Origin of the sequence: Nostoc sp. PCC 7524 (genome assembly GCF_000316645.1) — a bacterium.
Taxonomy (GTDB): domain Bacteria; phylum Cyanobacteriota; class Cyanobacteriia; order Cyanobacteriales; family Nostocaceae; genus Trichormus.
In genome coordinates, this window is sequence record NC_019684.1 from 2,018,500 (window position 1) to 2,132,500 (window position 114,001).

79 protein-coding genes (2 of these 79 running past the window's edge) are annotated in these 114,001 nt (G+C 43.0%); 43 read left to right on the forward strand and 36 right to left on the reverse strand.

Annotation, left to right across the window (positions count from 1 at the left end):
• Window positions 1–166, forward strand: the end of a protein-coding gene (locus NOS7524_RS08045; RefSeq protein WP_015137991.1) for a PAS domain S-box protein. Its footprint begins 182 nt before the window's first position; 166 of the gene's 348 nt are visible here — the last part of the coding sequence; its start codon lies off the left edge, out of view; the stop codon is at window positions 164–166.
• 34 nt (window positions 167–200) lie between these two features.
• Window positions 201–2,048, forward strand: a complete 1,848-nt coding sequence (locus tag NOS7524_RS08050) for an ATP-binding protein (RefSeq protein WP_015137992.1) — start codon at window positions 201–203, stop codon at window positions 2,046–2,048.
• A 320-nt stretch (window positions 2,049–2,368) separates the two neighbouring features.
• Here the strand turns inward: NOS7524_RS08050 and NOS7524_RS08055 are convergent, their stop codons facing one another.
• Complete coding sequence (locus NOS7524_RS08055; RefSeq protein WP_015137993.1) at window positions 2,369–3,745, reverse strand: calcium-binding protein; 1,377 nt, start codon at window positions 3,743–3,745, stop codon at window positions 2,369–2,371.
• 309 nt (window positions 3,746–4,054) lie between these two features.
• Here NOS7524_RS08055 and NOS7524_RS08060 point away from each other — a divergent pair, with 309 nt between their 5' ends.
• The 3 genes from NOS7524_RS08060 to NOS7524_RS08070 are packed head-to-tail and all read left to right on the forward strand — an operon-like array spanning window position 4,055 to window position 8,949.
• A complete protein-coding gene (locus NOS7524_RS08060) occupies window positions 4,055–5,215 on the forward strand; it encodes a sigma-70 family RNA polymerase sigma factor (RefSeq protein WP_015137994.1) in 1,161 nt (386 codons plus the stop codon).
• Window positions 5,216–5,219: 4 nt separating this feature from the next.
• Complete coding sequence (locus NOS7524_RS08065) at window positions 5,220–6,377, forward strand: DUF1822 family protein (RefSeq protein ID WP_015137995.1); 1,158 nt, start codon at window positions 5,220–5,222, stop codon at window positions 6,375–6,377.
• Entirely contained in the window at window positions 6,352–8,949 is a 2,598-nt protein-coding gene (locus NOS7524_RS08070; protein ID WP_051039185.1) for a CHAT domain-containing protein, read from the forward strand. Before NOS7524_RS08065 ends, NOS7524_RS08070 begins: the two co-directional genes overlap by 26 nt.
• A 154-nt stretch (window positions 8,950–9,103) precedes the next feature.
• Here the strand turns inward: NOS7524_RS08070 and NOS7524_RS08075 are convergent, their stop codons facing one another.
• The 8 genes from NOS7524_RS08075 to NOS7524_RS08110 form a co-directional block, all read right to left on the reverse strand.
• Window positions 9,104–9,334, reverse strand: coding sequence for a hypothetical protein (locus NOS7524_RS08075; RefSeq protein ID WP_015137997.1), 231 nt, complete (start codon window positions 9,332–9,334; stop codon window positions 9,104–9,106).
• 584 nt (window positions 9,335–9,918) lie between these two features.
• Complete coding sequence (locus NOS7524_RS08080; protein ID WP_015137998.1) at window positions 9,919–12,129, reverse strand: family 1 glycosylhydrolase; 2,211 nt, start codon at window positions 12,127–12,129, stop codon at window positions 9,919–9,921.
• Between the two features lie 41 nt (window positions 12,130–12,170).
• On the reverse strand, window positions 12,171–13,001 hold the full coding sequence (locus NOS7524_RS08085; protein WP_015137999.1) for an N-acyl homoserine lactonase family protein: 831 nt from the start codon (window positions 12,999–13,001) through the stop codon (window positions 12,171–12,173).
• 10 nt (window positions 13,002–13,011) lie between these two features.
• Window positions 13,012–13,935, reverse strand: a complete 924-nt coding sequence (locus tag NOS7524_RS08090) for an alpha/beta hydrolase (RefSeq protein ID WP_015138000.1) — start codon at window positions 13,933–13,935, stop codon at window positions 13,012–13,014.
• 14 nt (window positions 13,936–13,949) lie between these two features.
• Window positions 13,950–15,395 (reverse strand): cytochrome P450, encoded by a 1,446-nt coding sequence (locus NOS7524_RS08095; protein WP_015138001.1) that lies wholly within the window; start codon window positions 15,393–15,395, stop codon window positions 13,950–13,952.
• Between the two features lie 127 nt (window positions 15,396–15,522).
• Window positions 15,523–17,106 (reverse strand): c-type cytochrome, encoded by a 1,584-nt coding sequence (locus NOS7524_RS08100; protein WP_015138002.1) that lies wholly within the window; start codon window positions 17,104–17,106, stop codon window positions 15,523–15,525.
• Window positions 17,107–17,274: 168 nt separating this feature from the next.
• Window positions 17,275–18,720: a hypothetical protein gene (locus tag NOS7524_RS08105; protein WP_015138003.1), complete on the reverse strand. Its 1,446-nt coding sequence runs from the start codon at window positions 18,718–18,720 to the stop codon at window positions 17,275–17,277.
• A 75-nt stretch (window positions 18,721–18,795) separates the two neighbouring features.
• Window positions 18,796–20,490, reverse strand: coding sequence for an alpha/beta fold hydrolase (locus NOS7524_RS08110; RefSeq protein ID WP_015138004.1), 1,695 nt, complete (start codon window positions 20,488–20,490; stop codon window positions 18,796–18,798).
• Between NOS7524_RS08110 and NOS7524_RS29895 the strand changes: the two genes are divergently transcribed.
• Window positions 20,483–20,647: a hypothetical protein gene (locus NOS7524_RS29895; RefSeq protein ID WP_171815358.1), complete on the forward strand. Its 165-nt coding sequence runs from the start codon at window positions 20,483–20,485 to the stop codon at window positions 20,645–20,647. The two genes, NOS7524_RS08110 and NOS7524_RS29895, sit on opposite strands and share 8 nt — an antisense overlap.
• Here NOS7524_RS29895 and NOS7524_RS08115 read toward each other — a convergent pair whose 3' ends face one another.
• The 3 genes from NOS7524_RS08115 to NOS7524_RS08125 form a co-directional block, all read right to left on the reverse strand.
• Window positions 20,648–21,712: a DUF6765 family protein gene (locus NOS7524_RS08115; protein ID WP_015138005.1), complete on the reverse strand. Its 1,065-nt coding sequence runs from the start codon at window positions 21,710–21,712 to the stop codon at window positions 20,648–20,650.
• Window positions 21,713–21,724: 12 nt separating this feature from the next.
• Window positions 21,725–24,049 (reverse strand): GMC family oxidoreductase N-terminal domain-containing protein, encoded by a 2,325-nt coding sequence (locus NOS7524_RS08120; RefSeq protein WP_015138006.1) that lies wholly within the window; start codon window positions 24,047–24,049, stop codon window positions 21,725–21,727.
• A 413-nt stretch (window positions 24,050–24,462) separates the two neighbouring features.
• A complete protein-coding gene (locus NOS7524_RS08125; protein WP_015138007.1) occupies window positions 24,463–25,266 on the reverse strand; it encodes an SDR family NAD(P)-dependent oxidoreductase in 804 nt (267 codons plus the stop codon).
• A gap of 340 nt (window positions 25,267–25,606) precedes the next feature.
• Between NOS7524_RS08125 and NOS7524_RS08135 the strand changes: the two genes are divergently transcribed.
• Complete coding sequence (locus tag NOS7524_RS08135; protein ID WP_015138008.1) at window positions 25,607–26,563, forward strand: XdhC family protein; 957 nt, start codon at window positions 25,607–25,609, stop codon at window positions 26,561–26,563.
• A 427-nt stretch (window positions 26,564–26,990) separates the two neighbouring features.
• Window positions 26,991–40,340: a putative Ig domain-containing protein gene (locus tag NOS7524_RS08140; RefSeq protein ID WP_015138009.1), complete on the forward strand. Its 13,350-nt coding sequence runs from the start codon at window positions 26,991–26,993 to the stop codon at window positions 40,338–40,340.
• A gap of 147 nt (window positions 40,341–40,487) precedes the next feature.
• Here the strand turns inward: NOS7524_RS08140 and NOS7524_RS30920 are convergent, their stop codons facing one another.
• From NOS7524_RS30920 to NOS7524_RS08150, 3 genes are all read right to left on the reverse strand, one after another.
• Window positions 40,488–40,616, reverse strand: coding sequence for a hypothetical protein (locus tag NOS7524_RS30920; protein ID WP_268741988.1), 129 nt, complete (start codon window positions 40,614–40,616; stop codon window positions 40,488–40,490).
• 91 nt (window positions 40,617–40,707) lie between these two features.
• Window positions 40,708–40,938 (reverse strand): type II toxin-antitoxin system HicA family toxin, encoded by a 231-nt coding sequence (locus NOS7524_RS08145; protein WP_015138010.1) that lies wholly within the window; start codon window positions 40,936–40,938, stop codon window positions 40,708–40,710.
• On the reverse strand, window positions 40,935–41,174 hold the full coding sequence (locus NOS7524_RS08150) for a type II toxin-antitoxin system HicB family antitoxin (RefSeq protein WP_015138011.1): 240 nt from the start codon (window positions 41,172–41,174) through the stop codon (window positions 40,935–40,937). Before NOS7524_RS08150 ends, NOS7524_RS08145 begins: the two co-directional genes overlap by 4 nt.
• Window positions 41,175–41,578: 404 nt before the next feature.
• On the opposite strand from NOS7524_RS08150, the gene NOS7524_RS08155 reads away from it, so the two are divergent.
• Complete coding sequence (locus tag NOS7524_RS08155) at window positions 41,579–42,157, forward strand: nucleotidyltransferase family protein (RefSeq protein WP_235622409.1); 579 nt, start codon at window positions 41,579–41,581, stop codon at window positions 42,155–42,157.
• A gap of 123 nt (window positions 42,158–42,280) precedes the next feature.
• Here NOS7524_RS08155 and NOS7524_RS08160 read toward each other — a convergent pair whose 3' ends face one another.
• Together NOS7524_RS08160 and NOS7524_RS08165 are read right to left on the reverse strand one after the other, a co-directional pair.
• A complete protein-coding gene (locus NOS7524_RS08160; RefSeq protein WP_015138013.1) occupies window positions 42,281–42,775 on the reverse strand; it encodes an ureidoglycolate lyase in 495 nt (164 codons plus the stop codon).
• A gap of 42 nt (window positions 42,776–42,817) precedes the next feature.
• Complete coding sequence (locus NOS7524_RS08165) at window positions 42,818–43,276, reverse strand: DoxX family protein (RefSeq protein ID WP_015138014.1); 459 nt, start codon at window positions 43,274–43,276, stop codon at window positions 42,818–42,820.
• Window positions 43,277–43,442: 166 nt separating this feature from the next.
• Here NOS7524_RS08165 and NOS7524_RS08170 point away from each other — a divergent pair, with 166 nt between their 5' ends.
• The 6 genes from NOS7524_RS08170 (at window position 43,443) to NOS7524_RS08195 (ending at window position 50,744) form a co-directional block, all read left to right on the forward strand.
• Entirely contained in the window at window positions 43,443–44,498 is a 1,056-nt protein-coding gene (locus NOS7524_RS08170) for a BMP family protein (protein ID WP_015138015.1), read from the forward strand.
• Window positions 44,499–45,968 carry an ABC transporter ATP-binding protein gene (locus NOS7524_RS08175; protein WP_015138016.1) on the forward strand — a complete coding sequence of 490 codons (1,470 nt, stop codon included), beginning with the start codon at window positions 44,499–44,501 and terminating at the stop codon, window positions 45,966–45,968.
• Window positions 45,969–46,034: 66 nt separating this feature from the next.
• Complete coding sequence (locus NOS7524_RS08180; RefSeq protein WP_015138017.1) at window positions 46,035–47,084, forward strand: ABC transporter permease; 1,050 nt, start codon at window positions 46,035–46,037, stop codon at window positions 47,082–47,084.
• A 34-nt stretch (window positions 47,085–47,118) separates the two neighbouring features.
• The gene (locus NOS7524_RS08185; RefSeq protein WP_015138018.1) at window positions 47,119–48,042 is read left to right on the forward strand and encodes an ABC transporter permease; all 924 of its coding nucleotides are present in this window, start codon (window positions 47,119–47,121) and stop codon (window positions 48,040–48,042) included.
• Between the two features lie 137 nt (window positions 48,043–48,179).
• The gene (locus NOS7524_RS08190) at window positions 48,180–49,643 is read left to right on the forward strand and encodes a serine/threonine-protein kinase (protein ID WP_015138019.1); all 1,464 of its coding nucleotides are present in this window, start codon (window positions 48,180–48,182) and stop codon (window positions 49,641–49,643) included.
• A 252-nt stretch (window positions 49,644–49,895) separates the two neighbouring features.
• Complete coding sequence (locus NOS7524_RS08195; protein WP_015138020.1) at window positions 49,896–50,744, forward strand: lysophospholipid acyltransferase family protein; 849 nt, start codon at window positions 49,896–49,898, stop codon at window positions 50,742–50,744.
• 129 nt (window positions 50,745–50,873) lie between these two features.
• On the opposite strand, the gene NOS7524_RS08200 is transcribed toward NOS7524_RS08195, so the two are convergent.
• Window positions 50,874–51,113, reverse strand: coding sequence for a hypothetical protein (locus tag NOS7524_RS08200; RefSeq protein WP_015138021.1), 240 nt, complete (start codon window positions 51,111–51,113; stop codon window positions 50,874–50,876).
• A gap of 329 nt (window positions 51,114–51,442) precedes the next feature.
• On the opposite strand from NOS7524_RS08200, the gene NOS7524_RS08205 reads away from it, so the two are divergent.
• The 7 genes from NOS7524_RS08205 (at window position 51,443) to NOS7524_RS08235 (ending at window position 60,932) form a co-directional block, all read left to right on the forward strand.
• On the forward strand, window positions 51,443–54,163 hold the full coding sequence (locus tag NOS7524_RS08205; RefSeq protein WP_015138022.1) for a cation-translocating P-type ATPase: 2,721 nt from the start codon (window positions 51,443–51,445) through the stop codon (window positions 54,161–54,163).
• A 251-nt stretch (window positions 54,164–54,414) separates the two neighbouring features.
• Window positions 54,415–55,629 carry a type II secretory pathway, ATPase PulE/Tfp pilus assembly pathway, ATPase PilB gene (locus tag NOS7524_RS08210; RefSeq protein ID WP_015138023.1) on the forward strand — a complete coding sequence of 405 codons (1,215 nt, stop codon included), beginning with the start codon at window positions 54,415–54,417 and terminating at the stop codon, window positions 55,627–55,629.
• A gap of 202 nt (window positions 55,630–55,831) precedes the next feature.
• Window positions 55,832–56,515, forward strand: a complete 684-nt coding sequence (locus tag NOS7524_RS08215; protein WP_015138024.1) for a Crp/Fnr family transcriptional regulator — start codon at window positions 55,832–55,834, stop codon at window positions 56,513–56,515.
• Window positions 56,516–56,862: 347 nt separating this feature from the next.
• Entirely contained in the window at window positions 56,863–58,647 is a 1,785-nt protein-coding gene (locus NOS7524_RS08220) for a M61 family metallopeptidase (protein WP_015138025.1), read from the forward strand.
• Between the two features lie 147 nt (window positions 58,648–58,794).
• The gene (locus NOS7524_RS08225; RefSeq protein ID WP_015138026.1) at window positions 58,795–59,463 is read left to right on the forward strand and encodes an AIM24 family protein; all 669 of its coding nucleotides are present in this window, start codon (window positions 58,795–58,797) and stop codon (window positions 59,461–59,463) included.
• Window positions 59,464–59,569: 106 nt separating this feature from the next.
• Window positions 59,570–60,535, forward strand: coding sequence for an acetamidase/formamidase family protein (locus NOS7524_RS08230; protein ID WP_015138027.1), 966 nt, complete (start codon window positions 59,570–59,572; stop codon window positions 60,533–60,535).
• Between the two features lie 25 nt (window positions 60,536–60,560).
• A complete protein-coding gene (locus tag NOS7524_RS08235; protein WP_015138028.1) occupies window positions 60,561–60,932 on the forward strand; it encodes a sulfite exporter TauE/SafE family protein in 372 nt (123 codons plus the stop codon).
• A 109-nt stretch (window positions 60,933–61,041) separates the two neighbouring features.
• On the opposite strand, the gene NOS7524_RS08240 is transcribed toward NOS7524_RS08235, so the two are convergent.
• Window positions 61,042–62,289 (reverse strand): HhoA/HhoB/HtrA family serine endopeptidase, encoded by a 1,248-nt coding sequence (locus tag NOS7524_RS08240; RefSeq protein WP_015138029.1) that lies wholly within the window; start codon window positions 62,287–62,289, stop codon window positions 61,042–61,044.
• 280 nt (window positions 62,290–62,569) lie between these two features.
• Here NOS7524_RS08240 and NOS7524_RS08245 point away from each other — a divergent pair, with 280 nt between their 5' ends.
• From NOS7524_RS08245 to NOS7524_RS08260, 4 genes are all read left to right on the forward strand, one after another.
• On the forward strand, window positions 62,570–63,715 hold the full coding sequence (locus NOS7524_RS08245) for a sulfate ABC transporter substrate-binding protein (protein ID WP_015138031.1): 1,146 nt from the start codon (window positions 62,570–62,572) through the stop codon (window positions 63,713–63,715).
• Between the two features lie 179 nt (window positions 63,716–63,894).
• Window positions 63,895–64,764: a sulfate ABC transporter permease subunit CysT gene (gene cysT / locus NOS7524_RS08250; RefSeq protein WP_015138032.1), complete on the forward strand. Its 870-nt coding sequence runs from the start codon at window positions 63,895–63,897 to the stop codon at window positions 64,762–64,764.
• A complete protein-coding gene (gene cysW / locus NOS7524_RS08255; protein WP_015138033.1) occupies window positions 64,751–65,608 on the forward strand; it encodes a sulfate ABC transporter permease subunit CysW in 858 nt (285 codons plus the stop codon). Before cysT ends, cysW begins: the two co-directional genes overlap by 14 nt.
• Window positions 65,609–65,852: 244 nt before the next feature.
• Window positions 65,853–66,842 carry a phosphatase PAP2 family protein gene (locus NOS7524_RS08260; protein WP_015138034.1) on the forward strand — a complete coding sequence of 330 codons (990 nt, stop codon included), beginning with the start codon at window positions 65,853–65,855 and terminating at the stop codon, window positions 66,840–66,842.
• Between the two features lie 157 nt (window positions 66,843–66,999).
• Here the strand turns inward: NOS7524_RS08260 and NOS7524_RS08265 are convergent, their stop codons facing one another.
• The gene (locus NOS7524_RS08265; protein ID WP_041555235.1) at window positions 67,000–68,127 is read right to left on the reverse strand and encodes an ATP-binding protein; all 1,128 of its coding nucleotides are present in this window, start codon (window positions 68,125–68,127) and stop codon (window positions 67,000–67,002) included.
• A 129-nt stretch (window positions 68,128–68,256) separates the two neighbouring features.
• Here NOS7524_RS08265 and NOS7524_RS08270 point away from each other — a divergent pair, with 129 nt between their 5' ends.
• On the forward strand, window positions 68,257–71,007 hold the full coding sequence (locus tag NOS7524_RS08270) for a cation-translocating P-type ATPase (RefSeq protein WP_015138036.1): 2,751 nt from the start codon (window positions 68,257–68,259) through the stop codon (window positions 71,005–71,007).
• Between the two features lie 311 nt (window positions 71,008–71,318).
• On the opposite strand, the gene NOS7524_RS08275 is transcribed toward NOS7524_RS08270, so the two are convergent.
• Window positions 71,319–71,825 (reverse strand): universal stress protein, encoded by a 507-nt coding sequence (locus NOS7524_RS08275; RefSeq protein ID WP_015138037.1) that lies wholly within the window; start codon window positions 71,823–71,825, stop codon window positions 71,319–71,321.
• 691 nt (window positions 71,826–72,516) lie between these two features.
• Between NOS7524_RS08275 and NOS7524_RS08280 the strand changes: the two genes are divergently transcribed.
• Window positions 72,517–73,236 carry a dienelactone hydrolase family protein gene (locus NOS7524_RS08280; protein WP_015138039.1) on the forward strand — a complete coding sequence of 240 codons (720 nt, stop codon included), beginning with the start codon at window positions 72,517–72,519 and terminating at the stop codon, window positions 73,234–73,236.
• 113 nt (window positions 73,237–73,349) lie between these two features.
• Window positions 73,350–75,257, forward strand: coding sequence for an ATP-dependent zinc metalloprotease FtsH (ftsH, locus tag NOS7524_RS08285; protein WP_015138040.1), 1,908 nt, complete (start codon window positions 73,350–73,352; stop codon window positions 75,255–75,257).
• A 57-nt stretch (window positions 75,258–75,314) separates the two neighbouring features.
• Here ftsH and NOS7524_RS08290 read toward each other — a convergent pair whose 3' ends face one another.
• From NOS7524_RS08290 to NOS7524_RS08305, 3 genes are all read right to left on the reverse strand, one after another.
• A complete protein-coding gene (locus NOS7524_RS08290; RefSeq protein ID WP_015138041.1) occupies window positions 75,315–78,872 on the reverse strand; it encodes an AAA-like domain-containing protein in 3,558 nt (1,185 codons plus the stop codon).
• Window positions 78,873–79,068: 196 nt separating this feature from the next.
• On the reverse strand, window positions 79,069–79,254 hold the full coding sequence (locus NOS7524_RS08300; protein WP_015138042.1) for a DUF4278 domain-containing protein: 186 nt from the start codon (window positions 79,252–79,254) through the stop codon (window positions 79,069–79,071).
• Between the two features lie 246 nt (window positions 79,255–79,500).
• Window positions 79,501–83,067, reverse strand: a complete 3,567-nt coding sequence (locus NOS7524_RS08305) for an NB-ARC domain-containing protein (RefSeq protein WP_015138043.1) — start codon at window positions 83,065–83,067, stop codon at window positions 79,501–79,503.
• Window positions 83,068–83,287: 220 nt separating this feature from the next.
• Between NOS7524_RS08305 and NOS7524_RS08310 the strand changes: the two genes are divergently transcribed.
• Together NOS7524_RS08310 and NOS7524_RS08315 are read left to right on the forward strand one after the other, a co-directional pair.
• Complete coding sequence (locus NOS7524_RS08310) at window positions 83,288–84,100, forward strand: MinD/ParA family ATP-binding protein (RefSeq protein WP_015138044.1); 813 nt, start codon at window positions 83,288–83,290, stop codon at window positions 84,098–84,100.
• A gap of 83 nt (window positions 84,101–84,183) precedes the next feature.
• Window positions 84,184–85,566, forward strand: coding sequence for an AAA-like domain-containing protein (locus tag NOS7524_RS08315; protein ID WP_015138045.1), 1,383 nt, complete (start codon window positions 84,184–84,186; stop codon window positions 85,564–85,566).
• Here the strand turns inward: NOS7524_RS08315 and NOS7524_RS08320 are convergent.
• The 3 genes from NOS7524_RS08320 to NOS7524_RS28370 are packed head-to-tail and all read right to left on the reverse strand — an operon-like array spanning window position 85,556 to window position 91,553.
• The gene (locus tag NOS7524_RS08320; RefSeq protein ID WP_015138046.1) at window positions 85,556–85,828 is read right to left on the reverse strand and encodes a DUF5132 domain-containing protein; all 273 of its coding nucleotides are present in this window, start codon (window positions 85,826–85,828) and stop codon (window positions 85,556–85,558) included. The genes NOS7524_RS08315 and NOS7524_RS08320 overlap by 11 nt on opposite strands.
• A gap of 45 nt (window positions 85,829–85,873) precedes the next feature.
• Window positions 85,874–86,260, reverse strand: coding sequence for a response regulator (locus NOS7524_RS08325; protein WP_015138047.1), 387 nt, complete (start codon window positions 86,258–86,260; stop codon window positions 85,874–85,876).
• A complete protein-coding gene (locus tag NOS7524_RS28370; RefSeq protein ID WP_015138048.1) occupies window positions 86,232–91,553 on the reverse strand; it encodes a response regulator in 5,322 nt (1,773 codons plus the stop codon). Before NOS7524_RS28370 ends, NOS7524_RS08325 begins: the two co-directional genes overlap by 29 nt.
• 217 nt (window positions 91,554–91,770) lie before the next feature.
• Here NOS7524_RS28370 and NOS7524_RS29900 point away from each other — a divergent pair, with 217 nt between their 5' ends.
• The 7 genes from NOS7524_RS29900 (at window position 91,771) to NOS7524_RS08360 (ending at window position 97,212) form a co-directional block, all read left to right on the forward strand.
• Entirely contained in the window at window positions 91,771–91,917 is a 147-nt protein-coding gene (locus tag NOS7524_RS29900; protein WP_171815359.1) for a hypothetical protein, read from the forward strand.
• Between the two features lie 193 nt (window positions 91,918–92,110).
• Window positions 92,111–92,641, forward strand: coding sequence for a universal stress protein (locus tag NOS7524_RS08335; RefSeq protein WP_015138049.1), 531 nt, complete (start codon window positions 92,111–92,113; stop codon window positions 92,639–92,641).
• A gap of 206 nt (window positions 92,642–92,847) precedes the next feature.
• Window positions 92,848–93,360 carry a bidirectional hydrogenase complex protein HoxE gene (gene hoxE / locus NOS7524_RS08340; RefSeq protein ID WP_015138050.1) on the forward strand — a complete coding sequence of 171 codons (513 nt, stop codon included), beginning with the start codon at window positions 92,848–92,850 and terminating at the stop codon, window positions 93,358–93,360.
• The gene (locus tag NOS7524_RS08345; RefSeq protein ID WP_015138051.1) at window positions 93,347–94,948 is read left to right on the forward strand and encodes a NuoF family protein; all 1,602 of its coding nucleotides are present in this window, start codon (window positions 93,347–93,349) and stop codon (window positions 94,946–94,948) included. Before hoxE ends, NOS7524_RS08345 begins: the two co-directional genes overlap by 14 nt.
• Window positions 94,949–95,087: 139 nt before the next feature.
• Window positions 95,088–95,804, forward strand: coding sequence for a bidirectional hydrogenase complex protein HoxU (hoxU, locus tag NOS7524_RS08350; protein WP_015138052.1), 717 nt, complete (start codon window positions 95,088–95,090; stop codon window positions 95,802–95,804).
• Window positions 95,805–95,927: 123 nt separating this feature from the next.
• Entirely contained in the window at window positions 95,928–96,521 is a 594-nt protein-coding gene (locus NOS7524_RS08355; RefSeq protein ID WP_015138053.1) for a DUF3122 domain-containing protein, read from the forward strand.
• A 145-nt stretch (window positions 96,522–96,666) separates the two neighbouring features.
• Complete coding sequence (locus NOS7524_RS08360; RefSeq protein ID WP_015138054.1) at window positions 96,667–97,212, forward strand: coenzyme F420-reducing hydrogenase subunit gamma; 546 nt, start codon at window positions 96,667–96,669, stop codon at window positions 97,210–97,212.
• Here the strand turns inward: NOS7524_RS08360 and NOS7524_RS29905 are convergent.
• Window positions 97,199–97,597, reverse strand: coding sequence for a hypothetical protein (locus NOS7524_RS29905; protein ID WP_171815360.1), 399 nt, complete (start codon window positions 97,595–97,597; stop codon window positions 97,199–97,201). The genes NOS7524_RS08360 and NOS7524_RS29905 overlap by 14 nt on opposite strands.
• Before the next feature lie 108 nt (window positions 97,598–97,705).
• On the opposite strand from NOS7524_RS29905, the gene NOS7524_RS08370 reads away from it, so the two are divergent.
• Both NOS7524_RS08370 and NOS7524_RS08375 read left to right on the forward strand, forming a co-directional pair.
• Window positions 97,706–98,320, forward strand: coding sequence for a CP12 domain-containing protein (locus tag NOS7524_RS08370; protein ID WP_015138056.1), 615 nt, complete (start codon window positions 97,706–97,708; stop codon window positions 98,318–98,320).
• Between the two features lie 96 nt (window positions 98,321–98,416).
• Window positions 98,417–99,868, forward strand: a complete 1,452-nt coding sequence (locus NOS7524_RS08375) for a Ni/Fe hydrogenase subunit alpha (RefSeq protein WP_015138057.1) — start codon at window positions 98,417–98,419, stop codon at window positions 99,866–99,868.
• A 1-nt stretch (window position 99,869) separates the two neighbouring features.
• On the opposite strand, the gene NOS7524_RS08380 is transcribed toward NOS7524_RS08375, so the two are convergent.
• The 7 genes from NOS7524_RS08380 to NOS7524_RS08410 form a co-directional block, all read right to left on the reverse strand.
• On the reverse strand, window positions 99,870–100,844 hold the full coding sequence (locus NOS7524_RS08380; protein ID WP_015138058.1) for an NACHT domain-containing protein: 975 nt from the start codon (window positions 100,842–100,844) through the stop codon (window positions 99,870–99,872).
• Window positions 100,845–101,237: 393 nt separating this feature from the next.
• The gene (locus tag NOS7524_RS08385) at window positions 101,238–102,872 is read right to left on the reverse strand and encodes a CocE/NonD family hydrolase (protein ID WP_015138059.1); all 1,635 of its coding nucleotides are present in this window, start codon (window positions 102,870–102,872) and stop codon (window positions 101,238–101,240) included.
• A gap of 30 nt (window positions 102,873–102,902) precedes the next feature.
• Complete coding sequence (locus NOS7524_RS08390; protein WP_015138060.1) at window positions 102,903–103,892, reverse strand: phosphotransferase family protein; 990 nt, start codon at window positions 103,890–103,892, stop codon at window positions 102,903–102,905.
• Between the two features lie 22 nt (window positions 103,893–103,914).
• On the reverse strand, window positions 103,915–105,756 hold the full coding sequence (locus NOS7524_RS08395) for an ABC transporter ATP-binding protein (protein WP_015138061.1): 1,842 nt from the start codon (window positions 105,754–105,756) through the stop codon (window positions 103,915–103,917).
• Entirely contained in the window at window positions 105,757–106,914 is a 1,158-nt protein-coding gene (locus NOS7524_RS08400; protein WP_015138062.1) for a glycosyltransferase family 4 protein, read from the reverse strand.
• A gap of 3 nt (window positions 106,915–106,917) precedes the next feature.
• The gene (locus tag NOS7524_RS08405) at window positions 106,918–108,204 is read right to left on the reverse strand and encodes a glycosyltransferase family 4 protein (RefSeq protein WP_015138063.1); all 1,287 of its coding nucleotides are present in this window, start codon (window positions 108,202–108,204) and stop codon (window positions 106,918–106,920) included.
• 32 nt (window positions 108,205–108,236) lie between these two features.
• Window positions 108,237–109,523 (reverse strand): glycosyltransferase family protein, encoded by a 1,287-nt coding sequence (locus NOS7524_RS08410; protein ID WP_015138064.1) that lies wholly within the window; start codon window positions 109,521–109,523, stop codon window positions 108,237–108,239.
• Between the two features lie 388 nt (window positions 109,524–109,911).
• Here NOS7524_RS08410 and NOS7524_RS08415 point away from each other — a divergent pair, with 388 nt between their 5' ends.
• The 3 genes from NOS7524_RS08415 to NOS7524_RS08425 all read left to right on the forward strand — a co-directional run bounded on the left by NOS7524_RS08415 (window position 109,912) and on the right by NOS7524_RS08425 (window position 113,384).
• A complete protein-coding gene (locus NOS7524_RS08415; protein WP_015138065.1) occupies window positions 109,912–111,513 on the forward strand; it encodes a sensor histidine kinase in 1,602 nt (533 codons plus the stop codon).
• Window positions 111,491–112,159 (forward strand): response regulator transcription factor, encoded by a 669-nt coding sequence (locus NOS7524_RS08420; RefSeq protein WP_015138066.1) that lies wholly within the window; start codon window positions 111,491–111,493, stop codon window positions 112,157–112,159. Before NOS7524_RS08415 ends, NOS7524_RS08420 begins: the two co-directional genes overlap by 23 nt.
• Window positions 112,160–112,244: 85 nt before the next feature.
• Window positions 112,245–113,384, forward strand: coding sequence for a HAMP domain-containing protein (locus NOS7524_RS08425; RefSeq protein ID WP_015138067.1), 1,140 nt, complete (start codon window positions 112,245–112,247; stop codon window positions 113,382–113,384).
• A gap of 15 nt (window positions 113,385–113,399) precedes the next feature.
• Here NOS7524_RS08425 and coaBC read toward each other — a convergent pair whose 3' ends face one another.
• A protein-coding gene (coaBC, locus tag NOS7524_RS08430; protein WP_015138068.1) for a bifunctional phosphopantothenoylcysteine decarboxylase/phosphopantothenate--cysteine ligase CoaBC crosses the window boundary here: on the reverse strand, window positions 113,400–114,001 show its final stretch. The gene runs 622 nt beyond the window's last position; only the last 602 of its 1,224 coding nucleotides appear in the window; its start codon lies beyond the right edge, outside the window — the gene reads right to left on this strand; it ends in the stop codon at window positions 113,400–113,402.

The window sequence follows — 114,001 nt, forward strand, 5'->3', positions numbered from 1 at the left end:
GAGTTTTTCCCGGTTTGTGATGACTGAAAAAGCAAAAGTTCTCAATCATCCTCTTTTATTAAAAACTGTAACAAAGGCTGGGATAGAAGTAGAAAGCGAACATTTCATTACAGCAGAAAAACAGGGAGAAACTTGGTTTTTTGCAGCGACAATTTCTCCTCTATAAAAAATAATATTATTTTCAATCAGGTTATATTTTTATGGATAGAGATCCTGCCCTTCAGTTAAACCTGCTGCGTTCAACTTTAGGTAAAATGGAAGTAGCATTAGGGGCTATTGATGATGCAATTGTTTGGACTGGTGAAGACACCAAGGTGCAATGGTGCAATACAGCATTTGATCGCTTAGTTGGTAGACCTCATATTAGAATTTTGGGTAGCCCACTAATTCAACTACTACCACTAATACAACAGGGTCAAATAATTGCCAATGAAGAACATCCGGTGCTAATAGCACTGCAAGAACACTTGCAAGCTACTGAATATGAGTTTAAACAATCTCAAAAAACACTAATTTTGGAAATTTCAGGAAGCTCTATCGAATTTGTTAACGGAGAGAAATGTGCTGTTTTAGCAATTCGTGATATTACGGCTCGTAAACAAACAGAAGCAGCACTTCAGCAAGCTAAAGAAGCAGCAGATGTAGCCAATATTGCTAAAAGTCAGTTTTTAGCAAACATGAGCCATGAACTACGAACTCCCTTGAATATTATTTTGGGTTTTACCCAATTACTAACTAGATATGGTTCTCTTGATACCCATCAACAAGAGTATTTAGATACTATTTCCCGCAGTGGTGAACATCTGTTAAAATTAATTGATGATGTTCTAGAAATGTCCAAAATAGAAGCTGGTAAAACCACATTGAATCCAACTGGGTTTGATTTAAAACATCTTTTGGAAACACTGTACCAGATGTTAAGTTTAAAATCCCAATCGAAAGGATTACAATTAATATTTAAACTTGCCCCAGACTTACCCCAATATATCTGCGCTGATGAAAGTAAACTGCGCCAAGTTTTAATTAATTTATTAGGCAATGCCATCAAATTTACCCAAATCGGTAGTGTGACTCTGCGCGTCTGGCAAGACACAGAAGCGATAGACACAGGGATACGGCTATTATTTGAAGTTGAAGATACTGGATCTGGTATTGAATTAATGGACATGGAAAGGTTATTTGAACCTTTTGTGCAAACTCAAACAGGCGAAAATTCTCAAGAAGGAACTGGATTAGGTTTACCCATTAGTCAAAAATTCGTCCGACTCATGGGGGGAGAGATGACTGCGAACAGTCAGGTAGGGGTGGGAACAATTTTTAGGTTCGATATCCACACCCAACAAATTCGATCTGATCAAGTAGAGACGGCAAAATCTAGCCAGCAAGTGATTGCTTTGGCAGTCGGACAGCCAAAATATCGGATTCTGGTAGCAGAAGATAAACCAGAGATTCGCCAAATCATGATTAAGTTGCTGCAACCAGTTGGCTTTGACGTACGGGAAGTTAATAATGGAGAAGAAGCGATCGCCTTATGTAAAAGTTGGTGTCCTGACTTAGTGTGGATGGATATGCGAATGCCAGTGATGGATGGCTATGAGGCAACTAAACGCATTAAGACAGCAATTGATTCACCGCCAGTCGTCATTGCTTTAACTGGTAGTGCATTTGAAGAAGACCGGATTGTAGCTTTATCTACAGGTTGTGATGACTTTGTACGTAAGCCATTTCGAGTGGAAGTGATTTTTGACAAGATGGCAGAATACTTGGGTGTGAAATATATATATGCAACTGAACAAATTAAACTGCCAACACAGCCACAATCGGCAGATATTCCCGTAAATGAATTAAGTAATGCAATGCTCCAAATGCCTCCGGAATGGGTGGAACAATTGCATCAAGCAGCGAGGCGAGTTAATTCTAAGCATATTCTCCAACTGATTGAGGAAATTCCATCATCCCAGGCTGGTTTAGCTAAAACGCTAACAAATCTCGTCAATGATTTTTGTTTTGAAGAGATTATTAATTTAACTGATACCAATTCTCTATGAAGTTGCATCAAATAAATGATGTAGAGACGTTGCATGCAACGTCTCTACATTCATTTTCGGAGAGGTCTAGTACAGAATAAAGTGCATCTTGATCAAGAAACGGTATGAGAGGCTGCCGTAAACAACTTGATGTTGTTAGTTGCAATCTACTGCTTGACGTAAAAACTTAAGCATCTGATAATTTGCTGTTGAACTGACACAGGTAGTTTTGTGCATTAGGAAAATCTTGTGGTGCAGACAAGATGCCCCACCACAAGAAATATTGAATTATATTTTATGTTTGCCCTATTTTAGTCCGGTCACGCTACTACAACTATTGTTTAGCCAACAGCTAACGAGACAAACGTAAAGTCTTGTTGTAAGCTGACCGTGGTTGTGTCTCGCACAACACCAATCAAATCTCCGTTGTAGAAGATTCCGGTGTCTAGCGCACTGCTACCTCCCCAGTTGCCAGATCCGAGGCTGTATTGATTATTATCCGGCAAGTACAAAAGTTGGATTTTGTCACCTTCTGCTCTGCTAAAGTCGGTAATTGTAGCGTAGCCCAACCCAGTATACTGAACACCATTGCCAGAACCCACTGCAAATGTGTCCGCTCCTAAACCACCAGTGAGGAGATCATATTCTTGACCGGAACCGAAACCGTTCAGATAATCGTTGCCACCACCACCGATGAGGGTGTCGTTGCCACCGTTACCGTAGAGGTAGTTGTTGGAACTGTTACCAGAGATGACGTTATTGAGGCTGTTGCCATATCCTCTTTCGGCACTACCAGTCAGCGTTAGGTTTTCAACGTTAGAGCCGAGGGTATAGGAAAAGATGGAAGAATATACTCTATCAGTACCTTGGGAAGCATACTCAATAACTACATCTCCAGCATTATCAACGTAATAGTTGTCGTTGCCAGTACCGCCATACATTGTGTCTGCGCCAGTACCACCACTGAGGGTATCATTGCCATCGTTACCGTAAAGGGTGTCGTTGCCAGAATTACCGAAGAGGTAGTTGTTAGAACTGTTGCCGGAGATAACGTTGTTGAGGCTGTTGCCGTATCCACCGTAGGCAGTACCAGTCAGCGTTAGGTTTTCAACGTTAGAGCCGAGGGTATAGGAGATGGAAGAATAAACTCTATCAGTACCTTGGGAAGCATACTCAATAACTACATCTCCAGCATTATCAACGTAATAGTTGTCGTTGCCAGTGCCGCCATACATTGTGTCTGCGCCAGTACCACCACTGAGGGTATCATTACCACCGTTACCGTAAAGGGTATCGTTGCCAGAACTACCAAAGAGGTAGTTGTTAGAATCGTTGCCAGAGATAACGTTATTGAGACTGTTGCCGTATCCACCGTAGGCAGTACCAATCAGCGTCAGGTTTTCAACGTTTGCACCAAGGGTATAGGAGATGGAAGAATATACTGTATCAGTACCTTGGAAAGCATACTCGGTAACTACATCCCCAAGATTATCAACGTAATAGTTGTCGTTGCCAGTGCCGCCATACATTGTGTCTGCACCAGTGCCACCATTGAGGGTGTCATTACCATCGTTGCCGTATAAGATGTCGTTACCAGCAAGCCCGGAAATGTAGTCATCTAGTGCAGTGCCTACTAGAGATGGCAGATACACAAGTACGCCATTAACGTATTGAAAAGAATTGTTATCGTTGTATTGAGTTCCTGTAATGTTAGCCACGTAATTTTTTCCTTAGAGAGTGTGATTTTCGTGTGTAAGCTAGATAAGTATTGAAGAAATTAGTTACTGTGAACCTCGTACATCACTAAGTTATGAAAAAGGGGTTAGAGGCTAGTAATTTTTCCTCAGCACTTAGCTTTTAGTGTTGTCTCAGTGAACTTTCCTTCTGAGCATTACTACGATGGTTTTGAGTTTTTATGCACCTAATAAAAAGATTTTTGGTAAAAATGTGGACAATACCTGGAATGCTGTGTATTACAATTAGGTAGAAACTCGTAAGCTCTTAATTTTCTATACTCACAAAATTTTATGCAACCCCGACAGGGTATTCTTGAAACCTTCTCTACCTTTGTGCAGTTTGATGCAGATAGGTTCAGTGTTTGGGTGACAGATAGCAAACTAAACCGAAGTATCAAAAAATGCGTAGAACAATACCCGCAACAAATATCTGATCATTTCTGGGTGCTTTACTGGTACAAAATTTGGCAAATAGAATCCAGCCCTTTAGCAGTAGGACATATTTCCGCTTATTTGCAAGAGGTATGCTACTGGGTTGCGAGAAAAATAGCTGTAAATTTTACGAGTCAATTTTCTGTTGCAGATTGCTTTCAGATTGCTATTTCCTGCATTTATAAAATTCTTAAAAACTTTAATCCTGAATACAGCACAAATTTAAAAAGCTATGCTGAATACGCTTTTGAGCGTTTCCTCAAAGACTCATTACGTTTGGGAAAGGAAGCAGATATCTGCACTGACTGGGCTTTACTGCATAAAATTAGTCGCAAGCGGTTGGTAAATGCTTTAGAAAACGCTGGTTGTAATAGTCAAATTATCAATAATTATGTCTTAGCTTGGGAATGTTTTAAGGAACTCTACACCAGTGATAGTAAAACTGTTCGTCAATTGGTAAAACCGGATATTGCCACATGGCAAGCAATTACTCAGCTTTATAATAGACAAAGCTTGAGTCAACTGACTCCAGACATTTTAGAAAAATGGCTGAGTACCTCCGCTAAAGCTGTACGAGATTTTCTTTACCCCAAATTTGTGTCTGTAGATGCTCCTATTCTTGGGCAAGAATCAGGTAATCTATTAGATACATTACCCGCAGATTTACCTGCATCATTACTGACAGAAATTATTGCCCAAGAGGAAGCTACAGCTAGACAAACACAACAAGCACAATTAAACCAAGTGTTGACGGATGCTTTAGCGGCGTTGGATACGCAGTCGCAGAAATTACTCCAAGCTTATTATCAGCAACAGCTGACTCAACAACAAATCGCCCAACAGTTAGAAATTAAGCAATATACAGTTTCTCGCCGTTTGAGCAGCATTAAACGCTCATTACTCACTACCCTAACGCAGTGGAGCATTGATAGTTTGCATATCTCCCCTACGCCTGTCGTAGTGGATGCGGTAAGCAAAAGTCTAGAAGAATGGCTTAACAATTACTATAGAACTTCTTGAGATTATGTTTGATCATGCTGTGGGTTTCGCTGTTGATAATGACTTGGTTTTAGAATTGATTCCGACATCACCAAATCTAGAACGTAAATATTCTACGTCTGGTGGTTGTCAGCGTGCTTGGCTTAATCACATTTGTTTAACTACATTTTTAGATTGGTTACAAGGGGAAGTTACACCCAATGCTAGAGTGCATCCCAACACAGCTGCTCTGCCCAGTTTTTGGGAAGTAGTCAACGGTACAGCTATGAGTTGTGATAACTCCCGCTTGGTTCTGATTCCTACCTTAGCAATGGATGTAGATGAGTTACGTGTACCTCAAGAATGGGTGGATATTCCGGAATGGGTGGCTGATTATTACTTAGCGGTGCAGATAAATACAGATGAAGGCTGGATGCGAGTTTTTGGTTACACAACGCATCAACAACTGAAAACTTTAGGAGTTTATGATCCAGGCGATCGCACTTACAGTTTAGAATCTGATCAGCTCATCGCAGATTTGAATGTGCTATGGGTAACTCGTCAATTGTCTCCGGAAGAAATCACCCGTGCGTCGGTTGCTCCCATACCACCTTTACCCCAAACCCAAGCAGACAATTTACTGCAAAGATTAAGTAACGCAGATATCAAATTTCCCCGCTTAGAAGTTCCCTTTCCTCTTTGGGGAGCGTTAATCGCACATGGTGGTTGGCGACAACGTTTGTATGAATTGCGCCAAGGAATTGTGCAACCAGTATCAATTGGGCAATGGCTTCAAGAAGGGGTATCGAATTTTGCTCAACAACTAGGCTGGGAACGGCGACAGTTTTTTGCTGTCTCTTCAGGGATGAGGAGTTTAGAAAGCCAAACTCCTATTGTCGGCTTATCTCGACAAATTTTGGTATCTGGTATTACTTATGAGTTACGATTTTTCCCTAAAGGCAATCCAGACGAAAAAATTTGGCGGTTTGAATTACTTAATTCCACTCCTGACAATCTAATTCCTACGGGGTTTCAACTCAGGCTGCTTACGGAAGATTTACAAGCATTTCCTAATAATGAAGATGCAGCCACAACGCCTGTAGAACAATTGTATGTAGAAGTGATGTTAGAACCCGGTGAAGGTTTAGTTTGGGAAGTCACACCTTTACCAGCAGAATATGAGCGCGAAATTTTACGTTTTTAGTTGCAGGGGGGATTGGGGAGTGGTGAAGAAGAAAATTATTAATTTTTGTTTGCTGGCTGTGCTAACTATATTTATATGTGTTTTAGTGACTCCAGCCTTCGCAAATATTTCTCAAAAGACAATTATTAATCAAGATTCACAATCTAAAATTGTCGAAAGCCAAACATTATATGAAAGTGGTAGATTTGCTGAAGCTGTGCAGATTTTACAGCAAGCAGTCCAAGAGTATCAACAACAGGGAGATACTTTAAAACAAGCTGTAGCCTTGGGTAATCTATCGCTGGCTTATCAACAAATTGGTAATTGGCAACAAGCTCAATTAGCTATTACCAATAGCTTAGATTTACAAGAATTTAATAATAAAAATTTAGCAATTTTAGCTCAAACTCTAGATATTCAAGGACGCTTACAACTTTTAACAGGTAAGCCAGAATTAGCTCTGACGACTTGGAAACAGACTGAAGATATTTACACCAAGATAGGAAACAAAAACAGTATTGCTTTGGCACTACTTTATCAAGCTCAAGCATTACGTAATCAAGGTTTTAATAAGCAAGCTATTGAGAAACTAGAACAGGTAAATCAAACTCTAAAATCTCAAGGTGATTCTTTGGCGAAGGCAGCAGTTTTACTATCCCTTGGAGATACATTAGAAAATGTAGGAGAATTAGAAAAATCTCGCTTAGCTTTAGAACAAAGTTTAGCAATTCATCAAAGGCTTAAATCTTCAGAAAATATTGCTTTAAGTCTGTTAAGTTTAGGTAATAATGCGCGGATTCAACAAAAAAATTCCCAGGCAGTTGCATTTTATCAACAAACATTTGACACCTCATCTTTACCCATCACAAAAGTTAAAGCACGACTCAATCATCTCAATTTATTAATTACAGAAAAAAAATTTGCAGCAGCACAAACCTTAATTCCAGAAATTCAATCTCTACTTATACAACTTCCACCCTCTCGCCCATCGATTTACGCCCACATTAACTTGGCTCACAGTTTGGGTGGTTTAAACACCCCCAAATCCCAAATTGCTCAACTACTGGCTACGGGTGTACAAGCAGCGCGGAGTTTAAACGATATCCGCGCCGAAGCCTATGCTTTGGGTAATCTGGGTAACTTGTATGAAAAAACACAACAATTTGCTGAAGCGATTAACCTGACACAACAGGCTTTAATATTGGCGCAAAGTAGCAACGCACCGGAAATTACTTATTTGTGGCAATGGCAGATGGGTAGATTATTCAAAGCCCAAGGTAATTTTACAGGAGCGATCGCAGCCTATGATGCAGCCGTAGAAACATTGGAGTCGCTGCGTACTGACTTAGTAGCAGTCAATCAGGATATCCAGTTTAATTTCCGCGACAATGTAGAACCAGTTTATCGTGAGTCAGTAGCTTTATTGCTGCAAAATTCTGGCAAAAAACCCGATATTCAAACCTTAGATAAAGCGAGAACACGCATAGAGGCACTACAGTTAGCAGAACTCGATAACTTTTTTAGAGAAGCTTGTTTACAAGGGCAGAGGGTACTTTTAGATCAAGTAGTAGACAAAGACAATCCCAACACTGCCATACTCTATCCCATTATTCTGCCAGAACAACTCCAAGTAATTGTTAAAATTCCTCAGCAACCACTGCGCCATTATACAGTTAACAAATCCCAGGTTGAAGTGGAACGCACCTTGGCAGAACTGCGGGAATACATTTTAGAACCGGATAGAACTGAGGAAGTACAAACCCTTTCCCAAGAAGTCTATAACTGGTTAATTAAACCTATGGCATCTGATTTAGCCACAAGTCAAGTTAATACCCTGGTATTCGTACTAGATGGGGCATTAAGAAATATACCCCTAGCTGCGCTTTACGACGGCGAGAAATATTTAGTAGAGAAATACGCCATTGCTTTGAGTTTAGGGCTTCAGCTATTAGCTCCCAAACCTCTGACTCAAAAACCTGTGAGTATACTAGCTGCGGGTTTAGTGCAACCACCGCCAGAGTTTCCCACATTCCCACCCTTACCAGGAATCAAGTTAGAATTTGACCTCATTGCTCAAACAGGAGCATCTACCAAAAAACTACTAGATCAAGACTTTACCAGTAGCACTCTAGGAAAAAACGTTAATACTCTTCCTTTTAATGTCTTACATTTGGCAACTCACGGACAATTTAGCTCTCGTTCGGAAGATACTTTCATTTTAGCCAATGATGGTTCTATCAATGTTTTAGAATTCGATAAATTACTCCGCTCTCAGAGTGAAACTAATACGCAAATCTTAGAATTATTAGTTTTGAGTGCTTGTCAAACTGCCACAGGTGACAACCGTGCAACATTAGGGTTGGCAGGCACAGCCATCAAAGCAGGCGCACGTAGCACAGTTGCCTCACTGTGGCACATCAACGATCAATCCACTGCCGTCTTGATTGGTGAATTTTACAATGAATTAGTCAATAGTAAAGTGACTAAAGCAGAAGCCTTACGTCGCGCTCAAGTCAAATTATTAACAAAGTATCCTAATTATAATCGCCCCGGTTACTGGGCTGCTTATGTATTAGTTGGTAATTGGTTTTAGAGATTAAGCAGCTGACAGAGAAATTGCCACTAAATCGGAAAAAGGAATAGATCCCACTCTCTACTCCTATATGGGCGGGTTGATTAAGAATTCCGTCTATCCACAAATTTACTGCTGAAACCCGCCCCTAGCTATTCCCTACTCCCCACTTTTTTTAAGGGGTAGTTGGAGTCTGTGGAGGTGTAGCTTCTGGCGTTGTGGCTGGTGGAACAGCTTCTGGGGTGGTAGGTGCTGGCGTTGTGGCTGGTGGAACCACTTCTGGGGTGATAGGCGCTGGCGTTGTGACTGGTGGTGCAGTTGTTGGGGTTTCAGTAGCAGGCGCACAGGCTCCTACAAGGATACTCAGTCCAAAAGCTGAAGCTAAAAAACAGACTTTTCTGCTCATAAATCCTCCTATGAGAATTAACCCTGAAAAGCTAGAGTGTTGATTCAATCAAAGCCTTAGCAATGAAAGCCCTTACTGACTGGCAGTGGGGCTAACGTATCCCAAAGTAAATTACCAAATCGAAAATTCTTACTCAAACGCCTGCAAAGGGTACATTTTAGGTATACACAAGATGTTACCTATTAGAGCATCGATTCAGTAATGGAAAACCTAACCCCCCAACCCCCTTCCCTACTAGGGAAGGGGGAGCAAAACTCCCCTCTCCTTGCAGGGGAGGGGCTGGGGGAGGGGTTCTTCTAGGAATACTGAATTGGTGTTCTAGAAAAATTGTTGCCAGGTTTGGCTTTATCCTGAGTGATTTAGTCAGCTTTTACATCCGTCGTTAGTTATAGGGGGATTGGGGATTGGGGACTGGGGACTGGGGATTGGGGATTGGGGACTGGGGATTGGGGATTGGGTAAAACTTCTACCTTGTCTCCTCTGCTCCCCTGCTCCCCTGCTTCCCCTGCTTCCCCTACTTCCCCTGCTTCCCCTGCTTCCCCTGCTCACCAAAGCGATTGGATATTTTTTTAGTTGGAAGTCCCTTACACCCCACCTCGTGTAATGATGTCGCGGTAAACTTCGGTGGCTATTGTTGGCTTGCGCTTTAATTCTGGGTCATGATCTAAGTCAATGTGATATACACCAAAATCGCTATCGGGGCCAAACTTCAAACCCCATTCGCGGTTCGAGGTGATACACCAACAAACATAACCCACCACATTCACACCATCCTGGCGCGCACGCTGTACTTCTCGGATATGGCGACGCAGGTAATCTTCTCGCTTGACACCTTGTGTGGCTTTATCTGCCATATCAACGCAGCCATTCTCAACAATCATAATTTCCTTACCTGGGAATAGTTGGGCGTGGAACTTGAGCATATCGTAAAGTACCTCAGACCACACTGGCGCATTACTAAAACGCCCAAAACCCGCTTCCATTAACTGTTGGACGCGGTTGATGCGTAAATTACTAATTCCCCAATAGTAATCAAATCCAACAAAATCCTGCTGATCTACGCACTCTTCTGGACAGAGGAATGTCGGTAACTTCCCAGCCATACCCAAATGCCACCAGTTACTTGTCAAAGAGGTAGAGAGGGCGCTATAAATCTTTAAAACTGGGTCAAAAATTTGTGTGAGCGATCGCAATATCGGCAATCGTTCTTGAGTCGAAACGGCTTGAAACTTAATTTTATCGGGATCTCCGAAAATTAGCTTGGCGATAAAACGGGCTAAATCGATTTCTAAGCCGCTAAATTCCCCAGTTTTCGGGTCACGGTAGCCAAATCCAGGTACATTGTCTTTAACTGCCACAATCAAATAACCCCTGTCTTGGATGCGGCGTAGTGGTGTCCCTGGTTGGGCTAAAGGTAACTCAAAACTAGCCGAGGAGCCTTTGGTGATGTCAGCCAAAGTTGAACGTCTGCCGATTTTGGGAGGTTCAGGAATGGGTTGATTGGGGAAGTGATGACTGTAGCTGGCTTGCCAAGCACCAGAATCTTTAAACTGTCGCACCGCTACATCTATAGCATTGAGTAAAGCGCGATCGCCTTTAACTACCGCCGCCCCATAATTTTCCTCTGTTAACCCTTCCCCATTTCTACCTACTAGCCGATACTGGTCTGGATGCTGCTTCATGATGCCCAACAGGATAGTATCATCCGCTAAGATGGCGTTCACCTGTTCGTAATCCAACATTTGCAAGGCATCATCATATTCTGCGACTACCTTCACCGCAGCTTTAGGTAGTTGACTAACTGTAGATTCCGCAGTAGAACTTTTAACTACAGCCACCTGCGCCACATCTTCGGGTTGTTGAATAGCACTTTTAGCTTTCACCAAGAGATATTGACCGGCCTGATAATAAGCTTCAGAAAAAGCTACTTCTTGGTGTCGCTCTTGGGTGACAGTTAAAGTAGCAATAACTACATCAACTTTGCCCTTTTCTAGTAAACCACGCTCGGTAAATCGTTGTCCTTGGGCAATCAAATCTTCGGGACGACGCAGATTAGTCACATTGCGGTCTACGATTTTTTGCAACCATAAAGGTAAACCTAATAACATCGGATTAGCACCCACCTGCGCCTCTGGATTCACCTCTTTAATAATATTTCTAGCTCTAGTGTGGGCGACAAATAAATTATTCATCAACTTAGCGATCGCACTCATCTGATCCGCCATGCTTGCGCCTCGTTCCAAACCGGGGGGCATAAAATAAGCTCTTTCCCACCAAGGTTTAACATAGCCGTAAATCAGTTGACTAGGTTCATTAAACGTAATCCAATAGCGGGACAAATCACCCAAACGTTTCGCTACTTCCGTCGCATACTTAGCAAACATCACTGGGAAGTCGGGAGCAATTAAACCGCCTCTAGCTTCCACATGGATGGGATGGGTGAAATGATGGAGAGTTACCATTGGTTCCATTCCATGCGATCGGATAGTTTCAATCACTTGGCGATAATGCTCAAAGGCTTCTTCACTAAACTGACCAGGTTGAGGTTCTACCCGCGACCAAGCAATAGAAAAGCGGAACATCTTACAACCGAGAGACTTAGCCAAAGCAATATCTTCAGGGTAGCGATGCCAAAAATCCGTAGCGCGATCGCGAACAGTTAGACCACGCCGGCGTTCCCACACATCCCGAATATCTTCATAACGCTCATCATAAGCTTCGCATTGGTGGTCAGCTGTCGCCACACCAAACATGAATGATTCTGGTAAAGGTGCTAGTTTGCTCAGTTTGGACATGAATATAACTCCTAAAGTAGTGATAGTAAAAGTGCCAATAACTACACAGAAACGATACTGCGTTCCGCTAACCGCAAAGCTGCGTCCGGGTCATGACTGGGAAGATAAACCGTAGGAAATTCTTGTACGTACTGCAAAATTAACTGTAGTGTTTGGCGAGATTTGGCTTCATCTTGAGCCACACCATCCACAATCTGATCTAACAAGAGTTGCTGTGTATAAGAAGCATCTCCAGCAAAAAATAAGGATAGTCCATCCAATTGCACCAGAACTGATAAATGCCCCCCAGTATGCCCTGCTGTGGGAATTAAGCAAACATCTCCAGCCTTTGTCAGCGTGAAACTTTCGGCAAAAGGCCCAATCGGTTTTGGCTCATACTCGATTAAGCAAGGGTCAAGCCAATCAGGCCAACGCTGAGTTAAATAGCCTCTTAGCTGTCCTCCCCAACCACCAGTCAACTCATACTCTCGGCGAGAAATGATAATTTCAGCATTAGGAAAATGGTGTAGACCGCCGATATGGTCTGTGTGCATATGGGTTAGAATCACCCACCTGACATCTTCTGGTGCAATCCCCACAGCACGCAACCGAGAATTCACCTCATCTTCTGGTTGCAAACATGGTTTAATGCTGAATTGAAAATAAGGATTCCACCAAGGAAAGTAACCCGGTTCTAAAGTGCGTGCTGTTTCACCTGTATCAATTAAGATAATTCCTTCTGGATGTTCAATTGCCCAGCTATAAATCGGTAAAGGTGCAGTCCAATTGCGGTCAAGGATGGTATTGACTAGACGCATGGCACCGTGACCTTTGCTGTAACATTGACAGGTTTTGATACTTACCAGTCCACTTTGAATGGCGTGAATCCGCATTTTCCCTCATTTAGAGATACTGCTTGAAAAAATTTAGTACCGTGTCTGGGTGATCTACTACGTATTGATAAGCACCAAAACGGTGGTCTGTTTCTGGATAAAGAGGTTCTACGGCATTGGGTGTAACTGCTACCATACTAGCTACATCGGCAACACTACCCCACTGATCACCAGTTCCTTGTACATAAAATACAGGAGTATTGCGGATAGCGGCAGCAGCATAAACAGGCTGGAGGTAGGCAGTTTTGGGAGCGCCTGCTAAACGATAGAGCATTTCCACGGGGATGTTAATTAATTTACCTAACATCCCAAATCGATCAGCGCGGTAGCGTTCCCCAAATACGGAGGAAGTGTTAGGCTGTACAGTCACCGCAGCTTTGATATCTGTGGTTTCGGGCAGGGTATAGATGACGGTGTTGCCTCCCATAGAAAAGCCAACGGTGACGATGCTCTTGGGGTCTACATCAGAGCGACTTTTAACGTAGCGGATGGCTCCCAACAAATCACGCTTTTCTAATACGCCATAGGTGACAGGAATTCTTGCTTCACTTTCACCAAAATTGCTGAGGTCAAACATCAGGACGTTATAGTTTTGGTCATGTAAGGCTTTAGTCAAAGGAAAAATATTAATGGCTTTACTGCCGGGTAAATCTCCGATGGGGTCGTTGGCTTGAGTGCCAATGCGGTTCCAAGGCCAACCATGTAAAATAATCGCAGTTGCCGTTGGGGTGTGAGTCGCAGGGATGAACCAACCTTTGAGACGGATACCATCTTGGGCAGGAAACTCCACATCTTCATAACCCAAACCTAATGCTTGCTTGGGGTTAGTCCAAAGTCGCTGCCGTTTGGGTGCAATCACTAACCGGGCCGAATTAGCGATCGCCAACACAGCCCCCAGTACAATCATCACAATCAGCCCAATTATTATGTTCACGGTGATCTTTTCCTCTAAACTGCCTGTTGATGAATCCCAAACTTGACCTTTAAGCCATCTTTTGGAGTGGGAAATAAATCTTGGTTAAATTCCAAATTCTGTGGTGGTAGTTCCCAGGTATATCGACGTAGCAAATATACCCCCATCACTTGTAACAGCACAGTCACTAAATCTTCACCAGCGCAACGATGACCATCTCGCGGGCCACCCCCTTGGGGAACGTAGCTATTTTCTGGTAAAGTCGCAAAATTTTCTGGGGCAAAGCGACAGGGTTTAAAAGTCTGTGGTTCAGCAAACACTTGGGGCATTTGCATAGTGGTATGAATTCCGGCAACAGCACCCCAACCTTTGGGAATACGGAAGTTATGAAACTCACAGTCTTGTTTTACCTGACCAAAAAAGGTTGCGGCGTTAATGGGGTAGAAGCGGCGGATTTCTTTGGTGATTTGTTCTAGATACACCAGCTTTTGCAACTTGGCCATATCCAGCGCCCCATCAGGCACATATTGATTCACCTCTTTTCTAGCGCGTGCGGTCATCTCTGGATATTTGGCTAGGGTGAGAGACAGCAGTGTCAGGGCTACGTAAAAACCGGAATAAGCCGCAAAAAATAGGTGCATCACCTCCCGGCGGAGTTGGTCATCTGTGAGGGTACTACCATCCTCACCGCGAGATGTTAATACCAAACCCAGCAAATCCTTACGGGGTTGCTGACGATGTTGCTCAATTGCTTGGTCAATATAATTAAGTAACCAATCCCGGTTTTTTAGTGCTTTGCCATAGGCATTAAAACCTAAGTTAATGGGTATGGCAGAGAAACCTTTGATAAAGGTGTCGGTGATTTCGCCTACAGCCTCACTGCTTGCCCCTGGCGCTGTGCCAATAAATAAGGCATTGGTTAAAGAGGCGCTGAATTTGCGGTATTCAGTTAACCAGACAAAACTACCTAACTTTTCCCAACGGGGGAGGTAGTAATTAGCTGTTTGTTCAATCAGGGGGATGTATTGATCAAAGGCTTGGGGTGTAAAAGCTTGGAGAATGATCCGTTTGCGTCGCCGGTGTTCATCACCATCTAATAAGGGTAAGGCATCCCAGGCTAATAGTTCTTGTATGGGTTTGGGGCTAGCATTGGCACGGGTGAAATATTCTTGGTTGAGAAAGAAGGTAAAAGCTTCTGGGCCGTTAAAGATGATGACGGGTTTACCGAAGAGGTGGGTTTTGAAGATGGGGCCATACTTCTGCACGCGTTCGCGGTAAAAGCTATGGATATCTAGGGCTAGGGGAATGGTTTCACCGATGAGGGGAAGACCATAGGAGCCTGGGGGTAGGTTTGGGTTGCTGCCTTTGGGGAAGTAGTGCGATCGCATGAGTAAGGCTACTATGGACAAAACAGCAACAAGACCTAAACTTTCAGCCAATTTATCTGGTTGTATTAAATTAATTTCTAAGAAAATGAACATAAGAGGAAAGTTCGCGCAAAGGCGCAAAGGAGCAAAGAATACCGCTAAAAAATTTTGCAATGATTGATATCTCTTGTAGAGACGCGATTAATCGCGTCTCCCAAGGTGTGTGTTGCTAGCAAAGATTTTAAAGAGTCTTGAGATACTCTAATAAATCTTCTAGTGCTGCTTTGTCCCAACCTGTTCCGTGATAAGGCCAGGGGTAGTCATGTCCTTGGTTGGAGTTGCCTTTAACGCTGGTGTCTAATTTAAAGTAGTGTTGGTCATCGGGTGCGTCTGGTGATGCCAAGCCCACGTTTACTGGGTCGTAAACATTGTCTCCGCGATAAACAATGTTGCGCCGGGGTTTGAGATTAATTAGTTCTGCTAAGGTCAAGACGCTGCCATTGTGCAAGTAGGGAGCGCGGGCAAATACTGATTCCAAGGGAGCATTAATATAACCTTTGGTATCTCCGGCTGGGCCTGGTCTGATGTTTTCCCGTTTGGGTCGGAAAGGATGACCTTCAGGAAAGTAATTCACTACTGCATCTGGGAGTTCATCGTAATAGCGATATTTCAAGCGTTCGGGGTCGGTTTTAATGGCGGCGATGGGTACAACCTGCCCTTGGAGTTCGCCAGGAATCCAACTGTTATCTTCTTGATTGCGATATCCATGACAAGTAGCGCAATTTTGTTGATAGACAGCACGACCACGTTCTACTTTCTGGGGGTCAATTTTTGCAGCCTGTTCGGGAAAGACTTCAGCATATTTCGGCCCTTGCAAGTCCAGGGTGTATTCAATGGCTTGGGTAACGTTATGGGAAATTTCCGGTACTAATAGGTTATCTGGGGTAGCTCCGGCTGCGACAGCTGCTAAAACGCTGCGGCTGAGGCGGTCTTTAATGCTACCGTCATATTGCGCCCACTCACGATTTTTCTGTTCGTACAATGATGGCAACTTGGAATAAGACTTATCAGAAGCACCAGGGCGATCCATCGTAAAGTGTACCAACTCTTTAAAAGGTTGGGTACGAGCCGGGCCAATGGGTTCTAACTCGGAGTTTCGTAAGTCTTTACCACTATAAGGAGCATCCCATTTAGGTAGTGTGGCTGTGACTTGACTTCGTGCAGTTGATAACCAAAAACTAATGACGGTTTTATCGATAATGCCTAGAGGTTTTTGGAACTTGGCTTCATAGGCTTGAGCGATGTTTTCTAGGGTAAGGCGTTTTTCATCCAAAATGGCGGTTTTAAATGCGTCTACCCAAGCAAACAAGTCTAATGTTGTACTCCCCATACCTGTGACAATTACGCCCTGGTCTTCAGGAGTTCTTCTAATTTTCGATGTATGACACAATGCACAGCTAAAACCAACAAATCTGACAGGGGAGGGCTTTCCCGATTGAGGTTGATAGTTGGAAATACTAAAACCTACGGGTAAGCCTTCGTTTTCTCCCGGCTTACTTTTGATAAATCCAAATTGCTGTGTCCAATCCCCAGCTGCTTCCCCTGCGGGCTGAAATTGGTCAGGGAATAAATCTGGCAACACTTGAAAAACTGGTAAAGGTGCTAACTCAGTACCGATAGTGCCGTGGATAAATGCGTCTTGGGGTGTCCGAAATACGGGTTTAGCCCAAGTTGATTCTAGGTATAAAAATCCGAGAAACCCCACTAGCAATATCGATACAAGGGAGATAGCAGCAATCTTAATTCCTTTAAACTCTTTAAACATTAGTGTTTAGACAAAATTAAATTTATTGGTGGGGATTGGGGATTGGGTATTGGGTATTGGGGATTGGTCATAGGGCATGGGATTTCTCTCCCCCTGCTTCCCCTGCTTCCCCTGCCTCCCCTGCCTCCCCTGCCCCTCTGCCCCTCTGCTCCTCTACTCCCCTGCTTCTTACTGCTTGCCCCAAAGCTCATCATGTTGAGCTTGGCGACTGAATAAAGCGGGATCGTAATATTTTTGGTAATATTCCAACTCTAGGTTGCTAAATTGCAGCCAGATGCCAGGAACAAAGAAGGCATCGATATGGGCAGGGAAGCGCCCGTAGGTTTCGTAGATATAGTTACAGATATCTTTGGTGTACTGAATTGTCTCTTTGGAGTGGGGTTCGGCTTTCCGGAGAAAGGCTTCGGCACTGGATTGGTTTTGATAGGAACGGGCGAATACTTCTTTGTCGCCGTAGGCTCCTTGGTTGCCGTATTTGGCCTCAAGCACGCGATCAACAGCTTCATCCATAGACTTAACGTAGGGGGGGCAAAGTCCCTCTAATACGCCATCAATACCAACGGGGTTGGGTTGAGTTGCAGGTGGTGGGGCCCAAATGTTATTTTTGGGGGTTGGTGGTTCCATACGGAATCCTAAGCCGTACCACTCTTTGGCGGGGTTACGTTCCAGAATATAGGGTTGGAAGACTGCGCCATGTACCCAACCGCCAAGACCCATAGCCTGACCGATGAGCATTAAGTTTTGTAACAGAAAGAAACACTCATGGTCAGTACGCATGACGTGGGCGAGTCCCAAGGGGACGGTGTTGTTGGGATTGACGAAGCCGCCTTGGGCGCGGTCAATTCCACCAATGGGTTGATAAGGAATTTTGGGACTGATACCTAAGTGCATTCCAATCCAAGCTTTCCAGTCTGCCCAAGTTCTGGGGCGGAATTTTTGCCAGTCATCGATAAATAAAGGTTTTTGTCCTTCTGGTTCGGAAAGGAGGATGAGTAGGACGTTGATATATTGCCATGTGCAGTCCACGACTGGGAAAAATAGGGTTGTACCAGGAAGGTTAGAAATTTGTTTGTTCCAGCCTAAGTAATAAGGATAGTCTCTAGGGAAATCGAGACGGCGATCGCTAATTCGATGTTTGACGGCCGCTGCCGCTTTCAGCCAGTGTTCTTCTGACCAATCCTGCCATCTGGGTGGTAAATCCCCCAGGGCGGCTAAGGCTTCCCGTCCTTTGAGTCGTCTGATTAGCCAAATCCCTTCATCGTTGATCATGAAAAAGGATGTGGCTTGGCAGTTATCGGCACTACTACCAGAACGGGCAATGATATTGAGAAAGGGTGTACCTAATTCTTTCCCGCCTTCTGGTTTATCCAAGGGGCCATCGTGGGTGGTGATGCCGGTCATCCCTGTGGATACGACTAAAATTGCTTCTTCTAGGGGGCTGAGAGGTTCTGGTTGATTGGGGCTGGTATAGCTGAGTTCTCCGGCTGAGATGGAAGCACCACGGGCTAATCGACGGGTGCGGCGTTCTGCGATCGCGCTCATCAATGGGTAGTTAAATAGTTCTTTTAAGCCGGGGTGTTGTTTGGTATCGGGTGTTAGAGGTTCAGCGACCATGTTGAGTTACCTTTTGGGGTTGGAGATGAGGGAATGGAGAAAAACGCAAAGGGGCGCGGAGAGTTGATTATGAGACTAATTAAACTTTTCTAATTCGGTTAGGATGGTGGGGAAGATGTCTTTGGCGGCGTTTTTGCCCATGAAGCAGTCCATGTGTGCGTAGCCGGGAATGACATGACGCACGTATAAGTCGCTACCGTTTTTCTCACACAAGACTTTGTAAGTGGTTTCTGAACCTTCAGGGAGGAAAAAGTTGTTATCTGCGCCGTGAATTAAGGCGATGGGAATGGCTAGACGTTCCAGGTGGGGCAGGTAAACATCTTTACCATCTTTGTTGACAATGTGACCCTCTCGGATGATTAAGGATATGTGTCTGAAGAAGGTTAAATTAGCAAGACCGAATATTTCATGGACTGCATCATGGGTGGCTTCATTGAGTTGGGCAATTTTGTAAACTTCGCCGTACATGAACAAAATCCGGCGGTCAACTGGGTTATTGTAGGGTTCTTTGGTGGGATATAGTCTTAAAGCCGCATCGTAAAGTTTATCTTGCCAATTGGCATTGGTATCGTAGTCTGGGTCAAGAGTGTCTACCCCTAACACTGTGAGAAAAGAAGCGAGGCGCAAACCTGCTCTGACTTCGTTGAGTGTTGCGGATTTGGGATGGGTGGTGAGTTGGGAACAGACGGCGGAACGCACGCCTTGCAGTCCGGCTAGCATGGCCATAAAAAAGGACATGGAACCCACGCAGTGACCTACTACCTGCACTGTTTCTGCTCCGGTAATGGTACGTACTTGCTCAACTGCTGCTGGCCAATCGTAAAGAGCGATTTCATCGGCGGAAAACTGAGTGCTGGCTGAGGGTAAATCGGCACTGGCTCGATAATCAAATAGCCAAACATCGTAGCCATGAGCGTAAAGGAACTCTGGTAGGTTGGTTTCTACGGTATCAATGGAAAATGCCAAGGTGGAAGTTCCAAAACCGGGTGCTAGCATCACAGGCCCTTTTGTCCCGCCTTGATAGCGAATCAGTCGCAGTTGCACTCCATCTGTAGTGTTGAAAAAATGCACTTGGGGCGCAGACATCCGCAAAGGACGTTTTTGGCGGGGTGGTGCATCGGGGTTAAATATTTTTGAGGGGGCAAATATACCACCATAAAGGTTAAACAGGACACCAGCAAAGAACTTACCAAAGCGTGCAGTTGCTTCTATTTTTTGTGTAATGCTGCTGGTGTTCGTAACTTCCAAGGTGGACATCTGGCGCAGAAAGTCTGCTGGTTGAATATGTAAAATGCCTTGTCCAAAAATGGGGCTGTTGAGGCTGTCACCGTCATATACAGTGATGTAAAGTGTGGTGGTGTCTGACCAGATGTCAAACCCAGGATCGTTGTGTATGACTTTGAAACCATTTAAGTAATAAACTTTACCATCTTGGGCAGTCATGGTCATGTTGTAGACCATGCGGCGTGTGTTGACGCTGTTGGGATCAACAATAAATAAGTTAAATTCGCCATCAGTAACTTTTAGGGGTGCAGATGCTAAAGCAGGCGCAGTGACGCTGCCAACCATTTTGGCTGAGTGTCCTTCTTCCTGAAGCATCTTGTCTAAATCATCGGAAGTGACTGTGAGGGTGAATTCAAAGGGGGAATTTTCTTGTTTTCCTTGCTGGGCTGCTTTTTGATAGTCGTCGTTTTTAACGGCAGTGGAAAAATAGCCACGCATGGTTTCGGTGAACTGAATTCCTACTTTTTTGGTGGTAGTTGTGACCATTAGATACCTCGCTGATGAAAAAGTTTTGGGGATTGGGGATTGGGGATTGGGGATTGGGGACTGGGGACTGGGGACTGGGGACTGGGGATTGGGGACTGGGGACTGGGGAGACAAGGAAGAATTTACTTCCTCTGCTCCCCTGCTCCCCTACAAATAATCAGGCAACGCAGATCCCATACTTGGGTAATAAATCGTGGACGATGTAGAAGTGATGGGCTTCTAATGCGTCGTGAAATAGTTTCCAATTACTGGTTAAAAAGCTGGGATGATAGAGAAATTTTTCGTCGCCTCTGTCTATGGCTTTTTCTGTGCCGAGAGACTGGAATTTCCATGAACCTTTGCCTTTAGGAATGTAGTTAATTTCGGCTTGGCCAAAGCTGAATTTACCGTCTGCGATCGCAGATTGCCATTTTTGATGCCGCACATGACCGTTATCGTCTGTGATGTTCTCTAGCAGCAGGGCAATGAGGGTTTTGTCTGGTTCTGGTAGTCCGGGAACTTGGGCTTCTGGATTGCCTGCTATGTACCGTTGCAAGGCTCTGCACATTTGGTTGGCAGCTTCTAAGAAGTCTTTGGGGTTATTTCTGGTGATTTGTTCGCCGCGGCCGTTGAAGTAACCCCAACGTAAAAAGGGTTTGTCAGGATGGCTGAGAACTGCACCATGTCCGAGGGGTAAGGCTTCATTCACGAAGTAGTTTTTGAGTCTATCCATGAGGCTGCGATCGGGTTTTCCATCTCCATCGATAAGGTTTCTGGCATCGTTGACGCGATGATTGACTCCCGCAAAACCTTGGTGCGCCCAAGTATCAACATATACGTGCATGGTTATGCCTAGGCGATGTAGTGCATAGGGAAGATGACGGCGGTCTATGGCCTCCTTGACCATTTCTTGTGCTACGTAGCTGTTGGGACGACAAATCAGCTTCTCGATAAAGTTTCCTGGTGGGTCTTGCCCTGCGGGTAATCCTCCATTTCCCGGTAAAAAATGAAACGGAATCCAAACGCGGTAATTGGCTAGTTGCTCAAAGTTCCGGTAGTCGAGCATTTTATGGGCGGAACTCATCCGGCTGAACATGGCTCCGTTATCAAACTGGATGAAGCCGTCGTTGGTGGCATCATCTACATATTGTGCGCTGTAAGCAATAATACTAGCAGCGTCATGTTCAAATCCAGCGAGTCGGGCGACAACGTAGGTAACACCGTGATGAAAGTCAATTTGCATATTAAATATTTGTTAGATATAAACTTCAGACAATACACCAGCAAAAAAGCGGCTGAATCGGTCTACGGCTTGCAGGCGTTCCCCGACACTAGAGGCGTTGGTAATTTTGAGGGTAGTTATTTGTTTAATGAAATCTAAAGGCTGAATTTTGAGAATGCCTTGACCTAAGACGGGATGATTGTCGCTGTCCCCATCATGAATTGTGATAAATAAGGTGGTGGTATCAGACCAAACATCAAATCCTGGGTCATCATGGATATGCTTAAAGCCTTTTAAATAATATGTTTGTCCTGTTTGGGAGGTCATATTTAACCGATATAGCATTTGTCGTGTTTTGTATTGGTTTTCATCCACAACAAACAGGTTGAATTCGCTGTTTTTGACTGTAAGCGGTTCTGCCGATAGCATGGGAGCTTTCACTGTACCGATGACTTTGGCAGGATGGTCGGGGTGATCGAGGAAATGATCCAAATCATCAGAGATGACTGTGATGGTAAAGTCTAGTGGTGAGTTTTCTTGTTTTCCTTGCTGTGCGCCCCGTTGGTAGTCGTTGTCTTGCACTGTGCGGGAAAAGTAGCCACGCATGGTTTCTGTGAATTGAATTCCCACTTTGGCTGGTGTTTTGGGGAGGCTCGGCACAGTAGACAAATCATAGTTAATTGTCCAGCCTCGGTCTTGGGCAATTAGGGCGCAACAACGTTCAGCTATGGCGGAGATGGTTAGTAGTGGATTTACTCCTAATGTCCGGGGAATTACTGAACCATCGGCAACATAGAGGTTTTCGTAGACGTTTGTGCCTTGATTGCTGGCAAATACTTGTCCTTTATGGTTGACTACACCTTGTTCGGCATCCTCGGCTAAGATGCAGCCGCCCAATGGATGGACTGTAACTAGGTCATGACCAAAGAAATCAGTCCAGATGGGGTTGGGAATTTGTGTACCGCCTAGGGGTTGGGTGGCTTCTGTGAGGCGATTATTGACTCGTTGAAAAATAGGTTGGCTGCCTACTCCCTGCCATTGAATGCGGAGACGGTCATTTTCTAGATACATCCGTCCGGCTGCATCATCGTGAGTCATGACTAGGTAGGTTTGGGTATTACGGACTGCACCGGTGTAAGCACCACGAGTTAAACTCTCGACTTCGCGCATTTTTTCTCCGATGCGATCGCCTAAACCTTGGTCAGTATCTTTACCTAGTAATCGGGCAGCAGCTGCAAAGGTTTGGGGTAATATCCGCGCTAGTCCACCGGGAATTGACCCTTCTTCAATCACTAGGCCGTTATCTAGTTGCGGTTGTTCGCGCATATCGATAATGCCTGTGATACAAGGCCCTACAGGTTCTCGTTGATCGGCTGGGCGATCGCCAAAACCAACGCCGTTAATTACTTGTTCGTTGTTATAAGCAAAGGCTAAGACATCGCCATTACCTGTGAAGTTATGCCCTAATTTGTCGGACAGGGCTAAACCTGCGGCTTGAGAACGAAGTAAAATTTCTGTGCTACCTAGTGTACCAGCCGCCAAAATCACCATATCGGCACTGACAAACATGGTGGGGGCGTTAAATTTTTCGTTGCCAGCATTGAGGATTTGGTAGTGAACTAGCCAGCGTTCACCTTGTCTTTCAATTTGCTTGACTGATACCTGGGTATAAATTTCAGCCCCGTGGTTTTTCGCATCCGGTAGATAATTCATCAACACGGTGTTTTTGGCTTTATGGTTGCAACCTGAAACGCAATCACCGCAGAGATTACATTGCTTTTGTTCTACACCGACATGATTCACTCCATCTTGGAATGTCACATTGATGGGGGGACGATAAAACTTTTCATTCAAGTATTCAGAAGACTTTTCTAAAGCTTCTAGTTTTGGTAAAGCCGGAAAATTGGAGGGATATGGGGTAGGTTTGAGCATTTCCTCTGCCCGATGATACCCTTGGGCTAATAAGGTATCGACATCATCACGCAATGCTTTCGGCCAGCGTTGATCTGCAAACACACGGGGTTCAGCTTGTAATGATACGTTGGCATTAACTAGGGATGTACCACCCAATCCACAACCCACGAAGACGTTAATATCTGGATTCACATGAAAGTCATATAACCCTGTACGCGAACCTAGGTGTTTATGGGGTAAATCTACTTGCATTTCTGCCAAGGCTTTGACTTCGTTACTGGGGTATTCTCCTGGTTGAAATTCTTTGCCCCGTTCTAAAATACATACTTGCTGCCCAGCCCGTGCAAGGCGCGAAGCCGCAATACTACCACCATAGCCAGAACCCACAATGACAACAGTATAGTGATTTTTTAAATTTTCAATTGGGCTTGATAAACGAGTCATTAGTATTAATCCTTGATAATTATGGACATAACAAAATAGGCTTCATCTGGATTCAAGACGAAGGCAAAAACTGATTTACTAGCCAGGATGTTGTCGCAATGCTAATGTTGCTCTTCAATCCCCATCAAGATGATTCCTGAAAATCAGCAAATCTAAGGAGGGGTTAGTAATAATAAATAGGGAAAAATCAACCTACAATTTGGGTTGTGTGGACTTGATCGATTTATCAGTGTTAATTAGGGTTTTATGCCAGTTCGTAAATAATTTTACGTTTTGTTACTTTATCTCAGGATTGAGTAAAGCCAATTCAGAAAGCTAATTACATAGGTGGTCAATGGAAAATTGATACCTTGGTAATTTTAGACAACAGATTAACACCATAAACACCTTTTTGGGTAGAAAAACGTTAATTTTTATGATTTACTATTTATACTTCTGGAAATTTTTACTACCAAGTTTCTGGGTGTAAATCTGACGGCTTCTGCAAGTAACTTATTTTTAATACCGGGAATAACTACCCTTTGGTTAGACATGAAGCCACGATAGCCAATCTTAGCTACAGTTTCAGCATCCATACTCTTTTGGCTAGTCACTAATTTAGATTCTTCCATTGCTGCTTTTTTCTGAAAACCAGAGACTGTAGGCCCAGGACAAAGTGCTGTGACGGTGACACCGGTACCTTCTAATTCATTGGCGATCGCTTCTGAAAATGATAATACATAAGCTTTGGTAGCAAAGTAAACCGCCATTAAAGGACCTGGTTGAAAGGCAGCACCAGAGGAAACATTTAAGATTTTGCCAGAGCCTTGTTGCACCATGTCTTGGAGAAATAGCTTTGTTAAATGGGTGAGTCCCACCACATTTACCTGTAGCATTTCTAGTTCGTTGGTGAGGTCAGTTTCATGAAAGAATCCGTAAGAGCCAAAACCAGCATTATTTACTAATACATCAACTTTGATCCCGGCTTGTTGTAGTTTTGTAAAAATCTCTGTGGGTGCTGTGGGTATTGCTAAATCCTTAACAATAATTTCAACTTTGATGCCAAATTTAGCTGTGAATTCTTCAGCAATTTGCAATAGCTTTTCAGCACTTCTGGCTACTAATATAAGATTGTAACCATCATGAGCAAATAATTTCGCTAATTCATATCCAATCCCTCCAGATGCACCCGTGATCAGAGCCGTCTTTCCCCTGCTTAAATGCTCTGTTTCGTTCATAAAACAGGAAACTCTTGGATTTAATGTATGGAATTTATCTATTTCTTATAGCGTATAAATACAATGATTTGGTAATTTGTAAAGTAAATATAACAACATCTAGGGTGGGGGAGATCATCTTGAGTTTTGTCAACAAGAAAGCAGGGGGAGCAGGAGAGTATGTCACGAGCATATTTTCTTCCTCCCCCCCTGCTCTCTTCAATGAGATTACTATTAATTGCACAGCCCCTAGCATAGCGAATGCGATGGGCTACGGCGGGGCGGAGCATCGTCGCTCATGCCACAGGTTGTAGACTCCGCCAATTACCCATGACACCTGAAAGAGTTTGGCAAGCAATTCATGCTTGATTTCTACCAACAACTAGCCGCAGCCTTAAAACAAGGTGCTGTAGTTTTAGCCACTGTCACCAGTACCACAGGTTCCGTACCCAGAGAAGTCGGCGCGAAAATGTTCATCAGTACCGATGGCAAAACTTACGGTACAGTTGGCGGCGGTGCAGGAGAAGGCAAAGTTTATCAAACAGCCTTGCAAGTATTAGCTACTGGTGCAAAACAATTGGTGGAAATTGATTTATCTGGCGCATCCCATCGCGAAATTCAAGGCGTTTGTGGTGGCACAATGTTGGTATGGTTGGAGTTATGGTCTGGTGATCACAGCTTAAACTTAGTTAACCAAATTATCGATAGTTTAACATCTGGGAAATCGGCGACAATTATTACGCCGTTAAATTTAGATGAACAACCCTATTTAGCAACAGATAATATTCCCGATTTACCCCAGTTAAACAATAATATTTTAATTGAACCATTACTACCACCACCAACATTATTAATTATTGGTGCTGGACATATAGCTGTTTTTCTAGCCAAGATTGCCAAAATAGCAGGTTTTCAAATCATTGTACAAGACGATCGCCCAGATTTCGCCACCCAAGAAAGATTCCCTGACGCTGCTTTGGTATTAGCAAAACCCATCCAGGAAATTCCGAAAATTATCCAACAAATTCCTAATTTATATATTGCCTTAGTCACTAGAGGTTACTTACAAGATTTAGAAGCATTACCTATACTCAGTCAAATTAATGCACAATACATTGGGATGGTTGGTAGCCAAAAACGAGTCCGTACAGTTTACAAAACTTTAGATAATCAGAGTGAATTCCACAAAATATATGCACCCATTGGTTTAGATATTGGTGCTTTAACGCCAGAAGAAATCGCAGTTAGTATCTGTGCGGAATTAATTAAAGTGCGTCGCGGTGGTACTGGTTTATCGTTATCTGAAAACATTAATTAGATCTTGTAGGGTGCGTCAGTGCAAGAAAACCTAGCTGTACCAAGAAATTATTTATACTGACGCACCCTACGAATGTGGTATTTGGTAAGTCCTGATATTTACCTACTCTTTACAAAAAATTAGCAAATACTTTGTGGCTAACACAGTATAATCTCTATTGTTTAGTGTAAATTCGCACTTATTTTTATTTGTACACATATAAATACGGAAAGCTGATTACTTCAATTTTTCGGATTTACATGGTTGTTTGTCATGTGGATTCAAACTCGAAGCTTTGTGAGGTAACACCTGGCAACGTCTCTGGTTCATCCACAAATTGACAAATAATCAGGATTGAAGGCATTTATAGCATCAATCAAACAGTACCTCAAAAAGTGCAGACGCTTTCTCATAGCGATGTAACCAGACACTAGGGTGGGAATCCCAAATGTATAACGAATTGAACGTTTTTGACCAAGGTAACTCCTCCCTTGCTCCTCAAAATTCACCTTTGGATCAATCTTTATTTCCGTCGCCTGAAAAACTGGGAGGACTGCTTTCTGAAAATATAGAGATTCCGGCACCTACGCCTACAACCCTAGTACCGAATTTCCCTATTCACACTAATCTTTCTGGGTTACATTCGCTAGTAGATCCTCTGGTGGAAACATCACCAGCAGTTAATTTGGTTAACGAAATTGTTGGGACAGGTGGACGTGATGTTTTAACAGGTACACCATTGAGCGATCGCATTATTGGCGGGTTTGGTGCAGACATCATCACAGGGGGATTGGGTAGTGATATCTTCGTTTATCAAAGCATCAGGGATGCAGGTGATACCATCACCGACTTTGAACTAAGAATAGATGCCTTTGATTTTAGTACAGTATTAAGCAGTGTAGGATATCAAGGTTTAAACCCCATAGCTGATGGTTACATCAAATTCAACACCTATGCAAATGGTACAGTCATCCTTTTAGATACCGATGGTCACGGTTCACTTTCTCCCAGACCATATATATATGTAGAAAACGTCACCCCAGAAGAACTTAGTAGCTATCCCAATCACTTTATTCCCAATCCTGGAGAACCACCACAAATCCAAGCCAGGTTAATCAATGATACCGGAATTAGTGAGAGCGATCGCCTCACCTTTGACCCCAGTATTAACGGGACAATCAACTTCACCAGTGATTTAGTTAGTTTTCAAGCCGGGTTAAACGCTCAACCAATCACAGCAGACATTCTCGACAGCTTACAATCAGATGGCACATTTGTCTTAACCGCAGCACAACTAGCACAAATTAATGGTGGGACACTCAACGATGGAGCTTACACCTTAAAACTTCAAGCCGCAGATAGCAAAGGCAATCTTTCTAGTGTTTATACTATAGAGTTTGTATTAGATACAACACCACCAATATTTAACCTACAACTCGATCCAGACTTTGATTCTCCACCAATAGGGGATTTGCAGACGACATTTCCCATAGTCAACTTAGTGGGAACAACAGAACCAAACATTACTGTCACCCTACAAACCACAGGATTAAGTACCACTGCTAATGAATTAGGACAGTTTACCTTTAGTGATGTTTCCCTAGAGTTAGGAAGTAATCTGTTTACTGTAGTAGCGACAGATTTAGCAGGAAATCAAGGAGAATTTAGTCAAACATTCCAGCTATTACCCCAGCAAGTTAACCAACCACCGACAGCGTTAAATCTGAGTAACAATATCATCGCTGAGAATGTACCAGATAATAATCTCATTGGCACATTTACCACAGATGACCGTGACACCGCCGATATTCATACTTACACCTTGGTAAATGGGGAAGGTGATACAGATAACACAGCATTTACCATCGTTGATAATGAACTAAGAATCATCGACTCGCCAGACTTTGAAACCCAGTCTGTATATAGCATCCGGGTGAAAACAACAGACGTGGGTGGATTGTTCTTTGAACAGATATTTACTATTAATATCGCTGATATCAATGAAGCGCCAACGGATATTCTACTGGATGGGGATAGTGTAGAGGAAAATGTAGTTGGTGCGGTAGTAGGGACAATTTCAGTCATTGACCCCGATACAATCCCTGCTTTTTTAAACAACACTGTCACTGTCAATGATAATCGCTTTGAAGTGGTCATCGACAACGGGACGCTTCTATTGAAACTCAAAGATGAGCGCAGCTTAGATCACGGAGTCGAAACTACAGTTAACCTAACCCTCACAGCTACAGATGCCAGTGATAGTTCCCTTACTTACAGCAAAAACTTTATTATCAATGTCAATGAAAATATTCCACCTCCAGATATTAATGCAACTCTTGCTAATGATACTGGAGTTAGTAACAGCGATCGCCTGACTTTTAACCCCACTGTCATTGGACAAACACAAGGTGCAACTGCTTTACTAGGGAATCTCAACGGCAATGGTTTTGTTGATATTAGCAATGCTTTAAATGAAGATGGTAGTTTTACCATCTTTTTAGCAGAGTACGAAATCTTAGGTAACGGTGCTTTACCAGATGGGGAATACAGCCTGGAATTAAAAGCTATAAATAGCACTGGTCAAGAATCTGACATAGCAATAGTAAACTTTATCCTTGACCTCACACCCCCTCCTGTAGATTTTGCTTTAGCTCCTGAAAGTGATACGGGAGTTTTAGGAGATGGTATTACCACGGAAAGATTTGTCACTCTGTTAGGACAAACTGAGCCAGAGTTAACCGTAGTATTGTTAGAAACCGAACAAATCACTACATCAGATAGTCAAGGCAACTTTAGCTTTAGTGATGTGACCATGCCAGTGGCAGGTCAAGCCCCATTTACAGTCATAGCAGTAGATTTAGCAGGAAATCAAGGGCGATCGCTGCAATTTTTCACCAGGGAAGGAATTAACGGCGCACCAGAGATTATCAGTACCCCTGAAACGATATTTGATACTGCAAACCAAACAACCTACACTTATGAAATCATCGCCATTGACCCCGATAATGATCCGCTTACCTATACCCTGCTGAATATCGTACAAGGGACGGAGATTGATGAAAATGGCATACTTCGTTTCACACCTTCAGGAATTTTGCAACCTTCCTATAACTTCAGTGTAGAAGTCAGTGATCGTCGTGGGCGGACAGATACTCAAACTTTTACTGTAGAAATTCCTAATTTTATTGAAAACCGTCCTCCTGAGTTCACTTCCTCACCGATTATTGAGGGCAAGATTGGCACAGAATATAGCTATCAACCCACAGCCATCGACCCTGACGGAGATTCATTAATTTTCTCCTTGATTGCAGCACCTGATGGTTTAACCATTGAAGTGGAAACAGGACTTCTGTTGTGGAATCCCATTAATGAACAGTTAGGAGATAACACAGTCATCATTCAAGTGAGTGATGCGGGAGGCTTAAAAGATACTCAATCTTTTACAATTACAGTTCAAGACAGACTCATAAATAACGCCCCGATTTTTGTTAGCGATCCCATCACTGATTTTGCCATAGCAGTTCCCAACACAGCTACAGGAAATGTCAACCCGGAACTGATTTCCTTGAGCCTTGCTAATGGAGAAACAACCACAATACCAATATCTTTAAGGCTACCAAGTGGGGGAATATCCACTGGCGGACAAGCAGACATTGTATTTGTAGTGGATGAATCTGGTTCAATGGCAGAGGAGCATGATTGGCTCACTGACATGGTGCTGGAATTGGATGCAGCACTGCAAACACGGGGGATTACAGATAATCGTTATAGTTTGATTGGTTATACTAACCAAACTCGAATTTTTAACCTAGCAGACCAAACCCAGGTTTCAGTATATGGACCTAGTAATCAGTTAGTTGCTTCTGGTAGCTTTGGAGCATTCATTAGTAACCCTCAACTAAAATTTAACTTGTCAGCCGATGGTACTTACACAGTTGTTATCAATCCGACAGGAACATCAGTGTTGCCGATTGAGTATAACTTGAATGCCGTTTTAACTGATCCTACAGAAATTGCCTTAACTAATTTCAATACTCCATTTTTTGGCACTGTTGCGCCTCAAGCTCAAGAAACCTTGACATTTGATGCACCTGCGGGGACTCAGATTTTCTTTGATGGTTTAAATTCTAGTGCTGTTAATGATATTCGCGCCCGTTTAGTAGGTCCCAATGGTAATAACATTTTTAATAATGTGCGTCTTAGCGACGACAACGGACCCCATTTATTGTCAACAGAGGGTACTTATTCACTGATTGTGACTGGGGGAAATGCTGGGGGAAATTTTGGATTCCAACTACTAGAGTTTAATTCGGCGGCTACAGAGATTGTTCTGAATACTGAGATAACTGGCACGATTTCCTCTGGACTTGTTACAGAAGTCTTTCAATTTAATGCCACAGCAGGACAACGACTTTATTTTGATTCAGCCGCTAATCAATCGATTACAGCAGCTATTTATTCCCCAGATAATCGCCTCCTAGGAAGCAATACTTCTTTACGAGACTTTACAGCGACTGTTCCCAGCACTGGAACCTATACCTTGATACTTCGTAGTACCAGCAACAACCCAGTTAACTACAACTTTAGGCTAGTAACTCCAGAAACGCAGCAAGCAACGTTAGCAATTGGAGATATTGTCACTGGAAACCTAGGAGAAGCCGGGGAGGAAGATATTTACTTCCTGGAAGGCACGGCTGGACAACGCATTTGGTTCGATGGTTTGAGTGCAGATTCAACCAGTATGGTGGCTCAATTAGTAAGTCCGACAGGGGTACAAATATTTGGTAATACTAGAAGCGATCGCAATTCCAACCAATTGATTTTACCAGAGTCAGGTATCTATTCTTTAGTCATCAGTGGTGCAGATCAAATCGGTAATTACAGCTTCCAAGTGCTGGATTTCATTACTAACGCCACCGATATCACCTCTGAAGTTGCTACATCAACAGAAATCAATGTCACATTTGATGTGGCTTTACAAACTCAGCTTTACACCTTTGCTGGAACAGCAGGGCAACAACTCGTTTTTGATTCTATCTCTGGCTCAGTCGCCGGCAATTGGCAATTACACGCACCAGATAATACAAGATTAGCGCAAGCATCCATCAGTAATAACTTAACTGTTGCTTTACCAACGGACGGAATTTATACCCTCTTATTAGAAAGGAATAGTAGTGGTTCCTTTACTTTTAAAGTATCTGAACAAATCATTGAAGAAACTACTATTACCCTTGGCAATACCATATCTGGAACTGTAGGAAGTACAGAAGAAAAAGATATTTATCGTTTTTCTGGGAATGCTGGACAGCGCATTCGATTTGATGGGTTGGCTTCAGACTCCTTTAATATAAGTGTCCGTTTGGCAAGTCCAACTGGTCAAACCCTGTTCAATTCAATCCGCGCTGATAGGGATTCAGGAATAGTCACACTCCCGGAAACTGGGACATACCACATTATTGTCAATGGTAATAACGTTAGTGGGAATTATAGCTTCCGGTTATTAGATATCGCTGATGCCAATTCTCTGACATTGGGAGTCGATGTCAACAGTACCATCACTCCAGGATTGGCAACAGAACTTTATACCTTTGAAGGCATGGCAGGTCAAAAACTGCTGTTTGACATGATTGCCGTGAGTAACTCCTTTGGTGGTAATTGGAGTCTTTATGGCCCCACTGCTAACGAATTTATAGCCAGAAATACCCGCTTAGATGATTTCACTGCCGTCTTACCCACTGATGGGACTTATACCTTATTAATTGAAGGCAGCAGTAACAATCCCATCAGTTACACCTTTAACGTTACAGATATCAGCACCCCCACCAGTATTATTACTCCCAGTGGCTTTGGTAGTATTCGTACAGGGACTTTAACTGCTTCAAATCAAGAAGATATCTTCACTTTTGATGCACCTGCTGGCACTCGTATTGTCTTTGATGGATTGACAGCATCTTCCAACAATCTACGCGCTCGATTAGTAGCCCCAGATGGCAGTCTACTTTTATCTAATCAGCAATTAACTAATGATTTTGCTCGGCTATTAATATTACCAGAATCGGGAACTTACTCTGTTGCCGTCACCACAATTGGGGCGTTAGGAGATTACAGTTTCCGTATTCTGAACATAGATGATGCAACACCATTGCCTTTAGATACTGTCTTTAATGGAAGCCTTAGTATCGGTCGGGGTAGAGATATCTATAAATTCACAGGGACAGCAGGGCAACAGCTATTTTTCGATGGCATTTCTGCAACGGGTGGTTCGGGTAGCTGGCGATTGTATAGTCCAGAGCATATCCAACTAGGTGAAAGTAGTATAACTAATAACTTCACCGCTACACTTCCCGCAGATGGCACTTATATTGTGATGTTTGATGGTACGAGTGCTAATGCTTTTAACTTTAGTGTGCAGGTAGTAAATGTAGAAATTCCAGAATCAACATTAACTATCGGGGAAACCATCTCTGGCTCATTAACCAAAGTCGGTCAACAAGACATTTATCGATTTAATGCTAATGCTGGGCAACGGATTCTATTTGATGGACTGGGTTCTACAACTTTAAATGCTAATGCCCGCTTGGTTAGTCCTACTGGTGTGCAAGTATTGGGTAATACCCGGAGCGATCGCAATTCCAATCCTCTAATTTTAACCGAATCCGGTGAATATTCTCTGATCATTACCGCAGGCGAGCGCACAGACAACTACAGTTTCCGACTGCTCGACCTGGACACAGCAACAACTACCATTGACTTAAATAATTTAGTTAACGGGACAATTTCTGGTTTAGCAACAGATGTTTATCAGTTCATCGGAAATGCCGGACAAGAACTGTTCTTTAATGCTTTAACAGGTACTAACTCTGTTTCATGGACACTTTTAGGATCTGGTAATGCCGACCTTGGTAATCGTTCCTTCCCGCAAGATTTCTCTGCGGTACTCCCTGGTGATGGCACTTATACACTGTTACTAAATAGTAATAGTGCTAATCCAGTTAACTTCAGCTTGGAAATTGTCACACACCAAAGGGCAACAGTGGCGATTAATTATGGCGAAGTAATTACAGGGGATTTAAGTCAACCAGGGGAGACGGACATTTACCAATTTACTGGGGTAGCCGGTCAACAAATTTGGTTTGATGGCTTAGAATCAACCGCATCAGCTATTGAAGTGGCACTGGTGAGTCCTTCAGGTACTCGCATCTTTGATCGTTTGAGGGTTGATAGGGATAATGCAACTCCCTTCACTCTCTTTGAATCAGGTACTTATTCCTTGGTGATTAACAGTGGAGTCAGAAATCCAGGAGACATAACTGGTGACTATAGCTTCCAAGTTTTAGAGATTATACCAAATCTGACTGTACCAAATGACTTGACTGGGAAAATTGTGCTTCCTAGTGAGTCACAAGTCTTTCAGTTTGCAGGGATGAGTGGACAAAAACTTATTATTAAACCTAATGAGGGAATTTTTGGCACTGCTGCTCAACTATCCAATGCCACAAATTCATTGAGTATCTCTCAAGGGGGAACAGAAGATGGTTATTTGGGAATTAATGCTGCTCTGCAATTACCTTTTCGTGAAGACGCAATTGCTAATATAATTTTGGTCACTGATGAAGACCGGGCTATTGTTAATAATAGTCTAAACTTGGAGAATATTTTAGCTCAACTAATTAACAAAGATATTCTTTTAGATGCAGTTGTCAATGCTATATTTATTGACGAATTAGGTAATAATCCTTTAGGGGTTGATGCTAATAGATTATCTTATATTCCTGATGGTTCAGGCGGTTTTATTACCACCAATGGAGGCAAATTTTCTTTTGCACCACCAGTATTTCTTGGTAGTAATTTCGATGTCAAAGAAGACTATATCGATTTAGTTTGGGCAAATGATGGTGTAGCATGGGATTTGAATCAGCTAAGAGAAGGTGGTGATAATGCTGTTTCCTTTACTCAAGCTTTTGTCAACAGAAAAGCACAAGATATTAATGAACAATTAGCAATTACTCTGTTAGTCACTGACCCTAATTTGAATGTCGAAAACCTAACTGGCCCCATTTTTGGAGTAAATCCTGGTAGTACAGTTAATTTTGACACTCAGATCACTGGAGATGGACTAGCTCGGAGTTTTGAAATTTTCTTTGTGCGACCGGAAACGGGGTTTGTTCTAGGTTCAATTCCTGTTTCAATTAATCAGAATTACTTTTACCTTGCTCAAGCCATCGACCCAGATGGAGACCCTATTACCTATAGTCTGGTGAATGCACCCACCGGAGCCACAATAAATGCTACAACAGGACGGATTGATTGGACACCTCCGACTACGGGTTTATACCAGTTTGAAGTTGCTGTGACAGACGATCGCAGAGCGCAAACAATTCAAAGCTATCAAGTTCAAGTCGTTGCAGCTGGCGGAGAGAATACAGCACCCATAATTACCTCAACTGCACCTGAAACCATCAGAATTGGGCAAAATCTCACTTACCAAGTCACCGCCACTGATGCAGAAAATGATCCGCTAACTTTCTTCTTAGCAGAAGCACCAGAAGGGGTAAGTGTTGCTCTCGACACAGGTTTACTTACCTGGAATCCTACCAAAGATCAAATCGGTGAGCAGACAATTACTGTCAAGGTGGTCGATAGTCGGGGTGGTTCAGATACTCAAAGCTTTGTAATTGCAGTTAACGAGAACCAAAAACCAATCTTTAGTTCTAATCCTGTTCGACTGGGGAATCCTAATCAACTCTATGAATATGATGTAAATGCCATTGATCCTGAAGGAACAACTATTACTTACAGTTTGCGTCCTGGTAGTCCTGATGGTATAACTATTGACCCAGAAACAGGATTAATTCAATGGCTACCAACAACAGAACAAGTGGGACAGTTCCCCATTACAGTATTTGCTACCGATGCAGAAGGTGAGCGATCGCAACAATCGTTCTTCTTAAATATAGGCACACCCGGTGCCATTGATGACGGCGGTACAGGTGACGGTGGTAATGGTAATGGTGGAACTGATACAGCACTCCCACAAGTCAATCTAGGATTTAACAGTAACGTTATTAACCTAGGAGATACTCTTAGCTTACAAATTCAGGGATTTGATAGTACGGGACTAGCAAACCTTGATTTATCAGTTAATGGCACTTCCTTAACTTTAAATTTAGAAAATATTCAACCAGGGGAAATCTACACCGCTTCCTTTACCCCAGATCGCGCCGGATTATTTGAAGTGATAGCAACTGCAACTGATGTAGTAGGAAATACCACCACCAAAACAAATATCATCAGGGTAGTCGATCCTAATGATCAAGAAGCCCCAACAGTGGAATTAGACCTGAGTGGATTTGACCCCCTTAACTCGGTCATCACCAACCTGACGAATATTGTGGGAACCATTAATGATCCCAACTTAGAATTTTATCGGGTTGAGCTTGCACCCATTAACTTGATCAATCTGCGTAATCTCGCCGCTAATGACCCAGATTACATCACTATTGCTCAGGGTAAGGGTGATATTAGTGATGGTGTATTGGCTCAAATTGACCCCAGTTTATACCGCAATGATACTTATTATTTGAGGGTCTATGCCCAAGACTATAGCGGTAATATTAACGTGCAAGGGGTAATATTAGGCATTAACACCCAGACAAAACCCGGTGAATTTAGCTTAGGCTTTACCGATTTATCTGTACCCCTGACCGGCATTCCCATTGAAATTACTCGCAACTATAGCAGTCTTGATACTGGTTTCCTCGGTGACTTTGGCTATGGGTGGAATTTAGGAATGCAAGATGCCCAAATTGTCGAAGCTTCCCCAGATGGACGGGATTTGACTTTAGATAATTTCTTTGGTGGTAACTCCTTTACAGTCGGGACTCGTGTTAGCTTAACTACCCCAGACGGGCGCAGAGTTGGCTTTACTTTTGAGCCTGTGGTAGATTTTGTCGGATTCTTCTTTGGCGCAAGATATGCACCTTATTTCCGACCAGATCCAGGAGTTTATGAAACCTTAGAAGTTCCAGATTTCCCCCTCAGTGTCAGAAGTGATGGTTCAGTCGGTCTCTACATATTTTCTGGCTTTACCTACAATCCTAGTGAATATATCCTCACTACCAAGGATGGGACAAAGTACACTTATGACCAATATCAGGGATTACAGACAATAAAAGACCGCAATGATAACACCCTCACTTACACTGATGCGGGAATCTTCAGTTCCACTGGGCAATCAATCACCTTTGAGCGAGATACCCAAGGACGGATTACGGAAATCATTGATCCTGATGGTAACTCCCTCATCTACACTTATGATGTCCAAGGCAATTTAACTGGATTTACTGACCGCACCAATAACGAAACTACCTTTAAATATGAAGGCGATCGCCCCCATTATTTAACTGAAATCATTGACCCGTTAAATAGAAATGCTGTCCGCACAGAATACGACAACAGGGGACAAATTAGCCGGATATTTGATGCTGATGGTAATGCCATTGATATTAACTATGATTCGGCTGCATCACGCCAAACCATTAAAGATCCCTTTGGTAATTCCACTACCTTTGTCTTTGATGCTCGTGGTAATGTCGTCAGCGAAATCGATGCCCTCAATGGAGTAACAACAAGAACTTACGACAACAATAATAACCTCCTAACTGTAACTGACCCTGAAGGCAATACCAATACTTATACTTACGACAGTCGCGGTAATATACTGACCGAAACTGATGGAGAAGGTAACACCAAACGCTATACCTACAATGCTCGTAATGACATCCTGACCGAAACTGACGCGCTAGGTAACATCACCACCTACACCTATGACGCTAATGGAAATCTCACCAGTCGTCGAGATGCGTTAAGCAATTTTACCACTTATAAATATGGTTTATACGGTTTGTTGACTGAGGTGGTTGACGCTAACAGTCAAACCAGTACCTTTGGCTACGATGTTTATGGTAATCTCACTGAATTAGTCGATCCCACCGGAGCAAAATTCCAATTTACTTATGATCGCAATGGAAGAGTAACCAGCGTTATTGACGCATTAGGGGCAATTACTAACTACATTTATGATGCTCAAGGACGCTTAATTGAACAAACAGACCCCGAAGGAAACGCTTGTGGTTGTGGAACTAGGGGTATTACTCGTACAGAATACAACGCCGCCGGTGAGAAAATCGCTGAAATTGATGCCTTGGGGCGACGAACAGAATACCGTTACAATGAGCGGGGATTATTAGTAGCAATCATCTATCCCGATGCAACGCCTGATGATTTGAGTGATAATCCGAAAATTCAAAATGAATACGATGCTTTAGACCGCTTAATTACCAGCGTTGATGAATTAGGACGTAAAACTCACTATATTTATGACGCATTAGGGCGACAAATTGAGATTATCTATCCTGATAGCACTCCAGAGGATTTAAGCGATAATCCCAGGATTAAGACGGAATACGACAAAGCAGGACGTATGATTGCCGAAATTGATGAATTAGGCAACCGCACTGAGTACAGATATGATCAAGCAGATCGTCTAATTAACTTAACTAATGCCCTGAATGAATTCACCACTTATGCTTATGATGCCAGTGGGCGAATGATTTCTATGACAGATGAGTTAGGAAGAAGGACGAATTATGCTTATGATGGCTTAGATCGACTGATTAGCACCACTTATGCCAATAGTGCGGTAATGACAATGACTTACGACTCATTAGGACGAGTCATTGCTCAAACTGATCTGGCAGGAAATACCACCAGTTACGAATATGATCCATTGGGACAGCTCACGGCGGTTGTAGATGCTTTAGATCAACGTACTGAGTATAAATATGATGCCGTAGGTAACTTAGTCGAACAGAAAGACGCTAACGGAAACATTACCCGGTTTGAATACGATAGTTTACGCCGTCGCACTGCCATGATTCTGCCTTTGGGTCAGCGCAGTGAAATGAACTACGATAAAGTCGGCAATCTAGTCATCATGACTGATTTTAACGGAGTGGATAGCACTTTCGGTTATGATGAGCGCGATCGCCTGATTACAAAATCCTTCTCTGATGGTACACCTACAGAAACCTTTACTTATACCCTCACAGGAGAGTTAGCCACTGTTAGCGATAATCGAGGGGTGACAAGTTTCGGGTATGATGAACGCGATCGCCTGTTATTCCGCACTGAACCAGATGGCCGCACAATTAGCTACACCTATGATTTAGCAGGTAATATTCTCACCCTCGCCGTACCTTCAGGGACAACCAGGTATACCTATGATCCACTAAATCGCATTAATACAGTTATTGATCCTGATAGTGGCATCACCCGTTACACTTACGATGCAGTAAGCAACTTAATTAAGACAGAATTCCCCAACAGAATTACAGAAAATCAACAATACGACCTTTTAAATCGCCCAACTTATGTAGAAAATCGTAATTCAACAGATATTCTTTCCAGTTATACCTACACTCTTGATGCAATGGGTAATCGTATCAAGGTTGAGGAACACAATGGGCGTATTGTTGAATACAATTATGATGACCTTTACCGTCTCACCCAAGAGAAAATTACAGATATTGTTGCTGGGAATAAAACGGTTGAATACAAATTCGACTCTGTTGGTAACCGTTTACAACGTATTGACTCAGTAGAAGGAACAACAACTTATACTTATGATGCCAATGACCGATTGCTAGAGGAAATTCTAGGCGGTAAAGTAACTCAATATCAATATGATGCTAGAGGTAATCTCACAGCTAAGGTAGAAAATGGGGAAACTTTAGCAGAATATGAATGGAATGCCAAGGGTGAATTAGTAGCTGTTGAAGTTACAGAAAATGGTGCCACAGGACGCACTGAATTTGAATACGATTATCAAGGTATTCGAGTAGCAATTAATATTGATGGCGAAGAAACGCGATTTTTAATTGATACAAATCAACAGCAATATGCCCAAGTAATTGAAGAATATCAAGCTAATGGTACGGTTAACACTTCTTATGTGCATGGATGGGATTTAATTTCTCAAGCAGATGCAGATGGAAGAATCTATTACCAAATGGATGGATTAGGTAGTACCCGCCTATTAACCGATAATGATGGAGCTATATTGGCTGAATATGATTATGATGCCTACGGTAATTTAACTCGTAAAGAAGGGGATGCTGATAATAATTATCTGTTTGCAGGGGAGCAGTTTGATGAGTCTGTAGATGGGTATTATTTACGAGCAAGGTATTATGATCCTGCAACGGGGCGATTTGTTTCGACTGATCCATTTCAGGGGTATTTAGATCAATCCGTGACATTGCATGATTATCTTTATACTGGTAATAACCCTGTTAATTTTGTAGATCCATCTGGATTCATTGCTGCTATAGAATATTCAGCTCTTAATAAAAGAGCGCCTTTACTTGCTTCAGCTATAAGATGTCTTGGTGGTCAAGTTCTGACAAATGTCGCAGAGACAGGTGTATACATCATTTTGACAGAGGTTCTTCCTTACGTTGGTCAGAGCAAAACTGTAAATAAGCGATCTCAACGAAGTGTCAATAGAATTGCCAAGAAGGCCGGAGAAGTTGTTGAACTAGTTAGAGTTGAGTTCCCCAAAGCCGTTAGCAAAAGAGATAGAGAGATAGTTGAACAAGCAATTATTCTTTTCTATCGTGGACTTGGGCAAGATACTCTCAATCAAGTTAATCCTGTAGGAGGAAGACCTGAAGACTTCAAAAAAGCTGTAAAGATGATCGATAATGTTTTTGATAAAATTCGTCGAGGAATTTGTTAGTATAATTACTTAGGCTTTTAAGTGCGATTGCTAACCTATTCTACACGCATTTAGAAAGAGCGTTAGTGTTAGCTTACCGTAGGCGATCGCCATGATCAGCTTGTGGAGAATGAGAGCGATCGCGGTTTGAGGGTGAATCAACTTGAATTACGATCGCTTTTTAGCTTCTGGGGAGAGTGCGATTTCTGTTTTTTTTCGGTGTAGCGATCGTGTTTTGGTTGCTGAAGATAGTGCGATCGCTACTTGAAATAGAGAAAATTTGAATTGTGATCGCAAAGTTCAATCTGAAAGCGATCGCCATTGTGTATTTATGAAAAATAGGAGCAATCTAGATGATGAGTTCTATACTTAAATTACCTGTTACATATTATTTTTGTAACAACTCGAAAAATGTTTCTTTATCAATACCAATGTCTTGAATCATTCCCATGAAAGTACCTTGTTTTAGGTCTTTTCCAGAATGAATAGGAACGACAACTCGATTCCCCTGGACATTCTTGTAAATGGCATGACTACCCTTTTGGCGATCAAGATAAAAACCTAATTCTTCAATTACTTTAATAAAATCTTTAGCTTTTATACTAGGAAAATTACTCATACTATAATGGTTAATGGCTTAACAATTAAATCTTCTTTAGGGATAGGTTGATGATCAGCCATTAAACTTTCAAGATATAATTCAATAGCTTCTGTAATATTCTCAACAGCTTCTTCAAAAGTATCGCCTTGAGAGTGACAGCCCTTGAGAACAGGACAAAAAGCGTGATAGCCACCATCTTGTTCTTTTTCCAGAAGAACCGTATAATTGTAAAGTTTCTTACTGCTGTTTTCCATATATCTTCACCTTTTTTGACAGCTACTAATTTTGAGGTTAAACCTTCTCTATTATCATATCTATCCTGGTGATTATAGCGATTATTATGGATGCAAAACACGAGTGCGTTAGCGGTAGCTTACCGTAAGTATCGCCTCTGTTCAAAAAACTATCACTGTAACGCACTTTGATATTGAATTTTATCTGTGGTTGGTGCGACGATGCTCCGCCCCGCCGTAGGCGATCGCTTGTAGGTTGCCTTAATTAATGAAATGTAACTCACCATTTAAAATAGGAAGTAGGGAAGGATTTGCATAGCGGCGGTAGTTTTACCAGAACCCTTTGCACCAACGATAAGGTACAGGTTAGGCATTATTATAGGACTGAATTAAACCCAAAATTACATCTCAGCATTAAACGAAAATTGTCAAACTTTGCTCTGATTTTAGCGGCGGGTAAATCTACTCGTATGGGTACTTGTAAAACTTCACTACCTTGGGGTGGTAAAACCTTATTAACTTATCAAATAGAACAATGGTTAAGTATAGGTTTTACGCCTGTTGTAGTGTTAGGTTTACATAATGCTGACAGACAAAAAGATTGTCTTGTCGGTAGTTTAACTGTAATTAATCCTCATAGCCATGCTGGGAAAACAACTTCTATTCTCACAGGCTTAGAACATATTCCGCCAGACTTGGAAATTTTAGCAATTTCCGCAGTTGATCAACCCAGAGAATCAGACATTTATCAGAGGTTAGTACAAACACATCAAGATAATTCTGCCTTGATTACTGCACCTACCTATCAAGGAAAAATGGGGCATCCATTGTTGTTTGGAAATAGGATGCGATCGCACTTAACAAATATCCAAGAAGCAACCCTAGGTTTACGTCACATTATCCAAGAATTTTACAGCGTCATTCACAAAGTTGAATTTGATCATCCGGCTGTATTGCTTGATATTAACACACCAGATGTATATCAAGCCCAACTTTTCAATTAAAACAATAAAGCACTGGCTTAGATGAAATTGTCAAATTTGATGTTGCTAACTGGAAAGATGAATTGGTTTCACGCAGAGACACAGAAAGCAAGAGCTTGAGATGGTAATTTTTATATTTGATATTTAAACCATCTCAAATTCTAATTGTTGATTCTTGAGAAAATCATGGGTGAAATGATCTACTACATTAGTATCAGCCAATTCTAAATTATAAAAATCTACAACATCATGCTCAAAATACGGCCCAGCGTGCCAAGTACCCTCATGTAACTTAATAAAACAATTTCCCGGAATACGAAAAGCAGCCATTTCCTCTAACACTGGTGTATCCAAATCATTGTAAGCAGGACACACCGCAATTAACCAATCCTTCCCTTCTAAAGAACCCAAACATTGCGTACATTGCAGATGGCGAGTAATTTTATGAAACTTTCGCCCACGCTTATTTAACCGCATAATATAAAAGCGTGGCGTACCATTTTCTAAATTTAATTGTGCATCTTCCGCATCAAAAGCTTTACCATCCGCACTTGCAAAAATCACCTGTCCATAACGCCAAAAATTTGCCGATGTTATCCATTCCGCCTGTAATTGCTGCACCATTTGTGATGTATTCATAAAACCCCTCTATCTCCATCTGTGCGTGAGTAAATCCTACTCTCATTCATCAACATCAGCATACCATTCCAACTCACGAGGAATGAGCGACTTAGGAATTAGAGAAGCCTGCTTGTCCCGATCACTAGGTTGCGTATACCACCAAGCCCAAGCAATTAAAACAGCTTGTAAAGGCAGCCGAATCACTTGAAACAAAGTTGAATCTGAATAGGGTATATTTTCAATCTTAATATGATTGACTGCCTGATTGATATTAGCAGGGAAAACCGCAATAAATAACAAAATTACACCCCAAGCCGCAGCTTGACTGACAGGCGGAACTAACAATCCAATCCCACCTAAAATTTCATAAAAGCCACTCAGATAAACTAAGCCTAACGGATAGGGAAGTTGCGGCGGCACAATTTTGACGTATGGTGCTGGGACTGCAAAATGTGTAATTCCAACTATGATCAGAGATACAGCCAAAATCACCCGTAAGAGTTCTTTGTGCTTGTTCATTGATTTCCCTAGATTCTGTATTTACCTATACTGTTGTAGTGTGACTAATGGAGGTTAATCTGTCTTCAGTCAACAGTCAGAAAATCAACGAATATCTTCCCAAATTTCACTTACGACCTTAAAGTAATTGAGTAAATAAAATGACTATCAATTTTTAGGTTAGTATATGACGTTAAATTTTAGCCGCCGTCAATTTGTCTGGTATGGTTCAGCTACCTTGGCTACCAGCTGGCTATTGAAAGCTTGCAGTAGCAACCAAACGCCAACACCAACAGCTGCTAGTGGCAGCCAAGGGTTTAAAATAGCGATCGCACTCCCTGGAGTCATCAGTGATCAAGCCTGGAATCAGTCTGGTTATGAAGGGGTGAACTTAGCTAAACAAAAGCTAGGTGCAGAAATCGCCTATGTCGAACAAGTCGCCCAAGCTGATCAAACAGAAGCCTTAACAGACTTTGCCCGCAAAGGTTATAATCTCGTATTCGCCCACGGTGGACAATTTGATGCAGCTATCGAACAAGTCGCCCCACAGTTTCCCAATACTTTTTTTGTAGGTGTGAATGGCAATCTCAAAGGTGAAAATATCGCCTCTTTAAGAATAGATCATCTTCAAGGTAGTTATTTGTGTGGCATGATTGGTGCTGCTGTCAGCAAATCAAATAAATTAGCTTATATTGCTGGGCAAGAATTTCCTGCAACTCAAGACGAATTACGGGGATTTGAATTAGGCGCAAAATCCGTTAAACCCAACATTCAAATTGTTTCTACCTTCACGGGTGATTGGAATGATGTTGCTAAAGCCAAAGAAGCCACACTTGCCTTAATTTCTGCTGGTGCAGATGTGATTTATCAATGGTTAGATAGTGCCTCCCCCGCAGTTTTACAAACAGCCAGCGACAAAGGAATTTATGCTTTTGGTAATACTAAGGATCAGTTAGATGTTGCCCCCAAAGCAGTGTTAACCAGTGCCGTAAAACGTCTGGATATAGCAATTGCCTATTTAGCAGAATTAGCCCAAAAACAACAAATTAAGGGAGAAATTTATACAATTGGTTTAGAAAGACCAGATATATTGAGTTTAGGCAAATTTGGGGCAGGAGTCACCGCACCAGTTCAACAAAATGCGCTGAAAGTAAAACAAGAAATTATTGATCAAAAAATTACCTTTGAAAATTGCCAAGACAATGGTAAAAATACTCGTTGTGTGAAAAAAGCAGCAGCCTAAATGTATTTACGTTTAGAAAATATTACCAAACGCTTCGGTTCATTTGTCGCTAACGATAATATTAGCCTCAATGTTGATACTGGTAAAATTCATGCAATTTTAGGTGAAAATGGTGCAGGTAAGACCACTTTAATGAATATTATTAGTGGTCTATATCAACCTGATGCTGGCAAAATTTATCTGCAAGATACACCAGTTAAAATTACTTCACCTAATGAGGCAATTCAACTGGGAATTGGCATGATTCACCAACATTTCATGCTCATACCCCAGTTAACAGTCACTGAAAATATTATTTTAGGTACAGAAAATAGTTGGCGTTTAAATCTGCGCCAAAAACAGCAGGAAATTGCCGCCTTATCCCAAGCATATGGACTAGAAGTTAACCCCCATGCCAAAGTTGCAGATTTACCAGTCGGGACACAACAAAGAGTAGAAATTCTCAAAGTTCTTTATCGTCAAGCGCAACTATTAATTCTCGATGAACCAACCGCAGTTCTCACACCACCGGAAGTAGAATCATTAATTTATATCTTGCGGCAATTAGCTGCTGCTGGAAACACGATTATTTTTATCAGTCATAAGTTGGAAGAAGTAATTCATCTCTGCGATACAGTAACAGTATTACGACGGGGTAAGGTAATAGCAAATACAAATACCCAAGCCGCCACACCGCAGCAGCTAGCAACATTAATGGTAGGGCATGAAATTGCTTTACAAGTTGATAAATCCCCACCATCGCCGGGAGAGGTGATATTGTCGGTGCAGAGTTTGCAAGTTGCAGATGATAGAGGTGTGATGGTTGTGCGTGATGTGTCTTTTCAACTACACGCGGGGGAAATTTTGGGGATTGCGGGTGTGGATGGAAATGGACAACGGGAATTGGCTGACGCAATAACGGGTTTAAGAAAGATAAAAGCGGGGAAAATTGAACTACCAGCAATGAAGAGGATAGGTTACATACCAGAAGATAGGCAAAAGATGGGTTTGGTGTTGCAGTTTAGTATTGCCCAAAACTTAATTTTAAAAGCCTTTAAAAACTTGCCCTTTTGTCGTCGTTGGTTATTGCAACCAGCAGCAATCAAACATCATGCCACAAATGCCATGCAAACATTTGATATCCGGGCGACTGGGGAAGATATTCAGGTAAGTCAGCTTTCGGGAGGCAATCAGCAGAAGGTAGTGTTGGCGCGAGAACTGGCAGGAGAACCAGATTTAATTGTGGCAATGCAACCCACGCGGGGGTTAGATGTGGGGGCAACAGCCGCAGTTCAGGCGCGATTGTTAACAGAACACAATCGCGGTGCGGCAATATTGTATATTTCTACTGAGTTAGAAGAAGTCATCACCATGAGCGATCGCATTGCGGTAATCTACAAAGGTGAATTTGTGGCGATATTAGATGCACACACAGTCACAGTTGAGGAGATTGGTTTATTAATGGCTGGGGGAGCGAAAATTTGTCGGTAAAGGTTCCCATTCCAGATATTGCTCAATACTCATTTTTTGAGGTTGGAGGGTAGCAATCATCGCCAAATGATCACAAATAATCGCGCTAAATTCCTGCTACCAATATTATCTCCCCTAATTGCGATCGCCTTTGCCCTTATCGTCGGTGCAATTCTCATCTCACTGGCAGGGGCAAACCCCATCACCGCCTACACAGCCTTATTTCAAGAATCCCTCTCTACCTACTTCGGCTTTGGTAACACCCTCACCAAAATGACACCACTGTTATTCACCAGTTTAGGGGTGTTGGTAGCATTACGGGCTGGTCAATTTAATATCGGTGGCGAAGGACAAATTTACCTCGGTGCGTTAGGAAGCACTTTAATTGGTTTATATCTGCCAACATTACCTGCAATCATTCATATCCCCTTAGCACTCTGCGCCGGATTTCTGTTTGGCGCGGTGTGGGGTGGAATTCCTGGTTATCTCAAAGCTGTGCGGGGAATTAATGAAGTCATCACCACCTTGCTGCTGAATTACATCGCCATCAATTTAGTTAGTTACTTAGTGCAGAATCCCTTAAAAGCACCAGCCGCCCCTAGCCCTTATTCACCATTAATTGCTAAATCTGCACAATTACCAATTATTTTACCCCAGAGTCTAGCCCATGCCGGAATCTTGCTAAGTTTAATAGCAGCCGGGATATTGTGGGTATTGTTAGTGCGATCGCCTTTAGGATACCAAATTACCGCCGTCGGATTTAACCCCACCACCGCCCGTTACGCCGGCATTTCCGTAGAACGTACCATCATGTTAGTCATGTCCTTAGCTGGTGGTTTAGCAGGGTTAGCCGGTGCCTCAGAAGTCATGGGGTTGAAGTATCGCTTATTTGAACAAGTTTCACCCGGTTACGGCTTCGATGCCATTGCGATCGCCTTTCTCAGTCGTGGTAGTATTGGCGGCGTAATCTTAACTTCCCTGTTTTTCGCTGCCCTTCGCAGTGGTGCCAATGTCATGCAACGCAGCGCCGGAGTTCCTGTCACCGTAGTTTATGCCATTCAAGGTTTAACCGTATTATTCATTGCCATCAGTCTCGCTATCGAAAAAAAAATCAACATCCAAACCCAAAAAGTTTAACCCTCCGCACTCCTCTGCGTTTAAAAATCAGCCTATGTTTTCTGACTACCTGATCGCCAGTTTACGCCTAACTGTACCCCTAGCCTTTGCAGCCCTTGGGGGGATGTACTCAGAACGCTCAGGAGTGCTAAATATTGCCTTAGAAGGGATGATGTTGACTGGTGCTTTTACCAGTGCGCTTGTTACTCTATATACTGGTAATCCCTGGCTAGGTGTAATAGCAGCATTGCTATCTGGTGGTTTAGTGGGTTTACTCCATGCTTTTTTGTGTGTATCTTTATACGTAGATCAATTAGTTTCTGGGTTAGCAATTAATTTAGTAGCGGCTGGCTTCACATCATTTTTGGCGCGGCTAGTGTTCCAAAGTAATAGCACCCAAAGATTACCAGGAATTACAGCTATAGTCATTCCTGGGTTAGCTCAGATTCCCATCTTCGGCCCGTTATTCTTCCAGCAAGATATACTTGTGTATCTATTGCTAGCTGTGGTAGCTGCAAGTATTTATATTTTATTTCATACCAGCTTCGGTCTCACTTTGCGGGCAGTGGGGGAATATCCCCAAGCTGCTGCTACTTCTGGGGTGTCTGTATCAATGGTGCGATATGGCGCTGTCATCCTCAGTGGCTGTCTTGCCAGTTTAGGGGGAGTATATCTAGCCCTAGTACAGATACAATTCTTTAGTGAAGGCATGAGTGCTGGTAAAGGATTTATTGCGATCGCGGCTGTGATCTTTGGCAGATGGCATCCTCTAGGTATTATGTTAGCTTGTTTACTGTTTGGGGCTACGGAAGCTTTGCAGCTACGGATTCAAAGCTTAGGTGTAAATATCCCTTATCAATTTCTGGTCATGTTACCCTATGCGATCGCCTTATTCGCCTTGCTGGGACTCGCTGGTAAATCTATACCCCCAAAAGGTTTAGGGGTTCCTTACCTGCCAGAAAACCACCAAAATAATTAAATTTCATTCTCAAAAAATTATCAAAAGCAACAGCCATGTCCATCTCAAATAAAGTAAAAAGTCTCTCAGAAGGAACTAGAAGCTGTATTGTGAGAAAGGATATTGTTGTTAAAAGTTAACCTCAGATCAACCATACAATGATCGGCAGATTACTAGGCCAGCGTTACCAGGTAGTTGAACTATTAGGCAAAGGCGGATTTGGCCATACTTATATAGCCTTAGATACTCATCGTCCTGGGAACCCGGCCTGCGTCGTCAAACATCTGAAACCCGCAACTAGCGATCCTGAATTTTTGCCAATAGCTAGACGCTTATTTAATAGAGAAGCAGAAACCCTAGAAAAGCTGGGCAATCATGACCAAATACCCCGGCTTTTAGCTTACTTGGAAGAAAATGAAGAATTCTACTTAGTACAGGAATTAATTGCTGGACAGCCACTATCCTCAGAAATGCTACCAGGAGCAAAGTGGAGCGAAGAGCAGGTAACGCAATTATTGCAAGAAATCTTGCCCATTCTAGTCTTTATTCATAGTAACGGGGTTATTCATCGCGATCTCAAGCCCGATAATTTAATCCGTCGTGCTTCGGACAACAAAATAGTTTTGGTTGACTTTGGTGCTGTCAAACAAATCAAAAGCTACTCTCTTATGACCACAGAACAACTCAAAAACGATACGGTTCCTCTGGGAACTCCTGGTTATATGCCGAGTGAGCAGGTACAAGGCAGACCACGCCCCTGTAGCGATATTTATGCTTTAGGAATGATTGCTATCCAATCTGTAACAGGCTTGATTCCTCAGCAGTTAGCAGAAGATCCTGTCACGGGAGAGATATTATGGCAGCATCATGCTCAAATCAGCGAGCAACTGGCAGATTTTTTGAGTAAGATGGTACGTCATTACTTCAAGTACCGCTACCAGTCAGCAACCGACGCACTCAAAGCACTAAACTCGATAACTAATACCAACTCACCAACACCTGTAGCATTGGCGGTCAGTCAAGTAATTAACCACTATTTGGCCAATGGCTATGTCTCTGCCACCAAAATGATGCACTATATGCGAGAATTAGCCAAACCTTGCTACACTCCGCCAGATAATGCAACTATCTTTGGGTTGACTTCACCCCCAATCACAGCCCCAACTACACCATTAGTTGCTGCTGCCAAGAATGCACGGTCAATGACTTCTGCGAATAAATCTATTTCAATCAGCCGTTCCCGTACTAGCTTACGTGCAATTTTTCCATCCTCTCAAAAATCACAATTGCTCAAAGGGGCAGGTGCAGTAATAGCTATATTTACCTTGGGGATAATTTCTGCTAATACCTCACAACAACTCTCCCCAGAGCCATATCAAAATCGTGTTAAGCAAGTGACAAGTCATACAAATGATAGTGAAAAGACAAAAAATTGTCTGATTGTTCTTCGCTCATCCAACTTACGCTCTGTATCTAGACGCACGAAAACAGGCAAAGTTATTAAAGCAGGTACTAGGCTGACAGTTACTGGAAGAGAAGAGAAGGGTTGGATAGAAATTAGTTCTCCAGAGTCTGGTTGGATCTGGAAGGGCCGTACAAAAAACACCTGTCCGAAAAAATAGCTAAATTTATTCTGGTTTTGTCTGCGACGAACGGGTATTCAGGAAAAGGGATTTATACCTTCTGCCTAGCCTGACGGCAACGCTGCCGCGAACTGCCCTCTGCCCTCTGCCTTTCTTTGATAAGACATTCAAATTTCAACTTAGCCATACACCATAACCACTCTCTTCCCTCACCTCTATTCCCTAGCCCTTAGCCTCTATGTGGTATGGCTTTTTTTGCTTTTTTACTTTTGATTTTGCTAAGATGCCTGAATGTTACAAAAGCAACACAACCGGAACATCAAACTCGGATGGTCTTTAGAAGAGCGAGATCCGAAGTTTATCCAATCTCTGATGCCCCTATTGGGCTTTTTCTACCATTATTATTTTCGCGTGCAAACCAGTGGCTGGCATCACATCCCACCCCAGGAAAAAGTTTTAATTGTTGGTTCCCACAATGGCGGACTGGCGGCTCCTGATATGTTGATGATGATGTATGATTGGTTTCGCAGATTTGGGGTGGAGCGACCTGTTTATGGTTTAATGCACCCCAAAGTCTGGCAAGTTACCCCCCAACTAGCGCAAATGGTTGCCAAGACTGGTGCTATCATTGCTCATCCTAAGATGGCTATAGCGGCTTTGCGTTCTGGAGCCAGTGTACTGGTGTATCCGGGTGGAGCAGAAGATGTTTTTCGCCCGCATTCTTTGCGTAATCAAATTTATTTTGCCGGACGGCAAGGATTTATCAAACTAGCATTGCGGGAGAATGTACCGATTGTCCCGGCAATTTCTTATGGGGCGCACGATACCCTGATTGTACTAGCGGATTTATACAAGATGATGCAACGCCTGCATGAGTGGGGAATGCCTTGGTTATTTGATATTGATCCAGAAGTATTTCCCATTTATGTAGGTTGGCCTTGGGGATTAGCTATTGGGCCATTACCCAACATTCCCTTTCCTGTAACTATTCAAACGCGGGTTTGTCCACCGATTATATTTGAACGCTATGGCAGAGATGCAGCGAGCGATCGCCAGTATGTCAATGAATGCTATGAATTAGTTAAAAGTAAAATGCAGCAAGAATTAGACCAACTGGTATTACTTCACCAAAAACATTAATTATTCAATTTTTTAGTGTAGATATTTTCAATACCTACGACGGAAGACAGAGGATAGAAAATTTTCTGAATTATTCTTACTCTGCCTTCTTTTTATATTATTTGCGAATGTTTTAACTGGTCAGAAAGATTAGCTCTTGCTAATACGTTGTGCAAATAGTTCCTTTGCCCGATCTGCTAACTTGCAATTTGTATCTTTTACTTCTTGGAAGAAGTTAGCTAAGTCTCTATCTCCAGACGCATTGGCATCTTGAATATATTGTTCATAAACTGCGGCACCTTCCAGTGAGTGGTACATAACACTAATTAAATCAAAGTGTTCGTTTCTAGTGCCTGTATGACACTCGGCTTTATTCATTACTGTTGCCATCTTGATACTCCTATCTTGTCCATGACATTAATACAAGACTAGGTAATTATTAACTGATTATCCTTCATGCTAAAGATAGAAGAATAGTAATATTACGAATTATCAAATTTTGCACAAAATATAGTCCAAAATTTTCCTAATTCATCCTATTTTTGCGGTTATTCATTACTGTGGAATTAGAAATGAACTAATCAAAACTACCAGACTCAAGCATAAATTCACCAGGAAATCATTCCCTCTGATAGATAGGTAGAACAAACCTTAGCAGTTAGCTTAAATAATGGGTGGAAGCCTGAGAATTTGGCAATTTATAGTGCGGAGCAGTAACAATGGCGCAGCTGCATAATCAACCTTGGACTCAGACATTAGAAGAAATTTTTGATGAGCTTGATGTCTTTGCCAACCAAGGATTGACAGAATCAGAAGTTGAACGCCGTCGCCAACAATATGGCGAAAATCGCTTGCAGGAAACCAAAGGTAAGAGTGCTTGGCAAATCTTCATTGAACAATTCAAAAGTCTGATTATCGCTATATTAGCTGTGGCAGCAGCTCTATCATTTGCCTTCAGCCAATGGATAGAAGGGATTGCTGTCTTAATTGCAATTATTATTAATACTGCTATTGGTTTTTTTACAGAATACAAAGCTATCCGTTCAATGGAGGCGCTACAAAAACTCAGCAGCACCACAACAAAAGTCCGACGTGGGGGTAGAGTACAAGAAATTCCAGCTGAAGAACTTGTGCCAGGAGATATTGTAGTCTTGGACAGTGGTGATGCGATCGCAGCTGATTTACGTCTAGTGGCTGCATCTAATTTGCAAGTCAATGAGTCATCCCTAACAGGGGAATCGGTGCCTGTCGGTAAAAGTTTACAACCTTTAGAATCCGACATCCCCCTAGCAGACCGCAACAATATGCTTTACAAAGGGACGGCATTAACTCGCGGGACTGGGGAAGGGGTAGTAGTAGCGACGGGGATGAACACCGAACTAGGTCACATTTCCGAATTAGCTGCACGCGCCGGACAAGAAGAAAAAACCCCCCTCGAAAAGCGACTCGATGAATTGGGTCAGTGGTTAGTGTGGGTGACAATTGCCATTGTGATTGTCGTGGCTATCTCTGGGATTTTGGTAGGCAGAGATATTTTTGTCATGGTAGAAACTGCGATCGCCTTAGCGGTGGGTGCAGTTCCCGAAGGTTTGCCGATTGTGGCTACAGTCGCCTTAGCGCGGGGAATGTGGCGTATGGCCAAGCGTCATGCCCTGATTAATCAACTTTCCGCCGTGGAAACTCTCGGCGCAACCAGTATCATCTGTACCGACAAAACCGGCACACTCACGGAAAATCAGATGACTATTACCCGACTGATTTTAGATTCTGGCGAAATCCAAATTACCGGGGAAGGTTTACAAACACAAGGTAAGTTTCAACGCCACCATCAACAGCTAAATCCCGCAGAAAATCAAGTTCTGCAAGCAGCATTGGAAATTGGGGTACTATGCAACAATGCCGCTTTGCAACCGGAAGGTTCCAACGAGAGTCGGGTAATTGGCGACCCAATGGAAGTGGCATTGTTAGTTGCAGGTGCTAAAGCTGGCATTCAACGCCAACAGTTACTCTCAAAAATGCCGGAAGTGCGGGAAGAGGCATTTGATCCAGACTTGAAAATGATGGCAACGATACATCAGGTAGATAGTCAATATCGATTTGCAGTTAAAGGCGCACCCGAAGTTGTGCTGCAAGCTTGTACTCGCATCCTTACAGACTCCGACTCTAAACAGATGAGCGAACAGGAGCGCCAACAGTGGCAAGAACGAGGCAATCAACTAGCTCAAAAAGGTTTAAGAATTCTGGCTTTAGCACAAAAAACCACTGCCTCTGAGCAAGCAGACCCCTACGAAGATTTGACTTTGTTAGGCGTTGTCGGCTTATTAGACCCTCCCCGTGAAGAAGTACGTCCAGCTATTAAAGAGTGTCAAGATGCGGGGATACGGGTAATTATGGTGACAGGCGACCAAGCAGTGACAGCCCGCAACATTGCGATCGCTGTCGGTTTAACCGATGATCCCCAGGCGGATGTAGTACAAGGTCAAGACCTAAAAAACCCCGATGAATTATCCCCACAAGCACGCCGCCGCATTGTGCAAGCTTCGATTCTCGCTAGAGTCAGTCCAGAACAAAAACTGAATTTAGTCACTCTGCATCAACGCGCTCAGGCTGTGGTGGCGATGACTGGGGATGGTGTTAACGATGCACCAGCCTTGCGAAAAGCCGATATTGGCGTAGCAATGGGACAACGGGGAACCCAAGTTGCTAAAGAAGCCGCAGACATGGTACTTCAGGATGATGCTTTTGCCTCGATTGTAGCGGCAGTGGAACAGGGACGAGCGATTTTTAACAACATCCGCAAGTTTACAGTTTATCTGCTTTCCGGCAATGTGGGCGAGATTATCCTAGTGGCGGTGGCTTCCCTAATCAATGCACCTTTACCACTGCTGCCATTACAAATTCTCTATATTAATGTCGTCAATGATGCCTTTCCTGCCTTAGCTTTGGGTGTAGGGGAAGGTGAACCAGCTTTGATGAAGCGTTCACCCCGTCCATCGCAGGAATCAATTTTAACTCGCCGTCATTGGTTAGCGATCGCAGGTTATGGTTTAGTGATTGCCGCTACATTGGGTGCTGCCTTTGCGATCGCTTTAACTTGGTTAGGGATGACACAACAGCAAGCCGTCACTGTCACATTTATGACTTTAGGTTTTACCAGATTGTGGCACGTTTTTAATATGCGCGATCGGGACTCTGGTTTACTGCGTAATGAAATTAGCCGCAATCCTTACGTTTGGGGTGCGCTTATCCTGTGTACAGGTTTATTGCTCATCGCCGTTTACGTCCCCTTGCTATCAACTGTCCTACAAACAGCTAACCCAGGCATTAACGGCTGGCTGTTAATTATCGGCATGAGTCTCATACCATTAATCATTGGACAAGGTGTGAAACTCATCAATAGCTACAAAGGCAAGCGAAGAACATCACGCCCAAAACATTAGGGGCTTCCAACTAAAAAAATATCCAATCGCTTTGGTAAGCAGGGGGAGCAGAGGAGCAGAGGAGCAGAGGTGCAGGGGAGGCAGGGGAGGCAGGGGAGGCAGGGGGAGCAGGGGAAGAGAAATCCCATGCCCTATGACCAATCCCCAATACCCAATCCCCAATCCTAGTAATAAATTTTACTACTTACCTATTTACTGCTAATTAACCTAGAGCAAAATAGAATATAAAAAAACACCAAGCAAGCATACTTATGTGGTCTTCAGAGGGCAAAGCAGCTGATACCGGAGCCAGTAGACAGCAACAAATCAACACAGCTTCCAACAATGGAGAGCAGGAATCTGAACGTGAGCAAATATTTCACCTGATTGATAGCCTCCTATCCTTTGAAGCTTGTCTGTACCATCAAATTTTGCCTCTGAGGTTAGAAAACAATCAGCTATTGTTAGGGATGGTACATCCCCAAGAGAGCGGCGCACTAGATTATGTGAATCGTATTATCTCCTATCTCCATTACACGATGGTGACACAGGAAATTGCTGCCGATATCCACCGCACTACCCTTTCAGCCTACCTCAACTATAAAAATACAGCTCACATAGATCAGCAATCAACAGAACTGCTAACAATACCGGGTATTTTAGAACAGAGTCCAAATACCACAGCCAAATTGCCGGATGCTGTACCCACCCGCTCACAAGAGATGCACTCACCAAATACTCAACACTCTTCTGAACAACCAGGAGATGTTTCTGTCAGCCCAACTGCTAAGAATTCTGTTCCACATTCTCACGTTGTTCCAACACACAAACATGAACCAGAAGAGAATGTAGTTTTCAGCGATGTGACTGTTTTACAGGTACAAGTTCCAGATATATCTACCTCTATCGAATCACTTTTACATTTACCACCTAAAAAATTACTAGAAGAACTACTAGGGCGAGTATTAACCGGAGGCATTGGTCGTCTATATTTAGAAAGACAACCCTATCAAGGCAGAATCATCTGGACTGATAATGGAGTGTTGCAGTCCGTATTAGAAAATATCCCCCTCTCACTTTTTCAAGGGGTACTCAACGAATTAAAGCGGTTTGCTGCCTTACCTGTCAGCAGGCTGGCAGAACCAAGACAGATAGAGAAAGAATGCTTATATCAACAAAGTCGTGTGTTATTGCGCGTCCGGGTGATGCCAGGAGTAAACGGCGAAGAGGCTACCCTACAAGTGCTACGAGGGGCAGCTTTAAAATTTTATCAACAGCAACAGTTAGCTCATCTGAGTCGAGATGTCATAGGCATTTCTCAACAACTCAGCTATAAATTACATGAGTTACACCAAAGACTATTGCTAAATCCTAGCCTCAAATCTGAACAATCAGAAGCCATAGTTGCTCTCAATCGCATCGTGGAAAATCTAGACCAACAAATCAAAACCCTGGCAGCAAACCACCAGTTACCAATAGATGGTTAATCCTAGTTCTGTCAGTAAAACCTCTGATTGCGATCTGATCCACAATTGTTATGTTGTAAAGGCAAGCTAGACTATCTGATTGAGATATTCTGGTTAAATTTATTACCAATTTTTTGTAGATTTGACTGTCGGATTGGCTTTGATAAATGTCAAAATAGCTAGCTGAATTTTCTATCCCAAATTTATTATTAGTAGATATTTCATGCAAACTGAGGTTTTTAGTGAAATTTTCCCTTTACTGAGTACAGCCAACCCACAAACCCTAGAATGGCTGTTCAACGTGGCAATTGAACACGAATATCCAGCCGGAAGAGCTGTGTTGATGGAAGATGCCTGGGGTAACGCAGTTTACTTCATAGTTGCTGGCTGGGTGAAAGTCCGACGCACCTGTGGCGAGGAGGCTGTAGCCTTGGCAATTTTGGGTAGGGGTGATTTTTTTGGCGAAATGGCAATTTTAGATGAATCTCCCCGTTCTACAGATGTCATCGCCCTTTCAACCGTAAAATTGCTCAGTATTTCCAGAGAACGGTTTATTCAAATCCTATTTAAAGATCCCCAGTTACATCACCGAATGCTGCAATTAATGGTGCGGCGATTGCGACAGATCAACCAACGCTTACAAATCAGGTCTTCACCACCTGCTGTCAAACTCGCCCATACCCTAGTGAGTTTAGGTGAAAGCTATGGTTATGAGTCGGAAACAGGTAAGGAAATTTTTAACATCCCCTTTAAAGATTTAGCAGAGGTGACAGAAATTGGCATTGAAGAAACAACTAAAATCATGGAAAAACTACATGAGAAAGGCTGGATAAAAATTGACAATACCAACCATATCATTGACCTCATCAACTTCAAACAGTTGATGAATTTGGCAGGTAAAGTCTGATGATCACTAGGTATTAGGATTTGATTTATAAATTAAATCTTAAGTTTTATCTTATGGGTTTGTTAGTATAATACCTGTGTAATTTAATATTTATTTTATTAATGTCCTCAGAGAAAATAGTGTCCTGTTAATAAAAATTAGATCGTTCAGTCTTCAGCCTAGAACCAGGAGCCTTGCTGAGTTTTACCCAGAGTGTCTTCAGGAGATTATCTCTGTTGTATTAACTGGCTTAAGTGTATCCCTGCGTGCTGAGTCAATATTGGTTAACTATTGACTATTGACCATGAACTATTAACTATTAACTATGGACTGACTTTTGACTCCGAACTTATCACTCTTAACTACAGATGACTGAAGCAACAGCACCTCGTATCGATATTGGCGTTCAGGAAACCGTGCCGACGATTCATTACCAGGTGGCAATGCCCCAACCAGAAACGCATCTATTTGATGTGAAGTTACAAATTGTAAACCACACATCATCAATTCTTGACTTAAAAATGCCGGTATGGACACCAGGATCATACTTGGTGCGGGAGTACGCCAAGAATTTACAAGACTTTACTGCTTTTGCAGGCGATAAGCCTTTACCTTGGCGAAAACTTAGTAAAAATCACTGGCAGATAGCCAAAGGTGATGTGTCAGAAGTAACGGTGAGCTACCGCATCTTTGCCAATGAACTATCGGTAAGAACAAATCACTTAGATGCTACCCACGGCTACTTTAATGGAGCAGCACTGTTTTTAAGACTACTGGGGTGCGAGAATCTACCTATTCGTGTTACGGTCATACCACCTCATCCTCAATGGTCGGTAACGACTCCCTTACCGACCATAGGAGAGCAGTCTAATACTTTCTATGCTGCTGATTTTGATACCTTAGTAGATAGTCCCTTTGAGGTTGGTGAACATCAGTTACATCACTTTGAGGTGTTAGGAAAACCTCATGAATTAGCAATTTGGGGACATGGAAATTTTCAAGTACAGCCACTCATTAGGGATATTCAAAAACTGATCCAAGTGGAAGCCCAGATGTTTGGCGGTTTGCCTTACGATCGCTACATCTTTTTGCTACATTTGTTTGCTCAAGCCTATGGGGGTTTGGAGCATAAAAACTCCTGCTCTTTGATTTATCAACGTTTTGGATTTCGCACTCAGGATAAGTATGAACGCTTCTTGCAACTGGTAGCCCATGAGTTCTTTCACTTGTGGAACGTTAAACGCATCCGTCCCAAAGCTTTAGAGGTATTTAATTACGACCAAGAAAGCTACACACCGTCTTTATGGTTCTGTGAGGGAACTACCAGTTACTATGACTTGTTAATTCCTTTGCGGGCAGGAATTTATGATGCTAAGACATACTTAAATTACTGGAGTAAAGAAATTACTAGATTTCTCACCACACCAGGGCGGAAAGTACAATCGTTAGCAGAATCAAGTTTTGATGCTTGGATTAAACTCTATCGCCCAGATGCTAATAGTAATAATTCTCAAATTTCCTATTATTTGAAGGGAGAAATGGTTTCTTTGCTGCTAGATTTGCTCATTAGAGCGCGTCATCGCAATCAGCGTTCCTTAGATGATGTGATGCGGCAAATGTGGCATGAATTTGGACAAGCAGAAATTGGCTACACTCCAGAACAGTTACAAGCAGTGATTGAATCTGTCGCCGGGGTAGATTTAACTGATTTCTGTGAACTTTACATTGATGGCACTGAAGAATTACCCTTTGATCAGTACCTGATACCCTTTGGTTTGCATTTGGTGACAGAGAGGGAAGAAGAACCCTACTTTGGGCTGAAGGTAAACACAGAAAATGGCAGGGAAATGATTAAATTTGTGGAAGCAGGTTCTCCCGCCCAACTAGCAGGAATTGATGCAGGTGATGAGTTGCTGGCGATTGGGGGAATTAAGGTAACAGCCCATCACTTGAGCGATCGCCTCAAAGATTTTCAACCAAATGATAAAATTCAGGTGACAGTTTTCCATCAAGATGAATTGCGTACCCATATTGTCACTTTGGATCAACCACGTCCTACTAAATATCAAGTCGTACCAGTCAAGAATCCTGATCCTGCTCAACAAGACAATTTTGCTGGGTGGCTAGGTTTTCCTATATCCACTGTTTGTTGAGCCAATTAACATCTCTTTTGATATCTGTAATAAAGTCAGCCTTTAAATTCATGGGAGGCTGACTTTATTTTTAACTTGTCATTTAGAAAAATAAATGTCAAAAATGTATGTAAATTCTGCAAGTTTAGGAAAAGTCAGGAAAGTACAATGGCAAACTTTGAAATTATTGAAAGAGAGAGCTTACGGTTAGTCAAAATAACTTTACAAAACGAAACGGTACGCACTGAGTCTGGTGCAATGTACTATATACGTGGCAATGTGACAATGCAATCTAAAGCCCCATCAGCAGGGGGATTTTTAAAATCTCTAGCTACAGGAGAAAATATTTTTCGTCCTACTTATACAGGTAGCGGCGAATTATATTTAGAACCATCTTTATCTGGTTATCACATTTTAGAATTAGATGGTGATGAATGGATTTTAGATAGTGGTGCTTATTGGGCAAGTGATGGCAGTATTGAAGTGGGAATTGAGCGAAATAAATTCATATCTGGCTTAATTGGTGGCGAAGGTTTGTTTCAAACCAAAGTTAAAGGTAGAGGCAAAGTTGTCATGGTAGCGCAAGGGCCTGTAGAGGTGGTGCATTTGCGAAACGACAGATTAGTAGTGGATGGTAACTTTGCGATCGCTCGGACAACTACCTTAAATTATCGCGTTGAAAAAGCTACCAAATCTCTGTTAGGTTCTATGACCTCTGGTGAATTTTTAGTTAATACTTTTGAAGGAACTGGTACTGTGTTGCTGGCTCCCGTACCTTATTGGCAAGTGATGATGTTACGCCAAATCACAGCAGCAATACCCAAAACGTCTAGTTAGTAAGTATCAATACTGACTTAAAATTGCTGAAGGTGTAAGTAAGTTATCGACACAGCAACAAAACCGCTATTCTAAGCAATAATACTCAGCAAATATCATAGCGGCAATGACTCATCACATCTTAAAAGCCACAAAATCAACTGTGCATCTAGGAGGTTTCTCTCACCTATTAGAACCTGCACTGACTATTGATTCTGGTGACACCATTGACGTAGAAACATACACTGGTTATTACATTTACGACAAAGCACCACCAGAGTTTCTCACGCCAGAATTTGTGGATATCTGCCAAAACCTAGCACCAGAACGAAAAATTGCCGCAGGCCCTCATTTACTCACAGGGCCAATTTACGTACAGAATGCAGCACCAGGGGATGTTTTAGAAGTAAAATTAGAAGCGATCGCACCTCGTTTGCCAGTAGGTTTCAATGCCATTCGTTCAGGTTGGGGAGCCTTACCGCAGCACTTTACTCAACCAGCTTTGCGCTTTATTCCCTTAGATTTAGTTAATAACACCGCCGAATTTCCCAGCCATAGCGGGATTAAAATCCCACTCAAACCTTTTTTTGGCATCCTTGGTGTCGCTACTCCAGAAGATGGGCGCTCTTCTATTCCCCCTGGCTGTTACGGTGGTAATATTGATAACCGCGAACTACAAGCAGGTTCTCGTGTATTTTTACCTGTTTTCGTTCCTGGTGCCTTGTTTTCCATTGGTGATGGACATTCAGCCCAGGGAGACGGCGAAGTAAACGTGACTGCTATTGAAACCTCCATGAACGGCCGCATCCAAATTACACTCCGCAAAGATCTGCAACTAACAACACCCATCGCGGAAACACCGACTGATATTATCACTATGGGATTTGCTGCCACTTTAGATGCAGCCTTAGAATTAGCTCTCAAAAATATGATTGATTTTTTAGAGCGTTTTGTAAATTTGACTCCAGAAGATGCCTACGTTTTGTGTAGTTTAGCTGTCAATTTTCGCATCACTCAAGTTGTCAATAGTCCATGCAAAGGTGTTCATGGACTGTTACCCAAAGCAATTTTGTCACCTAAAATCAGTTTATAGTTCACCACAAAATTTACAGTTTTCCATGTCTAATTTACTCATTCAACTGTTGCTGATTGGTTTAGTAGCTGGTGTTGCTGGTGGGATGTTTGGCATCGGTGGCGGCGCGATTATGGTACCGGCGATGGTGTTGTTATTAGGGTTAGATCAAAAATTTGCTACTGGTACTTCCATTGCTGCCCAAATTTTACCAATTGGACTTTTAGGCGCAGCAGTTTATTATCGTGAGGGCAAAATTGATATTAAATATGCTGCAATCATTGCTCTCGGTTTATTAATTGGGAATCTGTTTGGAGCATTATTTGCTAATCAACCATTTATTACCAGTGCAACCATGAAAAAGCTATATGGCATATTTTTATTACTCATTGGTTTACGATATTTGGTAGGGCGTTAGGGACTGGGGATTGGGGATTGGGGATTAGGGATTGGGGACTGGGGATTGGGGACTGGGCATGGGATTTCTCTCCCCCTGTCTCCCCTGCCTCCCCTGCACCTCTGCCCCTTTACTGCACTCGCTGGCTAGGAAAAGCACCGGGACGTACAGCTAAATTGAGATTCTGCCCGTTGCGTCTTAATTCTAATTGCAATTGTCCACCAACTTGAGCATTTTCTACTGCCCTTTGAACGCTGGTAGCATCTGAGACTGATTGGCCATTGAGTCTTTGAATGACATCCCCAGCACGTAACCCCGCTTTTGCAGCTGGGGAATTGGGGACGACTCTCACAATTAAAACACCCTTGTCTTCATTCACAGTCAAACCGCTATTGGGGTCTGAGTTAATATTCTGCTTGATTTGAGGCGTTAAACCTACCATCTGAATACCCAAGTAAGGGTGCTGAACTTTGCCTGTAGCTATCAGTTGGTTAGAAATGCGTTGTACTGTTTTGATGGGAATGGCAAAGCCTAAGCCTTGTGCGCCTCTGATGATGGCTGTATTCATCCCGATGACTTCACCACGGGAATTCAGTAAGGGGCCGCCGGAGTTACCAGGATTGATAGCTGCGTCAGTTTGAATATATTCAACGCGCCTATCAGGTGCGCCAATTTGATTGCTGGAGCGCCCAGTAGCACTGATGATACCTGTGGTAACTGTATTATCTAAACCTAAAGGATTACCGATCGCGATCGCCCATTCTCCTGGTTGCAGTGTATCAGAATTACCCAATGCGACTGTCGGCAAATTATCAGCCTGAATCTTGACAACTGCCACATCTGTTAATGGGTCTTTTCCTAACACCTTACCTTGGAAGTTACGCCCATCTTTGAGTATGACTCTTACTGTATCTGTACCATCAACGACATGAGCATTAGTGAGAATGCTACCATCACGACTGATAATAAAACCAGAACCAGTACCCTGTTGTACCCTCTCTTGTGGTAGTTGTGAGCCAAAGAAGCGACGGAAAAACGGATCATTAAACGCATCGGGTAAAGCAGTTCTGACCGTGCGAGAAGCTTCAATTCGCACTACAGCTGGGCCGACTTTCTGCACCACTTGGGTAACGAAGTTAGCATCTGTAGCCTTGGGCAAAGGAGGCGCTGCATCTACTCGACTCACAGCCAAGTTAGATGCACTCTTCGTCAGTTGCTGGTTGCCAGCTAAATAACCACCTGCCAAAGTCATACCTGAGCCTAGCAGCACTAGCGATAAAGAAGCAGCTGCTCTTTTCCAAGGTGCATGATTATGGAGTTTACTATGAGCAGAAATATTATTTAATGGTTGTGATTCATCGTGTATTTGGTTTTGCATAGCTTTCTGCCAGGATATCTATGTATTTATATGTATTACTCATCTTAGATATCGTTTATGACAGTTTTGTTTCATTACTGTTGCAGGCTTATGAAAAATTTAGGCAATAGTCATTAGGCAATAGGCAATAGGCAATAGTTATTCTCCTCTGCTCCCCAGTTCCCAATCCCCAGTCCCCAATCCCCAATCCCCACTTGTCAATTCCACCAATAGTCTGCAATTATCATATATACACCCATATTTATATCGGTTAACCGTAGTTTTATCAGGAGATTGTGGGATGAGAATGTGGCAGCGACCTTTACAGCAATTACAGTTAATTGCTAGGCAGAGAATATATCCTTTGAGTTTGAAATCCTTAAAAGGCTTTGTGTCACTGATGTTAGTAGGGGCAATATTGAGTATCACCCTTGCTGCCTGTTCTGGAGGTAATCAAACAAACACCACTGGCGAAGCTCCTACAGCCAACCCTGTTGCTGCCAACAAGCCCAATGTAGAACTCACCCTAGTTTCCTTTGCTGTCACCAAAGCAGCTCATGAAGCGATTATTCCTAAATTTATCGAAAAATGGAAGCAAGAACATAACCAAACTGTCAGATTTAGACAAAGCTATGGTGGCTCTGGTTCGCAAACTCGTGCTGTGGTTGATGGGTTAGAAGCAGATGTAGTTCACTTAGCACTGGCACTAGACACTCAAAAGATTGAGAAAGCTGGATTAATTGCTCCAGGATGGGAAAAAGAAGTACCCAATAACGGTATAGTATCTAAGTCTGTAGCCGCAATCATTACTCGCCCAGGCAATCCCAAAGGCATCAAAGACTGGGCAGATTTAGCTAAAGATGATGTTACAGTAATTACTGCTGACCCTAGAACTTCTGGTGTGGCGCGTTGGAATTTCCTTGCACTGTGGAATGCAGGGATGAAGACAGGCGGTGATGAGGCTAAAGCCAAAGAATTTGTCACTAAAGTATATAGTAATGTCCCAATTCTCACTAGGGATGCCAGGGAAGCGACAGACGCATTTGCTAAACAAGGACAAGGGGATGCTTTAATCAACTACGAAAACGAAGTGATCTTGGCACAACAAAAAGGTGAGAAACTAGACTACGTTATTCCCGAAGTCAATGTTTCTATTGATAATCCCATTGCTGTCGTTGATAAGAATGTTGATAAACACGGTAACAGAGAAGTAGCCGAAGCCTTTGTCAAATTCCTCTATACGCCAGAAGCACAACAAGAGTTTGTCAAAGTAGGATTTCGACCAGTAGATGAGACAGTATCTCAAACCAAAGAAGTAAAAGATAAGTTTCCCACAGTAAAAACTCTGGGTACTGCTCAAGATTTCGGTGGTTGGCAAGCCATTGACCAGAAGTTTTTCACCGATGGCGGTGTATTTGCTCAAATTCAAGCAAGTATAAAAAGATAGGGATTGGGGATTGGGGACTGGGGACTGGGGACTGGGAATTGATGGTATGGCAGGCATTGGCTATATAATATACTCCCTCATCCTCCACCCTACGGTAGGCTTACGCCGTCGTAAGAGAAGCAAGCTACATCCCCCTCATCCCCCTCATACCCTTACACCCTTACACCCTTAAATTGTCTATGACGTTATCTCCTTCTGCTGACATTGACCGTAACACCCCTGCTTGGAAGACATTTTTCCGTCCGTTGATTCAACTTCCCTGGACATGGCGGATTACCTTGGGATATTTAACAGTGATGTTATTTCTCCCGATGGCGGCCATGTTTCTCAAAGCTAGTACAGAACCGCCGGCTAGATTTTGGGAAATTGCTACCAGTGATATTGCTTTGGCAACCTATAATGTGACTTTTGTTACTTCTTTGCTGGCTGCCTTACTAAATGGCATCTTTGGGACTCTGGTGGCTTGGGTGTTGGTGCGGTACGATTTTCCCCTCAAGAGAATAGTTGATGCTACTGTTGATTTACCCTTTGCATTACCGACTGCGGTAGCAGGTTTAACACTGGCAACGGTTTACAGCGATAATGGCTGGATTGGTTCTCTACTTGCGCCAATGGGGATTAAAGTTTCATTCACTCGCTTGGGTGTTTGGGTAGCGATGGTATTTATCTCGTTACCTTTTGTTGTTAGAACTGTGCAGCCTGTGTTGCAAGAAATGGAAATTGAAATTGAAGAGGCTGCTTGGTCATTAGGTGCTTCACAGTGGCAAACTTTTTGGAAAGTGATCCTACCACCCTTGTTACCTTCAATTTTGACAGGTGTGGCTTTGGGTTTTTCCCGTGCAGTTGGGGAATATGGCTCGACTGTGATTATTGCTTCCAATACACCATTCCAAGATTTGATTGCGCCTGTGTTGATTTTTCAAAGGTTAGAACAGTATGACTATTCCGGTGCAACTGTCATTGGTGTGGTGTTATTGCTAATTTCTTTAGTGATGTTGTTAGGGATTAATTTATTACAAGCTTGGGCCAGAAGATATGACAACAAATAAGGAGTCTCAGATTAGTCCATCAAATCCCAAACAAAAAAAGAGTTGGGTTCCTACCATTTTAATTGGGATTGCGATCGCCTATTTAGCCCTAGTGCAATATATACCAGCAATTAACGTTTTTGTCCAAGCTTTCAGTAAGGGAGTAGGGCCATTTTTCGAGAACCTCAGCCGCACTGACTTTATTTATGCTGCCCAATTAACCCTTGTACTGGCATTAATTGCTGTACCTTTAAATACAGTATTTGGTTTGTGTGCCGCCTGGGCGATCGCTCGTCATAAATTCCCCGGACGTGCTTTAGTATTAAGTATTATTGATCTACCTTTTTCTATTTCCCCTGTAGTTGCTGGCTTGATGCTGGTGCTACTCTATGGAAGGCAAGGATGGTTTGGCCCGTTTCTAGAAGGGTATGATATTAAAATTATCTTTGGCTTACCGGGGATGGTATTGGCTACAGCCTTCGTCAGTATGCCTTTTGTGGCGCGGGAAGTGATTCCTATTTTAGAAGAGTTCGGTAGCGACCAAGAAGAAGCTGCTAGAACTCTGGGAGCTAATGATTGGCAAATATTTTGGCGTGTCACCCTACCCAGTATTCGTTGGGGTTTACTCTACGGTTTAATTTTGACTAATGCCAGGGCAATGGGTGAATTTGGCGCAGTTTCCGTTGTCTCAGGTAACATTGCTAATATTACCCAAAGTTTACCCTTGTTTGTAGAAGAAGCTTACAAACAATATGAAACAGAAGCGGCATTTTCTGCGGCTGTACTGTTAGCATTACTTGCCGTCGTCACTTTGGTACTTAAGGAGATTGTGGAACGGAAAACGAAAATTAAAGATGTGGAATAAATTAGGGATTGGGGATTAGGGATTAGGTATTTGGATGGCCATATGGCTGAGTGAATTTTTGGGAATTTATGCCGAAAGGCATCGAACCTTCTCTATAGTGGGGAAGGTTTTTTAATGTTGGCGCGATCGCCTATACTAAAATACGGTTCAATTCAGGATTATTGGTGTAGGAAATTAGTGTTTACAGACGCGATCAATAGCGTCTCTACAATATAATCATGATGCAAGATAGACTTCTCAAACAATGAACGGGCATTTAAGCACAAATGGTAGTAGTCTGATTCAGGCGATACACACGGCTGTCAAAGGTAGAGTTAGATTCAAAGTCAGTGGACTGCATCTTTCACACTCTTGCAAAAACTATATAGAATGGCGATTGTCACAGGAGAAAAATATTCTCCAATATAGTGCTAATCATTTAACGGGCAATGTGCTGGTGATTTTTGATCCAGATTATAGCTTGAGTGCGATCGCCTCTCTTCTGCAAAATATTGTTTTAGATTACAGACAAGAAATTGCCCAACAATCTGTCAGCATAGTCCCAACACCCATACAGCTGACAGCTATACCCATACAACCACAATTAGAGCAACTTAACAGTCAATTGATTGTAGGTTCTGCCGTGGCGACTGTCTTAGTCTTGAGCAGTGGATTAGTGTACAAAAATGGCTTTGATGAAAGCATTTTATTAGGAATCCAAAAGCTGCATACTCCCCTGCTTGATACCATCATGAAGGGTATAACTGCTTTAGGTGAACCGCTAGTTTTTGGATCAATTTGTTCTGCACTAGGCATTAATCTCTGGTACAATCAACGCCGCCGGGAAGCCACTACCCTAGGGATGGCAACAGTGGGAGCAGTAGGTTTAAATTTATTGTTCAAAGAACTGTTTAGAAGAGCGCGTCCTGCACTTTGGGATTATATTGTTAACGCAGTTCACTACAGTTTTCCTAGTGGTCATGCGATGGTTTCCACCGCGATTTATGGATGTATTGGCTATATTTTGGCAAAAGAATTTCCGCAATGGCGTAAGCAGATTTTAGGTTCAATCACTGTTTTAATTTGGGCAATAGGTTTGAGTCGGTTGTATTTGGGTGTACATTGGCCTACCGATGTTTTAGCTGGTTATGCCGCAGGTATTTTGTGGTTAATTGCTTGTATTCTCTATCTGGAATGGAAGCAAAAATATACTTTTTCAGGTAATTTCCAGAAGATTTTACCCGAATTAAATTAAAGCAGTCGCCATATAGATTAGGACATCAAGCAATTATAAAACCGTGACACTAAGACACTTTAGAGCCTGTCACCTATCAGGGTTAGCGCCTCTCAATCCCTATTGATAGGTAGATTCTTGCTCCCGTGTTGAGTTTGGCAGAGCCGCCAAGGGTCACTTAACTCAATCTCTGCTGCAACCACAAAGCTAGTAGTGGCATCGCCAAATTATAAGCTTGCTCTGCACCGTAAATTAAACCTTTATGCTGCAAACCAGTCAGCGCACCTTGTAAGCTGCCACCTCTAGAAAGACCATGTTTTTGAATATAGTCTTTACTTTGTGGTTTTTCTGTCGGATCTAAAGCTAAACATTCCAAAAGATGCACTTGATTGGCTGGTAGAAGCATTAACAAGGATTCGTAAGTCATCGATAAGTCTTTGAGTAATCCTTCAATGGCTTCTGTGACATCTTGTTCAGTAATTAAACTATCAGGCAGACATGAAGTTTGTAAACGACGAATGAGTGCCATTGCATCACCAATGTGTCCTTGTACAGCATCTAAAAACAATGGAAGTGCTTTAGAACGGGAATCAAATGTTAGTCTGTGTGTGTGTAGCATTTCCCTCGCCAACACGGCTAGGATATCTCCAGCTAAGGGGGGTAATTGCACAGTTTCTAAAGGATAATTATTTTCATCTGAGTGGTAGCTTGTCTGGGCGATCGTTGCAATCAAGACATAGTTAACATGAGTGTCTCGATTGATTTTGCGCCGGAATGTCGTTTCCCATAAACTATTGCGATCCCAAGAGCGAATATGAGGGAAACTATGCAAAATCAGCACTACCCGTTTCTGTAAATCTACTGCTATGATTTGTGGCAACTCTAACAGCATCTCAAAAGCCTGCCATCGCTGCTTTTGTCCCAGAGAACGCAACAGCCTCAGTCTTTTTTCTACATCGAAGATAAAAAACTCACTGGCATACTGATTTACCCAGTTTTGAATTTTAGTTATTTCCCAATTTTGGCTAATAGCTTCTGCTAGCAATTGTAAAAATCTTTCCCCATCTGTAGCGCGGATACAATCTATCTCTAGTACCACTGCTCCAACTTCTTGCGCTCCTGCCTTAACTAAGGTGCGCCTGCCACTACCAGGTACACCAGTAATTAATAAATCACCATCTACTGATAAGACTTCAACAATGCGCTGAAACTCTGCCGATCGCCCAATCAATTGCAATGGAGTAGACAAATCCAGACTCACGACTTTTTCGCCTTTGGGTTTAATCCTCACTTTAATGGCAAGCATACTCGATTTTTTGCCAACCATTGAGAGTGATTATAGTCATTATTTAATTTTATTAGTGTCGATTTTATTAAAACACTAATTAATAGTGCTATTGTTTTTTTAACACTTATTCATGGAAAATAAATAATTATGGTTCAAGCTGTATCTACAGTTGCTACACCAGAAGAGAGACAGCCAAATATTTGGCATTCCTTAGAAATTGAGCAAGCGATCGCACGTTTGCAAAGCGATGCTGAGGTGGGTTTAAATAGCATCAGAGCAGAACAGTTATTAACTCAGGTGGGAACAAACGAACTCACCGCTAGGAAAACTCAACCTTGGTGGCTCAAGTTTCTGTTGCAATTTAACCAGCCACTATTGATTATTTTGTTATGTGCAGGGTTACTCAAAGCCCTCAGTGGTAGTTTAGTCAACGCCGGGGTAATTTGGGGTGTAACCACCACCAATGCCATTATCGGATTTATCCAAGAGTCGAAAGCTGAAAGTGCCATCTCTGCGTTAGCCAAAGCCATTACCACCGAAGCCACAGTCTTGCGGGATGGGCAGAAAGTCCGTGTACCTTCACGGGAACTAGTTCCTGGGGATGTAGTATTGCTGACTTCCGGGGACAAAGTACCCGCAGATTTACGCTTAATTCAAGCTCGCAACTTGCAAATTGATGAATCGGCTCTTACTGGTGAATCTGTAGCGGTTGAAAAAGATACACGCTTATTAAAACCAGATACAGCTCTTGCAGAACGGAAAAATATGGCCTATGCGGGTGGCTTCGTCACCTTCGGACAAGGCATTGGGATTGTCGTAGCTACAGGTAACGCTACTGAGACAGGGCAAATTTCCCAATTAATGGAGCAGCATACCGATATTACTACACCATTAACCCGCAAATTTAATAAATTCAGCCAAAATTGGCTGTATATGGTGTTAGGGCTAGCAACTCTCTGCTTTACTGTTGGCTTGAATTCTAAAGGTTGGAATGATGCTCTTGAAGCTGCCGTTACCTTAACAGTGAGTGCCATCCCTGAAGGTTTACCGGCGGTAGTAACTGTCACTTTAGCTATTGGTGTTTCCCGCATGGCTAAACGCCATGCCATTATTCGCAAACTACCAGCTGTAGAAACGTTGGGTAGTGCAACTGTCATCTGTTCCGATAAAACTGGGACATTGACAGAAAATCAGATGACAGTGCAATCCATATATGCTGGAGGACATCAATATGTAGTCACAGGCATAGGCTATGCTCCTGATGGGGAAATTCTCATCGATGAGCAACCAGTAGATTTAAACAGCGACAAGGGTTTACAAGAATGTCTGATAGCTGGATTACTCTGCAATGATTCCCACATAGAAGCGAAAAACGGTAGATGGGTAGTGATGGGAGATCCCACCGAAGGGGCTTTGATTGCATCAGCCAACAAAGCTGGTTTTAGCCAACCTACCTTAACCGAGCAAATGCCTAGACTAGATGGGATTCCCTTTGAATCAGATTATCAATACATGGCAACTTTGCATGAAACCCCAGCAGGTACAACTATCTATGTGAAGGGTTCTGTAGAGGCGATTCTCCAACGCTGTCACCTGATTCTCAACACCGAAGGACAACCCCACCCTCTAGACTGTGTAGAAACCTTATCACGAGCCAAAATTGAACGGGAAGTCAACATCATGGCGCGTCAAGGCTTACGAGTCTTAGCCTTAGCGAAAAAGCCTGTGGGTGATGAGCAAAATACAGTAGATCATCCAGATATTGCTGATGGTTTAATCTTCCTCGGATTGCAGGGGATGATTGATCCTCCCCGTGAAAGTGCAATGAAAGCCGTACAAGCCTGTCAAACAGCCGGGATTCAAGTAAAGATGATCACCGGAGATCATGCAGTGACAGCGCAGGCGATCGCGCGGAAAATGGGAATTAACAAAAATGGCTCAGTTCTGGCCTTTACAGGTGCAGAACTCGCCCAAATGGATAAAACCGAACTCGCCAACGTTGCAGAAGAAGGGGTAGTTTTTGCCCGTGTTGCGCCAGAACAAAAATTGCGTCTAGTAGAAGCCTTACAATCTAAAGGCGAAGTCGTCGCCATGACTGGGGATGGTGTCAACGATGCACCAGCTTTGAAACAAGCAGACATCGGGATTGCAATGGGTGGCGCAGGTACAGAAGTAGCGAAAGAAGCTGCCGATATGCTACTCACCGATGATAATTTTGCCTCCATTGAAGCGGCTGTTGAAGAAGGAAGAGCTGTTTATAAAAATCTCATCAAAGCCATTTGCTTTATTTTGCCTGTGAATGGTGGGGAGTCAATGACTATTTTGTTGAGTACATTGTTGGCTAGAGACTTACCCATTTTATCCTTACAAGTTCTCTGGCTCAATATGTTAAACTCCATCACAATGACAGTGCCGTTGGCATTTGAACCCAAAGCACAAAACGTGATGCAACAATCACCACGTCATCCCAACGAACCTCTATTGTCAGGTAGCCGAGTCAAGCGAATTTTAGCAATTTCTCTGTTTAACTGGATTGTGATCTTTGGAGTTTTTGAATACATCCGACAAACAACAGGTGATTTAGCGTTAGCCAGAACTATGTCAATTAATGCTCTGATTGCTGGCAGAATATTTTATCTATTGAGTATTAGTCAGTTAATCCCCAATCTCATTGCCAAAATGGATGGGACAATGAAAGAGAACGTTGACATTCCTGCGATCGCTTTTGGAATTATCGGCGCAATTCTCTTACAGATTGTCTTTGCTCATGTGCCGTTGATTAATGAAGTCTTTGAAACAGCACCTTTGACTTTACAACAGTGGTTGTTCTGTTTAGGCGTGGGTTCACCGATGATTTTGTGGGCTACAGTTGTGAATCGTTTAGATCCACCGAATTAATGATTGCACACTTAGAGACTATTTAGGATGATATTTCTACAAGCCTTACTGTATGAGGGTTTTAAAATGTGCAAGTTGAGAGTTTTAACGGACTTAGGCTATGAGACTCGGAATTTATTCCGAGGCGGAATATAGCGTTTCCTAGTCTGCTGAGGTACTAATTTATCCGCGTTCATCTGCGTTTAATTGTTTTTTTTTATACTTCACTAGGGTAAGAAAGGCTATATCGCTTCGGTGCAAGATATCAGGTAAGGCATCTGTCGATGAAGCCGGAAGCCCACACTTCTCCTGACGGAGTAAGTGTGGGTAATTCACCTAAATAACACGGGAGTGCTAGGCATTTTTCCTTGGATAACCATCACTGAGCAAGGGGCATGATGCAGTACGTAATTACTCACACTACCTAAGAAAAATTCACTCAGTCCAGCCCGACCACGACGACCAAGGATAATTAAGTCGGCTGGCCAACTGCGGGCTACTTCACAAATAATTCGACCAGCATCACCCATGTTTTGGGTAAAGCCTGTTTTGACACCTGCATTGATGGCTGTATTAGTGAGCGATCGCAACCAATCTAGTCTTTCTTGTTTTAATTTTTCCCATTGTTGCATATAGGTATCCATCGGTTCAGACCTGACGGTGGGATAGATAGCATCTGGCTGTATAAATATAGGGCTAATATAAGGATCTTCCAATGGTGATAGAACGTGCAGCAACATCATTTCAGCATTATTTGCTGTGGCTAAAAATACACCTTGCTCAAAAATCTGTTGACCCATTTCCGATGGGTCTATAGCGACCAAAATTTTGTCATACATAATCCAGAGTCTCCTATCAAATAGGGAGTAGGGAGTAGGGAATTGGGAGTGGGGAAGGAGATTTATATATTTTATCTGTATTTAGCTGGCAATAATTTCTCTTCGTATTCAGGCTGATTTTCTGTCTCCTTAACTAATTTAAAAATTAGAACTTAGTACAATATTGCAGAATTTGAGATATTAAAGGTAATTTTGAGATATCTTTTCATGATTAATCTCTTTTTGATATTTGAAGTAACGTTTGAGACAGAGTAATATAGAGAAAAAGAGGTGTAGAAAAAGTGTAAAGAATTAAAAATAAATGTTAACTTAATTCAATTCAGTAATCGTCTCATACCAATATCCAAGGCTAAACTTGCTACAAATTTAGTCAGCATAATCAGCGAAAGATAGCTAATTATTGTCAACTTAAGTGACATAGCATCTTATTAAAACCTTACACCCATTTCTAAGATAGATATGTTCTGGTTTATATCAATATTTTATTATTAACAATCTATCTTGAGCATGAAGATTTTTGCCCAAAAACTTATCAAGAATAACGCAAATAACTCATCAAGTAATTAGTTATTCACACTAATGGGTAATTGGCACCAATATTAATAGCCATCAGCCATTCAGTTTTCATATCAGAGTAGGGAATAAAACGGTATTTTTTCACAACATTAGCACCCATTTTTAAGCAAGAGCCATGAATAAAACACCATTATCCAACGTTGAAGAGCAAATAGTTATTTTGGAATTAGGCCCCATTCATCTGAAAGGAGAGCTGGTTATACCTACGGATGCAGAGGGAATTGTGCTGTTTACCCATAGCGGTAGCAGCAGTCGATATAGTACGTGCAATCACTATCTTGCTCATATGTTGCGTCAAGAAGGGGGACTGGCGACTTTACTAATAGACTTACTGACAAAAGAAGAAGAAGCAATAGACCAGCGTACTAAACATTTTGGCTGTGATGTTGATTTTCTGGCATCTCGCATAGTAGCCATAACCGACTGGTTATTAGAAAATCCAGTCACCAATAATCTAAATGTCGGTTACTTTGGAGCAGATACAGGTAGTGGTGCAGCATTATTGGCAGCTACAACACGCCCGATGGCGGTGAAGGCGATTGTTTCCCGCAGTGGACAAACTGACTTGGTAAATACAGCACTTGCTTGTGTACAAACTCCCACTTTGTTAGTTGTGGGAGAGAACGACTTGCCTATCATCGCCATGAATGAAGATGCGATCGCACAAATTTCTACACAACACAAACAATTAGAAACTATTTCTGGTGCAACTCACCAGTTTGGAGAATCGGGAGCAATAGAAGAAGTCGGGCGATTAGCCAGTCAATGGTTTAAACATTACCTCACTTCATTTGAACCACGAGATTTACATTTACATACGATGTCTTTGAATTGAGGGGGGTAGGGGAGCAGAGGGGCAGGGGAGATTTTTTCCCAATAATTCTTTAATTTTGAATTTTGAATTGATTTGATTTGTCTCCATAGGTCGATAAACAGGAGCCATTTACTATGCCTATGAAAACTGATGGCGATCGCAACACTAAATCACCAGAGCCTAGACAGTTTGGGGGTAGTTTTATACTCTGGGTAGCATTTTTGATATTTTTAAATGTGATTCTCTTTAGCTCACCGCGCTATCCCCAAGTACCCTACAGTGATTTTGTGTCTCAGGTGGAAGCTGGTAAGGTGGGGCGTGTAGTCATTGGTTCGGATCGCATTGAATATGAATTGAAAGCACCGTCCAATGCTGCAACATCTGACGACAAAACTAATCGGGTGTTTACGACAATCCCACTGCCAACAGATCCAGAATTACCCCAAATTCTCCGGCAGCATGATGTTGAGTATTCTGCTCAATCCCCTAGTCGTATGGGTTGGATTTCTACCTTATTCGCCTGGATTTTACCACCATTGATTTTTCTGGGCATCTGGGGCTTTTTGCTCAGTCGGAGTCAGATGGGTGGCCCGGCAGCTTTAAACCTTGGTAAAAGCAATGCCCGCATTTATTCAGAAGGCACTACAGGGGTAACTTTCAATGATGTTGCTGGTGTTGATGAGGCGAAGGTAGAACTGCAAGAGATTGTAGATTTCTTGCAAAATGCTGCCAAATATCGGCGATTAGGGGCGAAAATCCCTAAAGGTGTCTTGTTAATCGGACCTCCAGGTACGGGCAAGACATTATTAGCAAAAGCGATCGCGGGTGAAGCGGGAGTTCCGTTTTTTAGTATCTCTGGCTCAGAATTTATTGAACTATTCGTAGGGATTGGTGCTGCACGGGTAAGAAGTTTATTTGAGCAAGCCAAGCAGCAAGCACCTTGCATCGTCTTTATTGATGAGTTGGATGCCTTGGGAAAATCTCGTGCTGGTAGTGGCCCCATGATTGGTAGTAATGATGAGCGAGAACAAACCTTAAATCAATTACTATCCGAGATGGATGGATTTAATCCTAATACTGGGGTAATTCTCCTAGCTGCAACCAACCGTCCAGAGGTTCTAGACCCAGCTTTGCGTCGTCCTGGTCGATTTGACCGGCAAATTATGGTAGATCGTCCCGATAAAAGTGGTCGAGAAGCGATTCTAAAAATTCACGCCCAACAAGTGAAACTAGGGGATAATGTCGATTTATCTAAGTTAGCTGCCAGAACTCCGGGGTTTGCAGGGGCAGATTTAGCTAACTTGGTGAATGAAGCGGCATTATTAGCAGCCCGACGCAATCATGAAACCGTAGTCATGGCTGATTTTCATGAGGCGATTGAGCGCGTGTTAACAGGGTTAGAGAAAAAATCACGGGTTTTGAATGACACCGAGAAAAAAACCGTTGCTTATCACGAAGTTGGTCATGCCTTGATTGGGGCTTTACTCCCTGGGGCTGGGATTGTCGAAAAAATTTCGGTTGTGCCTCGTGGTGTAGGTGCATTGGGCTACACACTACAGTTACCAGAAGAAGACCGCTTTTTGATGACAGAAGATGAAATTCGCGGCAGAATTGTGGCACTTTTGGGTGGACGTGCCGCAGAGGAGTTAACTTTTGCTAGGGCTTCCACTGGAGCGAGTGATGATATCCAAAAAGCCACTGACTTAGCCGAAAGGTTTGTCACCCTTTACGGGATGAGTGATAAATTAGGACCGGTAGCCTTTGAGAAAATACAACAAGAATTTTTGGAAAGTTTCACCAATCCTCGCCGGGCTGTGAGTCAGAAAATTGCTGAAGCCATTGATATAGAAGTGAAAGAAATAGTCGATGGGGCGCACCAGATAGCGTTGAGGATTCTGGAGATGAATCAAGCACTGCTGGGAGAAACAGCCGAAATTTTGTTAGAGAAAGAGGTTTTAGAAGGGGAAGAACTGCGATCGCGCCTCTACCGCGTCCAACGTCCACCAGAAATGGATGAATGGTTGCAAACAGGGCTAATGTAATATTTTTCAGTGCGACTGCGATCGCTCTGGCTCGTATATCTAATTAGTGAATTGGTGTCACTTGCTATAATTGCATAAATGCTGATTTTCTGTTTGAGCATGACTATCATTTTGTAAAAAATCCCTGGCCCAATTGCAGCCATTTACTAATAATTGTTCAAAACTAGAATTTAAATCTAACTGCCAAATAATGACTTTACCTAATGAATCAGAAGAAATTAGTTCTCGGCTATCGGAATTAAAACTTAAACTTTTAACTCCAGCAGCGTGACCTCCTAGGGTTTGTAAAATCTCCCCTTGAGTATTCCAAAGCTTAATGGTCATATCTTCGCTGGCCGTGGCAATTATTTTGCCATCTCTATTAAACATGACCGCGTTCACCTCACCCTCATGTCCCAGAAGAGTCAAAATTTCTTGTCCTTGTCGGTTCCAGAGTTTGACAGTTTTATCTTTACTGGCAGTGGCAATAATTTGATTATCCGGACTGAAACCCACAGCTTGTACTCCTGCCTGATGCCCTGGGAGGGTGGCTAGTTCTTCACCTTGACGATTCCATAATTTAGCAGTACCGTCTTCACTGGCTGTGGCAATCGTTTGACTATCAGGGCTAAAACTCACACTCCTCACCCCAGCTTGATGTCCCTGCAAGGTGACTATTTCTTTGCCCTGCAAATCCCAGAGTTTGGCTGTGGTATCCCAACTAGCACTGGCAATTATTTGACTATCAGGGCTAAAACTGACACTCCTAACATCTGCTTGGTGTCCTTGTAAAGTGGCTAATTCTTTGCCTGCTAAATTCCAGAGTTTAACGGTTTTGTCTCGACTAGCCGTCACTAAATATTGTTCGTCAGGGCTAAACTCAAGACTCCTGACTAAATCTTGGTGTCCTTTGAGGGCTAACTTCAGCTGTCCTTGACGACTCCAGAGTTTGGCCTTTGTATATCGCCCAGTAGTACCGAAAGTCTGGGCATCAGGACTGAAAACAACATTGCCACTGGCGGCTTCTCCCAGATTAACACTCCAGGTCATGGCTTTTGGTAATGGGGAATTATGCCGCACACTCCAAAGTCTGATGGTTCCATCCTCACCACTGCTGGCAAGAGTTTGACCATCAGAGCTAAGACTTATACCCCAGATAGCATCAGTATGACCTCGGAAAACTTGCAGTTGTTCTCCTTGACGATTCCAAAGTCTTACAGTTTTGTCCCAACCGGTAGTAGCAATGGTGTTGCCATCGTAGTTAAATACTACACTGCTGACACTATCGGTGTGTCCTGACAAAGTTACCAGTTCTTGACCTTGTAAATTCCAAATCTTGGCGTTATTGTCTCGACTAGCTGTAACCAGTGATTCACCGTCCTGACTGAAGTTAACATACATTACCCAATCACGGTGTCCCCTGAGTGTCTGGATTTCCCGACCGTCTTGACTCCAAATTTTAGCTGTACCGTCCCGGCTAGCGGTAGCAATCATCCCGCTTTTGTTATTAACACTAATAGCTACTACTGGTTCTTTATGGGTGGGGAACGATCGCAATTCTTGGCCTTGCAAGTTCCACAGTCGCATCGTACCATGCCATTCCATTGATGTGATTGTTTGACTATCGTCACTAAAGCCTACGCATGACACCCAATCTTGATGAGGTAAAGTAAGCAGTTCTTTGCCATCTGCTACACGCCATACTTTGACGGTTTTATCCCGGCTGGCACTAACTAACAATTTGCCATCTGAACTAAAATTGATACTCCAGACAGCATCATCATGTCCGCGCAGGGTTTGCAGGAGTTTGCCGTCACGCTGCCATATTCTCACAGTTTTATCCCAACTGGCGGAGGCTATCTTTTGTCCATCAGGGCTAAATTTCACCCGCGTTACTACATCGCTATGCCCTGATAGGCGGTTGCGTTCTTTGACCCAATAGAGAGACTGGCGCAGTGTTTTATCTACTCGCACCTTCAGGTCTATATCTGCATGATGCCAGCCAATTTGATGTAATTTCCTACCTGCTTGTAAACTTGTTAATAAGGCATCTAAACGTTGATCCGATTCAAAAGCAGCTTCCGAGGAGAGGGTTAGGGCTTTAATTTCACCCAGGGCTACTTGGCGTTTTTGTGCTTTAGTTTGCCATGTGAGTAAACCTGATAATCCCAACAAGCTAATAGCCACGACACCCAGAATGGATAAACTCACCAGTCCCCGCCGAATGGTTTGTTTAGCTTGGGTTTGGGCATCGAGTAAAATTTCATTGGCTTGTTCAGAAGCGATGAGGGCAGTTTGTACGGTTTGTTTTTCTAGGGCTTCGCTAGCAGCTAAAAAACGGTAATCTTGATTGCTGAGACTCTTACCTTCCGCCCAGGCTTGAGCATCTTTGAGGACTTGACCACGCAGGAGATATGCTTCATTCTGATAATCAGAAGCCACCCAAGCATTGAGACAGTCAGCGTAGGGGCGTAACTTTTTTAATTGTTTTTCTACCCACTCTTGATTAAATACTTCTTGATAGATGCGGTTGTAAACTTGCAATGAACCTTTTTGTTTGACAACCAAACCAGACAAAAGTAACTCGATGGTTTCCGGAGAATCATCAGCCGGCACTGTGCCATGCTGGAGGATTTGTTGGTATAGCCCTAGTAATCTACTAGCACGTTGTTCACTACTGAGCAAGCGATCGCGGATTGTTCTTAAATGGGGCGGTTCATCTTGGGCTGCCCAATTATCTATAATATGCGATCGCACTATAGCTGTTACTTGGTCTGCAACTTCTTCATGGGGAGTCAAAATCTGCTGCATTAACTTTTGGAGATATGGAGATGGTGATTCTATACCCGTTTCTTGACCTTCATGCCCCGATGTTTCATTAGCCGCTACTAATTGACATAGTTTTTGAGTTAAGAAAGGTTGTCCCCCCGTCCACATCAAGATTTCCTGAAGTGCCACTTGGGGATTTTTAACTTTACTAGCCAATCCTCTGGCTAATGCTTGCACTTCATGCAGTTGAAACCCATCTAATTGAATTGCCCGACCAATATTAAAAGGTGTACGAGTTTTATCAGTAATCAAATCAGAGGGTGTTGCTACTCCCAAGAGGGCAAAACACAGACGTTTGTGTTCATGACAAGCCCGGATTAAAGCAAAGAAATCATCGGTATTAAATGGTAAGCTGAGGGTACTGTCAATTTCATCGAAAAAAATTACCATTGGTTGGAGAATCAACTCTGGTAAGACAGTTTGCAGCAACTCCCCCAAACGACCCACAGGAGATAAGTCTTGTCTTTCTTGCAACCAACTGCGGACGTTAATTTGACGCGCTAGTTGAAAACTCCGCACCAAACGCATAATAATATCTGCATACCATTGATCTGCTGTGATGTTGCGGTTGCCAATTCCAGATAAATCAACTGTGGCACAGGCGACACCATCCGCTTGCAGTTGCTTGGCAACTTGGACTCGCAAACTCGACTTGCCCATTTGGCGACAGTTGAGAACATAACAGAATTGACCCGCCTGTAAAGCTTTATAGAGTTCTTTATCAGCTTGGCGGACAACGTAACTGGGTGCATCAACGGGAAGGCGACCACCAACTTGATATTCGTAGGGTGATAACAGTTCGTGCATGGGGAAAGGTCGCGTCGTTGATCAATGGTTGACTGTCATTATTTATAGAATGTTCGCGGTGTGTTGTCGATGTAGAAAAGTTAAGGAGTTTGGGGATAGAAGGAACTTAACTTACCTGGTGAGAAATATAGGGGATAGGGGACTGGGGATTGGGGATTGGGGATTGGGGACTGTGACTTACGCAATCTAACAAACATCAATGCCAGATACTGTAATTGATACCGCGATACTTTAGTTGACTGGAGAGATGTGACTGGCGTGTAAGCACAGGACTGGGGAATTTAATTTCGGCACCGCGATACATACCTGTGCGATCGCTATTAGTAACTTTCACATCTATAGAGTTAACTTCATAGCTAGCAGCCCGATAAGTTAGTTGCATAATTCTGTTCTCCTTATTTGAGGATATCTGTGATTGATGCTTATATTTATAAGTTTTAGATAACTCATAGTCGATACAGAAAAGTTAAGGATTTCGCCAACTTAACTGGAGAAAATCAAATCTAAACTTACCTAATAAATTCATACTTTTTCTACATAGGCTCTAGAGGAAATTATCAACAGCAAACATTAATAACCCAACACAAAAAACTTAGAATTTGTTTGATTTCACTGCTTTCAATCCAACCTATCCAGCTATCACTGCACCCAAAGCTTGTAATGTTAAAACTGTAGCTGCTGTTAATCCTCTAACACCAGCAATATTCATCCCCTCATACAGCCTTTTTGCCCTCAATAATCTCACACACTCGCCTGTGTTGGCGTTCCAAATTCTTACTGTTTGGTCTTGAGAACCACTAGCAATATATTGTCCATCTGGACTAAAGGCAATACCAGATACTAAATGTGTATGTCCATCGCAGATATGAAGGCATTTACCTGTCTTGATATCCCAAATCCGCACTGTTTGGTCGTGGGCAGCACTAGCAAGGGTATTACCGTCGGGACTAAAGGCAATCGCAAATACCCAATTGCTATGTCCTGTTAAGGTTTTGAGACATTTGCAAGTAAAAATATCCCACAGTTTGATGGTTTGGTCGGTGCTAGCAGTGGCGCAGGTTTTTCCTGTGGGTTCAAAGACAACAGCATAAATTCGGGCGTTATGGGCGTGTATTGTTTGAATGCAGTTATTTGTGTGGCAATCCCACAATTTTACAGTTTCGTCAGCACTGGCACTTGCTAGCATCTCTCCGTTCGGACTAAAGGCAATTCCCAGGATTTTTTCTGTGTGTCCGGTGAGAGTATGCAGACATTGACCTGTACTTTCATCCCAGAGTTTGACGGTACAATCTGCACTACCACTGGCGATGATTTTACCTTGGGGATGATAGGCTACGGCATCTATCCAATCTTTGTGTCCTTGGAGGATTTGGCAACATTGACCTGTGCTAACTTGCCATAATCGCACTGAGGAATCTGTACTGCCAGTGGCTAAGGTCTGACTATCGGGACTAAAGGCGATACCATAAATAAAGTCTGTGTGTCCTGATAAAGTTTTGATGCACTCGCCGGTTTGCCAATCCCACAACTTTAGGGTTTTGTCGTTACTACCACTGGCTAACAATTGCCCATCTGAACTGAAGGCAACTGGTAACGCCCAATCTGTATTTCCATACCATGTTTTCCAACACTGTCCTGTGTGGGCATCCCATAACCTCACGGTTTGGTCTAAACTGACACAAACTAGAGTTTTCCCATCGGGACTAAAGGCGACAGAACAGACTTCATTAGTATGACCATGTAAGGTTTTGATGCAGGTATGGGTTTGGGTATCCCACAGTTTTACGGTGTGGTCGCCGCTACCACTAATTAGGGTTTTATCTTGGGGAGAAAAGGCGACTGAATAGACTCCGTTAGTGTGTCCGGTGTAAGTTTTTAGACATTTGCCTGTGGAATAATCCCAGAATTTAATGGTGCGATCGCTACTACCACTTGCTAAGATTCCTTCATGGGGACTAAACGCTACTGAACGCACCCCACCTTGATGTGTGTCTAAGGTATGCCAGCATTGACCATCTGGAATCTTCCATAATTTAATGGTGTGGTCAGCACTACCACTAGCTAGGGTTTGTCCGTCGGGACTAAAAGCTACACAACGCACCCAATCTTGGTGTCCGGTGAGGGTTTGCCAGCATTGACCATCTGGAATATCCCATAATTTAATGGTGCGATCGCCACTGGCACTAGCTAAAGTTTGACTATCGGGACTAAAAGCAACGGCGAAGGTTTCATGTTCATGTCCAGTCAGAGTTTTAATACACACTCCATCCCGCACACTCCACAATTTCACCGTCTTATCAGCACCACAACTGGCTAAAATTTGCCCATCGGGACTAAACACCACACAGCGCACCCAATTAGTATGTCCCTGACAAATCAAGAGTAATTTCCCTGTGTTCACTTCCCACAGCCGCACATGACAATCAGTGTCACAGGTTGCCAACATTTGACCATCCGGGCTAAAAGCAGCAGATAAAATATTACCTAGAGTTTCAGTAAATACACAACTAGATAAATCCGCCCCTGCAAAATTCACACTATGCAGATTCACCCCTTGAAGATAAGCTTGCCAAACACTTAAACCAGAGAAGTCATAACCAGTTATGTCAACCTGTGCATGATGCAGCAGATTGAGAATATTTCCCCCGGCATAACCTGTTTCTTGGGATGGTTGATCTCGCAGTTGAGAGAGGATTTGATTGAGATAAATAGATATGTTTTCCCAACTACCTAACTGTATCGTCAATTCATCAATGATGGGTTGGACAATTAAACTAATTTGAGTTTCCCGCACATAATCTTTAGCTTGCGCTTTCATTAAGGCATGACTGTTAAATAGAACAATTTGCTGATTAACTATCTCCTGACAAACACAATTAATTAATTGAAGTGTGACATACTCCATCACTACAGGTTGTTGAGTAAAGCCCGTGTTACCTTTTTCGATAAAAGAACGCCTTTGCAAAGAACTGAGTGATTCTATGATTTCTCGCGGGGGGATGTGGGCAACAAAATCAGCTTGTAACTGTGACAATGCCACTGGTTCCCGATTAATTGCTAACCAATACATGATTTCTTGTTCCAATTGGGTTAAGCGATGGAACTGTTGGTCTAGCAAGTCGCGGATATCATCAAAAATAAACGTCCCTGGCTGAGAAATTTGGAGAAATTGGGAAATATTGCCGTCAAACATCTCCCGGATGGAAGATGCGACTATTTTTAAAGCCAAAGGATTACCACCGTAACGACTAATGAGGGTTTGCCATTCGGTGTCTGTGGCGGTAAATTTGCCTTTGAGTTGAAATAATTCCCGTCCTGGGGTATCCAGTAAACCCGTCAGTTGCAGATAACGTACAGGTAAAAGTTCCCCTTCCAACTTAGCAAGACCTTGGGGTTTCTCCCGCGAAGTTAATATCAGACAACTTTGGTGCGAAGTATCCGCAAGACATTGGAATAATTGACCGTAACCTTCATAACCTGTGCGATAACGACCAGTGCGATCGCCTGCTTGCAAAATAGACTCGACGTTATCTAAAATCAGCAAACAGCGTGAGGTGCGTACACATTTGAGCAACCGCGCCATTCTGCCATCTAAATCAGTAGGTAAATTAGTTTCTTGTTGTCCAGATAAAAATTGAATCAGTTCCGCCAAAATATCTTCTACAGGTGGAGTGTTGCGAAGACTGCGCCAAATCACATAGTTAAAGCTAGGAATGATCTCCTTTGCCAACTTGAGTGCTAAAGTCGTTTTACCAATTCCCCCCATGCCCAGCAGTGTCACTAATCGGCATTTTTCCTGCACCACCCAGGATTTCACGGTATTTAATTCTGTCTCACGACCATAAAAAATTGAGACATCTGGTGCTGCACTCCAGTCTTGGGGGATTGGGGATTGGGGATTGGGGATTGGGGACTGGGGATTTTCTGGTTTCTCAACTACAGTTTGCCAATTGATTCCTAATACTTGGCAGTAGGCTTGAAAAGATTGAGCATTAATAGCATTTTTCCCTGCCAGGAAACGCTTCCAAGTGCCTTCAGATATCCCTGCGGCCAGAACTCCGTTTTTTTGCCAACAAACTCCTAATACTTCACTAGCTGACTCTAACCATCTAAAGTCATCAACAGACCATCCCTTAGATACTCTGGCTTGTTTTATACTTACTAATCCTTCTGGCGAGGCTTTGAGAGTGGCCACGTTTTTGGCTGGAAAACTAGGGTGTAGGAGTTTAGTGGTAGGAAGTTTTAGTCTATGAGGGTTGAGATTGGTACTTATTATACATAATTATTGTTTTGTCAAGATCAGTTTTTTAGCTTACACAGTGATCTTTCTGATCTTTCTTTGGATTGAATAATCTAGTAAACCTAAAAACATACGGCCAGACATTCCCGGTACTGGTTTTGATGGCAGGTGTTTCATGGCTAAGACGATTGCGATTCACTCTTTTCGAGGTGGAACCGGTAAGACTAATTTAACAGCAAATTTAGCGGTAGCGATCGCTCTCCAAGGACACCGAGTTGCTATAGTTGATGCTGACTTACAATCACCAGGTCTTCATGCTTTATTTAAACCTGATGAAATGGGTGCAGTTTATACCCTCAATGATTATTTGTGGCAACGCAGTTCTATTCGGGATGCAGTTTGTGATGTTACCTCTGATTTAGGAATTACGGGGCAGGGTAAAGTTTTTCTGGTTCCCTCTAGTGTTAATGCTGATGAAATTGCCAGAATTGAGTACGAGGGATACAACGTTAGTTTACTCAACAGAGGATTTCAGCAATTAACTGAAGAATTAGCATTAGATTATCTCTTCATTGATACTCATCCCGGATTGTGCCGAGAAACATTACTATCTATCGCTATCTCTGACTTACTATTTGTGATTTTGCGTCCAGATTGCCAGGATTTTCAAGGGACATCTGTAACAGTTAATGTTGCTCGTCAATTAAAAGTTAAGAAGATGATGTTGGTAGTTAATAAGGCACCCAACCAGATGGACTTATTAGCACTGCAACAAAAAGTAGAGCAGACTTATCAACTTACTATAGCCGGCATACTACCACTATCAGAAGATATGGTCAATCTTGGTAGCTATGGATTGTTTTGTTTACAGTATCCCCACCATTTATTGACGCAAATGCTCAACCAAATTGCTAGTACAGCCATGACAGTCGTTTGCACTCCGGCAGTAGAAACAGATAACTTATGTGTTACGGGAGCAAAAACTTAAAAAATGCAAACTTCTAGATCAGTGGGGTCATAAACCTGTAAATTTATCTGTGAAGGTGATCAGGCACACAAAAACGTCGCACAATGACAAACCCTAGCCAAGAGCAAACAATTTCCTTTGAAGTAGCTTTAAGATTGGCAGATGCAGCCGTTTTTGCCAAAACCTCCCGACATTTAAAAAATATTGAAGTTGCGGTTTTGCGTGGTGCTTTACTAGGTCAAAAATACGATGAAATTGCTACAGCTAGTGGTTATACACCTGAATACATTAAGCACGATGTCGGGCCTAAATTATGGCAAACTCTTTCATCTAGTTTGGGAGAAAAAGTCAGCAAAACTAATTTAATGGCAGTTTTGGCACAGCAAGCAACCACAGCCACCAGCCAAAAACCTGTTTTATCTGCCGTATCTCCCCAGATATCTAGCAACTTAGAACCACCAGTGGGACTCATACCACTAGAATCGGCGCTGTATGTTGAACGCCCCCCTGTAGAGTCTCGCTGTTATGAAGAGATTACCAGACTTGGTGCGTTAATTCGCATCAAAGCACCAAGTCAAATGGGGAAAACTTCCCTAATGGTGAGAATACTAGCTTATGCTAAAGAACAATCTAGCCAAAATGGGGATACTTCAGAAGTACACACAGTTGCACTCAGCTTACAACGAGCAGATAGAGCAATTTTTAGTGATTTAGATAAATTTTTGCGCTGGTTTTGTGCTGCTATTACGCGCAAACTGCATTTATCGCACCGTGTAGATGATTATTGGAGTGACACCTTTGGCAGCAAAAGTAACTGCACAGCTTATTTTGAAGACTGTGTGTTACCAGAGATTAATGGTGTTTTAGTATTAGCGTTAGATCAAGTTGATGAGGTATTCTTACACCCAGAAATAGCTGACGATTTCTTTACATTATTGCGTTCTTGGTATGAAGAAGCAGCCTATGGAGATAGTGGCAATTCTCTCTGGCAAAATCTCCGGTTGGTGATTGTTCATTCTACAGAAGTTTATATTCCTTTAGATATTAATAAATCTCCCTTTAATGTGGGTTTAGCAATTGAGTTGCAAGCTTTTAACAAACAACAAGTTTTAGATTTAGCTCAACGTTATGGTTTGCACTTATCAGAGAGTGAACTATCTGCTTTGATAGCACTGGTTTCTGGACATCCATACCTGATACAGCAGGCACTTTATCACCTAGCGCAACAAGACCTAACTCTCAATCAATTGTTACAAACAGCCGCCACCGATGCAGGGATTTATAGTAATCATCTGCACAGACATTTACGTAGCCTGCAAGAACATACACAATTAGCGGCTGCTTATGCACAGGTTTTGAATTCTCCCACACCAGTAGAGATAGAACAGCTGTTAGCCTTCAAGTTACACAGTATGGGACTCGTTACCCTGCTAGGAAATCAAGTAACACCCAGTTGTGAATTATATCGGCAATATTTTAAGGCCTAGCTTCAGCCGATTTCATGCGTTCTTCACCAACTTCTGCCCTTGCTTCTGCAATGATGTCTTCCCAGGTTTCACCTAAGTCTGTGAGGGCGTGTTTATTGTTTTCATACAAGGCAATTCCCTTTTTGACAATTGCTTTCGCTAAGGGTCTACCAACCCCACCTATGACTGGTAATAATACAGGGATAAGAACTATACCTACAATCCCTGTAATTCCTAATCCTTCTGCTAAATCTCCCAGGTCGGGTAAAAGTTTAACTGACATATTTTTAACCCCCTGTTTTACTTAATTTAATTTTAACTTAAAAACTTAGTCTTCTAAATTCCAACCCAGAGCAGTGGCAACTTGACCAGCTAATTCTAACGGATTAAAGGGTTTAGCGATCGCAGTTACCATTCCTAGTTGTGAGTAACGACGGCGATCAGTAGCTTGGATTTTGGCGGTTAATAAAATCACAGGTATGTCTTTAGTAACTGGATTGGCTTGCAGTTTCTCAAAGGTAGCGATACCATCCATATCTGGCATCATCACATCTAAAAGAATGGCATCTGGTTGACAAGCTGCGGCTTGGCTAATTCCTTCTTTGCCAGAACTCGCTGTCATCACTTCCCAGCCTGCGACTGTTTCTAGGCAGATTTTGGCGACTTCTTGAATATATTGCTCGTTATCAACCACTAGAATTCGCTTGGTGTTCATAACTGCTAGCCTCTTGTATGTTATGGGTAATTCGTTGCAGTAGTTCTATCACCCGTTGTTCAAATTCTTGGGTGGTGATCCGTCCTTTGGTCAAAAATTCTGTATTTCCTAGCTTAAGTCTTTTACGCTCTGATTCATCCAAATCTTGGGCTGAATATACTACTAAAGGAATGTTACACAGGCGATTATGTTGCTGTAGCCAATCTACCACTGTAAAACCGTCAATTTCGGGCAGAATCAAATCCAGAATCAATAAATCAGGATTCACTTCTTGGCTAAGACGGATGGCTTCTCTACCTGTTCTGGCTTGGAAGGTTTCAATATCATGGCGTTCAAACAGGGTACTCAGTAAGTCTGCTAAATCAGCATCATCTTCCACAATCAAAATCCTAGCTCGCTGGGACGATTTCGCAATGACTGTTCTCAGGGAATGTAAGAGATAGCTTTCTTGGACTGGTTTACTCACCCAATCCACAAAGTCTGCGCTTTTTTGGCTACTGCTGCTTTGCTTGTAGACACTGCAAATCACAATGGGAATGTCTTGAGTTTCGGCTCGTTCTTTCAATAATGCCATCGTTTCCCAACCATTCATCCCAGGCATGAGTAAATCTAGTAAAATCACATCAGGATGTTGGTGAGATGCTAAGGCGATCGCATCTTCACCACTAGCTACAGTTATGACTCGATATCCCCCTCTCTCTAACAGCGTTTGTAGTTCAATGCGAATTACAGGATCATCGTCGCAGACTAAGACTAGGGGGGAGTGGGGAGTGGGGAGGGGGGAGTGGGCAATGGGGGAGGAGTCTACTAATTCTAGACTGGGGGAAACTGGTAAAATCGGTAATGTAAAGTAAAAGGTGCTGCCTTCCCCTAGGACACTTTCTACCCAAATCCGCCCACCGTGCTGTTGTACAATACTCTGACAAATGGCCAAGCCTAAACCTGTACCGTCATGGTTGCGGGAATCGGAAGAATCTACCTGTTGAAACCGTTCAAAAATAGTCTGGAGTTTGTCAGTAGGAATACCGCGTCCAGTATCTTTGACTGTCAGTAAGATTTCATCACCGTACTGTTGACCTACCAACCAGACAGTTTTTTCCGGCGTGGAGAATTTTATCGCATTACTTAGCAAATTAGTCAAGGTCTGTACAATCCGATCTGGATCTACCCATAGTTGCACTGGTGGGCTAGAAATTGAGAGTTTTACCTGTGCTTTATTCGCTAAGGGCTGCATAATACTGACGGCTGATTCAATCAATTCGGTCAGGTTGCAGGTTTCTCGTTCCATTTTTACCTTACCTGACTCGATGCGCTCAATGTCTAGGATGTCATTAATCAAACGAACTAAACGCTCTGTACTATCGGTAGCAATTTGCAGCAGGCGTTTACCTTGCTCAGAGTCTGCTGACAATAAACCACTGGTGAGCATTCCCAAGGAGCCATGTATTGAAGTCAGGGGAGTGCGGAGTTCATGGCTGACTACAGACACAAACTCATCTTTCATCCGCCCAATTTGTTTTTGCTCTGTAACATCACGCAGGATAACTGTATAAATTACCTCGTTATTTATATGCAGTTTTGATATAGAAGCCTCTGCGGGGAATTCCGTTCCATCCTTGCGACAACCATATATTTCCCGCCGTTCTCCCATGCGCCGTGCCATGCTAGGAGATTGTCTAAAACCGGTGACGTGCTGACGGTGAGCCTCGGCAAAACGCTGGGGTAAGAGAACATTCAGGCTCTGTCCGATAATTTCTTGGGCAGAGTAGCCAAATATTTTCTCGGCTCCTTGGTTAAAGATGGTGATTTTTTGGCTACCATCAATAGAAATGATGGCATCATCGGCAATATCTAAAATCCGGGCTAGTCTAACTTGGGAAATCCTTAGTTCTGCCTCTACGCGCTGACGTTCTTCTAGTTCAGAATGCAACTGTCGGTTGACGTTGACTAACTCTGCCGTTCTCTCGGCGACTCTTAACTCTAGTTCATTATTAGCTGTTTGTAGGGCGGCTGCGATTTGTTTGCGATTGCTGATATCTTTGGCTGTCCCCAGCATTCGGACTGCTACACCAGATGGGTTGTAGTAGAGTTTACCTGTACCCTCAACCCAGTGAATGCTACCATCTGGCCAGACGACGCGAAATTCATGATTAAAATCAGTTTTGTGTTGTTGGGCTGTATGGAATGCTTGCTCTAACCCTGGCCAGTCTTCCGGGAAAACACAGGCTTGAAATGTTTTATAAGAGTCATTAAAATTACCTGGCTCCAGACCAAATAACCGCGCATGACTATCAGACCATGTGATGTGGTTGGTGGTCAAGTCCCAATCCCAAATGCCTAGATTAACTGCTTCCAGAACCAGGGCGAGACTTTCTTCACTTTCTCGCAGGGCTGTTTCAGCTCGTTGGCGATCGCGCTGATTACGTAATGCTAAAATTCCATAGGCTAAGTCTGCTGTTAACTCTTCTAAAAGTTTCACCTCATTCACATCAAAAGCATCTGGTTCAGCAGCATAAAGATTCAACGCTCCAAAAGCTTGACCATTAGCTAGTAAAGGTAAAGCAATAGAAGCCGCATAACCCCGACTGATAGCTTGACACCGCCAAATTTCATAACGGCTATCGGTCAAAATATTTTGAATAATTGTAGTTTTGCCTGTACGGATGGCGCTACCTGTCGGCCCTTGACCACGAATCGTATCAGCCCAGGTAAGATGGAGAGATTGCAGATATCCATCCTCATAGCCTGCTTGAGCCACAGGGCGAATATTCTTGAGTGTATCATGTTCCGCGTAGGCTACCCAGGCCAAGCGATAGCCCCCGACTTTGACAATAATTTCACAAACTTGATGCAGTAAATCGTTTTCGTCTTGGGCGCGACAGAGTACCTGATTACAGTTACTCAATGTTTGCAATGTCCGATTGACTCGCTGAATTTCTGCTTCTACTTGTTTGTAATCGGTAGTATCTCGTGTAATTGCCAACTGCACCAAGCTACCATTTGCGGTGTTATGCAAAGGTACAGCATGAGTTGCCATCCAACGCCGATGACCCTGACAAGTGATAATCTCGAATTCTAGACTACCTTTTTGTCCTTGACACACACTTGCATTCAGTTGGCGAAATGCTTGTTGGTACTCAGGCGCAATGAAATTATACACAGACTGCCCCACTACTGCGCCAGGGTGATCAGCTTCGAGGATCGCCAAACCGGCAGGATTGATTTCCAATATAGTCCCATCAGCCGCCACAATTTTGACACACTCTGGTTCAGCATCAAAGATGGCGCGTCCGTTGGTGAAGAAGGGAGTGGGGAGTGGGTAGTGGGGATTGGGGAGTGGGGATTGGGGACTGGGGACTGGGGACTGAGTAAAAGATTTTTCTTGTTCTCCTCTACTCCCCTGCTCCTCTGCACCCCTGCACCCCTGCTTACCTCCTACCTCCTTCTGGCTGACTCGTCGTAGCAGTTTCACCCGTTCTAGGCGATTGATAATCCGTGTTACCAGTTCTGGCCCGATGATGGGTTTGCTTACGAAGTCGTCAGCACCAACGCTGTAGACTTGATTAACGATTTCTGCGTCGCTGTGAACGGTGAGAAATAGTATTGGTAACTCGCTCCATTGGGCATCGTTACGAACTACTTGACATAGTTCTATGCCGTTAGTGTGGGGCATTTCTACATCCAGAATTAATAAATCTGGGGTTTCGGCTTTTAATGTTTCCCAAAAACGGCGAGGATCATCTAGGGTAATGACTTTTAGCCCCCAAGGATGGAGGAGGGTTTGCAATAAGGCGAGAATTTTGGGATCGTCGTCTACAGCTAATACTTTGGCTTCGGCGTTGGGAACTTGTTGTAAAATTTGAGCGATCGCTCCCATAACCTCAGATGCAGGTTGGGGTTTCTGTAAAAAGGTGTGTTCCCCTTGACGCGCTAGTTGTAGACGGTGCTGAAAATCTGTCTGTTCTGTGAAAACTATGACTGGTACAGGTGGTTTACATTGGGCTAGTTCTGCTAAGAAATTCAAACTATCTTCTTGATGGGCAGAAACACCAGGATTAAGTAGCACTAAACTGGGATGCTCTTGGTATAGTATGTTTCTAGCTTGCTTGAGATTGGTAGTAGTCGTCACTTGCCATTCTCCACCAGTCGATGCTTGTGTTAACTGTTCAGCTAAAACAGCATCCCTATCAACTACCAATACCAAGGGCAGTGAATGATTCACAGATGGCGAAGATTCGGCTCCTGGTTGTTGCCCTGCAACTTCTTGGCGCAATGCTTGCACCCAATTCTGTACCTTGGTAATCTCTTTCGGAGTCCAATTTGGCTCAGATTTCAATAGCTGTTCAATTTTGCGTGCTAATTTCGAGCCTTCAGGTAAACCAAACGTCCCCAAAGATCCTGCTAAAGTATGGGCTTCTTGTCTAGCTTGCAAATGTAATTCTAAATTTAAAGCCCCTTGGGTAATAGCTAATGCTGCCTGTTCTATAACTCTAACTTGCTGATCCACCCGCCCGTAAAATTTTCGCCAAATGCCTGCTATGGCTGTCAGTGTGGTATCCGACTGAGACTTACCACCAGACTGAGATTTTTCCTTCTTCCCTGCTCCCTTGCTTTCTTCCTCTTGGGGTTTGAGTCGATAGCCAATACCATAAACTGTTTCAATTAAATCACTAGCAGCCCCCACATTTCTGAGCTTCATGCGTAAGCCTTTTATATGGGTGCGGACTGCTTCCTCACCGGGAGTATCTTCATAAGACCAAAGATGCTCTAAAATCATTGAACAGCTAAACACCCGGCGGCGATTTCGCAAAAATAACTCTAAAAGTGCATATTCTTTAGGAGTTAGTGATAGTAATTGCTCTCCATAGGTAACTTCACAACTGCTAGGGTCAAGCTGTAAATTACCACATTCTAAAATTGGTTGTGATATTGTCCCTCCTCGTCGCAACAGCGCCCGTACACGGGCAACCAATTCTTCTTCATCAAAGGGTTTGACTACATAATCATCTGCACCTGCATCTAAACCAATGGCTTTTTCATGACTACTATCACAACCTGTTAATAACAGGATGGGCATTTGCCGCCCATTTGACCTAATTTGCCGACAAAGACTAATACCATCCCGCTTGGGCAGCATGACATCTAAAAGAATTAAATCATAATCATAAGTTTGGATTAAATCCCAAGCCGCATCACCATCAGTTGCCACTTCCACTACATAGTTTTGATTTGTGAGAACGGCTGTCAGCGCATAAGCGTTTAATTCGTCATCCTCTACAACTAAAATTTTCATATTAAATTAATATTTAAGCAATAATTGAGCAAATTTTCTAACTTATAACCCGAAATTAGTAATATTTGGAACTTAAACGTATATTAAATGATTGCTCTCTTGATTATTAATGTTAATTAACAAATATCTATATTTATCAAACTTTAGAAATAGATTTACTATGAAAATCTGCATATTTAAATTTATATTTTTATACAAAAAATAATACTAATCATAATTGTACAAAAAACATGATGGCGATCGCTATTCACAAGTTATGGCGATATTTAGCCAAAAACATCAATATCAATCATTTTTCCCCGGATTAGGCGCGAGTTACTACCTTCCTCACAAGTTCCTCAAATTGTTGTCTTATAAACAATAGTGTGGGGTGAATGAGTGCTGAGTAATGTTAACGGTAGGGCGGCGTTTAGCCGGTGCTGTTAGCTTTGTTCGGGGCGTGAGCAGCGTACTGATTCACAGATTCTAGTCTCTAGACTCTTTATTTCACTAAGACTAACTACTAAAAGAACTTAATTTAAGACCAAAAACCTCAATGAATAATGATAGAGGTCTATATGCTGAAAAAAATTTTAGTTGCATTGGATCGCTCGGAAACAGGACAACAAGTTTTTGAACAAGCATTAACTTTAGCCAAGGCAACACAAGCCAGTTTAATGTTGTTACACGTTTTGTCACCAGAAGAAGACGGTAGTCCTAACATCCCTATGGTATCCACTTATGACTACTATCCGGGATTAAGTGGTCAAAGCTTTGAAGTATATCAAAAACAATGGGATCGCTTTAAAGATGAAGGATTGAAGATGTTGCAATCCTTGAGTGCTAAAGCTAACACCGTAGAGGTATCTACGGAATTTCAACAAATTCTAGGTAGTCCTGGACGCACAATTTGTAAATTAGCGACTACGTGGAACGCTGATTTAATCGTCATGGGACACAGGGGTTTAGCTGGGTTTAAAGAACTATTCCTGGGTAGTGTAAGTAACTACGTCCTTCACCATGCGCCCTGTTCAGTTCACATAGTCCATTGTCCAGATACAGCGAAAGCAACGGATACGCAAAAACGTGTAGAGGGTGTGGGGGTGTAGGGGAATAGGGGAGCAGGGGAGCAGGGGAGCAGAGGGGATGAGGGGGATGTAGCGTCAGCTTCTCTTACGATGGCGTAAGCCTACCCGCAGGGTGGGAGACAAGGGAGAGTCTTCCCAATCCCCAGTCCCCAATCCCCAGTCCCCAGTCCCCAGTCCCCAATCCCCAATCCCTCATTCCTGTAATTTTGAATTCGGAGTGTAGCGACGTGACAGCAACTTCACCACCACATCATGCTCATCCCAGTGGGGATAAACGCTTGAAGATGCTAGATGCAACTATCAAGCGTCATCAATATCAACAAGATGCACTGATTGAAATTCTCCATAAAGCTCAAGAACTGTTTGGCTACCTGGAAAATGATTTACTGCTGTATATCGCCCATAACCTGAAACTGCCACCTAGTCGGGTTTATGGGGTGGCAACTTTCTATCATTTGTTTTCTTTAGCACCACAAGGTACTCATAGTTGTGTGGTGTGTACAGGTACAGCTTGTTACGTAAAAGGCGCACCAGCAATTTTGGCAAATTTGGAAAAATCTACGCAAATTCACGCTGGTGAAACTACTGCTGACGGTCAATTATCACTACTCACAGCTCGTTGTTTAGGTGCTTGTGGAATTGCCCCGGCGGTGGTGTTTGATGGCACAGTGTTAGGCCATCAAACCCCGGAATCTGTTTGCGATCGCGTGGAAGGATGGCTCAAACATGGAACTGACTGAACTATTAGAAATCGCTCGCCAAGAACGTTCCCAAACTAAACCAATCCAAATTCGTTGTTGTACGGCGGCTGGGTGTCTTTCTGCTAACTCGCAAGCGGTTAAGGAAAAATTAGAAGAGTCCGCCAAAGCAGAGGGTTTGGAGAAAGAAGTACAAGTCTCTGGCGTGGGCTGTATGCGCTTGTGCTGTCAGGGGCCTTTAGTGGAAGTTGAGAAAATGGGGACTGAGAAAGATACCCTGTATGAAAAAGTTACTCCTGAAGATGCACCTGCAATTATTGACACGCTCAAAGGACAAGAGTCAACGCTGTCGGTAGTGAACTTAGACCAACCATTTTTTACATCCCAAAAGCCGATTGTATTAGAAAACAGTGGTAAAGTTGACCCCGATCGCATTCAATCTTACATTGCCACTGGTGGTTATCAAGCTCTATACCATGTTCTCAGGGAGATGACATCGGCGGAAGTTGTAGACACAATTAGCCGCAGTGGTTTACGGGGACGTGGTGGTGCTGGTTATCCCACGGGTTTGAAATGGGCAACGGTAGCTAAAGCTCAGGGAGAGCGCAAATTTGTTATCTGTAACGCCGATGAAGGTGATCCCGGCGCATTCATGGATCGGAGTGTGTTGGAAAGTGATCCCCATCGGGTGTTAGAGGGAATGGCGATCGCAGCCTATGCTGTGGGTGCAAGTCAAGGTTATATCTATGTCCGAGCAGAATATCCCACCGCCATTAAACGCTTACAAACTGCCATTCATCAAGCCCAACGCCTCGGTATTTTAGGTAGTCAAATTTTCGAGTCTCCCTTTGATTTCAAAATCGATATCCGCATTGGTGCAGGAGCTTATGTTTGCGGTGAAGAAACGGCTTTAATGGCTTCTATCGAAGGTAAACGCGGCTTACCTAGTCCCCGTCCCCCCTATCCGGCGGAATCTGGTTTATGGGGACATCCCACCTTAATTAACAATGTGGAAACCTTTGCTAATATTGCACCCATTATCCGTAAAAGTGCGGACTGGTTCGCTAGTATCGGTACTGCCAAAAGCAAAGGGACAAAAGTATTTGCGCTAGCAGGCAAAATCCGCAACACAGGTTTAATAGAGGTGCCAATGGGTACTTCCTTAAGGCAAATAGTAGAAGAAATGGGTGGCGGTATTCCCGATGATGGTATTGCTAAAGCAGTACAAACAGGTGGCCCCTCTGGGGGATGTATTCCCGCCTCCGCCTTTGATACTCCTGTAGACTATGAATCCTTAACCAGCCTGGGTTCGATGATGGGTTCTGGTGGGATGATCGTTATGGATCAAACTACCAACATGGTAGATGTTGCCCGCTTCTTCATGGAATTTTGCATGGATGAATCCTGCGGTAAGTGCATTCCGTGCCGGGTAGGAACTGTGCAGTTACATGGATTATTAACCAAAATTAGCGAAGGTAAAGCATCACACGCGGATTTACAACTCCTAGAAGAACTATGCGACATGGTGAAGCACACCAGCTTATGCGGTTTAGGCCAGTCTGCGCCCAATCCTGTCTTTAGTACCCTGCGGTACTTTCATGATGAGTATTTGGCTTTAGTTAAGGAGTAGGGGAGATGAGGAGGATGAGGGGGATGAGGAGGATAAGGGAGCGGGGGAGCAGAGGAGATATTTCCCAATAAGTCTTGACTTTTGACTTGTTTATGCCCCAATCCCCAAGCGTAACAGACTAAAGTATTGGATACGTATCATGACCGTAAAAACACTAACAATCGATGGTCAGATGGTCAGCGCCCGTGAGGAAGAAACGGTATTACAGGCGGCGCAAGCAGCTGGGATTCATATTCCTACACTGTGCCATTTAGAAGGTGTGGGAGATGTGGGTGCTTGTCGGCTGTGCTTGGTAGAAATTGCTGGCATGAATAAATTACTTCCGGCTTGCGTGACCAAAGTTACCGAAGGGATGGAAGTGACTACTAAGAGCGATCGCCTGCAAAATTACCGCCGCACCATCGTAGAAATGTTGTTTGCCGAAGGAAATCACATCTGCTCGGTGTGTGTTGCTAACGGTAACTGTGAACTGCAAGACTTAGCCATTGAAATGGGTATGGATCACGTACGTTTAGCCTACCATTTCCCCGATCGCAAAGTTGATTTATCTCACGATCGCTACGGCGTAGACCATAACCGTTGTGTTCTTTGTACGCGTTGCATCCGTGTATGTGACGAAATTGAAGGCGCACATACCTGGGATATGGCAGGGAGGGGAACAAAATCCCACGTCATCACCGACTTAAGCCAACCTTGGGGAACCTCCCAAACTTGTACCTCCTGCGGCAAATGCGTCAGTGCTTGCCCCACAGGTGCATTATTTTACCAAGGTTCCAGCGTCGGCGAAATGAAACGCGATCGCGCCAAACTTGATTTTTTAGTTACCGCACGGGAAAAACAGCAATGGAATCTTTAGGGACTGGGGATTGGGGACTGGGGACTGGGGATTGGGGACTGGAAAGCACTTCTCCCTCATCTCCCCCTACTCCCTCATCTCCCCCCACTCCCCCATCCTCACCCACACCAGGAGGTGAATTTGATGACGAAAATCAGACGAAAACCGAAACAGTACAACAGGAACAGCAAAATTCCGCACCTGTTTTCTATGTGTCTGTCTCCGACTTCTTTAAAAAGTCTATTTTGGTGGCTACTCTTGTTGGGGATTCTGACGATTTTTATGTTCCTGGGTTTAGGAAGTCTCTATACAGAAACAGTCATTGCAGCTGTCGAGCCACAAGAAACAGCCACAGCAGAACTTCTTTATCGCTCACAGACAAGATTAGATGATCAATCAGGAAAGGTTTGGCAAGTTGTCCTGTTTAAGCAAGTGTATCCCGGTGAAGGAGAAACTTTAAATCTGCGGTTGGTAGGGTTTCCCGGTTCCGCCGAACTCATCCATCCCCAACCCTTAAAAATTACCACCGCGACAGGCAAAGTCTTCTCTGCTGCTGATGTGTTCTTAAATGAAGCACCAGCACCAACCATCGGGCAGTATGACTTAAAAGCTATCTTGCCAACTTTACCAACAGAACCTCTAGTCTTGAGCATACCCCAACCCGGCGATCGCTCCATCAATATCTCTGTACCCCTGCGTGTTGTCCAAGAATGGCAAAGTCTGGGGAGTAGGGAGTAGGGAGTGGGGAGTGGGGGGAGATGGGGAAGTGGGGGGAGATGGGGGAGATGAGGGAGTGGGGGGAGATGGGGGAAATTTTTCCCAACAATTCTTTAATTTTGAATTTTGTGGGCGCAAGCCTTGTCGTAGACTATTTTGAATTATTATGTCTCGCTTGAAATTAGCAACAGTATGGTTAGGTGGCTGTTCTGGCTGTCATATGTCCTTTCTAGATTTGGACGAATGGCTGATTGATTTAGCCGCACAGACAGATGTAGTTTTTAGTCCCTTTGCTGATATTAAAAAATATCCAGAGGGTGTAGACGTGGTATTGGTAGAAGGTGCGATCGCTAATGAAGAACACTTGCAAACCATCCAGATTGTCAGGGAGCGTTCTAAAATCTTAATTTCCTTTGGTGACTGTGCTGTAACTGGTAATGTGACAGCTTTACGCAATCCTGTAGGTAATGCGGAAACAGTCCTACAACGTTCTTACATCCAAACAGCTGATCTTTATCCTCAGATTCCCCAAGAACCAGGTATTGTCCCCCCATTACTAGATCGGGTAACACCTGTACATACTGTAGTACCAGTTGACATTTATTTACCCGGCTGTCCCCCCTCAGCCACACGCATCCGCGCCGTTTTAGAGCCATTATTACGAGGAGAAAAACCACACTTAGAAGGACGTGAATTTATCAAGTTTGGGTAAGGGGGGACTGGGGACTGGGGATTGGGGACTGGGGATTGGGGAGGGAGAGAAGAAGAGAATTAAAAACTAAAATTTTCTGTTCTGAAGCCAAAGTTTCTCGTTCTGAGCCTGAAGTTTCCTGTTCTGAGCCTGAAGTTTCCTGTTCTGAACTCGAAGTTTCTGGTTCTGAACTCGAAGTTTCCTGTTCTGAACTCGAAGTTTCTCGTTTTGAGCCTGAAGTTTCTCGTTCTGAACTCAAAGTTTCTCGTTCTGAGCCTAAAGTTTCTCGTTCTGAACTCAAAGTTTCTCGTTCTGAACCTGAAGTTTCCTGTTCTGAACTCAAAGTTTCCTGTTCTGATCTCAAAGTTTCTCGTTCTGAACTCAAAGTTTCCTGTTCTGATCTCAAAGTTTCCCTACCTTCTCTTCTCTTATATCCCATCCCAGTCCCCACTCCCTACTCCCCACTCCCATCAATCAGCTAGCCTTTTTTAATTTTGAATTTATCGGGGTAATTATGTTAACAGCAGCAGACGTGATGACAAAAGATGTGGCGACTATTCGCAGTTCCGCCACTGTAGCCGAAGCAGTAAATTTGATGCGTGCTAGAGACTGGCGAGCCTTAATTGTAGATCGTCGCCATGAACAAGACGCTTACGGCATTATTAGCGAGAGCGACATTGTATATAAAGTTATTGCTTATGGTAAAGACCCTGGTAAAGTCAGAGTCTACGAAATCATGACCAAGCCTTGCATCTCAGTCAATCCCAACCTAGGTATAGAATACGTAGCTCGATTATTTGCTGACTATAATTTACACAGAGCGCCTGTAATCCAAGGGGAGTTATTGGGTATCATTTCCCTCACAGACATTTTGGCTCAAAGCAAATTCCTAGAACTACCTCGAACAGTTGTATTAGAGCAAGAATTACAAGACGAAATTCAAAAAGCCCGTGCTATTTGCGCCCAAAAAGGTGTTCGTTCCGAAGAATGCGCCGCCGCTTGGGATGTTGTCGAAGAACTGCAATCAGAAATCGCCCACCAAAGAGCCGAGAGAATTAGCAAAACCGCCTTTGATGAATATTGCGACGAATACCCCGAAGCACTAGAAGCAAGACTTTATGAGTGCTGAGTCCATAGTCCATAGTCCATAGTTATTCTCCCCATCTTCCCCATCTCCCCCTGCTCCCCTGCCCCCCCACTCCCCACTCCCCACTCCCCACTCCCCATGTCCACAAGAATTATCATCGCTCCCGTTACCCGCATTGAGGGACACGCCAAAATTAGTATCTACCTGGACGATACTGGACAAGTTAGCGATGCTCGGTTTCATGTCACCGAATTTCGAGGATTTGAAAAGTTTTGTGAAGGTCGTCCTCTGTGGGAAATGCCCGGAATTACGGCGCGTGTCTGTGGTATTTGTCCAGTGAGCCACTTGTTGGCTTCAGCGAAAGCAGGCGATCGCATCTTATCTGTTACCATACCAAAGGCCGCCTCTAAACTGCGTCGGCTGATGAATTGGGGGCAAATTATTCAATCCCATGCTTTGAGTTTCTTTCACCTCACCGCCCCAGATTTATTGCTGGGAATGGATAGCGATCCCGAAAAACGTAATGTTTTTGGCTTAATCGCTGCCGAACCAGAGTTAGCCCGTGGTGGTATTCGTTTGCGCCAATTTGGGCAAGAAATTATTGAATTATTGGGAGGTGCGAAAATTCACCCGGCTTGGGCTGTTCCTGGGGGAGTGAGAGAACCCCTCACACCAGAAGCACGTACCCACATTCAGCAACGGATTCCAGAAGCACGCGCCACTATCATTAATGCTTTGGGTGTATTTAAGCAGTTACTCGCAGATTATCAAAGAGAAGTCCAAACCTTTGGTAATTTCCCTAGCTTGTTTATGGGTTTAGTTACCCCTGATGGTTTATGGGAAACTTACGATGGCTATATTCGCTTTGTTGATAGTGGCGGTAATATTATTGCCGATAAACTTGATCCTACCCGCTATCAAGAGTTTATTGGGGAAGCAGTGCAACCGGATTCTTACTTAAAATCACCCTATTATCGCCCCTTGGGATATCCAGACAGTGACGGACGTTGCCGTTTAGATAGTGGGATGTATCGAGTCGGGCCGCTAGCACGTTTAAATGTTTGTAGTGCGATCGGTACACCTTTAGCTGATCAAGAATTACGGGAATTTCGTCAACTAGCTCAAGGTGCTGTAACATCATCATTCTTCTATCACTATGCCCGCTTAATTGAAATTCTCGCCTGTATTGAATCTGTGGAAATCTTATTAGATGACCCTGATTTACTATCAAATCGATTGCGTGCAGAAGCAGGAGTGAATCAATTAGAAGGTGTTGGGGTGAGTGAAGCACCACGAGGTACATTATTCCATCATTATCAAGTTGATGAAAATGGCTTATTGCAAAAAGTCAATTTAGTGATTGCCACTGGTCAAAATAACCTAGCGATGAATCGCACCGTTGCCCAAATTGCCAGACATTTTATTCAAGGGTCAGAAATTCCAGAAGGAATGCTCAATCGTGTTGAAGCTGGAATTCGTGCTTTTGACCCCTGTTTAAGTTGTTCAACTCATGCCGTCGGACAAATGCCATTGCAAATTCAATTAGTCGCCGCCGATGGCAGTGTTGTTGATCAAGTTTACCGACAATAAATTATGTCTCAGAATTGCTTCTGGATAATTCCCACATTTGGAAGGCTTGGGTAAAGTCTAAGTCATCCAAAAAGTTACCATCTGTAGGGGATAAATGCTGGTACTGAATACATATGTATGCAAGATATAAGGGAATCCTAGCCAAATTCCTAGCTTTTTCATTGGTTGTTGTTTGTAGCAATCTCCAGAGATTATTACCTGCGATCGGGTCTAAATTTTGCGGAAAATTAAACCACCGACAAATAAAATCCCGAATTTGGCGATCGTTAAAATTAGCTATTTCCCTTTCTTTAAAACTAGAAAATCTATTTCGATAAATGTGCCTATACTGAGTACGGCAGGATAAAATAAAGCGGTTTTGACCGTACCTATCGATAAAATCTTGAATGTGATTTATACCTTGCTGTCTATTATATTCATTGCTTTCTTGCCTCTCTGGAATCAAATCTATGCCATCAATTAATATAAGTAAATTTCCTTGTTCAAGTGCTGTTTGTGTGAACTCCCTAGGATATAAAAACTGGGCATCAATAAATTTTTTCTCAATCATATTGAAAATGTTGTTATCGGGCATTTTTAGTCTCTGTACATCAACAAACACCGGAATTACTCTGTGTCCAAAATTACCTTCTCTTCCTCTTAAACTTTCTAGTCCGACATATTTTAAATATGTGGACTTTCCAGTACCAGGTTGACCAAGGACAATGAGGTGTTTTGTATCACGTACAATTTCTATACTTGATTGCCGATTTTCGCTAGAATTTCCAGTTAAAAACTCCATCGGCACATAGACATTATTCAGAATGAATGGCTCCCACATTTCAAATATTTTGATGAAAGAGTTAGCCTGTTCAAATTTACTTCGATATTGAGCAAGCAACATCAATACAATAATTATTCTAGGTGTACCATGGGCAAACAGTGTTCTTCCACTACGTAACAAAACTTTCAAGATTTCAGCAATTAAGTCTTGCATATTTAACTTATCGGTTTAGAAATGAATAATTCTTAGTCTATCCATAATTTTGTTTTTTGAAAAAAAATGAGCAATTTTTACTATTAGCTAATTTAAGATAAATATTATATTTGTGATAGTGAAATTTAATAACCCCGATTCATCCAAGAAATCAGGGTTATCTAGTATTGCCCATTATTTAAAATAAACACCACATTATTTTAGTTTATGGTGAACATTTTCTGGTTGATTATATAGCAGGGGACAGGTGATAGGTGACAGAATTGAAAGCCTTTCATTGTAAAGGTTTTAGGATTGTTGGATGTCCTAATCTATATGGCTACTGCTATATAAAACAATCAGGAGTAAACTTCTGACTAAATACTGCAATTTCATCATTAAGTTTTCAGTCAATTAGCTATGACTAATTACTGGCAACAAAACCTGAGAACTATGTTCACCACCACAACTAATAGTCAGGGTAATTATTTGAGAACTTAGTAAACTATCACTACTTAATACTGAACTATTCCCGGAGTTCATAACATAGGCTGGATAACAAGCTGCACTCAAACTTAAACGCAAAGCATTACCTTGAGCAATTCGCACACAAGTTGTTTGTAATTGAATTTTTCTAGTGATGTGGTTAATTCCGTCTTTGCAGTGTAGATAACCTTGCGTAATGTTGTACACTTTACCATCAGGATATACCTGCGATAGTACGGCAGATAAATCATAACTGGGTTGGTCTGCAACACATGATATTTCTACAAAAGTATCCCCGATTAAATGTAAATCTGTAGTTAAAGGTTCAGTGGTGTAAGTTAACACATCGGAACGACAATCAAGATGCGATCGCTCAAACACACCCGCCGATATTGTCCCATGACCACCTACAGATGGCACTGGCCGCCAAGGGTCATGGACTAATATATCTTGGGCATTGAGCATGGGGCATTGGGGACTGGGTATTAGAATTCCAGCATCTTCTCGGATACTGGCTAGTCCCGTGGTTGACAAGAAGTAAAATTTCTGATTTGGTGTAGGTAGGCTGGGAAAATCGCGCCAAATGTTGCTACCCATTTCAAACAAGCGCACCGGCGACTCATCTAATAAACCTGTATCTATACCTTTAAGAAACTGATCAAACCAGCGAATCTGCATTTGATCTACGGGGCTAGCGGCTGTGTTACCAAAATCAGCTTCGCCTACTCTGCGCCCCCAAGGTAGATGCGCCCAAGGGCCAATTAATAAATTTTGGGGTGTACTGGCGCAGGCTACCATATCTTTATATAAGTGCAACGTACCGCGCAGGTAAGTATCAAACCATCCGCCGATATGAAACATGGGCAAATCAACGCCGTGGAAATAGCTTTTGGGTGAGAGTTCTTGCCAGTAGTCATCAGGTTCGGGATGGGCTACCCAGTCGTGATAAAACGATTCTGGTGCGAGTTTCTGAAGAATTTCGGGATTATTTACAGGTAAATTGCGAGAGGCAGCAAATAATGCTTGATAGGCTGCTTGATCACCACGTAAACGGGCTGTTTCCGTTGCTAATTGAATTGCCCAAGCTAAATTAGTTTGCAAACAAAATGCGCCACCTTCATAAGCCCAATCTGTGTATAAATCATAGCCAATCATCGCTGGGCAGATGGTTTTTAGGGCTGGTGGTTTAGCTGTGGCTGCATATAATTGCGTCATTCCCTGATAGGAAAAACCATACATTCCCACTTTTCCATTACTACCAGGAAGACTTGCAGCCCAATTGATTGTATCTTCACCATCAGTAATTTCGTGGGCAAATAATTTAAATTCGCCGTCAGAAGTCCCCCGCCCCCGTACATCTTGAATCACGACAATATAACCGTGGGCAGCGTACCAACTCGGATGGGCATAGACAACAGTAGAAGCGATCGCTCTACCATAGGGTTGTCGCATTAATAATACTGGAAACTTGCCTACTGCATCGGGACGGTAGATATCTGCATCTAGGCGCACACCATTGCGGGTGTACATAGAGGCAGTTTGTTTGGGGAGGACTTTGAGCATAGATAAAAACCAAAAATGCAGAAATTTGAATTACAAATTAAGAATTATCTTGAGGCGCTGTTCGCATATTTGTAATAATGTTGGGGTAAAAGAACGACGTTCTGAAAATTGGGTACTGATATAAATATGTCGTACTAAAGTTAGGATAGTATAGGATGCAATGGCAGCGTGAAATTTATCGCTTGTCAGCTGAATAAATCTTGCAGTTAGAGCATTTTCCCAATCGCATAATGCTGCTGAATTACCAAAAGTGCGAAGGCTATATTCTTGAATATGACCGAGGAAGTTACCAATATCAAGTGCCGGATTACCTTCACAATATAAATCTAAATCAATCAGATATAAACGAGAACCATTAATAATCACTTGATCAGGATAAAAATCACGGTGAATACCACAGCGTTTTGGTTCTGGTGTATTTTGTCCTAAATGATCACATTTTTCTAATATGCGCTCTAAGCGTTCTTGCCATTCTGGATATTGTTGTATGACTAAAGGAATGCGCTCATGTAAGATTCGCAGTTCATCGGACATCCTATGAGAACGACGGGGAGGAATATTAGTTTGGTGAAGTTTATGGGCAGCTTCCGCAATGCGTCTTGCGATGAAAATACCGTTTTTCTGCCCTAGAAGTTGAGTAGCGATCGCTCCTGCAACTTTGCGCTGTAACCACATTTGCCATTCAGGAATTATCCCTACAGGTTCAGGTACAGAAATACCATCAGCACTATCATCAGCAAATCCTTGTTCCCACAAAGATTTCTGTAACTCATAACTATGAAAATCTGTTCCCTTAGCGCGGACTTTACCAATTAGCGTCATTATTTGCCCAGAAGCATCAATCAATTCATATTCAATCAAACAACGCCGCCCAACTTTGTGACGAATAACTTCCACCTTTTGAACACGAAAACTTTGAGCGATCGCCAAACACCTACTAAAACATTCCTCCACCTGCAACGGATCAATCGCCGCCGACAAAAAAGGCATTTTAGAATCAGTAATTAACCTTGCTAACACTCAGCGTACCTCCGCGCTCACCTCAGCGCCCCTCTGCGTTAAAAAACTCCTTCCTCTCTACATCCTCAAAACCCTCATTTCGCATCTCATACAAAGCCGCATAACGCCCATTCTCTGCCATCAATTCCAGATGAGAACCTTGTTCCACCACCTGCCCATTTTCCATATAGAGAATGATACTGGCACGAGTAGCCAAACCAAGGTCATGAGTAATTAAAAAAGTCGTGCGATTTTGTGACAACCTTTGCAACGCATCAATCACAACCTTCTCATTACCCTTATCTAAGCCAGTAGTAGGTTCATCTAAAATCAGAATAGGGGCTTGACGAATAGCCGCACGAGCGATCGCAATGCGTTGGCGTTGCCCCCCGGAAAGTGTCGCACCGCGTTCTCCTACCAGGGTGTCGTATCCTTGCGGTAAAGCTTGGATAAAATCATGAGCATTAGCTAAACTAGCCGCTTCGACAATTTCTCCATCAGATACCCCAGCAATCCCATAAGCAATGTTTTCCCGAATAGTAGCGGCAAATAACAGACTATCTTGCAAAACTACACTAATTTGCGGACGTAAAGATGCCAACGTGTAATCTCTAATATCTCTACCATCAATCATCACCCGCCCCATTGTTGGGTCATAAAGCCGCAATAATAGACTTACTAATGTAGATTTACCACCACCGGAAGTCCCCACAATTGCTACTTGTTGTCCCGGTTGAATGTTTAAATTGATATCTTGCAGTAGAACTTGCCCTGATTCATAGGCAAAGTGAACGTGATCAAAACAGACTGCACCTCGGAAAATCGGGGCTGGGATTGCACCCGGTAAATCACGGACATCAGGCTGTTGATTTAATACATCTAAAATTCGCTCACCAGAGGCAGCAGCTTTAGCCAGTCGTCCGATGTATTTAGCAAAGTTCTGAACTGGTTTAAAAGCATTTTTAAGATAGGTAAGAAATACCAGTACATCACCAGGGGTTAAAGTATTTCGCAATGCCAGCCAAGAGCCGTACCATAAAACAATTGCTGTTCCCAAGGCAATCACAGCATCTACAGTACGTTCTAAGTGAGCCGCCAACCGTTGAGTTTTGACGCTTTCTTTGAGACTACGCTGATTTTGTTGAGCAAACACCCCTGCAAAGGCATCTTGCAACGATAGGGCTTTCACCAGTTTAATGGCAGCAATTGACTCAGCCGCCGTTGCCGCCACAGCACCTTCTTGTTGGCGTTGCTTTAATGAAGACTCTCGAATTCGCTGGCTGAGTCGATTAGTCAGTAACCAAAACAACGGTAGGGTGAATAGTGACAGTAGGGTGAGACTGGGATTCATCCAAAACATCACCCCCATCATGCCCAACAGGGTAAGTATACTAACTACTAGGGGTAATGCTGCCGTAATCATAATTTCTTGCAGACGGCTAGCATCGCTACTCACACGCACAATTAAATCACCGCTACGAGCTTTGGTGTGATAAGCCAAAGACAAATTTTGCAGATGACGATATAAATGATTACGCACCTCAGCCATGACTCGACTGCCGACTGTTGCTAGTCCGACGGTACTCCAATAGGCAGCAAAGGCACGTAATCCGGTAATTACAAGAACTGCCACGGCTGAAAGTGTCAGTAGTGCCATTGGTTCTAGTTGTGTAATTACTGGAGTATTATTTAGCTGATTTTTACGTATTAATACATAATCAAAAACAAATTTCAGAGGCCAAGGTTCTAACACCCGTAGTCCGACATCTGCGATGAGAGCGATCGCAGAAATTAACAGGAGTCCATATTGTTGGCGAAGATAAGGCCAGAAATAACTCAGCACTCCCCACAACCCAGGAACAGCTTGTTTGAGGGGTTTTGACATTTATCTTCTTACCCCCAAATTGAGTCCGGCTAGATTGAGAATTTGTTGAGCGATCGCATCCCAGGTATGATTGTCCATCACCTTTTGGCGAGCCGCTTCTCCTAAACGCTGGCGCAGAGTAGGCGATCGCCATAATGTTTCTAAAGCCTCTGCCAAGGCGATCGCATCACCTGGGGGACAGAGAATGCCATTCACCCCTGTATCAATTAAGTCTGCCAACTGCCCGATTTGGCTAGCAACTACAGGCAAACCAGCCGCCATATATTCATAAACTTTCAACGGTGAGAAGTAAAAATCAGATTGTGCTGGGTAGGGTGCCACAGCGACATCCATTCTTGCTAATAATTTGGGGACGGCATCAGGATTTACCGCCCCGGTAAATTGAGTATGGGAATCTAAGCCGTATGCAGCTAATTCAGCTTCCAGATTCTCTTTTTCCGGGCCATCACCCACAATTAAAAGTTTAGCTTCAGGAACACTTTGACGCAGTTGAGCAAAAGCTGCCGTGAGAATTGGTAATCCATGCCACGGTTTCAATGAGCCAACAAATCCCACTGTCAAGGTTTCTGGTTGAGTAGCAGGACGAAGGGCAGGGAAGCGGGTAGGATTGACACCATTAGGGATCACATGAACTTTGCTACTGTCCACATAATTCATTAAGTAAGTTTTTACTGCCTCAGAAACAGCGATGAGTGTTGTAGCAGCTGCAAACACCCGATTGGCTACTTGTTCTGCACTTTTGCGATCAATTAAACCGCGATGCTTTGCCTGTTCTGTAATCAGAGGTGAATTCACTTCTAATAATCCGGGAATTCCCATAGCTTGAGCAAATTCCATGGCGCTATAACTCCAAAGAGAATAACGCTCATAAATTAAGTCAAAAGAGCCAAACTTCTGCAAATCTAGACGCAAATCCCGATTCATCCCCAAAGCAACTTGCTCTCTTACCGCCCGTTCTAATTTGGGGATTGTTGGGAGTTGATGAACTACAACACCAGCTAAATCTGTGGGGACTTCTCCCCCAAAGCGAGTAGCAAACAATTCCACTTGGCAACCTTGCCCTTGCAATGCGCGTATTACTTCCTGCACATGAATAGAACATCCCTTCTGCCCAAATACAGGAATTCCCCCATCAGCACAAACATAAGCAACTCTCACCCTTCACACCTCCTGAACTAATTTGGCAGCAGTTTTCAGATCCTTGTATTCTCCTTGACAGGTTGGCGCGAAAAATAAACCCCGTAATATCCCAGCATTACGATGAATATCAAACTCAGACTCAATTAACTGCCTAGCCTGAGTTGACAACTGCACGCGCAAAGCTGAATCAGTCAGCAGTTTCCTAAGTGCGATCGCTAATTCCTCTGCATCATGTTGCGGTACAATTAATCCCGTCTCCCCATTCTGCACCAATTCAGGAATCCCAGTCACATCGGTACTCACACAAGGTGTTCCCAATGCCATTGCTTCTAGTAAAACTGTAGGTAATCCATCCCGATTGCCATCTTTTCCAATCACATAAGGCGCTGCAAACACAGCAGCTTGCTGCACCAATTGAAATACATCATTTTGGGGACGTGGCCCGATAATTTCCACAGTCGATAGCAGTCCTAAATCTTGAATTTGTTGGCGCAGCACAGGTTCTAATGATCCTGTACCGACAATTTGACATTGAAACTCACAATTTAATCGCTTCAGGATGGCGCAAGCATCAATCAAAACAGATAGCCCTTTCTTCTCAATGAATCGCCCGACTGAAATAATTAAGGGGGGACGTTCAGCCGGAGAAGAATATTGTAATTGCCGCAAATCTAAGCCGTTGTAAATACGCTGAACTTTGTTTGCCGCTACACCATAGGTATTTTGCAAATAATTAAGGTTGTAATCACTAACAGTCACAACAGTAGCCGCATCTTTCAGCTTGCGTTCCATGTCTGCAAATTCAACGCTTTCATGAAAGATATCTTTAGCATGGGCTGTAAAGGTATAGGGAATGCCTGTAAAGTGAGATGCTAACCGAGCTACACTGGTGGCAACAGTACCAAAGTGAGCGTGTAAATGAGTGATGCCTTTGAGTCGCGCTTCTCGTGCTAACCATGCAGCTTGGTAGACGGTGCTGGCTTGTTCACCTTGAGCAATTGCCAACTTGGGCCAAAAGTCTGGAATAACTTTACTTGCTTCTTGTAATTCTGCCCAAAAATAGCTAGCAGCTGTAGGCGCAAGACTATTGAGTGATTCGCTCACCCGTCCTTGAATTGGCTTTTTAATGTAGGTTACAGGCGCACGCACTTGGGAAATAATATTTTGAAAGTGAGTATCAGATGGTGGCCTTAACGCAAAAATTTCCATATTTAAGCCAGCCGCTTCATGAGCCAAAATTTCATTGACTACAAAGGTTTCCGAATAGCGAGGATAACGTTTGAGAACGTAACCAACACACATGGTCATAATTTATAATTCTGTCTGCAATTTTGAATTCTTTAAGAGGCTTGTTTTGATGAATGATCAGCACAGGTGAGTATTTCATTTACGAATTGGGGAATGCGGGTGAGTCCGTTGAGATCGACACAGTTACGGACTTGTGGGGGTGGTACTTCCTGCATTAACCAGTCTGTCAATGCTTGAGATGTTAGGTGGTGTGGGTGCAGTACATCAACTAAGCCTAATGACTGTAAGCGTTCAGCACGGATTAATTGTTCTCGCCGAGGTTGGATGCGGGGGACAATGAGCGATCGCTTCTGAAATGACAGCAGTTCACAAGTGGTGTTGTAACCACCCATCGCAATGACGCGTTCGGCTCGATTTAGTAATAGCGTTGGTTCAGGTAAATATTCCAATACGCGCAAGTTGGAACGTTGAGCCGCATAGTTTTGCACTCGTTGTCTTACTTCTGGCGGCATAAACGGCCCTGTTAAGATGATGCCGTTCATCTCTGGTGGTAGCTCCGCATGAGCAAATGTTTCTGCTAAATGCGCTCCGTCTTGTCCACCTCCCACTAAGCACAATACTAATTTTTCCGATGGCAGATGCAGCGATTTAAATGCCTGAACGCTTTCGGCATTCACGCACTTCAGCCGCCTACGCTGGTCAAAATAGCCAGTGTAGCGGAATTTGGCCATAGTTTTTGGCTGGAAACGATATTCTTTTCTCAGGTCATAGATAGCTGGATCACCATACACCCATACCGCATCATAGTAGGTTTGAATCGCTTCTTCGTTAGCTTCTCGCTTCCACTCTCGACGTACAGAAGCGGGTTCATCTAATACATCTCGTAAACCGAGAATGCAGTGGGTTTTTTCTTGGGTACGTAAGTAATCTAGGGTGGGATCTAGCTCTCTGACTGCTCCTCGCGGTACATTATCTACAATGAAAATATCAGGTTGAAAGGCTTTGATGGTGGTCAGAATAACTTGCGATCGCAGTGTAATAATCTCCTGCAATGACAAATTTAATCGTCGTGCTTGATATCTTCCATCCACATTTTTGTACAAAGCAGGTAAAGTCAAACAATCCACCCCAGGAAGTGTGTGTACATTGCTACCATCTTGGATGCCACTAATCATCAAAACATCAGTTTCTAGGGGTGAACATCCTAATGTTTGAGCAATCAACAAATTGCGGCGTTTGTGTCCCAGCCCCATTGTGTCGTGGGAATATAAAGCAATGCGCCATTTACGAACATTACTAAATAAATTACCGATATCTGAAGACTCTAAGCCAGCTAATGTTCTTTCTATTTCTCTAGATTGGGTGAACCAGTTGTTCATATGCACTCCTGACCAAGTAATTTGTTATGCCCTACGAAATTTCGCTAGGTAATTTGTATTAATTCTGGGTTTCAGTCTTTTTATTTAATAGTTGGAAATTTTGCATTACCTCTTGCGCGTAGGTTGGACAGGTGCAAAAGTTTTAAGTAATTAGGGAACACTTTTTTCAAAAAAATAAATTTGTAATTACTGTAACAACCTGAGTTTTCTTAGAATATCGAATATTTATTGAATAGGTATGAAAAGTAGATGAGACTTTTCTCATGTGAGATTGAGTATGAATTTGCTAAAAATACTTTGAAAGAATGATGTCTATTTTAGATAACATAATTTGTTGGCAATAAAATATCAGTTAAACCAGTTTTTTAGATGATGAATAGAGATTAACATGACAGCAAATCAGAGACAAGGCACTGGCAATGGGCGCAGTTTTGCCATTAAAATCACTCAGTTATTGACAGTCGGGCGGCAAATTTTTAGAGAAGCACGCACCCGGATTTTGCTCTGGTACTTACTGATTTCAGGAATAACCTTTCTCATTGCCATTCCCGCATTTCGTTACCAACTCTACCAGCGCATTGATGAGCGTGTGCGTCAGGATATGGAAGCAGATATGAAAGCTTTCAAAGTGTTGATGAAGGGCAAAAGATTAATAGCAGAGAATACATTCACTCATAATGAGCCACCAAAAGATTCTCAGCAATGGAATATGTTGCTTTCTGAAGATGAACAAACTACCCCCCTAGCCTCCATAGAAGACTTACAGAAGCTGTTTCGGTCTTATCTATTGTATCGATTACCAGAAGATGAATCTTATTTCATTACTTTTATAGATGGTGAATTTTACGAATCTAGTCCTAGCGCACGCCCCAAACCTTTAGCCAGAGACTCAATACTCATGAAACGGTGGGCAGAACAAACCCAACCAGAGCAGGGAGAAACAGAATTTTCTGACCTGAATGCCCAAAATATTCTTTACTTAGTTGAACCTGTTACCATTCAAGGACAAGTCCGAGGAGTCTTTGTTGTTGCCCACAACACCACCGGAGAAAGGGTAGAAGCTCTAGAAGCAGTTAGTGTGATTATGGAAGTTTTCATCTTGGTGTTTGTGGTGTCGTTAATCCTGACTTGGTTAGCTGCGGGGAGGATTATGGCTCCCCTACGGACGATGATCACCACGGCTCATGCCATTAGTGAATCAGATTTAACTCAGCGTTTACCAACACGCAGTAGGGGAGAACTAGGAGAATTGGCAAAAACCTTCAACGAAATGATGGACAGGCTAGAAGCAGCCTTTGCTACTCAACGGGAATTTGTCAACGATGCGGGACATGAACTGCGAACTCCCATCACCATCATTCGCGGACATCTGGAACTGATGGAAGATGATCCCCAAGAACAGCAGGAAACTCTGGCACTGGTTATAGGAGAACTAGACCGCATGAGCCGTTTAGTGGATGATCTAATTTTGCTGGCAAAAGCAGAACGTGCAGACTTTTTACAGGTAACAACGGTAAATGTGGCAGAGTTAACCCAAGAGTTATTTGTCAAAGCTCAAGCACTAGCACAGAGGGACTGGCAACTGGATGCTGTGGCGAAAGGTCAAATTGTGGTTGACCGCCAAAGAATTACCGAAGCTGTGATGAATCTAGCGCAAAATGCTACTCAGCATACTGGGGAGAGTGATAGTATTTCCATAGGTTCAGCGATCGCCAAAGGCAAGGTGCGGTTCTGGGTACGCGATACAGGTGAAGGCATTCCCCTTGTGGATCAAAAACGCATCTTTGAACGCTTTGCCCGGACTTCTAATAGTCGTCGTCGTTCCGAGGGTGCAGGGTTGGGGCTGTCCATAGTGCGTGCGATCGCCCGGTCCCACGGTGGACAAGTATTAGTTCGCAGTCAGTTAGGAAAAGGTTCGATGTTTACTATCGTTGTACCACTCGATCCACCGCCAAAAGTGAGTAGCTATGCCCAACATTCTCATTGTTGAAGATGAACCCCGGATTGCCTCATTTATTCAAAAAGGATTGCGATCGCAAGGATTCACAACCACAGTAATTGCAGATGGGCGATATGTGCTGGATGTATTGCAAAATGGAACGTTTGACTTGTTAATTTTGGATCTAGGGTTGCCTGGCAAAGACGGTTTCCAAGTCCTCGAAGAATTACGCGGACAAGGAGAAGACTTACCTGTGATTATCCTCACTGCCCGGAGTGATATTCATGATAAGGTTGCTGGACTAGAAGGGGGTGCAGATGATTATGTTACTAAACCTTTCCGCTTTGAAGAATTACTGGCGCGGGTAAGGTTGCGGTTACGGAGTGCCAGACCTGTTAGAGATGCCCAAGAGTTTACCTTGATAGCTGGTAATGTGATCCTAAACTTGCGGACTCGACAAGTAAAAATAGGCGATCGCCTCATCGAACTACCTGCCCGTGAATTTGCAATGGCAGAAATGTTTTGCCGTCATCCAGGACAAGTCATCAGTCGAGAACAACTTTTAGATTACGTTTGGGGTTACGACTATAATCCAGGTTCTAATATTGTTGATGTGTACGTGGGTTATCTCCGTAAGAAACTAGGCAGCAAACTGATTGAGACAGTCAGGGGCATGGGTTATCGCTTGCGAACATAGTGCTGAGTATGTATTTTTTCTCCCCAGTCTCCAGTTCCCAATCCCTGACAGGAACGGATTTAACTCTATCTGGGTCGTAATTCAGATGAAACAGCACAAAAATTTCGATGAACTGGCTTTTGACCAGTCTAATAGCCCCTTGCCATCAAGTAACTCAAATCCAGATACCAGCAATTTGAAGTATTGGTTCAGTCGTCTTAAGGTTGGTCAAAAGATTGGCATTGGATATGGGCTGCTGTTGAGTATCGCCGTACTGGGAACTAGCATTGGGTTTCTAATTGCGGATCATTACCAGAAACAAGCGCAAAAACGAGAGGAAGCGGCAATTGAAGAGTTATATCAGATGTACCAACTCAAAACCATTGTGTTTCGTGTTCGTACCAATCAACACAAGCTGATTTTATACATGGATCAACCAAAAAGATGGCAAGGACAATATGCTCTGTTACTTAAGTATGTTGAACAAGCTAAACAAGTTTGGTTTGAATTCAAAGCTAACTACAGTATTGAGAACCCGATTATATATGATTCTGTAATCGAACAAAAAGCCGTTCACCGTTTGTTACAAACTCACAAAGGTTTTGATACTTACTTACAGCGTACAGAGGCTTTGTTTCGAGGTAACAATCCCCATCAATTATCACCAAACGAGGTTAAAGCGGGACAAACCCAACTGTTCAATTTCATGCACAGCTCGTCAATGTTTATGATTGATGATTTTCTTGATGATATTACAAATCTTGTGGAAGTCATATCTGAGGAGTATCAACAAGCAAAGTGGGAACTGCGACGAGCAGAGAAATTACGGCTATATGTCATTATCGGGAGCCTATCATTATCAATTGCGATCGCCACATTACTAGCAATTTACACCAGTCGCACCATTGCTCATCCTATTCAAACTGTCACCCACGTTGCTCAACAAGTGATAGAAGAATCTAATTTCGATTTGCAAGCCCCCATAACAACTAATGATGAAGTGGGGATATTGGCTGCTTCCCTCAATCGTCTGATCCTGGAAGTTCAGCAACTCATCAAAGTCCAAACTGATGCTAACGAACAACTAGAAGTATACAGCCAGGTGTTGGAAGAAAAAGTATGTGAACGGACACGGGAGTTAAATGATAAAAATATCAGTTTAGAGTTGGCATTAGACGAATTGCGGCGTACTCAAGCGCAACTCGTAGAAACTGCGAAAAATGACCAGAAAAAAACAAATAACTAATACTTGGGCATCGAGCTACTTGGCAATAAAATCAAATAGATGGTGCGCCATTTGTAATTTAGAACAAGGTGAAATTTTTACTTGCCGTCCTTGACTATCTAAAAATATGGCTTGGTTATTTTCACTGCCAAAACCACTATTAGGTTGATCAATCGGATTGGCTACAATTACATCTAATTGTTTTCTCTGCAATTTTTCCATTGCTGGCGTGACAATATCCCCGGTTTGAGCCGCAAAACCAATTAACAACTGATGGGGTTGTTTGTGTTGTGCTAATTGAGCCACTATATCTGGTACTGGTTCTAAGGGTAAGGTTTGGGGGAGCGATCGCTTGGGTAATTTCTCTGGACTATAATCTTTGGGCTTGACATCAGCAACAGCCGCAGACATGACAATGACATCTGCATGAGGCAAATATTCCCACATTACCTGCTGCATTTCCTCCGCACTAATTACCGGAATTGCTTGCACTCCCAAGGGTATATCCCAATTAGCTACCCCATGAACTAAGGTAACATTTGCGCCTCGATGTAGGGCGGCTTGTGCTAAAGCTAACCCCATTTTACCTGTCGAGGGATTGCCAATAAATCGCACTGGGTCAAGATACTCTCGCGTTC

Coding starts and splice junctions, on each gene's coding strand:
- NOS7524_RS08050 (WP_015137992.1), top strand. CDS start 201: ATGGATAGAGATCCTGCCCTTCAGTTAAACCTGCTGCGTTCAACTTTA.
- NOS7524_RS08060 (WP_015137994.1), top strand. CDS start 4,055: ATGCAACCCCGACAGGGTATTCTTGAAACCTTCTCTACCTTTGTGCAG.
- NOS7524_RS08065 (WP_015137995.1), top strand. CDS start 5,220: ATGTTTGATCATGCTGTGGGTTTCGCTGTTGATAATGACTTGGTTTTA.
- NOS7524_RS08070 (WP_051039185.1), top strand. CDS start 6,352: ATGAGCGCGAAATTTTACGTTTTTAGTTGCAGGGGGGATTGGGGAGTG.
- NOS7524_RS08075 (WP_015137997.1), bottom strand. CDS start 9,334: ATGAGCAGAAAAGTCTGTTTTTTAGCTTCAGCTTTTGGACTGAGTATC.
- NOS7524_RS08080 (WP_015137998.1), bottom strand. CDS start 12,129: ATGTCCAAACTGAGCAAACTAGCACCTTTACCAGAATCATTCATGTTT.
- NOS7524_RS08085 (WP_015137999.1), bottom strand. CDS start 13,001: ATGCGGATTCACGCCATTCAAAGTGGACTGGTAAGTATCAAAACCTGT.
- NOS7524_RS08095 (WP_015138001.1), bottom strand. CDS start 15,395: ATGTTCATTTTCTTAGAAATTAATTTAATACAACCAGATAAATTGGCT.
- NOS7524_RS08100 (WP_015138002.1), bottom strand. CDS start 17,106: ATGTTTAAAGAGTTTAAAGGAATTAAGATTGCTGCTATCTCCCTTGTA.
- NOS7524_RS08105 (WP_015138003.1), bottom strand. CDS start 18,720: ATGGTCGCTGAACCTCTAACACCCGATACCAAACAACACCCCGGCTTA.
- NOS7524_RS08110 (WP_015138004.1), bottom strand. CDS start 20,490: ATGGTCACAACTACCACCAAAAAAGTAGGAATTCAGTTCACCGAAACC.
- NOS7524_RS08115 (WP_015138005.1), bottom strand. CDS start 21,712: ATGCAAATTGACTTTCATCACGGTGTTACCTACGTTGTCGCCCGACTC.
- NOS7524_RS08120 (WP_015138006.1), bottom strand. CDS start 24,049: ATGACTCGTTTATCAAGCCCAATTGAAAATTTAAAAAATCACTATACT.
- NOS7524_RS08125 (WP_015138007.1), bottom strand. CDS start 25,266: ATGAACGAAACAGAGCATTTAAGCAGGGGAAAGACGGCTCTGATCACG.
- NOS7524_RS08135 (WP_015138008.1), top strand. CDS start 25,607: ATGCTTGATTTCTACCAACAACTAGCCGCAGCCTTAAAACAAGGTGCT.
- NOS7524_RS08140 (WP_015138009.1), top strand. CDS start 26,991: ATGTATAACGAATTGAACGTTTTTGACCAAGGTAACTCCTCCCTTGCT.
- NOS7524_RS08145 (WP_015138010.1), bottom strand. CDS start 40,938: ATGAGTAATTTTCCTAGTATAAAAGCTAAAGATTTTATTAAAGTAATT.
- NOS7524_RS08150 (WP_015138011.1), bottom strand. CDS start 41,174: ATGGAAAACAGCAGTAAGAAACTTTACAATTATACGGTTCTTCTGGAA.
- NOS7524_RS08160 (WP_015138013.1), bottom strand. CDS start 42,775: ATGAATACATCACAAATGGTGCAGCAATTACAGGCGGAATGGATAACA.
- NOS7524_RS08165 (WP_015138014.1), bottom strand. CDS start 43,276: ATGAACAAGCACAAAGAACTCTTACGGGTGATTTTGGCTGTATCTCTG.
- NOS7524_RS08170 (WP_015138015.1), top strand. CDS start 43,443: ATGACGTTAAATTTTAGCCGCCGTCAATTTGTCTGGTATGGTTCAGCT.
- NOS7524_RS08175 (WP_015138016.1), top strand. CDS start 44,499: ATGTATTTACGTTTAGAAAATATTACCAAACGCTTCGGTTCATTTGTC.
- NOS7524_RS08180 (WP_015138017.1), top strand. CDS start 46,035: ATGATCACAAATAATCGCGCTAAATTCCTGCTACCAATATTATCTCCC.
- NOS7524_RS08185 (WP_015138018.1), top strand. CDS start 47,119: ATGTTTTCTGACTACCTGATCGCCAGTTTACGCCTAACTGTACCCCTA.
- NOS7524_RS08190 (WP_015138019.1), top strand. CDS start 48,180: ATGATCGGCAGATTACTAGGCCAGCGTTACCAGGTAGTTGAACTATTA.
- NOS7524_RS08195 (WP_015138020.1), top strand. CDS start 49,896: ATGTTACAAAAGCAACACAACCGGAACATCAAACTCGGATGGTCTTTA.
- NOS7524_RS08200 (WP_015138021.1), bottom strand. CDS start 51,113: ATGGCAACAGTAATGAATAAAGCCGAGTGTCATACAGGCACTAGAAAC.
- NOS7524_RS08205 (WP_015138022.1), top strand. CDS start 51,443: ATGGCGCAGCTGCATAATCAACCTTGGACTCAGACATTAGAAGAAATT.
- NOS7524_RS08210 (WP_015138023.1), top strand. CDS start 54,415: ATGTGGTCTTCAGAGGGCAAAGCAGCTGATACCGGAGCCAGTAGACAG.
- NOS7524_RS08215 (WP_015138024.1), top strand. CDS start 55,832: ATGCAAACTGAGGTTTTTAGTGAAATTTTCCCTTTACTGAGTACAGCC.
- NOS7524_RS08220 (WP_015138025.1), top strand. CDS start 56,863: ATGACTGAAGCAACAGCACCTCGTATCGATATTGGCGTTCAGGAAACC.
- NOS7524_RS08225 (WP_015138026.1), top strand. CDS start 58,795: ATGGCAAACTTTGAAATTATTGAAAGAGAGAGCTTACGGTTAGTCAAA.
- NOS7524_RS08230 (WP_015138027.1), top strand. CDS start 59,570: ATGACTCATCACATCTTAAAAGCCACAAAATCAACTGTGCATCTAGGA.
- NOS7524_RS08235 (WP_015138028.1), top strand. CDS start 60,561: ATGTCTAATTTACTCATTCAACTGTTGCTGATTGGTTTAGTAGCTGGT.
- NOS7524_RS08240 (WP_015138029.1), bottom strand. CDS start 62,289: ATGCAAAACCAAATACACGATGAATCACAACCATTAAATAATATTTCT.
- NOS7524_RS08245 (WP_015138031.1), top strand. CDS start 62,570: ATGAGAATGTGGCAGCGACCTTTACAGCAATTACAGTTAATTGCTAGG.
- cysT (WP_015138032.1), top strand. CDS start 63,895: ATGACGTTATCTCCTTCTGCTGACATTGACCGTAACACCCCTGCTTGG.
- cysW (WP_015138033.1), top strand. CDS start 64,751: ATGACAACAAATAAGGAGTCTCAGATTAGTCCATCAAATCCCAAACAA.
- NOS7524_RS08260 (WP_015138034.1), top strand. CDS start 65,853: ATGAACGGGCATTTAAGCACAAATGGTAGTAGTCTGATTCAGGCGATA.
- NOS7524_RS08265 (WP_041555235.1), bottom strand. CDS start 68,127: ATGCTTGCCATTAAAGTGAGGATTAAACCCAAAGGCGAAAAAGTCGTG.
- NOS7524_RS08270 (WP_015138036.1), top strand. CDS start 68,257: ATGGTTCAAGCTGTATCTACAGTTGCTACACCAGAAGAGAGACAGCCA.
- NOS7524_RS08275 (WP_015138037.1), bottom strand. CDS start 71,825: ATGTATGACAAAATTTTGGTCGCTATAGACCCATCGGAAATGGGTCAA.
- NOS7524_RS08280 (WP_015138039.1), top strand. CDS start 72,517: ATGAATAAAACACCATTATCCAACGTTGAAGAGCAAATAGTTATTTTG.
- ftsH (WP_015138040.1), top strand. CDS start 73,350: ATGCCTATGAAAACTGATGGCGATCGCAACACTAAATCACCAGAGCCT.
- NOS7524_RS08290 (WP_015138041.1), bottom strand. CDS start 78,872: ATGCACGAACTGTTATCACCCTACGAATATCAAGTTGGTGGTCGCCTT.
- NOS7524_RS08300 (WP_015138042.1), bottom strand. CDS start 79,254: ATGCAACTAACTTATCGGGCTGCTAGCTATGAAGTTAACTCTATAGAT.
- NOS7524_RS08310 (WP_015138044.1), top strand. CDS start 83,288: ATGGCTAAGACGATTGCGATTCACTCTTTTCGAGGTGGAACCGGTAAG.
- NOS7524_RS08315 (WP_015138045.1), top strand. CDS start 84,184: ATGACAAACCCTAGCCAAGAGCAAACAATTTCCTTTGAAGTAGCTTTA.
- NOS7524_RS08320 (WP_015138046.1), bottom strand. CDS start 85,828: ATGTCAGTTAAACTTTTACCCGACCTGGGAGATTTAGCAGAAGGATTA.
- NOS7524_RS08325 (WP_015138047.1), bottom strand. CDS start 86,260: ATGAACACCAAGCGAATTCTAGTGGTTGATAACGAGCAATATATTCAA.
- NOS7524_RS28370 (WP_015138048.1), bottom strand. CDS start 91,553: ATGAAAATTTTAGTTGTAGAGGATGACGAATTAAACGCTTATGCGCTG.
- NOS7524_RS08335 (WP_015138049.1), top strand. CDS start 92,111: ATGCTGAAAAAAATTTTAGTTGCATTGGATCGCTCGGAAACAGGACAA.
- NOS7524_RS08345 (WP_015138051.1), top strand. CDS start 93,347: ATGGAACTGACTGAACTATTAGAAATCGCTCGCCAAGAACGTTCCCAA.
- hoxU (WP_015138052.1), top strand. CDS start 95,088: ATGACCGTAAAAACACTAACAATCGATGGTCAGATGGTCAGCGCCCGT.
- NOS7524_RS08355 (WP_015138053.1), top strand. CDS start 95,928: ATGACGAAAATCAGACGAAAACCGAAACAGTACAACAGGAACAGCAAA.
- NOS7524_RS08360 (WP_015138054.1), top strand. CDS start 96,667: ATGTCTCGCTTGAAATTAGCAACAGTATGGTTAGGTGGCTGTTCTGGC.
- NOS7524_RS08370 (WP_015138056.1), top strand. CDS start 97,706: ATGTTAACAGCAGCAGACGTGATGACAAAAGATGTGGCGACTATTCGC.
- NOS7524_RS08375 (WP_015138057.1), top strand. CDS start 98,417: ATGTCCACAAGAATTATCATCGCTCCCGTTACCCGCATTGAGGGACAC.
- NOS7524_RS08380 (WP_015138058.1), bottom strand. CDS start 100,844: ATGCAAGACTTAATTGCTGAAATCTTGAAAGTTTTGTTACGTAGTGGA.
- NOS7524_RS08385 (WP_015138059.1), bottom strand. CDS start 102,872: ATGCTCAAAGTCCTCCCCAAACAAACTGCCTCTATGTACACCCGCAAT.
- NOS7524_RS08395 (WP_015138061.1), bottom strand. CDS start 105,756: ATGTCAAAACCCCTCAAACAAGCTGTTCCTGGGTTGTGGGGAGTGCTG.
- NOS7524_RS08405 (WP_015138063.1), bottom strand. CDS start 108,204: ATGACCATGTGTGTTGGTTACGTTCTCAAACGTTATCCTCGCTATTCG.
- NOS7524_RS08410 (WP_015138064.1), bottom strand. CDS start 109,523: ATGAACAACTGGTTCACCCAATCTAGAGAAATAGAAAGAACATTAGCT.
- NOS7524_RS08415 (WP_015138065.1), top strand. CDS start 109,912: ATGACAGCAAATCAGAGACAAGGCACTGGCAATGGGCGCAGTTTTGCC.
- NOS7524_RS08420 (WP_015138066.1), top strand. CDS start 111,491: ATGCCCAACATTCTCATTGTTGAAGATGAACCCCGGATTGCCTCATTT.
- NOS7524_RS08425 (WP_015138067.1), top strand. CDS start 112,245: ATGAAACAGCACAAAAATTTCGATGAACTGGCTTTTGACCAGTCTAAT.